A 115,343-nucleotide genomic window follows, 5' to 3' on the forward strand; every position below is an offset into this window, starting at 1 on the left:
GTGTTTCAGGCTGAATGGGAGGCCGTTGGCGAGCTGTTAAAGGTGCACAAACCACAGCCGGATGATGATGTGGTGGGAAAGGTATTATGGCGGCAATTGCAGCGGATTCATGTGCAGCTACCATTGTATCGGCAAGCTTTACTGACTGGTACCTGAGCTGGCAGGATGATGGCACAGTGACTTGTTGAGTGAGCGGTTTAAAAGTCTGCCCAAAATAAAATAATTGTAGCGCATGTAACCCTTTTTCGATTATGCTGTTGCTAGTTTTCTTTAAAATTCAAGTATAAAGCACCTTTTTGGCTGCATGTTATAATCTTAAAGAATCATTTCAATATTAATAATGAAAGGGTTACCATGACAGCACCGAATGAACAGAATGAGGGTTCTTCTCATGTACCGCCATTGATTCCTACCCAGAATGGAACACTGGAGTTACACGATATTACGATTATTGACCAGACTAAGCTGAGAAAGGCAATTTCTGCCGCTGCGCTGGGTAATGCCATGGAATGGTTTGACTTTGGCGTGTATGGTTTTGTGGCTTATGCGCTGGGGCAGGTGTTTTTTCCGTCTGCTTCTCCCAGTGTGCAGATGATTGCAGCATTGGGTACGTTTTCTGTACCGTTTCTGGTACGCCCGCTGGGCGGTGTGTTTTTTGGTATTCTTGGTGATCGTTTTGGCCGGCAAAAGGTATTGTCGACCACGATTATTATTATGGCGCTCAGTACTTTCTGTATTGGGCTGATACCATCGTATAACAGTATTGGCATCTGGGCGCCGATATTGTTGCTGCTGTGCAAACTGGCGCAGGGATTTTCGGTGGGTGGTGAATATACTGGTGCAGCGATTTTTGTGGCGGAATATTCCCCCGACCGCCAGCGTGGTTTTCTGGGCAGTTTTCTGGATTTTGGTTCGATATGTGGCTTTGTGCTGGGCGCAGGGATAGTGGTTTTGCTGGAAAATATTATGGGTTCGGGGCATTTTCTCTCATGGGGCTGGCGCATTCCATTTTTTCTGGCCGCACCTTTGGGTTTGCTCGGCTTGTATCTGCGCCATGCTGCTGAGGAAACGCCGGCATTCCAGAAACATCTGGATATGATGGAAAAAGAAGAACAGGAAGAGGTGGGCAGTCGTCCGCGGATTTCGTTTACGGAAATTGTGCGGCGTTTCTGGCGTACGCTGCTGGTAAGTGTGGGGCTGGTATTAACTACTAATATTACTTATTATATGCTGCTGACCTATATGCCTAGCTATCTGTCGCACAATATGCATTACGGTGAAGATCGCGGTGTGCTGATTATTATTGCGATTATGATTGGCATGATGTTTATGCAGCCGATTATCGGTTTTATGAGTGACAAAATCGGGCGCAAGCCGTTTGTTATCGGTGGTTCTGTTGCGCTGCTGGTTCTGGCCATTCCTTGCTTTCAGTTGATTACCAGTGGCAAGGTAGGGCTGATTTTTCTTGGCCTGTTTATTCTGGCACTGATTCTGAATTGCTTTACTGGGGTGATGGCATCAACTTTACCGGCGCTGTTTCCTACGCGTATCCGCTACAGTGCGCTGGCCAGTGCTTTTAATATTGCGATTATTGTTGCCGGTTTAACGCCGACTATCGCCGCGGCACTGGTGGATGCCACTAATAATCTGTTTATTCCGGCCTATTATCTGATGGTGGTAGGCGGTATCGGGATTGTTACCGGTATTTATCTGAAAGAAACAGCTAACCGTCCATTACGTGGCGTCTCTCCTTCGGCTTCGAATAAAAAGGAAGCACGCGAGTTGCTGGCTGAGACGTATGAGCATATTGAGCAGAGTGTGGATGATATTGATGCAGCCATCGCCAACTTGCAGGAGCAGATACAGGCGCTGGAAAAACGCAAACAGCAGTATGTTGATTTGCATCCGAAAATGGAGTAATTAGTTCGGTATCCCTAGCTGAAATTTTAGCCACTAATGTTAGCCTGTTTGGGTTAATATTAGTGGTTTTTTTACATTCTGGTTTGCAATTTTATAGGAGGAAGAAAATATGGATAATCTGGAGTCAGGATTCAAAATCACCAAAGAATTTTTTGGGTTATCAGGGCTTATAGGTAATATCATTGGTACAATTATTTTAATAATCTATTGTTGTACAATAAGATTTTTTCCTGCTGGATTATCTGTTGGTGATGTATTATTTTGTTTATGCATATTTGCCATATATGGAATTTTGTATATTTTTTTTACTGGTATATTACATTTGGCTAGCAAGTTATTTTTAATTTTATTTGAAAAGCAAATAAACAAAATTCTTATTAAGAAAAAAAATAATCCTGTTACTTTCTCTCCTGTTGCTTTCTCTAAAGATCGACGTTTTTTTCTTTGTTTGGGCGGTATTGCAAACATTCTGATTTTGTCTATCGCTTATAGTATATGGATTCAATCAAGTAGTTTACAAACAGGTCTGGTTTTTGGGTTCACAGTCTATATGGCAATTTTTTGTGTTGGTTGTATGAATATTTTGGTTTATCAATGGGAAGGGCTAAAGATAAAAAATGAATTTGAGCCCAGTAAGGAAAACGATAGAAGGCTATATTTCTATATACGGAATATAAAGATTCCTTCAAAGCTCCTTTTCAGAATAGGTATGTTTATCACGCCACTAATTGTTGTTTCTGGTATCTATGTTGGTCTAACTAATATTACCTTTTCTTTAATTGGCGTAAGACAATCTGATGTTACGATCTATGTGGATAAAAATTATCAAGATTTATTTTATAATTCTGACAACAAAAGCTTTTTGATAAGATAAATTGTTCATCTGTATGTCGATTAGACCATATAAATATTCTGATGACGAATATTGGTACGAAAACTAAATTTCAAATTCCGGCTAAATCAATTCATAATGCAACTGATAGTCCGATAGAATTTGAAGTGCCTAATGAGGCAATTAAAGGCATTAGGAATAAATAGAATCTTTATAATAATCGGCTTTAAGTAGCAAATTATAAAATTCATAATCTAAATTAAGGTGGGAAATGAATCTGGCATAACTGATAAAACTGTGAAAAGAAGATACCAGACGGGTGGGATTAGCAGGTGCAGCATGGGGTATGCTGGCGTTATTCGGTGGTTACGGTTTGTCTACGGAGCAGGGTCTGCATATTGATTAGATATGCCGGTACTATTTATTTGTTAGGATTGTGATTTAGGCTTCCACTATATTTCATGCAAAATATTTACTATTTTGGGAATAAATGAAAACGCCCTATCTGCTGTAATGCTACTTAAATATGTGCTTTGTTTTCGGCTTGATAGCTGTTTCTGTATGATGGGTAAATCAGGCATTGCCGGTATGGTTGCGATTTTTCCTTGCGGATGTGGATAGGCTGTTTGGTATGGATATTTTTATCTGAATTTTTAAGAGTTGGTTAGTCTGGACGATGGAATTGGTTTTATCGGCATCTATTCTGGCTGCATTGCCCCCTTTGCCGCAGGCAGATGCTGGCTGGGCGGTTTATTTGCTGTATTGTGCTAATGGTGCATTTTATTGCGGGATTACTAACCGGCCGGCACAACGCTGGCTGGCACACTGTTCGGGGAATGGTGCCCGGTATACGCGTATGTATCCGCCACTTGAGATGCGTCTGGTTTGTGAGGGTATTACTAAAGCCGCAGCAGCACGATGTGAATATCGGCTAAAGCGGCTCAAGGCAGCAGACAAGGCTGTTTTATGGCAATCGCTGGAGAATTTTTTACCCCAGACTTAATTTCTTGAACCAATTAAACAGCCAGATGGGATTGGCTTACATCAGTACATCAAAACCAGAATCGGCTGAGGCTGGCGTGGTGCTAGCTGGAGCAGGCCGTTCGGGATTAGCTGGTGTGGTGGCTGGATGTAGTGGGGTGATGTTCTGTTTGGGTGCTTCGTCTGCGTCTTCATCAACCTCAATACTGCTGCTTTCAGGAGCAATTTCCTGTTTTGGTTTATTGTCTGTTGTATCAATATACTTCAATTCAACAATTGCACCGATACCGCTGGTCCATTGCAATGAGCTCAGATTACCGCTAACTTTGGTTTTGCCGCTACTACAGGTCAGGCAGATTAAGGTGTTGGCCGGTTTATTCAGGGCGTTGTTTAAGCGTTTGTGATCTACTTGTAGCTGGTGTTGCTCTGCCCATGAGCTAATGCTTTGGTTTAATAGTTTTTTGTTTAGAGTGCGTTTGTTGTAGGGGTCTCGGTAAACGGCAATCCAGATGTCGTTTTGTGCATCGGTGTTTACGGAAGCCTGCTGGTAAATTACAGCGGCATCGGCACCGCTTTGTACGGCAGCGGCAAAATCCAGTGCATTCGGGCTGCGTAAGCGAACACAGCCATGGCTACGTACGCCGGGTACGCTGCTGGGTACGTTGGTGCCATGGATACCCAAACCCAGACGAGGAGCGCCTAGGCGCACAAATACGGGGCCAAGCGGGTTATTGGGGCCGGGCGGTACCGATTTTTGTACGGTTTTACCACTTGCGGCCATTTCTTTCTGAATGCTGAGTGGTACGCTCCAGGTAGGATTGGTGACTTTGGCGCCAATTTTGTATTCACCCAGCGGTGTTTGTGTACTCGCTTTGCCTACTGTTATCGGATAGGTTTTGATTAATTTTCCGTCCTGAAACAAAAATAACCGTAGTTGAGGAATATTCAGGATGACCTGCTGCCCCTGACCGGGTACGGCATAGTCTGGCATTGGGATGGCAGCATATGCACTTGTTGATATGATGGTGGTAGTGAGTGCACAAAGTATTGGTTTCAACATTATTCTGAAAATCCGGTATGGCAATATGAATATAATCATAACGTAATTTGTCTGCAATGTGAGAAAATAAACGTAGTTAAGTTTATTTACGGCCATTTCTCTGGCTTGAGGTTACGATTTGGAACAACGGTTTATAGCACAGGTTATTGACTGGAATCAGGAAGGGCGCGGTGTTGCCCGGGTAGACGGTAAAGCGGTTTTTATTGATGATGCTTTACCGGGTGAGGTGGTAGAGTGGCAGCCAATGCGGGTGAAAAAATCCTATACTGAAGGCAGAATCAGCCGAGTGCTGATGCCTGGTAATGCGCGTGTACAACCGCCTTGTGAATATTATGAGCGTTGTGGCGGCTGTAATAGTCAGCATATCGAATTTACCACGCAGGTGGCGCTGAAACAGCGTGCCTGGCTGAATCAGATGCGTCGTTTGGGCAAGGTACAGCCAGATGAGCTGATGCCACCAATTTATGGGTTGCCCTGGCGTTATCGTGAACGGGTGCGTTTGCGCGCTGTGTATGAATATGGCCAGTTAAAGCTGGGTTTTCAGGCCAGACAGACGCATGCGATTGTGGATATTGATGGCTGTCTGGTGTTGCCGGTGGTGCTGTCTGAGGCTTTGAAGCCGATTAAAGCTTTATTGCAAAGCTGGCCTGTAGGCAGTGTGGAAGGGATGATGCTGCATCAGGGTAATGCGGTTATTGCGCTTACTTTGCAGATTTGCGGCGGGATAAGTCAGAAAATGCGGATGCAGGTGGATGGCTTACTGGCGCAGCTACAACAGCAAAGCGGTTGGCTATGGCAGTGGTGGTTACAGGCTGGCCGGAAAACTACTTTGCAGTCGGCATCGGCGACACCGGTACTGGCTTATGGTTTACCTGAATATCAGCTTGAGATTCCGTATCAGCCTGAAGATTTTACGCAGGTTAATCAGGCTACTAATGAGCTGATGGTACGGCGTGCCATACAGTGGTTGCAGCCTCAGGCTGGCGAGCGGATTATCGACTGGTTTTGCGGACTGGGTAATTTTAGTTTGCCGGTTGCACGGATGCAGGCAGAAGTGGTTGGTGTGGAAGGTATGGCGGCTATGTGTCAGCGTGCCGGTAATAATGCGCAACGCAATGGGCTGGCGCAGTTGGCTCGTTTTCAGCAGGCTGATCTTTTTGCTATGAACGGGCAGCGTCTGCGACGGTTTGGTTATGCGCATAAATGGCTGCTCGACCCGCCAAGAGCTGGTGCTCAGGCTTTAATTCTGGCTTTAAATGAGCTGGAAGACCGGCAACTGCCGGGCAGGATTGTTTATGTTTCCTGTGATCCGGCAACACTGGCACGTGATGCTGGCTTGCTGGTTAAGCGTGGCTATCTGTATCGTGCCGGCGGTATTATGAATCTGTTTGCACAGACTGCGCATGTTGAATCTATGGCGGTATTTGACTGGCGATAAAGGTTATTGGTTGTTTGCCAGTCAGACAGGCTGGATTATCTAGTTAAGAATATACATGAATATCTGAATATTGTTTCTTATGAGGAAATAATATTTTTACTCTGCGGAATTTTGCTGCTTTGGTATTCACGTTAATATAGTTGCTATTAGATAAATGTTTTAGAGGAGTTTATTCATGAACAGATTAGCCGGTATTTTGATGGCAACTTTGCTGGGCATCGCTGTGCCAGCTGTGGCTGCGAATTATAAGATTGACCCGTTGCATACCAATGCGCGCTTTACACTCGACCATTTTGCAACCTCTAGTAATGTGGGTGGTTTTTATAATCTTAATGGTGAGCTGCAATATGATGCGGGTACGAAAACCGGTGCTGTGGATATTACCATTCCGCTCACTACTCTGGATACTGGTCGCAGTGAGTTCACTAAGCATCTGCAAAGCAAGCTCTTTTTTAATGCTGCTCAGTATCCGGTTCTGCGTTTTGTGTCTCATAACTGGAATTTTGATAAAGAGGGTAAGGTTAGAGCCCTACGTGGCCAGTTAACTATGGTTGGCCAAACACATCCGGTTACTTTACGGGCAACCAAATTTAATTGTTATAAAAGCCCGATGAATCAGTCTCAGGTTTGTGGTGGTGATTTTGAGGCTGTGATTGATCGTTCACAGTGGGGAATTAATGAATATCTGACAGCTATGCCGGCCAGCCGATATGTTAAGCTGAATATCCAGATTGAGGCTGTCAGACAGTAAAATTAATTGTTTTTTTACACGGATTATCTGCTTCGTTAGCAGATAATCCGTTTTGCTGTTCAGTATGATTATTTTTTGGCTGAAATTTCGGTATGATGCTGACAACAGACATAAAGATGATGAATAGTTTTGCTGGATATAATGTTCTCTATTTAGTTATTTTTGCAGATATTGTGATATTGTTAGGATACGAATCCGAATGTTTTTCATTAATTTATTTCGAATATTATGGTTAGGGCAGTGGCCAGAGTAATCAATTTTGTACCGTTAACAGGAATTGTGGAGGGGATGATGTGGTGCATCAGAAAATTTAATGAACTTTCGTCACATGATTTTTATAGTATTGCGCGCTTGCGTATTGATACTTTTATGGTAGAGCAACAGCGGATTTACCATGAGCTGGATGATTGGGATTTACAGGCCAGGCATGTTTATTACCAGCGTGATGAGCAGATATTGGCCTATGCGCGTATGTTTCTGGCCGGCACTTACTTTACTTTTAGCCGGTTTGTAACGCATCCGAGTGTTCGTGGTACTGGACTGGGGGATCAGCTGATTAAGCTAATTGTGCATTATGCGCAGAAAAATTGTGCCGAATATCCAATCAAAATAGAGGCAAATCGTCAGGTACTTAAATTTTATCAGCGGCATGGTTTTCAAATACAGGGAGCGCCGTATATTTCTGATGGTATACCCTATGTGCATATGTTGTATCAGCCACAGTAATAGAACGATACAGAGTACATCGGGTTAATGCAGGCTAATGGTGGTATCAGTAGCTTGTTGACAGGGTGGTTTATGTATAGCGCATAAATAAAAACCGGTACGTTTGTACCGGTTGTGTTTGGCAGCAAATTCTAGTCGTTCAGATTAATGCCGTTTTTTTGCAATAACTGATTGATTTGCTCCTGTACTTTTTGCTGTTTGGCTTGTTCACGCAACTGGTCTTTAATCTGCTCAAAAGCGGGAGCATTCGGTGCCTGACGCATACCGGCCAGTTTCAGCAGAATGTGATGCCCGTTAATGGTGATGACATTAGGTGAAATCTGCCCGTTTTTTAATTGTGAAGCTAACTGGGCAAAATCGGGTGGCAGCTGTTGCGGGAGCATCCAGTTGCTGGCTGGTGCTTCAGGGTTAACCTGTTTGAGCAATGTTTCATAAGCCAAACCTTTTCTCAGCTTGGTTAAACCTTCTTCAGCGGCTTCTTTGCTTGGGAAAACGATAGGCAGTAAATTGATTTCCTGACTAACCTGCTCATATTGCCGGCGCAAATCACTGTCATTTACTTCAATGCTGGCAGCCAGATGCTCTACATATTGAGCCGCATAGAATTGTGCCTGTACATTTTGCCATGCAGCCTGAGTATCAGCTTGTTTATCCAGCCCAGCCTTAATGGCTTCGGCTTTTAATATTTCAGCCGTTTGCAGGCGAACGGTAATTTCTTTCTGAATCTCGGCTTTATTTGGCGCAGGAGCACCCGGCTGGGCTTGCATCTGACGCTCAAACTGCTTGAGCATGACGTTAATACGCTGATTGTCAATTTTAGGTGCATCGGCAAAAGCGAGCCCGGCGGACATGATACTTAAGCCAGCCAGCCAGGTAATGCTTTTTTTCATGTTAAGTATTCCTTATTTTCTGTCGTGATTAATAATCGTCAGAATAAAGTTATTATTTAATGCTGGCACTCTTGTAAAGTTGATCAATGGCACGAGCCATTGAGGCGCTTTGCATGCGGCGTGACAGGATAGGTTCCATTTCTTTTTGAGTTGGCAGTTTAACGTTGCGCTTGTCGTTTATGTAGAACACTGCGTAAATATTGCCGTTACCTTGCACTGGTGTTGTGGTGTACTGGCCTTTTTTCAGGTCTTTAATAGCATTGAAAACCGGAGGAGCACTTTCCTGTAGGTCTTTGATGGCAACATAGCCTTTAGGGATACCGCCGTTTTCACGACCAGCCGGGTCAATGGTGTACTCTTTGGCTACTGTAGCAAAGCTTTTTTTCGCCTTTAACTGAGCAATTGCTTTATTGGCTGTGTTTGCGTCGCGGGTGAGGATTTCTCCTAATTGTACTTCCTGGGTACCGCTGTAGTATTTCACCATGTCATTGTAGGCATTACGTACATCTTCAGGTTTGACCGGATTGTTTTTAACCACGTTGGCTAAATAGGCCTGTGTCAGTAAATTGTCTTTGAAGAAAGCCCATTCTTCCTTGAAACCGGGTTTTTTATCATCGCCCAGACGTTTGGCTTCTGCTTCAGCCTTACTCAAGGCATTCAAGTATTCAGAATCTTTGTCCAGATTCTGTTTTTTGGCAGCCTGAATCAGCAAAGTGCGGGTTATGAGACGGTTAGTGATGCTTTTACGCAACTCGGGCGAATCCTGAATCTGATTCTGGCTTTCCTGAACCAGTACAGCTACCTGATTATCAACTTCTTTACTGTCAATTTTGGTTCCATTAACAGTAACTACAGTCTGAGCGGCGGCAATGCCGGTTAATCCGAGCAAGATTGCGGTTGCAATTAATTGTTTTTTCATGGTTATCTCTCTTTGAGTGGATAGAAATGGATTATTGCCTTAAATATTCGCTGTTGGTACATGCCTTGATACTTAAGGCATGAATGGTATTTGCCCTGAATAAATCTTCAAGTAGCTGATGAACTTTGCGCTGCCGCGCCAGGCGCGATAAACCGGTAAAGGCATCGCTGACAATCAGCAGGCGATAATGCCCGCCGCCACGATGGCCTTTATGCCCTGCATGTAAATGGCTGTCGTCTATCAGTTCCAGTTGCAGTGGTGCCAGCGGTTGCAGGCGTGTGCGAATGGTAGTCTGAATATCAGTCATTAGGTAAGACTTTTTTAAAGGGACGAATCAGAATTTCTTCATAAACACCGGCATCTACATAAGGGTCCTGTTCAGCCCATGCCTGTGCTTCATCCAGGGAATCGAAGTCTGCAATCACCAGACTGCCGGAAAATTGGCTGTCATCATCTGGCAGCGGATTCGGGCCGGCCAGAACCAAACGGTTTTGTGCCTGTAGTTCCTGTAAACGTGCCAGATGTCTGGGCCGTGCCTCAATACGTGCTTCGTGACTGTTATCGGCATCAGTGGCCATTAACATAAACAGCATTACAACTCATCCTTTTTAATGTATTGGCTAATATATACAGTTTGTCCGATTGTAAACAGAACTAATATTGTGGTACTGCCAAAAAGTTTGAAATTAACCCACTGCGCTTCGGTAAAATTGAAAGCTACCCACAGGTTGAGCGCACCTAGTGCAAGCAAAAATATAACCCACGCACAAGTGAGTTTGCGCCATGCTGGTTCGGGCAGGCTGATTTCTTTACCAATCGTACTTTTCAGTACGTTTTTATCGCACAGATGTGAAATCATCAGGCCAATGGACATAATCCAGAACAGGGCTGTTGGTTTCCATTTAATAAAGCGTGGGTCTTTGAGATAGATAGTTGCACCACCCATTACCACAACCAGTAACAGGCTGACCCACTGCATGGTTTGCAGGCGACGATATTTAAACAGGCACCATGCAGCCTGAATAATGCCGGCAACAATAGCCACTTCAGTGGCAAGAATAATATTTTTGGTTAAAACGTAGGTAGCAAAGAAAAGAATAACTACCAAGAATTCAAATACTGCTTTCATTATTAGGACTTGATATCTGTTTTTCTGGTTTGGGTTAATAAAGATGTGAGATAGTTGCCATGATACCCTGAGTTTTTACACTTGGCACCTGTTAAAGCAATGTGTTAAACAAAATTTAACTATTATTGTATATTGGTTTCCGGCTTTTCAGGTATTGATGCGTCTGAAAATATCCACAGTTAAGGGTAGTTTGAGAGCAAAACATGTAAAGGTAACTTGGCATTAAAGTGTCGCAAAAGCTATTATAGCGTGAGATAATATAAAAACAGGTTTAGTAAACGTTAAACACCAGTTGATTTTAGAGCACTTGTAGAAATTATCATATTGAATTGGCACGCGCCTGATTGATGGCAAGGGTGCATTACCGGTGAGGGTACGGGATTGAAGAACGCAAATAATTTAAAAATCATCGCACTGTCTTTATGTATGTTAGCCAGTGCACCTGCATGGGCAGGGCTGGGGAGCTTACAGGTTAATTCGGCCCTGGGCGAGCCGTTTTCAGGAAGTGTGGTTGTGACAGGTGATGAAGCCAGAGCTGCATTACACAGTCGGCCAGCAATTTCAGGAGCACCATTACAGGTACGCGTAACGGCACAAGGAAAAAATGCTGTGATTCATTTGCGTTCCAGTAAGCCTGTTCGTGATCCAATGCTGTCTTTTAGCCTCACTGCCGGCAGCCAAGGGCGGCAATATACCGCATTACTTGACCCGCCAGAATATCGTCATGGTTCTGCAGGTACTGGCAAAGCCACCAGCAATCACCGCAAGCCGGTACGGCCTGCGAAAGAGAAGTCAGCTGCCCGCGCTACTGCTGCGCTGCAAAATGGGCTGGCTTCTGATAATGCGGTAGTGAAATATCATGTAGACAATAATGAAACACTGATGGATGTGGCACGCAAGGTACGGCCGCAGGGATTGAGTATAGAGCAAACCATGCATGCTCTGATTGTTGCCAATCCGCGCGCTTTCCGCAATGGTAATCCGGATTTTATGTACCGTGATATCAGCCTGAATATTCCATCTACTTCACAGCTGCATAAATTATCCAAAATAAAAATTAAAGCAGCTCAAAAACCGGCAGATGCGACACAGAATACTGCGTCGGTATCAGCAGCGCCATTGACACAGGCAGCAGCGGAAAATGCTGCGCCACAGAAATCGGTTAAGGCAGATGCAAGTGCGGGCAAGGCTGCTAATACGATAGTTTCTGAAATCAGTAACGCAGCCTCGGCTCTAACCAGGGATGGGAAAGCTAAAACCGAAACTGTACCTGCATCTGCACCAGCTCAGGCTTCAGCACCTGTTCAGGCATCCGCGCCAGTTCAGGCATCTGCACCTGCTGCAACAGCAGCATCTGTGGTAAAAGCCGCACCAGTACAACCTAAAGTTAATCAGGTAGCGCAGCCGGTACAACCTGTAGAAGAACCGGCAGAAGAATCCATGCTGCCTGCATGGTGGCCATATGCATTGGCAGGTGTGGCAGGGGTGTTGTTAATTGCTGCTTTACTCTGGCAAAGACGTAAAAAAAGCGATAACGCAGAAGATGATGAAGATTATGCATCTGATGAAGATGATGATGTGGTATTTGATGCTGTACCACCTAAAGTTGAACAATCTGTATCTGTTCCGTCTGCATCAGCTAAAGCAGCAGCATCAACTGCGGCAGCTGCGGCTACAGCTGCTAGCAGTACAGCTGAAGACGATGGCGACTGGTCATGGTTAAATGACGCTGCAACAGACACGCCAGCTAAAGCTGATGCACCGGCTGGAAATGTGAATCAAGTGGCTGCAACACCACACCTTGCTGATACAGCACCAGCTGCGGACAAGCAGGAAGAAGATGATACTGACTGGCTGAATTTTAATTTCACGGATGATACTCCTGCTGCTACGGCGGCTTCGTCAACTACTAAGCTGGATAATGCTGACGATTTATCCTGGCTGGATCAGATTGATGAAACCGAACAGCCAGAAGTTTTGACTTCACACGAACCGGCTATTGCTGCACCTCATGAAGAGGTGGCAGACAATACAGGTTTTGAGTGGGTTGTGGCTGATGAATCGCAACTGGATGAGCCTAAAGCAGAAGCACATCAGGATGCTATTCAGGCTGCACAGCAGCCTGAACTAGCAACATCAGAAGATGAGACGTTAAATGCTCTGGATGATTTGCAGTGGGATGAAGACTTCAAGTTTGATGAAGAACACAAGCAGGATACTACACCTGTTGCTGAAGAAGTGCCTTCTACTAAAGAGCAGACTCTTGCTTCACATGAGCAGCATGCGTTTGCGGCAGAAGACGATGCGATTTCAATGGATATTGACTGGGAAACATTGGGCGTAAGTGATGATAATTCACCAGCTCAACCAGCCAGCTCAACTCCTGCACCTGCTGCTGATTCTACCCTGGCAACAGAAGCTGATAGCCTGGATATTCCATCCATGGATTTTGTGCTGGATGATGATAAGTCTGAATATGCTGCTTCAGCTGCTACTACACCGGCTTCTTCATTTGCTACTGGAAGTGGAGCACAGGATTGGCTGGAACGATCAGCTGAATCTGAACCTGCTGATCAACCTCTGACACCTGAGCAGCAGGCTGTTCCGCTACAGGCTAAACTGGAACTGGCAAAAATGTATCTGGAAATGGATGATGCAGTTACTGCGCGCCAGACTCTGCGTGAGCTGGTTGATGAGGCGAATGGTTCAATACTGGCTGAAGCTCAAAATCTGTTGCAGCAGTTGGGTGGTTAATTTTGCATTGATTGTGCTTTAGTTATCAGACGTGAGATTTTTTGCTTCTGGTTAAGACTGAATCCTGTGTCAGGATTCAGTCTTTTTATTTGCCTTGAATCTGTATATCTTATTTAAATTTTATTATCTGGCAAAAATTGTTTTGTTTAATGTTTTCCTGAATGTGATTAAGTTTGGTTTTGTGAACTGCATCGACGTATGAATCAGTCTGACCAGATTTGCTAATATATTTTAATAGCTGGGTACAACTGTAATAAGTATTATGAATTAAACTAAAGTCTTGATAAGAAAATAACTGGATTTTGTTTGCTGATATTTGGTGCAGGCAGACAAAATATGTGGCAATTTTAGCTTGTGATGAGATTTTTTTATTATTGTAGAATGATATGTTGTATGTTTATTGAATAAATATAATCTTGGAGATTAATTAAATTTTGTATCAATTATTGATTAGTAATGAGATTTAAAAGATTTATTGTGCTGTTTTTACGCATTATTCAGTACGGTTGTGTGATGTAGTTAACTGCTTAATGGCTTTTTATCATTAATGTGACAGAATAAATATGAAATTTCAGTACGTTGATGCTGAAAATCAAAGCAGTATTTGTGACTGAATATTAGCTATAAACAGCCCAGTTTTTGATTTTTCCTGTATTATAATTATTAATATAAGTTAATAGCGTCTGAAATATTTACATTTTGTATTGAATATGGGGATGGTATATGCGAATAGTAACTGGTAAAAAAGTGCTGTGGCTGGGGATGGCACTGGTGTTGTCAGCATGTAGTACAGTGAGTAAAAAAACACCGGATGAACTGGTTCGGCAGGGGATACAGCGTAATTTGCTTCATGATAATCAGTTTAATTTTAATGGTCAGATTCGATTGTTGGCTGATCAGGATGAAGTGAAGAAATTTTCGGATAAGGTAGCTGATCAAGCTTTAGATCATAAGACAGAGGCAATGGATTCTGCATCTTCATCTGAATCTGTTAGAAAAAAACAGGCGGCAAAAATAAGTGCTGAGGCAAATAAAAAGTCATATTGTGCGCATGATAATTCGGCAGAGGATTGTGATAAAAAAAATGAGTCATTAAATGGGGCTTTAAGTTTTATTGCACAAAAAATAACTATTCCATTTAGTGGGGCGATTGATATACCGCGTGGAAAATTTGAATTTGTTCCGGCGGTGCGTTATGAAGCATCAAATATATTATTTTCGATTAAAGTGCCGGTGCAGATAGATATTAAAGAGAAAATGCTGATAGCGGATGTAAGAGCGATTAAACCTTTTGCAAGTGTTATCAATGCTATCTTTCCTCGGATGGATCAATCGCCCAAAATTCTAAATAAACCATATATTGCTAAAAAATTTCCTGAACGTGCAAATAATCTGCCATTGAAAGAATTAATACTTGCAGCGCCAAAGGCAATTGATGATGGTTATGCCAGTTATGATAAAAAGGCTTTTGCTCGTTTATCTATAGATGAAGCTGGAAAAAAAATAGGAGCTCGTTATCGAATTCGGCTGAATTCTACTGCTGAGCAAGATCGGGTAATGGCGGCGGCTGTTGTTGATAGCTTGAGTGAGCAATTAAAACAATCAGAAATACGGGAAACGAATTTAAAGGCTAAAGCTAATCAATTGCAGAAAAAGGACTATGCAGCAATACAAAAATTACTGGCTGAAAAACGTGAGCAGATACTGAGTGATAAGCAGGGTAAAATTAAATATGATTCGGTAATAACGGATTTTTATTTAGATGATCGGGGGCGTTTGCTTGCAATGCATGAAATGTATAGATTTATCTTTGATAATTCACGAATCAGTCGAGTTCACCGGAATAAAACAATCAATACTTCGTTGTGGATTCAATTTGATTATACATCGCATCCTAAATTTACGCTGAATCAAACACCAGAAAATACGGTTTATCGCAATAATAAATAATATCAATTTATTAATGTTTGGTTTTAGATACTTTTTAATTGATTAGATTTATGTTTTGAAAATGCCAGTGCTGTTATGCGCTGGCATTTTTTATCGATATGACCTTGGTCATGTGAATGATTTTGTTGCTCGTTTGTTGGCAATATGGATATAAATTTGGATTATGCTGCTATCCGTTCAGCGCCGTGATATATCCAGATAAGTAGCAAATATGTGGTGCATTCCGTACAGGTTTAAAATGGTGAATACCTGCTTTTTTAATATATTTGCTTACAATCACCCATTGCTAGCTGGTAAGTTATGGCATGTTTTGTGGGCTGACGAGTTTAGCACCGCAGGCGCAACCGGCGGTAGGATTGGGCTGCACTGGTTAAAGCAATACTGTAACCAGTCTCTGGCTTTTTACCAAGAGGTACTATTTTTTGTTTGTTATCTTTAATGATGGTGCCTGATAAACCGTTTTATGGGTCAATTTTGTTTAAATGTACAGGTTTACGGCTGTGCTGATACGCAAGCCTGTTGTATACATGACTTCAAGTAATATATTGTTGCGCACGCCATAAGCAGTATCAGTATCTGGAATCGACAGTAAGCCATTTATTTGCGTTTCGGAGGTGATATCGGGTAAGCACAGGTCTTTTTTAGGTATTTGGCGTTGTTTGATAGACGCATCTGTGCTGCGAGTGTATTCCTGTAGCCAGCGGAATAGTTTTTTACAGGCCGAAAGTGCGCTGGCTTGTGAGGAGGGTTTTTCTTCTGTATTCAATATTGTGTAAGCCAGGAAAATGAGTCGACATTAAGCCAGTAGTATAGCGTCAGTTTAAGCAATAGCCGGATTAGTTATAGGTGTGAAAGCAGTTAATGGCTATGCGATAATAATGCATTCTGTTGGCGTAAATTAGTGTGAATTAGGAAGAGCAATGGCTGCTAATGTAGTAGAACAACCGGCGATGATGGCTGATGACAATCAACCCATGCAGCGTTGGGCATTAACACTGGCTTATGATGGTGGTGCATTTCATGGCTGGCAAAAGCAGCCGGATGGTTTGTATACCATTCAGTCGGTACTGGAAGCAGCCTTAAGCGCTATTGCGGCAGAACCGATTAATGTTGTGGTGGCTGGCCGCACGGATGCCGGTGTTCATGCCACAGGACAGATTGTACATTTTGATACTCATGCACAGCGTAGTGCCGAAGCTTGGCTGCGCGGGACGAATACGGCAATGGATAAGAATATCCGTATTGTGAAAGCACAGCCGGTAGCTGCTGAATTTCATGCCCGCTTTGATGCGTATGGACGTCGCTACCGCTATATGCTGGAATCCAGTCGGGTACGTATGCCGCAATTACGTGGGCGGGTTGGCTGGACTCACTATCCGCTGAACATGGAATTGATGCGTGAAGCCGCGGCGATGCTGATTGGTGAACACGATTTTTCCAGTTTCCGCTCCAGTGACTGTCAGGCTAAGTCACCGGTAAAAACCTTATATGAGCTAAGCCTTGCTGGCAGCCCTGAGTTGATGGCGATTGATTTTCATGGCAGTGCCTTTGTGCACAATATGGTACGCAATATTGTGGGCGCACTGGTGTATGTAGGTGCCGGTAAGCTGAGTGTGGCCGGTTTTGCTCAATTGGTGGCCGCGAAAAGCCGCCGTCTGGCACCGCCAACGTTTATGCCTGATGGGCTGTATCTTACTGGTGTAGATTACCCGCAACAATGGGGGATAGCTACGGCAACTCTGCCGGTGTGGCTATGGCCGCATCTGAGTTAATACGGCTTGTAGCCGGCTGATTTTAAAAGGGCTAGATATGAAAATTCGGAGCAAGATTTGCGGGATGACGCGGGTGGAAGATGCACTGCTGGCTGCACGGCTAGGCGTGGATGCCATCGGGTTGATTTTTTTTGCTGGCAGCAAACGGCATGTCACTCTGCAACAGGCACAGGCAATTGCGCGTGCTGTACCGCCGTTTGTCACGGTAGTCGGTTTGTTTGTTAATGCCAGTGCGGTCGAGGTACAGGAAGTATTGATGCATGTGCCATTGGATGTATTGCAATTTCATGGCGATGAGAGTTCTGAATTCTGTCGCCAGTTTCAACGCCCGTATATTAAGGCAATAAGAGTGTGCAATACGGGTGATATTGAAGCTGCTATTGCCACGTATACGGATGCGCGCGCGTTATTGTTTGATGCTGCTGTCGCTGGCCAGTATGGTGGTACGGGGCAGACATTCGATTGGCAGATATTGCCGCGGCAGCTAAATCGGCCATGGATTCTTTCTGGCGGCCTGAAACCGGAAAATATTGCTTCTGCGATTAGGCAAAGTCATGCGCAGGCTGTGGATGTGTCCAGTGGTGTGGAAATCACAGCCGGAATTAAGGATGGGCAAAAGATGCAGGCATTAATGGCTGCAATTAATGGTTTTGGGCTGTCTGTGGACTAACATTTATACTGTAGCTCCAGAAAATATTTATTATCTTATAAGAATATGCTTATGCTGCTTCTTAACGCTCTTGTTCAGAATAAATTTAATTAATCGATTTAAAATGCACACCGATTTTATATTTTCTTGTTGGTAAATATTTTAATTATGCTGCTTGTTTTATCCTCTGCTCAGCTTGTTGCTGTACTGATATGATTGCTATGCTATAAGAGTTATGTATTAATAACAGTTGTGTACATTTTAATTGCTAGTTAGTTAAATTTCACGGTTTTGTTATGGGTAGAATGTCAAAAAATAAGGGGAAGAATGAATCTTTCAGAGCATAAAGTTTTTTTACAGATGAAAGCAGATGTGCAGTCAGAAAAGCCGATAATTGAGTGGCAATCTTGTCCGGTAAGATTTTCTAAATTATTTAAATGGACAGGCCAGTATTTTAGTATTTGGAATGTAATTATATTTAGTTTGTATTTTATCGCTGAGCTACTTTTTATTTATAGTCTTTCGATTGTAGTATTGTTTATTTCAATCATTATTTATGCGATATGGATGCATAATAATAAGAAAACCTGTGCTATAAAGGAGTCTCATTTAGTCAGCCTAGATCGTAAAAATAGAACGATCACAGTAAGCAATGAGCAATATGCGATCAGGCAGCACCAGCTTACCGATAATTATTTTATCCGAGTTGAGTGTGCTTTACCTTATGGGCGTAAAGTTTCATCATATAAACCACCACTTTGGCGCAGAGGCAGGCTAGTAATCAAGGATGAAAATCTGAAAACTGCTGAGATCCTGTTTGAATATTTCTTCTGTGACGTTGACGCTTTGAAACAATTGATTGAGGTGGCAGATATTCTTGCTAAAGAATTGAATATTATCCGTGCACGGGATTATGTTATCAATAAAATATATTGAGTATTAGTGGTATTTGGCTACGCAGGCTTCGGACAAGGGAGATGATAATAATACGCAGAGTATAACAAGTGCTCAGAACTATCAGGGAAGAGTCGGCGCATGAACAAATAATACTGCAATGGCAAGGATACGCTGATTTACAAGGAAAAGATAATCTGTTTGAGAGTGAATTAAGGTACGGCTGTTTGTTGGCTGCAATGCTTGTTATAAATTACTGTATTTGTGCCTGCTTTTTGTTTGATACCTATGTTGCAACAACTATGCTGAATGCGGTTTTTTGTATTGTTTACCATTGTATTGATAAATTTCAATGTTTATCTGGCTTATTCGGTGCGTAAAACGTAGCTGTTCAAAGTAATATTTGAATCTGAGAATCAGTTAATTTGCTGCTACCTGCAACTAGAATGCGAAAAAAGGTAGTGCTGTTGGTGTATTTGGGTATTTAGCGTTATGTTCCGGTAGCGCAAATGCAAGCTTTGGCTGGCGATTTGGGTATCAGGTGTGGCAAAATTATCAGCTAAGCTACTTGAGCAGTTGCAACAATAGTTTATATATATAGTATAAGTAATTTATGTCTTTATTTTATGGAAATATCCAAATTCTAGTGTTCTCTTGAATTGTGGTAAATGTTATTCCAGTTAAAATTAGAAGATTTCAATAATCTTAATAAGATATGCTATTGGGGTATTGATTAAAGAAAAATAATAGTTAGATTGCTTTGATACAGAAATTCAATTGTTTAAATTAATTAGTTTTAATACCAGTTAAAGGGAGTTTATTGGTGAATTGGAATAATGTAAAGATAGGGCAGAAACGACAAAGGTTAAATTCGCGACAGATTCTTAAGCAGATTCGGGAGGAGCTGGAAAATAATAAATCAATTTTACAATGGCCAGTATATCCTAAACTGAAAGGAAAAAGGGATGATTGGCATCTCAGGGATCAGTCATATGCATTTTATTTGTTTATGATATTGTTTATTGGTTATGGGCTTTTTTTAAATATGTTTCTGAAAAAGATTTCAGAAAGTGGGTTGACTGCTACAGATTGGATTTCTTGTTGGCTTGTTATTATTAGCTCTGGGTTTCTTATATGTTTTGTATTGTTAAATATTAGAAGCAGGCCAATTGAGCTAGCACAATATGTTGTTCTGGATCGGTATCGGAAATTGCTGACGATAGTCACTGTCAATGGACATAAACAGCAATATCAGCTGCGAAGCAACTGGAATTTATATGCTTTATACAATAATATGGATTATAGACGCCCTCAGACAATCAATCTGTTTTTATCCATACCAGAACGAAATAAACATATTCTTTTATTGGAATACCACGGTGGTTACTATTCAAAAGACTTACAACAAAAGATGAATGCTGTAGCGGCGTTATTAGCAAAAGATTTAGGTATTCGATATTTTGACTGTAATGCTAAAGAGGTTTTTAATACAATCGATAATAATTTGAAGCATAACAAGAATATTATTGAGTGGCCTGTCTATCCTTTTTTAAAATATAGAATTACTGACAAAGTATTAAAAAGTGATAAAGAAAATTATATTTTTTGGGGATCAGGTTACGTAGCCCTTAGTGCAGGCTGTTATTTCAGTGACCATAATTCTAGTGGAGATTTGATTTTTTTTCTGATTATTCTAGTATTTTCGCTATTATTTCTTTTCCATTGGTATCAATGTAATCAAAGTCAAGGCAGAGTAGCAAAATATATTATTCTTAACAGAGCAGAAAAAACCATAACTATCAGCGATGCTATCAAAGGTGAAACTCGCTATTGTTTATCATCTGATAGTATGCTGACGACAATTAAGAAAGGTAGTATTTTAACGGGCAGGTCGGTTAATCTGGTTTTAACTGCAACAAAAGAAAGACAAAAAATTTTGTTGTTTGAGTATTTTTCGATATATGGTAATACCAATGCTAAGAAGATGGATGATCTAGCCAAGAAGCTGGCCAGAGATTTGGGTATCAGATATCGCAAAACCAGTAACTAAATTTTTTTAATTATGCATGTTTGCTATAGTGCGTGTATTCAGACTGAATAAATACTGTTTCGGCTGTTGCTAATCTGAATTATTCGTGCACTTGAAGCAGATATGGGTAAATCCCCGTTGTCAGTCAACTGTCAGGTTGGCGGTAACTGGGATTTTGTTGTTATTTGGCTGGGTGAAATGGTTTTATTTATTCTGGCTTGAGTATGGATAACAGGATAATGAATTTAAAAAATGTTAATATGGCTGAATAGTTTTACTTTGCGGGTAAATTGTTGCTCAATGGAATGAAATATGGAAAATTATCACTATCCAGATGAACAGGGTTTTTTTGGTGAGCATGGTGGGCTGTTTGTGTCGGAAACGCTGATTACGGCTTTAACTGAATTAAAACAGGCTTATTATGCAGCGAAGGCTGATCCGGCGTTCTGGGCGCAGTACCATGAGGATTTAAAATATTATGTGGGTCGTCCCAGCCCGGTTTACCATGCCCGTCGCCTGTCTACCTATTTGGGTGGGGCACAGGTTTATCTGAAGCGGGAAGATTTGAATCATACTGGTGCACATAAGATTAATAATACGATTGGCCAGGCTTTGCTGGCGCAACGGATGGGTAAAAAGCGGGTGATTGCTGAAACCGGTGCTGGCCAGCATGGTGTGGCTTCGGCTACGGTAGCGGCACGCTTTGGTATGGAATGCACGGTGTTTATGGGCACGGAGGATATCCAGCGTCAGGCACCGAATGTATACCGGATGAAGCTGCTGGGTGCGCAAGTAGTAGGGGTGGATTCTGGTTCGTGTACTCTGAAAGACGCTATGAATGAAGCTTTGCGTGAGTGGGTGGCGCGGGTAGATGATACTTATTATATTATTGGTACGTCAGCAGGTCCAATGCCTTATCCGGAAATGGTGCGCGATTTTCAATGTGTTATTGGCAATGAAGCGAAAGCGCAGATGCAGGAAGCTATTGGCCGGCAGCCCGATGTGGCTGTGGCCTGTGTCGGTGGCGGTTCAAATGCCATAGGTTTGTTTTATCCTTATATTAATGTGCCTGAAACTCGTTTGGTTGGGGTTGAGGCTGGTGGTTTGGGTTTATCCGGGCATCAGCATGCGGCGCCTATCAGTTCACGCAGCCCGATGGGTGTATTGCATGGTTTTCGCAGCTATCTGATGCAGGATGAATATGGGCAGGTGGTTTCTACTCATTCTGTGTCTGCCGGTCTGGATTATCCGGGCATTGGCCCGGAACACAGTCTGCTGCATGATATTGGCCGGGTGCAGTATGAAGCAATGGGTGATGAGGCAGCCATGGAAGCTTTTCATTTGCTGTGCCATCAGGAAGGTATTATTCCGGCACTGGAATCTAGCCATGCGCTGGCTTGGGCGGTGGCCAATGCGCCGAAGATGAGCAAGGATGAGGTAATTCTGGTGAATCTGTCTGGCCGCGGCGATAAGGATATCAATACGGTAGCCCGGCTGGATGGAATTAATCTGTGATTATTCGGGTTACTGCGCTATGCTGGAGGCCAGATAATAATTATTTGTTGTGTGTATGAATAAGAGTATTAAGCTGTCTTCTGTGCAGATTTTTCTGATGGCTCTGGCCATCGGTCTGGCGGTGGCCAGTAATTATTATGTGTTTCCGCTGATTGAGGTAATGGCACGCTATTTTGGTCTTGATGTGGCCAGTAGCGGGATGCTGATTACGCTGACACAGCTGGCTTATGCGCTTGGACTGATTTTTCTGGTGCCGCTGGGTGATTTGCTGGATAACAAAAAGCTGATTGTGTCGTTGTATGCGGTGGTGAGTATTAGTGCACTGCTGATTGTGCTGGCACCAAGTTTATGGCTGTTTGTTGCTGGCTTGCTGCTGGTTGGGGCTTTTTGTACGGTGGCGCAGATACTGATGCCGCTGGCGGCCAGCCTGACGGCTCCGGAGCAGCGCGGACGGGTGATTGGTACGCTGATGAGTGGGCTATTGCTTGGCATTCTGCTGTCACGTACTTTTTCTGGTCTGGTTGCTCACTGGTGGGGCTGGCGCATGGTCTATGTGCTGGGTGCGGCTATGCTGTTGCTAATGACTTTGCTTTTGCAATGGAAGTTGCCTCATGTGCAGCGTGAGCGCAGTGCGCTAGGCTACTGGCAGACGCTGGTATCGGTATGGTCGTTGTTATGGCGTACGCCGTTATTGCGTCAGCGTGGTGTGTTGGGAGCGCTAGATTTCTGCCTGTTTTCGGTGTTGTGGACACCGCTGACGCTGTTGCTGAGTCATGCTCCTTATTATTTCAGTTTAAGTACGATTGGTCTGTTTGGTTTATTTGGTGCACTGGGGATATTTGGTTCGAATGTGGGCGGCTGGGCGGCTGATAAAGGCCGCACTTATGCGATGACGGTGGTGTGTGCACTGTTGTTTCTGCTTAGCTGGGCGCTGTTATATGCTGGAGGAATACATTTGTGGGCGCTGATTGGTGGTGTGATACTGCTGGATTTTGCTATTCAGGCTTTGCATATCTGTAATCAGTCGCTGATTTATCGTTCAGATCCAGCACTGAAAGGCCGGATTGCTTCTGGCTATATGAGCATGTATTTTATTGGCGGGGTACTCGGCTCGCTTGCTTCTGCTATGGCTTATGCACATTATGGCTGGAGTGGGGTGGCGCTGCTGGGTGGCGCGATTGCGCTGCTGATTTTGCTGTGTGCGCTGTTATTTAAATGTGAACGTATGTCTTAGGTCTGTACGGCCGGTTTGGTGCTGGCCGGGCAAGTGGTTTGTATGGCTTGCTCTGGTTTGTAATTGTTATTGTGAATAGGATTGTGTATGTCTAATCATGCTGTGATGACAGTGATTGGTAAAGATCGTATTGGTATTGTTGCTGAGGTGGCTACGCTGCTGGCAGAACATCAGGTTAGTATTATGAATATCAGCCAGCAGTTAATGGATGATTATTTCACTATGATTATTTTGCTGGACACGGAACGGTGTACTTTGCCGCGTTTGCAGTTCAGTGAATTTCTGGATAGTGAGGGTGAAAAACGGGGTTTGCACATCCGTGTGCAGGATGAGGCTCTATTTAATGCCATGCACCGGATTTAGGAGTTGTTTATGTCGTTTTCTATTCAGAATAATGAAATTCTGGAGACTGTACGCATGGTCTCTGATCAGCATTTCGATGTCCGTACGATAACTATTGGCATTGATTTGCATGACTGTATTGATACGGATATTAATCGGCTGAATGAGAAGATTTTTGCCAAGATTACTCGGGTTGGTAAAAATCTGGTGCAGACGGCAACTGAGTTGTCTGCCAGATATGGTGTGCCGATTGTGAATCAGCGCATTGCGGTAACGCCGATTGCGCAGATTGGTGCGGCTACTGGTGCGGATTCTTATGTTTCGATTGCGCAGACGCTGGATAAGGCAGCAAAGGCTATTGGTATTTCGTTTATCGGTGGTTTTTCTGCATTGGTACATAAGGGTATGAGTGCTGCGGATGAGGTGCTGATTCGTTCCATTCCTGAGGCCATGGCCTGTACTGATGTGGTATGCAGTTCGGTAAATATCGGTTCTACCCGTGCCGGTATCAATATGGATGCAGTCCGGCTGATGGGTGAAACCATCCGGCAGACGGCAGCAATAACGCCGGAAGGCTTTGGTTGTGCCAAGCTGGTGGTGTTTTGTAATGCTGTAGAAGATAATCCGTTTATGGCCGGTGCTTTTCATGGTGCAGGTGAGGCGGATTGTGTGATTAATGTTGGCGTATCTGGCCCGGGTGTGGTGTGCGCTGCGTTGCAGAATACGCAAGGCCTGTCTTTGACTGAAGTTGCCGAGCTGGTGAAGAAAACTGCTTTCAAGATTACCCGTGTGGGGGAACTGATTGGGCATGAAGCCAGTAAGATGCTGGGTATTCCGTTTGGTATTCTGGATTTGTCACTGGCGCCAACGCCGGCTGTAGGTGACAGTGTCGCCCGGATTCTGGAGGCAATGGGGTTAAGTGTCTGCGGAACTCATGGAACAACGGCGGCGCTGGCCTTGCTGAACGATGCGGTAAAAAAAGGCGGTATGATGGCTTCCAGTGCGGTCGGGGGGCTGAGTGGCGCGTTTATTCCGGTATCGGAAGATGAAGGCATGATAGCGGCAGTAGAAGCTGGTGTGTTGACGCTGGACAAGCTGGAAGCGATGACGGCGGTGTGTTCGGTAGGGCTGGATATGATTGCCGTGCCGGGGGATACACCGGCCAGTACGCTGGCAGGCATTATTGCTGATGAAGCAGCTATCGGCCTGATTAACAGCAAAACCACGGCAGTGCGGGTTATTCCGGTAACCGGTAAGGATGTAGGCGATTATGTTGAGTTTGGTGGTCTGCTTGGCCGGGCTCCGGTCATGCCTGTGAAATCCGGTTCCTGTGAGGTATTTATTAATCGTGGCGGGCGTGTGCCAGCGCCGGTGCAGGCAATGAAAAATTAAGGGTTGTGCCGCTACTGCATGTTATGATGCAGGCTATGACAATCAGCACTGGTGGTGTTGCAGGCAGTCAATATCCGGCTGCTTGCAAGGGGCGACAGCATGGTAGTTGTCTGGAAACACCACTGATGTGTTCGGGAATGAATAGAGAACGAAAATGAGTAGAATTCAACAGACGTTTGAGCGGCTGCATGGTCGCACTGCTCTGGTGTCGTATATCACTTGTGGTGATCCGAACCTGGCCACAACACTACAATTGATGCAGACGCTGGTTGCCAGTGGTACAGATATCATTGAGCTGGGCGTGCCCTTTTCTGACCCGATGGCGGATGGGCCGGTTATTCAGGCGGCAACTGAACGTGCTTTGCGCAATCATGTGTCTTTAGCAGATGTATTGCAGGTGGTAGCCCAGTTCAGGCAGGAAAATCAGACTACGCCGGTGGTTCTCATGGGCTATCTGAATCCGGTTTATCATATGGGCTATGAGCGCTTTGCACAGGCTGCTGCACAGGCTGGTGTGGACGGGGTGCTGACAGTAGACTGCCCGGCAGAGGCGATTGATGATTTGTATGTACAGTTACAGAAAAATGGGCTGGACTGTATTTTTCTGATTGCACCAACCACAACAGATGAGCGGATTAAGCTGATTGGCAGCAGAGCCAGTGGTTTTGTTTATTATGTGTCTCTCAAGGGTGTGACTGGTTCATCACAGTTGGATACGGCTGAAGTTTCGCGTAAAATTGATCATTTACGCCAGTTTATTCAGGTGCCTGTTGGTGTGGGTTTTGGTATTCGTGATGCCGACAGTGCCCGTCGTATCGGGGCGATAGCAGATGCGGTAATCGTTGGCAGCCGCTTTGTGCAGACGATAGCCGAGCATGCTGGTCGTGAGGCTGAGGCTCTGGCACCTGTTGTTGCCGAGCTCAGGCAGGCGCTGGAATAATCTGCGCAGAGTCCTAATTCTGCATGGTAGCCTGTTACAGGCTGCCGGCAAATAACCGGGAATGAAAAAATGAGTTGGTTAGATAAAATCCTGCCACCCAAGATTAAAAAAGATCCTGTGGCCAAATCCGCAGGTATCCCTGAAGGATTATGGCAGAAGTGCCCGTCTTGTGCGGCAACTTTATATGCCACGGATTTAAAGAAAAACATGGAAGTGTGCCCGAAATGCGGACATCATAATCCAGTTTCGGCACGTGAACGTATCCAGATAATGCTGGATGAGACTAAACAGTATGAAATCGGTGCTGACATTAAGCCGATTGATATTCTGAAGTTCCGTGACAGTAAGAAATATACTGATCGCCTGAGTACAGCACGCAAGCTGACACAGGAAGATGATGCGCTGGTGGTGGTACGTGGCACCATGAATGGTGTACCGGTGGTTGTGGCTGCGTTTGAATTCAACTTTATCGGTGGTTCAATGGGTTCGGTTGTGGGTGAACGTTTTGTGCGCGGTGTGCGTGAGGCGGTGAAACATAACTGTACCTTTATCTGTGTGGCTGCTTCTGGTGGTGCACGGATGCAGGAGGGCTTGAATTCGTTGATGCAGATGGCCAAAACCTGTGCTGCATTACATCTGCTTACTGAAAAGTCACTACCGTTTATCTCTGTATTAACTAATCCGACTATGGGCGGGGTATCAGCCAGTTTTGCCTTTATTGGTGATGTAGTGCTGGCCGAACCGAATGCGCTGATTGGTTTTGCTGGTCCACGGGTGATTGAGCAGACGGTGCGCGAGACTTTGCCTGAAGGTTTCCAGCGTGCGGAATTTTTGCTGGATAAAGGGGCAGTCGATCAAATTGTTGACCGGCGTGAATTGAAAGAGCGCATTGTGCGCCTGATTGGTTTGCTACGCTCCCAAGCTAGTGAAGATGCAGCTTGATCAGTATTCGTTTGTTGAACTGAATAATTAACTATAGCCGCCCTGAAATGTTGTTTCAGGGCGCTTTTATTTGTCTGGCAGGCTGAAACATATGTGAAGTTGGTAAAACTGTAAACTGAGATGTGTTCGTCCAGATTAATGTTGCCAGACATTATTTAGCAAACAGATACAACCGTCTTTTGCGGATTGGGAAGAGTGGTGCAAACTTTCGCTTTATGCCTGTAATTGCGCCAGTAATACAGGTATATGGCTGTGGGCAATGTCTTTAGCTGCGGTTAGTAGCCATAATTGCTGGTGCTGCTGATGCAGTTGTTGCAGTGTTTGCAATGCCTGCTGCTGTTGTGGCTGACACAGTTCCTGCTGATAGAGATGACAGAATTCGCTGTAGCGACTGGCCGGATTTTGATGCAGCCATTGTCGTAGCTGGCTGGAAGGTGCAATAGTCTTAATCCATTCCACTGTGCTTAGTTGGGCTTTACTGATACCACGTGGCCACAGGCGGTCAATTAATACGGCCGGTTGCTGGTGCTGGTAGAGGTAAACACGCTGAACGCTATACATGGCTATTGAGCTGAATTTTAGAAATAATTAATCATAATTTCTGAAATTTGTTGCGGCAACTGTTATGACGGCAATGACAGTTGAGAATATATTCAGATGCTGTGAATGGGTTGGTTAATGCTGATTTTGATAAATGCTATGGCTATGAGCAATATGCAGGCTGTACTGGATTATGGATAGAATAAAAAAAGCAGCCATAACTGGCTGCTTTTTGCTATAGATGTTGGTTATTTCTGGTTGTCGTTCAATTCCTGCTCTAAATCGTTTTTACGCATCAGGCCGGAAATAGTCTTACCATTCGGGAATATCATGGTAGGGGTACCATTAAAGCCGAATTTGTCCCCCAGTTTCATGGTTTCAGCTACTGGATTGTTACAATTGGCTACGCTAGCTGGCTCTTTGCCATGACGCATCCAGGCAGTCCAGGCTGTGGTGCGATCTTTCTGACACCATATCTGTACTGATTTGTTCTGTGCATTCGGGTGCAGTTCGGGTACGGGCATCAGGAAAGTATAGACAGTAACGTTATCAATCTGGGCGATTTCTTCTTCAAGCTTTTTACAGAACGGGCAATCAGGGTCAGAAAATACGGCCATTATACGTTGTCCATTACCGCGAACTTCTTTGATGGCTTTATCCAGCGGCAGTTGGTCAAAGTCTACTTTGGACAATTCACTTAAACGCTGTTCAGTTAGATTTTTGTGGTGTTGTAGGTCAAGCAGGTTGCCCAGCATGATGTAATCGGCATTTTCGTCGGTGTAGATAATCTGATTACCGGTAATTACAACTTCATAAATACCTTTAAATGGGGTGGTATAGATATTCTGTATGTTTAATTCCTGACCTTTGAATGCTTTTTGCATTTTTTTTATCAGGTTGTCGCTAAGTTTTTTACTGGTATTGGCATCGACAGTCTGGCTGGTTTCAGTTGTTGTGTTACTGGCAGCGGATGCACTGATGCCAGAAGCGGCACTGGCTGCTGAACCGGTATTGTGTACTGGTGTACCGTCGCAGGATGCGATTAAAGGTATGGTGAGCAGGGGGGTAAGCCAATGCCATAAGTAGGATTTTTTCATATTGAAAGGCTTTTACTTTTTAGTTAATGGTTAATGAATGATTTGAAATTATATGCTGCTATTATGCACAAGCGGTGGATTGCATAAAAGGATTTGTGTGAAAACTGTCGCTATTTTGCTGCTGTTCAGTTACGAAACCAGACAGGCTGCAATCTGTTGTCGCGATAGCTGCACTGAGTGTCCATAGTTGTATAGTCTGCTTGTTAGTTGTTGAGTATAAGGCAATTGAGCCGGGTATGTAATGTTGTTTTGCTTGTGAAACGGTTGGCGTGGCTACTGGCTTCATGCCACAATACTTGTTTGTTAACTAATGTGAATACATGCCATGACTCCGATTTTGGCTTTCGATATTGAAACCGTTCCAGACGTAGCCGGTATTCGTGTGCTGAATCATTTGCCGGCAGAAGTAAGTGATGCAGATGTGGTGGAATTTGCCTTGCAGCAGCGACGTGCTAAAACTGGTGGTAATGATTTTATGCAGCTGCATTTGCAGCAGGTGGTGGCCATATCATGCTGTATGCGCTGGGGTGCGGATAAAATCCATATTGGTAGTATCGGCATACCTGAAGACAGTGAAGAAACACTGATTGCGCGTTTTTTTGAGTTGATAGAAACTCATACGCCACAGCTGGTAAGCTGGAATGGTGGTGGTTTTGATTTGCCGGTATTGCATTATCGTGCCCTGATTTATGGTATCAGTGCTGCGCGTTACTGGGATATGGGGGAGGGGGATTTTGGCGACAGCCGCGATTTTAAATGGAATAATTATATCAGTCGCTATCATGCGCGCCATTGTGATTTGATGGATTTACTCTCCTTATATCAGGCACGTGCCTGTGTGCCACTGGATGACATGGCCAAGCTGTGTGGTTTCCCGGGTAAGCTAGGCATGGATGGCAGTAAGGTATGGGCGGCCTATCAGCAGGGTGAGCTGGCGCAGATTCGGCATTATTGTGAAACCGATGCGGCCAATACTTATTTAATGTATTTGCGCTTTAATCTGTTGCGTGGATTTCTGAATGCGGATGAGTACGAGCAGGAAATCCGTTGTCTGAAAGCTTATCTGAACGGACAACAGGCACCACACTGGCAGGAATTTCTGGCCGCATGGGGCAGCTCAAGTTGACTATCAATGTAAATGAACCGGATGCTAGGATGATGGTTTGTGTGGGGTGTTTCCTAATATGAGTATGCACAGGCTGGTGCTAATTGGGGTAGGCCTGATTGGTGGTTCGCTGGCACTGGATTTAAAACGTGCCGGATTGGTAGACAAAGTAGTTGGTGTTGATATCGATACAGATAATCTGACTCGGGCGGTAGAGCGGCGTGTTATTGATTGTGCTTATACTCGGATTAATGCAGAGAGTATGGCTGATGCTGATATGGTGCTGATTGCTACGCCGGTTAATACATTGCCCCTCATCTGTCGTGAGTTGGCGCCATATCTGCCTGAACAGTGTATTGTTACCGATGTGGGCAGTACGAAGCAGCTGGCATTACAGGCTTTTGCATCTGAGCTACCGCATCACTATCCGCGCTGTGTTGCAGCTCATCCGATTGCTGGTTCCGACCGGCATGGTGCACTGGCGGCACAATTTGGCCTGTTTGCCCAGAAAAAATGCATTATCTGTGCGCATGAACATCAGGATGAAACAGCATTGCAGGCAGTAATAGCGATGTGGCAGGCAGTACAGGCGCAGATTTATCATCTGGATGTAGCTAGACATGATGCGATTTTTGCAGCGGTGAGTCATTTGCCACATATGCTGGCTTATGCGTATGTTCACCAGCTGGCTGAAGCAGCGAATGCAGATGAGTTGTTGCAGTTTGCCGGTAGTGGTTTCCGTGATTTTACGCGGATTGCGGCTAGTCATCCGCAGATATGGACAGACATCTGTCTGGCCAATCGTAAGGTGCTGGCTGATCTATTACAGCAGCAACAGCAAGAGCTGGTGTATTTGCAACAATGTTTGCAACAGGGTGATGCGCAGAAGTTGACTGCTTTTTTTGCCAAAGCACAGAAAATACGCGAAGACTGGCAGAATTGGAAAAAAAAGTACTGCAAGGGGTAATTCTGGCAGATAAAGACATTATTCTGGCTAAGTTGTGGTTGAATAAAGCATTTTTTGGTGTTTTTGACTGCGCCAGATAGGTGCAGTTAATCAATTTTGCGGCATTTTTAATTAAAATAACTCTATTTTGTCGAAATAATACAAAATATGACTTGCCATGCATGCGTATTTGATGCATAATTCGCTTCGTTAAATCAGCTCCTAGTTGGTTTAACAGTTTCTCCTCTATTTCTCCTTTGTAGACTTGGCGCACACTTAACCGTGTGCGCATTTTTTTATCTATTTTTCTTTATGCCTACGGTATATATGTCTGGTCATGCCGGAATGCTGCATGGCAACTTTATCTGGGTTATCTGAAAACAAATTGCTTTAGCTGATTGTTGCTCATGCTTGTCTGCATATCTAGTGTCTTGTTGATTGGAAGGTTGGCGGTGCTATCGTCTGAAAATAAATATTGCTAGGATAAATGTTTTACATTTTTAGCAGGAAATGACGATGTCTGGTGAACAGAATCTGCGAATTCTGCTGCAATCGGCTGCGCCGCAGCATAATCCGGGGAAATATGTGTTCTGTACTGTGCAGCAACCAGCACCGGCATTGCTGGACGCTGCTGTGGCTACCATACAGGAAAGTGAGGGTGCTACTGATTCTGCCGCAGGCTGTGGCAGATGCACAGCAGTTCGGCTATGAATATGTTGCTGGCTGGATTACCTTAAAAGTGCATTCTTCTTTGGCGGCAGTAGGACTGACAGCAGCATTTTCGCATGCACTGGCGCAGCAGAATATCAGCTGTAATGTGGTAGCTGGCTATTATCATGACCATATTTTTGTGGCTGAAGATGGTGTGCAGCAGGCTTCGGTCATTCTGAACAGTTTAGGTGAATAATTGTAGTCGGATAATTGAAATTTGGCTGGCTGATGGTAAAACTGAATAATTGACGTAAATGATAAATGTACAGATGATGCAATATCAAACACCCTATGCAAAAGATATTAGCGATTTATTTCGTGTTGCAATTCATGTCATTGATGCCGATATTTACACACAAGGCCAGTAGGAAGCATCGTGCTCTACATTTTTTAATATCATATGCAGGCTGAATGATTACAATACATAAATCCATGGATGGCTCTGTTAAATGGTTGCTTAACAGGGTCTATCAAGCTGATTTTAAAGTACTGAAAATTGTTTCTGTGCACTTATGTTTATTATTACGCCAGAGGTCGGGGCGATGCGGCAAGGCAAGTTATTGCCGGAAGTAAATTAGGTTGTTGCGCGACACTTGTATTTGTTGCTGGCATAACTAGCACTGCCTGGTTAGGATGTGCTTAGGCGTTATTCACTGATTGAAACTGTTAGCTATAAACAGCAGCAGTTGTCTTACCAATAGATTACTGTGGCCGAAAACTAGACATTCATCAGCATTGAAACAGTTATTAAGGCAATTAGGACGTAGACTATAGCAAGTTGCCAGAAAAGTGGTTTTTTTCTGGCTAAGAGGAATTATAGTTATTGTTGTTACGGTAGAGTGTGCGCCCGAGCTATGTTTATTTAACTGTTTCTCAAGCAGGCTATGGCACAGCTAGATAATGAGACGGTGTTACTGGTGAATTTTATTTAGGCTAATAAATAATACAGACTGTGATTAATCTGGCCAGCACTTAATACAGCCGGCATTTATTCCAGGTGTAACATCTGTTCTTCTTTTACTTCCTCCATAACAACATAACTGCGGCTTTCGGCTGCGGCCGGTAGTTGCAACAGAATGTTGCCCAGCAGGTTGCGATATGCATGCATATTGGGCAGGCGTACTTTAATCAGGTAATCGTATTCGCCGGAAATCAGGTGACATTCCAGTACTTGCGGAATGGTCAGTACTTCACGGCGGAAATCTTCAAAAATATTGCCGGATTTGGAACGCAGTTTGATTTCCACAAACACCAGCAGGCTCTGGTTTAAGGCGCGCGGATTCAGGCGTGCGTGATAGCCGGTAATGATGTTTTCTCGTTCCAGTCGCCGTACCCGTTCGGTGACGGGAGTAGTGGACAATCCTACCTTGTCGGCCAGTTCGGTCATGGTGGTACGAGCGTTTTTTTGTAGTAAGGACAGTATCTTCATGTCCACTTTGTCAATATGGTGCATGGTTTATCTATGATATAAATGTGATAATTTATAAAAATACTCCTTTTTTTTGTTTAAATAAAGTGAAATTCACTACCATTCTTTGTTTACACTATGAAAAGTAACTAAATGGGCTGTTTGAGGATTAGGCAATTGAACGGCTGAGATTATTCCGTTTGATTACTAGGGAGACGAGGGAATGAAAGTATTGATTATGGGGGCAGGTATTATTGGTGTAAGTACTGCCTGGTATCTGGCTAAAGCCGGACACGAAGTTACTGTACTGGAGCGCGCTGATCAGGCCGCGATGGAAACCAGTTTTGCCAATGCCGGCCAGTTATCCTATGGCTATACCACACCGTGGGCAGCACCGAATATACCGGCTAAAGTATGGAAATGGCTGTTCAGGGAGCATTCTCCTTTGCTGATTCGCCCTGATGGCAGCCTCGCACAATTGCAATGGCTGTGGCAGATGTATCGCAATTGCAATGCACAGAGCTATGCAACTAATAAAGAACGCATGGTACGTATTTCTGAGTATAGCCGCGAGATGTTGCAGCAGCTGGAGGCAGAAGAAAATATTCAGTATGAAGGGCGCAAGCAGGGTACTTTGCAAATTTTCCGCACGGAAAAAGAGGTGATCGATTCCCGTTCTGACATAGCTGTTTTGCAGGAATTCGGTGTGCCGTTGCAGGTACTCAATAGTGTTGCTGAATGTACGCAGTATGAACCAGCACTGGCACATATGGCCGGAAAGCTGGCCGGTGCATTGTATTTGCCTCAGGATGGTACGGGTGACTGTCATTTATTTACTACTCAGCTGGCCGAAAAGTGTGCGGCTTTAGGTGTGAAGTTTTTATACCGGCATGCTATTTCGGAAATTCAGCAGGATAAATGCTCGATTAAAGGCGTGCAGGCTAATGGCCAGTGGTTTACTGCCGACCATTATGTCTGTGCGCTAGGTAGTTTCAGCCGCAATATGCTGAGCAAGCTGGGGATTAATCTGCCAGTTTATCCGGTGAAGGGATATTCACTGACTATCCCGATAATTGATCAGGATAAAGCACCGGTTTCTACGATTATTGATGAAACTTATAAGGTGGCGATAACGCGTTTTGATGAACGCATCCGAGCTGGTGGTATGGCTGAGTTGTCTGGTTATCGTATTGAACTGAACCCAAAACGTAAGGCTACGCTGGACTTGGTAGTTAATGATCTGTTTCCGGGCAGTTGCCATACTTCTGAGGCTTTTTTCTGGAGTGGTCTGCGCCCGATGACACCGGACAGTACGCCGATTATTGGTGCCAGCCGTTTTGTGAATCTGTCGTTGAATACTGGCCACGGTACGCTGGGCTGGACGATGGGGCTGGGTTCGGGAAAAATTCTGGCAGATTTGATTAGTGGGGTTAAGCCAGAAATTGAAACCAGTGATTTATCGCTGGCACGTTATGTTTAAGCGAATAATATCGTTTGATGAAATGTATTTGCCTGTGTGATGCGGTACCAGAATATGCAGTTTTTAAGGACATACAGGAGTGGTAAAAGGTTTTATTATAGTTAATATATTATTAATTTATCCTGTTTAGGGATAAGGTGTATATGGCTAATGATAAAATTCTATTACTGGATGTTGCTCCTGTTGGCCGGATTATAGAATTTGATACGCTAACGGCTACGCACCGGATACTGGTGGATGAGTTGCATGATTTTCCTGATGGTATTGCTGTTGACCGGCAACACAGCGGCTATTTTATTCAAGCATGGAGCGGATAAAGGAACCGGAGTCACTTGAATTTTTTCAGGCTGATGGCATGATTGCAGAAATTCCGCTGGATGGGCATCATCGGTATGAGCTGGTGGGCAATGGTTTGTTTGTCCCCGGTAAACAGGTGGTGTTTGATGAACAGGAACAGCAGATTTACTGGTGTGACTGTGAGAAAGTGCGTGTCTGCCGTTATGATGTGGTAAACGGTAGAATAGAGGTACTGGTACAGACTGGTTTGTATCTGCGTAATGCACATGACTATTCACGTCACTGTGTCGGCATTGCGCTGGATAAGTCGCATAATTATTTTTTACTGGACTCAGAAAAGGCACCTGATGAAAGGTGGTGAAAGCCGGACTCTGCGTGCCCGTTTGCAGCCAGGAAGCATATGATGCATGAAGTGCTGGCAACCGGTTTACAGGACGAGATGGTTTAGCTGCGGATTTTGCCAGTTCTGTGATCTATATTACAGATCTGGGCGGTAATCTGTGGCGGTATGATATACAGCAGCGCAGATCATTGCGTAAATTGGCTCAGTTTGGTTCGCTTACAGGGATTGCTTTGCTTAAACAATAAAATTTGGTAACCACGATAACAGGGGAGTCATTATGCGTCCGTTAGTTGCGCATATACGTTTAAATCACTTACGTGATAATTTTCTGGCTTTAAAACAGATGCATGGCGGTGGCAAAATGCTGGCCGTGGTGAAAGCTAATGCCTACGGACATGGTGCAGTGCGTTGTGCTCAAGCGCTGGCTGATATGGCTGATGGTTTTGCGGTGGCGTGTATCAATGAAGCGGTGCAGCTGCGGGAAGCGGGCATACGATTGCCGATTGTGATGCTGGAAGGTGTTTTTGCCGCTGAAGAATATGCGCTGGTAGACCGTTACCAGTTATGGCCAGTAGTGGGTAATTTGTGGCAGCTGGAAACCCTGCTTGCTCATGACTGGCAAAAACCGGTGACGGTATGGCTGAAAATGGACTCGGGCATGCACCGTACCGGCTTTTTTCCGCATGATTATGCTCCGGCCTATCAGGCGCTGGCACAAAGTGACAAGGTAGCCGATGTGGTGAAAATAACCCATTTTGCCTGTGCTGATGAACCCATGAAAACGATGACTGCTGAACAGATTCACACATTTGAGATGGTGTGTGCCAATTTGCCCGGAGAAGTGAGTCTGGCCAATTCAGCAGCAATAATGGCCTATCCGCAAACCCAGTGTGGCTGGGGACGAACCGGACTGGCGCTGTATGGAATTTCACCCATGGGTGGTGTGGATAGCCGCTTTAAGCCAGTGATGCGGCTGGTAAGCAAGGTGTTTGGTGAGCGGGTGTTGCAGATGGGCGAACCGATTGGCTATGGTGCCAGTTTTGTTACCAATCGTTCAACCCGGGTAGGGCTGGTGGCCTGTGGTTATGCTGATGGTTATCCGCGTCGTGCTGCGACAGGCACTCCGGTGGCCATTGATGGCGTACGCAGTAGAGTTCTGGGGCGGGTTTCTATGGATATGATGACGGTACAGCTGGATGACCACCGGCAGTCACTGGGCAGTGAGGTGGAATTATGGGGCGATACTGTCAATGTGAATGAGGTGGCCGCTGCTGCCGGAACCATTGCCTATGAATTACTGTGTAATGTCAAGCGGGCAGAAATGGTATATGAATAAATTGCCATGGATTGTCAATTATTGGGTAAATGTTTGGCAAGACAGAAAAATTGGTTTATAAAGATGTAATATGTTCTCAGGCAGCCTCTCAAGCTGCCTGAAGTTATTTTTTTTGAGTTTATGATAATGGAAATAGAAACACTGAGACTGGCCAAGTCCTTGATTGCACAGCCGTCTGTCACACCAGATGATCATGGTTGCCAGCCGCTGCTGATGAACCGGCTAACAGCACTGGGTTTTCGCATTGAGACTCTGCGGTTTGGGGAGACTGATAATTTTTATGCGGTTTATGGCAAGCAGGGGCCACTGGTATGCTTTGCTGGTCATACTGATGTGGTGCCGGCCGGAGATGAAAACTGCTGGACTTCGCCACCATTCACGCCTACCGAGCGTGATGGCCGGCTGTATGGTCGTGGTGCTGCCGATATGAAAAGCAGTGTTGCTGCTTTTGTCACTGCCTGTGAGCGCTTGCTGGCACAACAGCCGGATTTGCCGCTGCGTCTGGCTTTGCTGATTACTTCTGATGAAGAGGGCGACGGACATAATGGCACTAAACGCGTGGTCGAGATTCTGCAACAGCGTGGTGAGCATATTGATTACTGTATTGTAGGTGAGCCTACTGCTGTTGATACGCTGGGGGATATGATAAAAAATGGCCGGCGTGGCTCGTTATCCGGCACATTGCGGGTACATGGCCGTCAGGGACATGTGGCTTATCCGCATCTGGCTGCTAATCCTGTTCATCTGGCCGCAGCGGCACTGGCTGAGTTAACAGCCACACACTGGGATGACGGTAATGCCTATTTTCCGCCTACCGGATTTCAGATTTCCAATATTCATGCTGGTACTGGTGCTACCAATGTGATTCCGGCTGAATTAACGGTGCAGTTTAATTTCCGTTTTTCGACTGAATCCAGTGCCGAGGGTTTGCGCCAGCGTGTGCATGCCATTCTGGATAAGCATGGTTTACACTATGATTTGGACTGGGCATTGTCGGGACAACCATTTCTGACCGCAGCCGGACGTTTAACCACCGTGGCACAGACAGCCATTGATCGTGTGTGCGGAGTGGCTGCACAGCTATCTACTACCGGTGGTACTTCTGATGGCCGCTTTATTAAAGCCATTGCCAGTGAACTGATTGAATTGGGGCCAGTGAATGCAACCATTCATCAGATAGATGAGTGTGTGGATATTACTGCCATAGCACAGTTATCGGCGATTTATGAAGATATGCTGCAACAGCTTGCCCAGCCTGATTCCTGCCAATCTGCATAAGGAGAAAATAATGAGTCTTGTTAGCCAGAAACATTTTTTAAAGCTGCTGGACTATACACCAACAGAAATCCAGACGTTGCTGGATTTAGCCGCCAGACTGAAAACTGAGAAGAAAACCGGCGCAGAGCAGCCACGTCTGACGGGTAAAAATATTGCGCTTATTTTTGAAAAAACTTCTACCCGTACGCGTTGTGCCTTTGAAGTGGCTGCACATGATCAGGGGGCGCATGTAACCTATCTGGATAGCAGTGGCAGCCAGATTGGCCATAAGGAAAGTATCCGCGATACCGCAAGGGTTCTCGGACGCATGTATGACGCCATTGAGTATCGTGGTTTTGGTCAGGAGATTGTTGAGCAACTGGCTGAATATGCGGGGGTTCCGGTAATTAATGGATTAACCAATGAATACCATCCTACGCAAATGCTGGCTGATTTGCTTACCATGAAGGAAAACAGCAGGAAACCTTTAAGCCGGATTACCTATGCTTATGTAGGCGATGCCCGCTACAACATGGGTAATTCTCTGCTGGTAGTCGGTGCCAAAATGGGCATGGATGTGCGTATCGGTGCCCCACGCATCTTCTGGCCGGATGATAGTCTGGTGGCACAGTGTCGTGAGATTGCGGCGCAGACAGGTGCGCGGATTACCTTAACAGAAGATGCAGCCGCCGCAGTTAATGAAGCTGATTTTATCCATACCGATGTCTGGGTATCGATGGGAGAGGCGAAAGAAATCTGGAAAGAACGTATTGAGCAGCTCAGGCCGTATCGGGTCGATGCCCGGCTGCTTGCAGCCAGTCACAATCCTGATGTTAAATTCATGCACTGCCTGCCGGCGATTCATAATCGTGATACCCAGCTAGGGCAATGGCTTTTCGATGAGTTTGCTCTGGATGGTGCTGAAGTGAGCGAAGATGTATTTGAAAGTGCTGCTTCTATCGTATTTGAGCAGGCGGAAAACCGGATGCATACCATTAAAGCCGTACTGGTAGCATTACTGGGCACCTGAACGGATTTAGCCTGTTGTTAATGGAGAGAATGGTTATGAAAGCTTCCCCCAATCAGTTGCTGATTAATCCGCACTATCTGGCATTGCTGTTAGCGGTGATGGTGGCGATTATGCCATTTTCCACGGATATCTATCTGTCTTCTGTGCCAGAAATGGCTACTTCCTTACATGCACCGATTTATCAGGTTGAGCGCAGTTTATCCAGTTTTATGTTTGGTGTGGCACTTGGACAATTGCTTGGGGGAGCATTATCCGATATTAAAGGGCGCAAAGTTATTGCCATGATTGGCCTGAGTATCTATCTGCTCTCAGCCATTGCCATTATCTTCATTGATTCAGCCGGCGAACTGCTGTTCTGGCGGTGGATTCAGGCTCTGGGTGGCGGCATGGCAACTGTCACTGTAGGTGCTACGGTACGTGATTTTTTTCAAGGCAATGAAGCGGCCAGAATGTTTGCTACCATAGGCATTATCACGCTGGCTGCACCGCTGGCTGCTCCGATGCTGGGTACAGCACTGGCCGCGCTGGATGGCTGGCGTATTATCTTTATTTTTCTGCTCGTATATGCTCTGGTCGTGCTGATGTGTGTGTGGCGGTTTATGCCGCAGGCTAAAATGGACTTTCAGCCACTGGACAGTCAAATTTTCCATAAGATAAAACAGAATTTTTCTGTGGTTTTTCATGAGCGTGAAGCACTTGGATTCATGTTTTTGCAGACTGCTGCTTTTGCGGCCATGTTTGTCTTTCTGACTGAATCTTCATTTGTTTATATGAATATCTATGGCTTGAGCGCACATCAGTATTCTTGGGCTTTTGCCGCCAATATAATTACCATGATGCTGTTTAACCGGATAACAGCCTATCGTCTGCGTACCACGCCGGCGCGAAATATTTTACTCAGTGGTGTGTTCCTGCAACTGGGCTGTAATTTATTATTAACCATGGTGGTGTGGAGTATGGATCGGCCACCGTTTTTCCTGCTACTGGCGCTAATCATGTTTTCCATTGGTTCACAGGGGCTGATTGGCTCCAATACGCAGGCATGTTTCATGAGCTATTTTCGTAAAATAGGCGGCAGCGCCAATGCCGTGCTGGGTACCATGCAATTTCTGATTGCCGCCATAGTGGGCTGGCTGACTACATTGGTGCATAATGGTTCGACACATGTGATGCCGACGATGATGCTGATTTCCTCCAGCTGTGGCGCCATTTTGCTATGGGTTTTGTCACGTAGTGCATGGCAGAAAAAACTTAAATAATTCCGGGCAGCCGTAGCAGGCTGCCTTTTTCATGTCTTTCTTGAACAAACTACTAATAACATTACTAATTATGTATGATAATGATAAACTCAAACCACATCGCGATGCTATAGACCAGATTGACAGCGAAATTTTGCGGTTATTAAACCAGCGTGCCGGCCATGCTCAGGCCATTGGTACGTTAAAAGGAGAAGGCATAGTATACCGTCCTGAGCGTGAAGCAGCCGTTTTACGCCGGATACAGGAGCAGAATCCGGGACCATTATCTGATCAGGCGGTTGCCCGTTTACAGCGGGCGATTATGAGTGAATGTCTGGCATTGGAACGGCCGTTAACCGTGGCTTATCTTGGCCCGCAGGGCACGTTTACCGAACAGGCTGCCATCAAACATTTTGGTCAGGCAGCACAGACACATCCATGTGCTTCAATAGATGAAGGTTTTCGTCTGGTAGAAGCGCAGCAGGCAGATTACGTGGTAGCACCCATCGAAAACTCTACTGAAGGTTCAGTGGGGCGCACGCTTGATTTGCTGGTAACCACGCCATTAAAAGCCTGTGGTGAAGTTAATTTGCGCATTCATCATCAATTGCTGCGTGCTGTTGCTTCTGAACAGGGCATCAATAAAGTTTACGCGCATGCACAGGCATTGGCACAGTGCCGTAACTGGCTGGATAAAAATCTGTCTGAGCAGGTGGCACGGATTGCCGTGGCCAGCAATGCCGAAGCAGCACGGCTGGCTGCTGCTGACAGTGGTGCTGCGGCCATTGCCTCACTGATGGCTGCCGACCATTACCAGCTCCAGACACTGGCACAGAATATCGAAGATGAACCCAACAATACTACCCGTTTTCTGGTGCTGGGGCGCAATATCACCACCAGCAGCGGCCGGGATAAAACTACGCTGATTGTGGCTGCACCCAATAAGGCTGGCGCTGTACATGATTTACTCCAGCCTTTTGCAGACCATCATGTTTCCATGACCAAGCTCGAAAGTCGCCCTAGTCATGGTGGTTTATGGGAATATGTATTCTTTATCGATATTGAAGGCCATCAACAGGATGCAGCAGTAGCGGCAGCACTGGCTGCCTTGCAGCAGCGTTCGGCATTCCTGAAACTGATTGGTTCTTATCCGCAAGCTGTGATTTAAACGTAAAACAAATATTGGCCTGAAACAGGCGCAAATCACCTCTGGCATGGAGAAAAACAAGTATGAAAAATATTGTTGTATATTGTGGTTCCAATTTGGGACAGAATAAAGCTTATTTCGATGCTGCGCAGCAGCTCGGACAGGAAATGGCACAACAGGGATACCGTCTGGTTTATGGTGGTGGCAATATCGGTCTGATGGGTACAATTGCTTCGGCCGTGCTGCAACATGGCGGTGAAGCCATTGGTGTGATTCCGAGCTTTCTGAAAAATATGGAAGGTGCACATCCGGGGCTGACTGAACTGTATGAAACAGCCAATATGACCGAGCGCAAAAACAAAATGATTGAACTGGCTGATGGTTTTATTGCCATGCCCGGTGGTCTGGGCACTTATGAAGAGTTGTTTGAAGTGTTATCACAGGCACAGCTAAAGCTGCATCCTCATCCGGTAGGGATTCTGAATGTAGCCGGCTTTTTTGATCCGTTAATCCAGATGCTGCAAAATACTGTGACAGCCGGTTTCATGCCACCAGAAAACATGGATTTACTTTGCTGTGCCACCATACCGGCAGAACTACTGGAGCAGATGCGTCACTGGCAGCCGCGGGATGCGGTGAAATGGGTTACACCGCAATGGGCGCAGCAGAGCAGAGAAACGCTATGTTAACTCTGGCGCTGCTTAATCACCTTATTCAGCAGAATGTAGAGCTCAAAACGCGCTGGCAGCAGCACCAGCAGCGGGTTATTGCACTGGTGTTACCTATGCTCACACTTAAGGGACGGATTGATGCACAGGGTTTCTGGCAGGAGGATTGTGCCGAAGCTGACACCACAATTACGATTGCGTCAAGCGCACTGAGTAAAATGCTCAGTGGCATACAGCCGGGTGTGGGCGATGTGCAGATTAGCGGTGACCGCGCACTGGGTATGGCCATTCTGCCGCTTATACAGGCATTACAATATGACTGGCGTGATGATATTGCTCGGCTGCTTGGTGATGCTGTGGGCGGAAAAGTGGCACTGGAACTGGAAAATCTCTATCAGCATGGCCGTGCAATCAGCCACAGTATTGCAGCACAGGTGGCTGATTATGCACGTGAGAGCGATGCCGCTGTAGTGGGGCAGATGCAATTACAGCAGTTTGCTGCTCAGGTGGCAACATTACGCGATGACAGCGCACGTCTGGCCGCTCGCATTGCTCGCTTGCACCAGAAACTTAACTAAATTCCACTTTGCTCGAACAGCATATAAGCCGTTACTGTAGCAAAGAAACGGCTCTGGTATAATTTCAAGAATTTTTACTGGATTTCAACGATACATCAATCATGACACAACAACGCAAAATACTGGTTACCTCTGCCTTGCCCTATGCAAACGGGAACATTCATCTGGGGCATATGGTTGAACATATTCAGACAGATATCTGGGTGCGTTTTCAGAAAGCCCGCGGACATGAGTGCTACTACGTCTGCGCTGATGACACGCATGGTACGCCGGTGATGCTGGCAGCACAAAAACAGGGTGTAACGCCAGAAGAAATGATTACCAGAGTACGTCAGGACCATCTGGCCGATTTTACTGGTTTTGGTATTGGCTATGATAACTATTACAGTACCCATTCTCCTGAGAATGAAGCATTATCCCGCAGTATCTATCTGGCTTTGAAAGCCAATGGCAAAATTGAAAGCCGTACCATCGAGCAGTTGTTTGACCCGGAAAAAAATCTGTTTCTGCCAGACCGCTTTGTTAAAGGTGAATGCCCGAAATGTCATGCGCAGGACCAGTATGGCGACAATTGTGAAGCATGTGGTACTACCTATAGCCCAACCGAGCTGATTAATCCGTATTCTGCCATTTCTGGCGCTACTCCAGTACTGAAAGAATCAGAACATTTCTTCTTTAAGCTAGGAGAGTGCGCTGATTATCTGAAACAATGGACTGCCGGCAATACCCAACTGGCTGATGGCCGCCGGCAGCCGCATTTGCAGGCAGAAGCCCTGAATAAAATGAATGAGTGGCTTCAGGATGATAACCTGAGTGACTGGGACATCAGCCGTGATGCGCCTTATTTCGGCTTTGAAATTCCGGATGCACCCGGTAAATATTTTTATGTCTGGCTGGATGCGCCTATTGGCTACATGGCTTCGTTTAAAAACCTGTGTGAGCGCATCGGCGTGGATTTTGACCACTGGTTCCGTGCAGACACCGATACCGAAATGTATCATTTTATTGGCAAGGATATTCTGTATTTTCATGCACTGTTCTGGCCGGCAACCCTGCAATATGCAAACCTGCGTGCACCGACAGGCGTATTTGCTCATGGTTTTCTCACCGTAGATGGGCAAAAAATGTCTAAATCGCGCGGTACTTTCATTACAGCACGCTCCTATCTGGAACAGCGTCTGAATCCGGAATGGCTGCGGTATTATTTTGCGGCCAAGCTCAATAGCAAAATTGAAGACCTGGATTTAAATCTGAACGATTTTATCGCCCGTGTTAATAGCGATTTAGTTGGTAAATACGTGAATATTGCTGCCCGTGCTGCCGGGTTTATCAGCAAGCGTTTTCAGGGTAAATTAACCGATGTCAGTAACAGTGAGCTGTTGCCACAGTTACAGGCACAAACTGAAGCCATTGCAGCCTGCTTTGAAGCACGGGAATATGCGCGTGCCTTGCGCGAAATCATGGCACTGGCCGATGTGGTGAATGAATATGTAGATGCCAACAAACCGTGGGAGCTGGCACGGCAGGAAGGTCAGGAAGTACGTTTGCAACAGGTATGCAGTGAGCTGATAAATGCTTTCCGTATCCTTACTGTCTATCTGTCGCCAGTATTACCGCAGTTGGCTACTGAAGCGGCAGCTTTTCTGAATGTGGCGCCACTGAGCTGGGCAGACAGCACGACTTTACTGCCAGCAGGTCACAGCATTAATGCCTATCAACACTTGATGCAGCGGGTGGAACAAAAGCAGATTGATGATTTGGTGGCGGCCAATCGCCAGAATATTCAGCCAGCGCCAACAGCTGCTACTGCCGCATATGAAGCTGTGGCTGCCACAGCCTCATTTGATGATTTCATGAAAATCGATATGCGTGTGGCCAGAGTGCTGACATGTGAAAAAGTTGAAGGTAGCAGCAAATTGCTCAAATTTCAGGTTGATCTTGGCTTTGAACAGCGCACGATATTCTCAGGTATTGCAGCCAGCTATCCTGAGCCCGAAAAACTGGTTGGACGCATGGTAATCGTGGTGGCCAATTTTGCGCCGCGTAAAATGGCCAAATTTGGTATGTCTGAGGGCATGATTACTTCGGCTGCCGGTAATGGCAAACTATTCTTATTGGATGTAGATAGTGGTGCTGAGCCGGGTATGAAAGTCGGCTGATTATTCATTCTAAAAAAACAGACCAGTTAATATTAACTGGTCTGTTTTTTTATCTAAAAAGTGATGAGATTGTTAATCTCATCACCTGTGATATGGCCGCTAAATTTCTGTAAGCAGAATCTTACACCTAAATGAAATGATTATTTCAACACTTCATGCAAGCGCTCTGAATCCAGACCTTTTTCCCAGCGTGCAACAACAATAGTAGCACAGGCATTGCCAACCAGATTGGTCAGGGCGCGGCATTCAGACATAAAGCGGTCAATACCCAGAATCAGCGCCATTCCTTCTACCGGTACAGACGGTACAACGGATAATGTGGCAGCCAGTGTGATAAAGCCGGCGCCGGTTACCCCTGCTGCACCTTTGGAGCTGAGCATGGCCACCAGCAGCAACAATACCTGCTGTTGCAGTGTCAGATCAATGTTACAAGCCTGCGCAATAAACAGTGCGGCCAGGGTCATGTAAATATTCGTACCATCCAGATTGAAGGAATAACCAGTAGGTACAACCAACCCAACAATTGATTTTTTGCAACCGGCATTTTCCATTTTCTGCATCAGCGTAGGCAGGGCGGCTTCAGATGAGCTTGTGCCCAGTACCAGTAACAGTTCTTCCTTAATGTACTTCACCAGCTTGATAATAGAAAAGCCGTTATAACGGGCTACCGCACCCAGCACAATCAGAATAAACAGCACTGAAGAAATATAGAAAGTCAGAATCAGGTAGAGCAGATTACCAATAGAGTCAATACCGTATTTACCAATGGTAAAGGCCATGGCACCAAATGCGCCTACTGGTGCCGCGCGCATCAGAATGGATACCATTTTGAAAACCGGTGCAGACAAATCATGAAAGATATTGATCAGCGGACGGGCTTTTTCACCAATCATGGCCAGAGAAACACCAAACAGAATAGCAATAAACAGGGTTTGCAGGATATTGCCATTGGTAAGCGGACTCATTGCAGTAGTCGGAATGATGTCCATCAGAAAACCGGTCAGACTGGATTCATGTGATTTCTGCACATATTCATGAACCTTGGCACTTTGCAGGGTAGTCGGGTCAATATTCAGACCGTGTCCCGGCTGGGCAATATTGGCCACAAGCAAGCCAATAACCAGTGCCAGAGTAGAGAAGGTGAGAAAATAAACCATAGCCTTGCCGGCTACACGTCCCATGGTTTTCATATTGGTCATCTCGGCGATACCGGTTACCACGGTGAGGAAAATAACCGGGGAGATGATCATTTTAACTAATTTGATGAAAGCATCGCCCAAAGGCTTCATGCTTTCGCCAACACTGGGGAAAAAGTTACCAAGTAAAATACCAATAATAATGGCGATAATTACCTGTACATATAGAATCTGATACCACCGCTGTTTCTTTTGTGGTGGATTCATTTCCTCAATTTCGAGTGGTAACATGTTAATCTCTCAAGGATTTGTGTTTAAAAACTACTGGGTTTTAAAGTTATTATGAGCATTATGAGGCATAATCCGCTGATTATAAAGCCTACATAACTTAACGGAAAAGCTTTATTAATTACTAAATGATAAACATACAGTCAAGAGACGCATACTATAAAGGATTTTTTTGTAAAAACATTAGCTTGGCAAAAATTTAATTCTATTTACGATGGCTTGTTTTATTTCTGGAAAGTATAAATATTATTCTTTATATTGTAATAGTAGAGTCATTTGACATAAATTACTCGGTTGTAAAAAAACCGTCTGCTCATATTGAACAGACGGTTTTAAATATATGGTCGGAGTGAAAGGATTCGAACCTTCGACCCCCTCGTCCCGAACGAGGTGCGCTACCGGGCTGCGCTACACTCCGAAAGAAGTTGTGCATTATAGGCAGCGCTGTGCACCTTGACAAGAGCAGGGCGCAAATTATTCCCAAAAAATGTCAGGAAGGTATCAGCCAGCATACAGCACAAACAGGCATGGCCTTTTTTTCAGTTGCGGCAGTAATTTCATGCTTCTCCATGCTGCAATACTCTGACTGATAATGGTTTGAGTGGGCATGGTTAGATCAGCTGCAATACACAGGCGGGTTTGCGGATGCAGACTGGCAATCGCATCTGCCAGTAAAGCATCATTGCGGTAAGGCGTTTCAATGAAAAGCTGGGTTTCATTTTCCTGCCGTGAACGGTTTTCCAGTGCACGCAGACGTTCTGTACGTGCGGTTTTCTCTGCAGGCAGGTAGCCTTTAAAGGCAAAACACTGTCCATTGGCGCCAGAGGCCATCAGCGCCAGCATGATACTGGAAGGGCCAACCAGTGGCATAACGGTAAAACCAGCCTGATGTGCCAGTGCCACTAGCTGTGCTCCCGGGTCAGCTACTGCCGGACAGCCAGCTTCACTAAGTAGGCCCATACTGCGGCCTGCCTGTAACGGTTGCAATAATGCAGCAATATCGCGCTCTGCTGTATGTTCATTCAGCGTACGCAGATTCAGTTCACGAATCGGCGTGTGTACGCCAAATGCCTTTAAATGAGCACGCGCCGTTTTTTCGGCTTCAACAACAAAATCGGTCAGATTAACAATATATTCCCGTTCATATGCAAGCAGACAGGGCGTGTCTGCCGTTCCTAATGGTGTAGGAATCAGATAGAGTACAGGGCTGCTCATAAAATATTTATTCCTTCAGCCAGTAGAAAGTCCACCAGCCGAAAAACCGGCAAACCAATTAGCGCATGTGGGTCTGTGCTTTCAATACGTTTAATCAACAGTGCGCCCAGTCCTTCACTTTTGGCCGCACCAGCACAATGTATTGCATCAGGTTCCAGCGTCAGATAATAACTAATTTGGGCATCTGTTAAAGTACGCATCATAACGCGTGTTTCATCAATATGCTGATGCAGGCGGTTTTCAACAACATTAAGTACCGTCAGGGCACTGTAAAACACCACCTCTTGACCACTTAAATAGTGTAACATCTGTTGTGCTTTTGCCACGGTTAGCGGTTTACCCAGTTGCTGTTCGCGACACCATGCTACCTGATCGCAGCCGATAATCAATGCATCTGGATAAAGACTGGTTAGCGAATGGGCTTTACCACTGGCCAGACGTAAGGCAGTCTGTGGCGCAGCTTCGCCAGGTAGTGGTGTTTCCTCAAAATCAGGGTTGACTGCCTCAAAAGGAATGTTCAATTGCTGAAGCTGCTGCTGGCGAAAACATGAACTGGAGGCCAGAATCAGCTTTTTCTCAATTGGCATAATTGCGAACTCATTGACATTAGAAGACTTAAATTATATCATCCGCCGTTTATGTTAGACCCTATTTTGATTGATACAGCCACGTTCACACGTGAACAGCAGCAACGCGGCGGTCAATTGCAGCTTCAGGCGCTTGACCGGCGGGTTTGGTCACATGAACTTTTGGCGCAACGCGATGGCATTATCCAGTATAAAGTCAGCGGTGGTATTGACCGCTGGCAGCGTTCTTTTATCGATATCAGCATAGAAGGTGAATTGCAGCTGGTGTGTCAGCGCTGTTTACAGGCAGTTTCCTGGGCGCTGAATGACCAGTCGCATATAGTGCTGTTTGCCAGCGAACAGTTGCTGGACGAGGCCATGGCCGCTGATGAATCACTTGAAGGCGCAGTATGGAGTGCAGAATATAATCTTACTGCACTGCTGGAAGACCAGATTTTAATGGCGATTCCGTTTGCTCCGCGACATGAAGACTGTGATCACACTCTGGCACCCCAAACCAATCAAGACTCTGGCAATCCTTTTGCCAGACTGGCAGGACTGAAAAGCGGCCACTAACGAATTAACTTAAATTACCCAGGAGCTTTAACATGGCAGTACAACAAAACAAAAAATCACCTTCAAAACGTGGTATGCACCGTTCACACGATGGTCTGACCGCTGTACAGGTTTCTACTGACACCACTACTGGTGAAGTACATCTGCGTCATCACATTTCTCCAAATGGTATGTACCGCGGACGCAAGGTAATCAAAGCCAAAGGTGAATAATTCACATCTGTGATTATTAAATGCGTATGAAAGCCAGACATTGCATTAGCAATCACTGGCTTTTTTGTATCCATTGTTAGCAGGATAATTCATCCTGTTAAAATAAAATACTTCTACTTTTCCAGCAGCCATCAGTGGCTTGCTCTTTATATTGACCCGGGTTTCCCATGAAAAAAATCTGGTATAACTACGAAGACATACATCGTGCCATCAAACAGCTGGCAGAAAAAATCCAGAAATCAGGACATTCATTTGATGCAATGATTGCTATCGGTGGTGGTGGATTTATTCCGGCTCGTATATTGCGAAGTTTTCTGAATATTCCTGTATATACTGTTACTTTGTCTTATTATGACATCAACGACTGTCCGACCGACTGCCCACAGAAAATCCAGTGGACTAATGGTTTTGATGAAAAAATGAAAGACAAAAAACTGCTGATTGTTGACGAAGTGGATGACAGTCGGGCTACACTAGAATACTGTATTCGTGAATTACAGCATGAAGGTTTCCAGCAGCTGGGCGTTGCTGTATTGCACGAGAAACGCAAACCCAAAAAAGGGGTATTGCCAGCTGATTTACCTTTCTATAGCGCAATACAGGTTGATGACTGGTGGATTAATTATCCTTGGGATGCACTTGATATTGATGAGCACTATGAAAACGTTGCAGCCCAAACGACACCTGAGGCATAACATATGACCTTGAAAACCATCGCAGTTGATGCAATGGGCGGCGATTTCGGACTGGATGTAACCATTCCGGGTGCGCTGACATTTTTACAGCAGCAAACAGATGCGGCACTGATTCTCGTTGGTGACGAGACTAAAATCAGAAATGCATTAACTGAAGCTAATGCTTCCATGGAGCGGATTACTATCTGTTCTGCCAGTGAAGTGGTAGGCATGGATGAAGAACCAACGTCAGCGCTTAAGAATAAAAAAGATTCTTCCATGCGTGTGGCCATTAACCAGATTAAAGAAGGTCAGGCGCAGGCTGCCGTATCGGCTGGTAATACTGGTGCCCTGATGGCAACCGCACGCTTTGTATTAAAAACCATTGCCGGTATTGATCGTCCGGCTATTGCCAAGTTTTTACCCGGCCGCAATAATCATGTCACACTGGTACTTGATCTTGGTGCCAATGTTGATTGCAGTAGTACTCAGCTTTTGCAGTTTGCCATCGTTGGCAGCCAGCAGGTGGCAGCACTGTCGCCTGAAAATATCCGCCCGCGGGTGGGTTTGCTTAATGTTGGTACTGAAGATATCAAGGGTAATGCCGCCGTCAAGGAAACCTATCAGCTTCTACGGCGCAGCAATCTGAATTTTGTCGGCAATGTTGAAGGTAATGCCATTTTTACGGCCGAAGTCGATGTACTCGTAGTTGATGGCTTTACCGGCAATGCCATGCTGAAAAGTATTGAAGGTGCTGTTAAATTCGTTGGTACAGTTGTTAAAGAGGAGTTTACCCGCAGCTGGTTTAATAAACTGGCCGCTTTAATTGCATTACCAACATTAAAAGGCTTTAAACAACGTTTGGACCCACGACGCTTCAATGGTGCTATTTTTCTTGGTTTGCGTGGTGTGGTAGTCAAAAGCCATGGTGGCACCGATGCTACGGGTTTCTGTTTTGCACTGCAGGAGGCTTACAAGGCCATCAAAGCAGATTCAATCAAGAAAATTCAGGCCGGTGTAGCCCAGCAATTGGCTGCACTGGAAGAATAAATCATCCTGTTACAAAGGCAGACAAGTTAAATAACTTTGTTTAAAATGTGGCCTTTGTCGTAAATAAAGACTATGCCATGCTAAATGCTCATATTCTAGGCACAGGCAGTTATCTGCCTGCACGCCGTCTGTCCAATGATGACCTGAGCAAAATTGTTGATACCTCCGATGAGTGGATTGCCACACGTACCGGTATCAAAGCGCGCCATATTGCTGCGGAAAATGAACAGACCAGTGATTTGGCTGTTGCTGCAGCACAGGCCGCACTCGCCGATGCTGCTATAGCTGCAGATGACATCGATCTGATTATTGTTGCTACATCAACGCCAGACATGACCTTTCCGGCTACTGCCTGCATCGTACAGAACAAACTTGGTATTTCTGGTTGCCCGGCATTTGATGTTCAGGCAGTGTGCGCCGGATTTATGTATGCAATGGCTACGGCCAATGCCTATATCAAAAGCGGTATGGCGAGCAAAGCACTGGTTATTGGCGCTGAAACTTTCAGCCGCCTGCTAGACTGGAATGACCGGCGTACATGCGTACTGTTTGGTGATGGTGCCGGAGCTGTAATTCTGGGTGCCTCCGAACAGGAGGGCGGTATCATCAAGACCAGATTACAGGCAGATGGCGGCTATAGCCATATCCTGCAAACGCCGGGAAAAATCGCTGCCGGTGCCATTGAAGGGTCACCCTATCTTTATATGGATGGTCAGGCAGTGTATAAATTTGCTGTCAAGGCACTGGCCAATATTGCCAAAGAAGTTATTGAAGAATCTGATTTACAGCCGGCTGATATAGACTGGATTATTCCGCATCAGGCCAATCTGCGTATCATCGAATCCACTGCCCGTCATCTGGGCGTACCGATGGACAAAGTCATTGTTACGCTGGCAGAGCAGGGTAACACCTCCGCAGCCTCTATTCCGCTTGCTCTGGATGAAGGGATTAAAAGCGGTCGCATCCAGCATGGCCAGACTTTATTACTCGAAGGTATTGGTGGTGGTTTTGCCTGGGGTGCGATTACCCTGAAATACTAATATCGTTCTTATCAGGGTCGGATTATGCTACCTCAATCTGCGTTAGCCAGTATGTATCCGGTCATTATGTCACCCAGCCATGATGGCCGTTACTTTGGTAATTATGTACAGTCGTTGCTGGCTTTGGTGGCGGCGCATACCAGTGCCGGTTTTCCGATACAGGTATTCATGCATCAGGGCGAAAGCCTGATTACCCGGGCGCGCAATAATTGCGTAGCCGAGTTTCTGGCGCATCCTGAATGGACACACTTGTGCTGGATTGATACCGATATTGGTTTTTCACCGGAAGCATTTCAGCGCCTGCTGCTGGCAGATCGCGATATTGTTGCTGGCGTGTATCCGCTCAAGTATGAATCATGGCCAGCAGAAGGTATTGACGCGCATATGACCCAGCAGCAGTTCAATGCTACCTATACCCGCTATACCATCAATATCAGTCAGGCAGATGCCAATAATGAAGTGCATGTACAGGTTGATGACGAAGGCTTTATTGAGCTTCCGGAAGCGCCAACCGGATTCATGGTTATTAAGCGTCAGGTCTTTACCCGTCTGATACAAGCTTATCCTGAACTGCAATATCAGCCTGATTCTCTTGGTGTTGCCGATCAGGGCTATCATTACCGTTTTTATGACTGTCTGGTTGATCCGGTAACCAAACGCTATTTGTCTGAGGATTTTAGTTTTTGCCGTTTATGGAATCTACTGGGCGGTAAAGTTTATGTTGATGCACGCTCCAATCTGACCCATATGGGTAATAAAATCTATCAGGGGCCATTTGCCCAGTCACTAGAAGCTAATCTGGCTTATGCAATAGGCGCTCCAGCTGGTGCCAGAATGTTTCTGCATCACAGTCAGCCTTTACAGGCTAACCAGCCTCCATCAAAATAATTATTTGGACATTAGTTCCATTCAAATCAAGGAAGACCATGAGTATTGCTTTTTTCTTTCCCGGTCAGGGGTCACAAAGTCTCAATATGATGGCCGGTTTCAACGACATGGCCGTTGTTAAAGAAACATTTGAACAGGCCTCGGCAGTGCTTGATCAGGATTTGTGGGCTCTTATGAATGGTGAGGACAACACCGCCCTGAATGAAACCGTTAACACCCAGCCACTGATGCTGACTGCCGGTATTGCTAGCTGGCGTGTCTATCAGCAACTGCACGGACAGATGCCGGTGATGCTGGCGGGTCATAGTCTGGGCGAATACTCCGCTCTGGTAGCAGCCGGCAGTCTGGCCTTTAATGATGCCGTTAAACTAGTTCGCCTGCGTGCTCAGTTGATGCAGGAAGCTGTACCGGCTGGTGAAGGCGCAATGGCAGCAATACTGGGACTGGATGATGATATCGTGCGTCAGGTTTGCTTACAGGCGCAAAATGAATTGTCTGGTACCGTTGCCGAAGCAGTAAACTATAATTCGCCCGGTCAGGTAGTGATAGCCGGAAGTACTGCGGCCATCTCCCGCGCCTGTGAACTGGCTAAAGCGGCTGGTGCCAAACGTGCACTGCCTTTACCTGTATCTGTACCTTCTCACTGTTGCCTGATGAAACCGGCTGCCGCCAAACTGGCTACGGCTTTGGCACAGGTTAAAGTTGAAACGCCGCAGATTCCGGTATTACATAATGTAGATGTTGCCGTGCATTCAGAGCCGGAAGCGATTAAACAGGCGCTGGTGCAGCAGTTGTATTCACCGGTACGCTGGACCGAAACAGTGAGCAAGCTGGTGGCAGAAGGTATTACTGAATTTGCAGAGTGTGGTCCGGGTAAAGTGCTGGCTGGTCTGGCTAAACGAATTGATAAAAGTGCCAGCTGTGCCGCATTAACCAGTGTGGAAACCATGGAAAGTTTTATTGCTGCGCATTCTGCCAGCTAAAGGAAAGAATTATGAATCAGGATTTAACAGGTAAAATCGCTCTGGTAACTGGTGCTACCCGTGGAATTGGCGCGGCTATTGCCCGGCTTCTGGCTGAAAAAGGAGCTAAGGTAATCGGTACGGCAACTTCTGCTACTGGTGTGGCCAGTATTAATCAGGTACTGGCTGATGTTGGCGGTGAAGGACGGGAATTACGTATTGCTGAGGAAAACAGTATTGAAAATCTGATTGCGGATATCGAAAGTAATATCGGCAATATTGCAATACTGGTGAACAATGCTGGTATTACCCGCGATAACCTCCTGATGCGCATGAAAGAAGCAGAATGGGATGAAATCATGCAAATCAACCTGAAATCAGCCTTTCGTGCCAGTAAAGCGGTAACGCGCAGCATGATGAAAGCACGCTGGGGTCGAATTATCAATGTGACTTCCGTGATTGGCTTTACCGGTAATGCCGGCCAGACAAACTATGCTGCTGCCAAGGCCGGACTGGTTGGATTTAGTAAATCCATGGCACGCGAAGTAGGCTCACGTGGTATTACCGTGAACTGTGTTGCACCCGGATTTATTGAAACCGATATGACACAAGCTTTACCACAGGAGCAGCGTGATTTCTTCGCAGCACAAACTGCATTGCATCATTTTGGTACTGTGGAAGATGTGGCCGCAGCTGTATTGTTTCTGGCCAGTGAAGAAGCACGTTATATCACAGGGCAAACACTGCACGTTAACGGCGGAATGCTAATGCCTTGATACTTGATATCAGTTAAAAATATTTGCATAGCCATTTTGTATAATGCGTACAAAATGGCTATGGTATAAGTAGATTCTTAAATTGAAAAATCTTCTTCGAAAGAAGAATACAGGGCAGACTCAATTCGAGCACGGGTTAGCCTTGGAGCGAATAAAGCCAGAAATTCATAGCCAAAGCCGCGCAGATAAACATCCTGCCTGAGTATAACCTGTGAAAACGAAGGTTCAAATAAATGTTCAGCACTAATTAACTGCAAACCCTGATCCTGTCTGCTATCAAAAGCCATACTGGCCAGTAGCCCAATACCCAACCCTTGTTTTACATAAGTTTTTATTACATCTGTATCAGTTGAAGCCAGTACCACTCTGGGTAAACTGCAACCCTCCTGAGTAAATGCACGGGCGATTTTGGATTGTTCACTGAAAGCAATATCATAGGTAATGAGCGGGTAGGCAGCAATGTCCTCCAGTCGTAACGGACGTTTCAGATTCAACAGGGGATGATTGTCGGGAACAATGACACTGCGATTCCATGCCTCACAGCTCAGTTTACGCAACTCGGGGTGCTCAATTCCCATTCCCATGCCAATGGCAAAATCTACCTCTCCATCCAGTACCATATAGCTGATGGTTTTCGGACTGGCAGTATGAATACTTAATTGAACCTGAGGATAGCGCTCAACAAAAGCAGATACAACTTCGGGCAAATCATAGCGCGCCAGTGTATGGGTAGTGGCAATAGTCAGAGAACCAATATTCTGATCCGCAAATTCTGTGCCGATGCGCTTGATATTCTGTACTTCACGCAAAACCCGTTCGGCAGTTTCCAGTACAATTTTTCCCGGTGCCGTAACTGCAACCATACGTTTGCCATGGCGGATAAACAGCGGTACGCCCAGCTCCTCTTCCAGCATGCGAATCTGCTTGGAAATACCTGGCTGAGAAGTAAACAGTACCTCTGCTGCCTCTGAGACATTCAGATTCTGACGATAAACCTCAACTGCATAGCGTAACTGTTGCAGCTTCATATGGCTTCAGCCCCTTTAAGTTTGGCATTATTTTAATTGTCGCTCAAATACAACAAAAAAGCTTCTTTATCTGTATCATAACGCAATTTACCCATTCTGACATGGGACACTTTCACTTAAGGCTAAACAAATTTACAAGCTAATCAGCCTACTGAGGAGGATCAGGCCAATAGAAGCTTGCATGTTGTTTTAAAGCAACTTAATTGAGGTGACGGCGCGAATTTAGTTGTAAATAAGTGACACAAAGCTATTTTTTAGGCATGATGCACAGTTAGGAAGCGGGTCGTCTAGCAGCTTCGCCTTGGTGGTTTGTGTATTGACAGTTTATGCTGCGGTTTTTTATAGTATAGGCCTGATTTACCAAGCTACCCGCCCGGTTTGAGCGGCCTGTAAATGGTATTTGTGTTTTGATCAGGCGAATTTCAGGCTGAATCAACACATAACAAATTTTTTGATGAGGGAATAACATGACCAAACAGCTAAAATTGAGCGCATTGATCGTTGCTATGGCTGCTTCAACTGCCGCTTTTGCCAATGGTGTTGTACCGGGTGCCGACTGGACCGGTGAACCTGCTGGTGCTTACAATGGCTATACTACTAGCTCTGCTCCTGAAAAAGGAACTGGCGAAATTCTTGTCACCCGTGAAAACGGTGCTGATGGTACACCTGAATGTGTGAAAAACCGTTTCAACAACGATAACGAGCCTACTCTGGGTAACAACTGTGGTCACCCAATCGTTGCTCAGGCTGCTCCCCAAGCACCTAAATTTGTTGATGAAACTGTATCTTTGTCTGCTAACTTCCTGTTTGGCTTTGATAAATACAACTTGCGTCCGGAAGCAATTGATACTCTGAATCAATTAGCTACTCGTCTGGCTGACAGCAGCGTACAAACTGTACGTGTTGAAGGCCACACCGACTTTAAAGGCTCTGAAGCATATAACCAGACTCTGTCTGATCATCGTGCTCATGCTGTTGCTGAATATCTGGTTTCCAAAGGTGTTCCTGCTGAGAAAATCTCTGCAGTTGGCTTGGGTAAATCTGAAGCACGCATGACCGAATCCTGTCAGGCTGAAGTTGCCAAACTGGGCAAAAAAGTTTCAGCTGCCAAGAAACGTGCTGCTTTGATCGAATGTATCGCACCTGATCGCCGTGTAGACGTTAAAATCCGTACTATGGTAGCTAAAAAAGTTAGATAATTTTCTACCTTAGTGATAAAAAAACCCTGCTCTAAGCAGGGTTTTTTTATATCATTGATAAGTCGGCTAGTTTAAAAAATATTTTTTTGTTATTGCTAATACAATTTTGAAAATAGTAACTCGTTTCAGTCACTAATTACGATAAATATTCTATTTATTACAGCTGCTTTTTGATTATTTACTTAATTATGAATGTTAATATATGTTATTATGTGGGGAGAAAGTATATTAATGTAAAAAATATCAGACAGTTTTAATTATATTCTTAATATTATTAAAAACTGTTTTCATATATAGAATTATTGCTCAAGTAAAACGGGAAAGTGTTGATTAAATTCTTATCTATTAGGTTCAAACAGAAACCAAGCTCTGAATAATGATAAATATTTATAAAACTCAATTTAATATCGTTTCAGTTATGAAACATTTAAAATTTCTGTTTTTAATTTTATGTTGTTATCTGTGTGTTGCCTGTACTGCACAGTTTCATCGAGTTCCAGATGCGTCGGGAGAGAAAAAACATGTTGTCGTAAAATTTCAACGGCAAAATACAGCTCCGCAAACTGGCGTAGTATTAGTTGAACCAATGGATTTACAAAGTGGTGATATTTTATTTTCTGCTGATTCTAGTCTGAATTCACGCGTTTTGCGTCTGTTTGGTAATACATCGGTTAGCCATGCATTTCTGTATCTGGGCGATGGCGAAATTGCAGAGGCTGTTGGTGGCGGTGTGCATATTATGTCACTGGCTGAAAGTGTTGATGAAAGTCCGTTACTGGTGGTTTATCGCCATCCACATTTGAATAATTTGCAGGCTGAAAAAATTCGTCAATTTGCCAAGGCTGAAGCTGGGGGGAAATACAATTATCTAGGTATTATCAAGCAAACTCCTTATACTTTCACGCGTAAAGTATGCGAATTACCAGTAATTCCCCGTGCCTTTCGCCATCTGTGTCTGAATACCATGGCATTGGTGCAGGTGACACCTTTCTCTTCTGATCGCTATTTTTGTTCGCAGCTAGTAGTAGCCGCCTATGATTATGCTGGGTTACCTTTAACCAAAACGCCGGCTGAGTGGGTTGCACCCGGTGATTTGCTGCATATGCGCGCTGGCGATATCCCATCTGTGGTGCCGGTTTATCCGTTGCAATATGTTGGCCATTTGCGTTGTAAAACATCTTTATGGCAACGCAGTTGCACTCTGGCAGATATCTGAATATTTAATATTATTGTGTAAATTTACTGTAAGACAATGGTTACTATTCTGGCTAAATAAAATCATCAGTTTGATGTCGATGAATTAGATACCGGAGAACCATTATTTGAGCTGATTGATTGTGATAAAACTATGTTGTTCCATTAATTAGCCTCACTATCGTGTTGGCTAGCTAATGAAATATTTGTGGCTAATATAAGCGATTAACCGGATTATTTATTTAGTCTGAAAAATACATTAATTCACAGTATAAATAATTAATCGTATCCAGTTCATGGATATGGTCAGTTCCCGTCTGATGAATACTGGGACATTCAAATGCAGAATTGAAAGGGAATGGTTTCAGCCAGAGTCGCAGGCGCATACAGGAAGTGTAATACACGTCTGCCATTTGTCTGGATGGCTTTAGAAGATGAGTGCACAATAAGCGGTCGCATAATAACCGCGCCACCTTTGGATAAAATACATTCTTGCTCTCCTTGTTGATCACGGAGTTGCCGCAGTTCTGATTCAGCAATTCTGCCGTGCTGATGTGTACCCGCAACCACTTTGAGCGGACCATGCTCATGCAAGCAGTCGTCTATGTGCAATCTAACTGCAACAAGTTGCTGCGTATATTGCACGGGTGGTTGTACAAATAATATATTCTGTTTGTGAGACCAGCCTGTGAAGCGGCTGTCAGAGAACCGGTGTCTGACAGCTATACTTAAGTCCTGATGTAGCGGTACCAGCCAGTTTTTGTCTGCTGATTTTTTGAATAAGGTGCATTGAATCGCAATCGGTTTTTCTGGAAGCAGGGCAGATAGCAGGGTGTTGTTTTTTAAATTGTTGGCAAGTAGCTGACACCATGGCTGTGTAAGTAATTCACGGCTGCCAGCAGTGGTTAAATTAACCTGTTCTAGCTGTTGTTCTATTTCTGTTAGTTGTTGCGGCGTAATTAATGCATTAATAACAGCATAGCCATTTTGTTCGAAATAATCTTTTGTGTACATATTTATTTCATAAGAGTTTATTCAGTTCAATGGTAGAATAATTTACTCTGGAAATATATATATTATTGAGTAATTACATTTTAGCTTTAATATTAGTTTTTTGTGAATATTTTTCTGAATGCCGCATAAAATTGCGTATAACAGTCAATTTGCAGTATAAAGAATGAAAGTTAAGTGCTTGCTGGATAGTAATTAACACATTTAATCTGAATAATAGGGTGAGAAATATGGCGATGATTAACTTATATTCTCTGCTAAAGGTTAGTTTATCTGCTAGCGATGATGAAATCCGTTGTGCATTGAAAAGGGCAGCAGATGAGCAGATTTTAGATTGGGAAAGATGGCAAACCTGTCGCAAAGTATTGCTTAACCCTGATTTGCGGGCAAAATATAATGCTAAATTGCTTACAGAAAATCCACAGTTAAGGCAGGAGATAATTCCTGGACTATTAGAACCTGTTGAAACTAAAGTAGGGAAGTCTGAGGAGTATAGACTGTTTAACGAAAATGAGTATCGGCCAAAGTATTCATTTACTATTAAAATTCCTTTTTTGGCTTTAAAACGTAAGCTAACGCCTATGTTTAATCCAGATACAGGTGAATTTAAAATAGCATATACGGGATTATCTATAACGCCTTTTTTTATGGGTTTCCTTACTCCATTATTAGTTAAAGATGTGCGAGGTTCATTGTACTGGTTTATCTGGTGCGTAATCATTTCCTTTCTTGGTGTTCAGCTTAATTTTCCCAGATTGGGGACACTGCTATTTATTGCACTCATGTGCTTTTGTTACTGTAATCAGTATACAAAGCATTTGCTTAAACAAGGATTTAAATTTTGTGGTACTTCAGAACAAAATTATCGCGCGGCCAGAATTTTAAAAATGGAATTAAATTCAGCCAATACAGTATCTGATGTTAAAGTAACTCAGATTAAGAATGGCATACTTGATAACCTTGTCAGGTTATTTATTTTCTTTCCAATAGCAATAGTTTGTTTATATCTAATACGAATAGTTTATTCAGTGCTGACTGTAGTATTTATAAATTTATCTCTTATATTTATTTCTGCAAAATAAATATCTATCCCAGTAAGAAATATATTACAAGATAATGCTGTTACCGTAGTAGATAATCTGAATGATTAAGATTCTGGGATATTGTGAAGATATAAATATGCCTTTAATGAACCTAATACAGCTTATACTTTAATATGGCACTATAAAAAGCTTGATGGTTTAGTTGAAGTCATATTACGGCATGTGGCTAGTAGTACAAGCTATAATAGTAAAAGAAGTTGATTGTGAAAGGCACAGTTCGCGTTCTGTCGAAGAGGAAGATGGTATTGTCGAGGCATTTCCGGTAATTTGCTGATCATTTAACGTATGAAGATTATGGCACAGCTGGTGCAATAATCGACACGGTAAACGCATTGGTCAAATGATTGAACCTAATATTTATAGATGCCAATTAGATTATATTTGCAATAAAAAACCGGGTGGTGCATAAATGCCATCCGGTTTTTGAATTTTTTAAATTATGAATCTTACAGAATATCTTTTTTATCAGTTAATTGAGGTAGCAATGCATCCTGATTTACTGATAATAGCCCACTCTTGGTATAGATTCCCAGTTTATTACGGGTATCGGCAATATCCAGATTACGCATGGTGAGCTGGCCTATACGATCGGCTGGAGAAAAGGCAGTATTATCGACTTTTTCCATGCTTAGCCGTTCCGGCTGGTAGGTCAGATTTGGTGATTCGGTATTGAGGATGGAGTAATCGTTACCGCGACGTAATTCCAGAGTTACTTCACCAGTAATGGCTTTAGCTACCCAGCGCTGTGCAGTTTCGCGCAGCATCAGTGCCTGTGAATCAAACCAGCGCCCCTGATACAGCAATCTGCCCAGACGCAAGCCATTGATGCGGTACTGTTCGATGGTATCTTCATTATGAATACCGGTGAGCAGACGCTCATAGGCAATATGCAGCAATGCCATCGCCGGTGCTTCATAAATACCGCGTGATTTGGCCTCAATAATACGATTTTCAATCTGGTCGGTCATGCCTAGGCCATGGCGGCCACCAATACGGTTGGCTTCCAGAATCAATGCTACCGGATCATTGTATTCAATCCCATTTAAGGCTACTGGTACGCCTTCTGCAAAACGTACGCGTACTTCTTCTGTTTTAATGCTTACTTGCTCATTCCAGAAAGCAACCCCCATGATTGGCTGTACGATTTTCATGCTGCTATTGAGCATTTCTAAATCTTTGGCTTCATGAGTTGCACCAAGCATATTGGAGTCGGTTGAGTAGGCTTTTTCTACAGACATTTTATAGTTGAAGCCCTGAGCAATCAGGAATTCAGACATTTCATGCCGTCCACCCAGCTCATCAATAAATTGCTGATCAAGCCATGGTTTGTAAATGCGCAAAGCCGAATTGGTTAACAGGCCATAGCGGTAAAAGCGTTCAATGTCATTGCCTTTATAGGTTGAACCGTCGCCCCAGATATTTACATCATCCTCCTTCATCGCGGCCACCAGCATAGTACCAGTAACAGCACGACCTAGTGGTGTAGTATTGAAATATGGCATGCTACCAGTGTGCACATGAAAGGCACCGCTTTGAATTGCTGCGATACCTTCATGTGCCAGCTGAGTACGGCAATCAATCAGACGGGCTTTTTCTGCACCGTATTCCAATGCTTTTTGGGGAATGGCATTGTAATCATCTTCATCCGGCTGACCTAGATTGGCAGTATAGGCGTAGGGTAATGCACCTTTCAGTTTCATCCACAGCAGTGCTGTTGAAGTATCCAGGCCGCCGGAAAAAGCAATGCCAACTTTTTCGCCTATAGGCAGATGTTGCAAGATGGTAGTGTGATTACTCATATTGACTCTCCTTTGAGGTGTATATTATAGAATCTGAAAAGATTATTGCCATACCAGTAAGGCATGATTACGTTTACCGCGACGCACGATGGTATATCGGCCGAAACGTTTGTCATGGTCGCTGAATATGTAGTCAGCACTGTCAATTTTCTGTCCGTTAACCATGACTGCACCCTGGCTGATAAAGCCGCGTGCTTCATTGTTGGATTTGGCCAGTGCCGCTGTAGTTAATGCCTGTACGATGTTAGTGGATTCGGTTATGGGAAAAGCGGGTAGTCCGTCCAGAGATAATTGCTGGAAATCGCTTTCAGTAAGGGCACTCTGATCTTCAGCAAACAGGCTGGCAGAAATGCGCTGTGCAGCCGCCAGTGCTTCTTCACCATGAATCAGCTTAGTCATTTCTTCAGCCAGAATACGCTGTGCTTGCGGCTTGGTACCACTGGCCTGATCATGTGCTTCGATAGCATCTATATCGGTAACGCTGAGGAAGGTAAAGTATTTGAGGAATTTGTATACATCGGCATCAGCAACTTTTAACCAGAACTGATAGAACTGATAGGGGGAGGTTTTCTCTGCACTTAGCCACACTGCGCCGCCTTCGGTTTTACCAAATTTGGTGCCATCGGCTTTGGTTACCAATGGCAAGGTTAAGCCATATACGGTAGCCTGATGCAGGCGGCGGGATAGGTCAATGCCACCGGTGATATTGCCCCATTGGTCTGAACCTCCGATTTGCAATACGGCACCGTGACGGCGATACAGTTCGGCAAAATCATAACCTTGAAGCAGAGCATAAGCGAATTCAGTAAAGGAAATACCCACATCATCACGGCTTAAACGCTGTTTTACAGATTCTTTATTCAGCATGGCGTTCACTGAGAAGTGCTTGCCGATGTCGCGCAGAAAATCAAGACAGTTCATGTTGCCGAACCAGTCGTAGTTATTAGCCATAATGGCAGCGTTTTCACCACTAAAGCTAAGAAATGGCTGTAATTGGGCACGTATTTTGGCTACCCATTGCTGTACTGTTTCCAGTGTATTGAGTGAGCGTTCCTGTGCCTTGAAACTGGGGTCACCAATCATGCCGGTGGCACCACCTACGAGGGCAATTGGAGTATGTCCGGCCAGCTGAAAACGACGCAATACCAGAATAGGTAATAAATGTCCGATATGTAGGCTGTCAGCAGTGGGATCAAAACCGCAATAAAGGGTGATTTTCTGTTCGTTTAATAAGGTATCAAGAGCCTGAGCATCGGTGGTTTGGGCAATCAGGCCACGTTGCTGTAAATCGTGAACAACACTGGTCATAGTAAGATTTTATACTTTCAAATTAAATTAAAATGGCGTGAAACTGGATTACGCTGGTTTCTGGCTGCATAAAAAACACAATAGCCAATATCATAATGTGTTTTGGCTGATTCTGGCCAGTTAGCCTGTTTCCAGTTAGGTAATTAATAATGATGCATTATTTTACACGATTTGTTTGTTACTGCATTTTTGGTTGCAAAAAACTGATACATCATGAGTTTGGCTGTAACAAGAAAAGGTTTGTCTGCTTTTGCCAGTATTCAGGCTGTTCATATGTGTATTTTTATTTTTAATGCATTATTTTTTAAAATCAATAATTAAGCTAATCATGTATGGTGTGTGCGCTGCTGTTCTGTCATGCAGAAACAGGATAATCTGTGTCTGACTGAAATCAGGGCAGTTTAATTTTTGCTATCTGATGTGTAGGTTTTCAGCTTATGCAACTAAATGATGTGAGCTGAAACGCATAAAAAAGCAACAGCCTTAGCCCGGCTGTTGCTGGCTAATTATTGCTATCGGTTAAACGTTAAACAAGAAGTGGATAACATCGCCGTCGTTAACCACATATTCTTTGCCTTCGGCTCGCATTTTACCGGCTTCTTTGGCTTTGGTTTCGCCGCCACAGGCAATGAAATCGGCGTAGGCAATTACCTGTGCGCGGATAAAGCCACGTTCAAAATCGGTATGTATTACTCCCGCAGCCTGCGGTGCGGTATCGCCTTTATGGATGGTCCATGCTCTGACTTCCTGTACACCGGCAGTGAAATAGGTTTGCAAGCCAAGTAGATCGTAACCGGCACGAATCAGGCGATTTAATCCCGGCTCTTTTAAACCCATTTCTGCTAAAAATTCTGCTTTATCGGCTTCATCCAGATCCGCAATCTCACTTTCCATCGCAGCGCACAGGGCAACAACAGGCGCATTTTCCTGTGCAGCCAGTTGTTGCAGGCGTTGCAGATGAGGGTTGTTATCGAAGCCATTTTCAGCAACGTTGGCAACATACATAGCAGGTTTAACAGTCAGCAGGCATAAGGGTTTAATCAGTGCCAGTTCGTCCTGATCCAGACCTGCTGCGCGAATTGGTTTGCCCTCCAGCAGATGTTGCTGTAAACGTTCCAAAATAGCCACCAGTTTTTGTGCTTCCTTATCACCGGATTTGGCTCGTTTACTTTCACGTACAATGGTTTTTTCCACACTGGCTAAATCTGCCAGAGCCAGCTCGGTGCCAATCACTTCAATATCGGAAATCGGATCTACTTTGCCGGCAACATGGACGATATTGTCGTCATCAAAGCAGCGTACTACATTAACGATGGCATCTGTTTCTCGGATATTAGCGAGAAACTGGTTACCTAGACCTTCACCTTTGCTGGCACCTGCTACCAAGCCAGCGATATCGACAAATTCAACTATGGCTGGCTGAGTTCGTTTTGGGTTAACAATTTTGGCTAGTTCAGCCATGCGTTCATCTGGCACTTCGACAATGCCGACATTCGGCTCGATAGTACAGAAAGGATAATTGGCAGCTTCAATGCCTGACTGGGTTAGGGCGTTAAACAGGGTAGATTTGCCCACATTGGGTAAACCCACAATGCCACATTTCAAACTCATGATATTCCTTGGAAATAGGCGATATATAAAAATGGCTGAATTGTATCATAAAGCATAGTGATACCTGTGCTGAACCAGCGAAGTATTGTGTAGTTTGCCGAAAATGTGAATTTATACAGTTTACTTCATCGATAAAATTAAATTAGGGTTGGTGAAATTAAATTATTTTTTAAAACAATAATATGATTATTTTTTGCTTAATTGGTGCTTGCATATGCGAAAAAATATCGTATAATTGCGTCTCTCTTGAAAACGAGATACGGCGAATTAGCTCAGTCGGTTAGAGCAGAGGAATCATAATCCTTGTGTCCGGGGTTCGAATCCCTGATTCGCCACCACATAAATCGCAAATTCTGATTAGAATTTGCGTTTTTTTATTGTCTTCCTATTTTGTATTCTTTAAGTATTAACATCGTTTATCTGGTTTATTTATTAGGCATGATTGACTACATTTGAGCTATTTTGAATGGATTAATTGCATTAATCTGTAGGCAATTTTTTGTGTAATTTATAAGATGTGTGCTACGCAGAAGACAGGTTTATACTGGAATTATCTAGTAAATATTTAACGGTAGTTGTATTCTTAATGCATGCAGTGTTGAAAAATGCCGAAATATTTCCACCTCATGATTAAGGTAATTTTTTAAAATTCATAAGGTATTGTCTCAAGCCGTTTAGCCTTACGCCCGAAGCCCTATTTTATTGTTCAATATTGCTCATTTTAACTGGTTGAAGCAACAAATATTTGTAATTTGGCTTTTTAACACGGTATAAATGATCGGACAGCCAACTATAAAACATTATGCAAAACCAGTGATGGGTTATTCTTAAAGTGTAGTCGTCCTATTTCTTACCGATGAATAGGCATTAGTTTTGACTCTGGTGCATATTGAATACCGTCGTTATCAGCTTGCCGAAAATACACAAGTCATACCATACAATATATGAAATAAGTTGTAGTATAGTTCTTTGCATTAGAATCAAAAGATGGGTTTGGTAGATAATATTTTAATGTTACGAAAGCAATGGATGAAAAATTTTAGAACAATTGTAAACCAATTCAAAGCCAGCGATTTTTTAAATTTACGTGAACATGATATAAACCAAAAATTAGGCGTAGATTATCCAGATGAGTTCTGTAGTTTTGATTTTGGATATCAGATAATTACATGGGTTGATAATAACAGCAAATTAGAATGCAGTTTTCGTGATTGTGTTTGCACGGATGTCGTAATCTGGTTAAAACAAGCAGATCAACTTACTAAGATTGATAGTGCAACAGTAGAAAAGGAAAAGAACAACTATTAAAAAACAAAATAATATTATTTAAATATATAGCAGGTTTAATTCAATAAAATTAAGATTTAAAGGATTACAATTTAACCTGACACGCTCGTGCAACCGAATATTCTTTTTCCAGAACAATAGAAACAAGCTTTTATTAAAATTCTGCTGTGTAGATTTTTTGGAAATGTATATTCTGGGTTGTTTAAAATACCCTTTCTCATCCTCTTTTTGTTTGCTCAGTTTATCATTATTACTATCCTGTTCAATTCGACTGCAACAGATAAAACATAGCTGCGTTAAACATTCCTGTAATGTATCTGAGCAAACTATACTTTTAAATACGCTGATCCATTTCCTGTGCCGGACTTTCATGTTTATTGGTTTTGCTAATAACCCGAGCTGGTACACCCACTACCGTAGAATATTCTGGAACATCACTAACCACTACGCTACCGGCTCCCACTTTGGCACAGGTATGTACCCGAATGTTACCTAATACGGAAGCATTAGCACCAATCATAACCCCGTCACTGATTTTCGGGTGTCGGTCTCCACTCTGTTTGCCGGAACCTCCCAGAGTGACTCCGTGCAGCAGAGAAATATTGTTGCCCAGTACTGCCGTTTCGCCAATGACTACTCCGGTACCATGATCAATCATGATGCCATATCCCATTGAGGCAGCAGGGTGAATATCAACCCCTAATACTTCTGAAGCACGGTTTTGCAGGAAATAGGCCAGAGTAGGACGATTCTGCTGCCACAGCCAATGATTAATCCGATGAGTCTGTATAGCATGGAACCCTTTGTAATACAGTAATGGTAGGCAGTAAGTATCACACGCCGGATCACGTTCATAGTAGGCAACTATATCTGCTAGCGCAGCGTGAATAATTGCCGGATCTTGATGTAGTGCCTCCAGATAAATCTCAAATAATGCCCGCGCATCCATTACTGCACTGGACATTTTGGTAGACAGGTGAAAGGCAAGCATGCGGGCAAAGTTTTTATGGCGTAATACGCTCAGATGCAGAAAGCTGGCCAGTATCGGCTCGTTACACACCGCATTTTCAGTTTCATGGCGAATGGTTTGCCACAGGCTTTCTGCCTGAGCAGCATCAGGTAAGTTCATACGTCTGGTTTCTCTTTTACAGAATAAAACTATTGCAGCACAATATCATATTGTTCCTGATTGTAGGTGGCTTCTACTGCCAGCGCAATCGGTTTACCGATAAATTGACTTAACATGTGTAGAGAGTTGGCTTCTTCATCCAGAAATAAATCAATGACACTTGGTGAAGCAAGTATGCGAAATTCTTGTACATTTATACGGCGTGATTCACGCATGATTTCGCGCTGAATCTCATAGCATATGGTTTGTGCGGTTTTTAGTCGGCCGCGCCCTTGGCAGGCTGGGCAGGGCTCGCACAGTATCTGGGACAGGTTTTCGCGTGTGCGTTTGCGTGTCAGCTCGACTAGTCCGAGACTGGTGAAGCCGTTAAGGGTAACTCGAGTGCGGTCATAAGCCAGTGCCCGTGCCAGCTCAGTCAGAATTTCCTCTTGATGTGCTTCGTTGGTCATGTCAATAAAATCAATAATAATAATGCCACCCAAATTACGTAAGCGCAGCTCGCGTGCAATCACATGACATGCTTCCAGATTGGTTTTAAAGATGGTTTCTTCGAAGTTGCGCGCACCTACGAATCCTCCAGTATTGACATCAATGGTGGTCATGGCTTCAGTTGGTTCTATAATAATATAACCGCCGAAGTCCAGATTTACTCGTGGCTGTAGGGATTGGGTAATTCTGGTTTCGATATTGTGCGCTTCAAATAGTGGGCTGTCATTCTGGAATAATTTCAGTTTATCCAGTGCGCCTTGAGAGTAGTTCATGGCAAATTCACGCATGCTTTCATAATTGGCTGTTGAATCTACGATGATGTGGTCAATATTGTCGCTGTACATGTCGCGCAATACGCGCAGGCTTAAAGGTAAATCCTGATACAGCAATGTTTCCGGCGGGCTGATTTTGGATAACTGTTGAATATGCTGCCATCGTTTGGTTAAATAGTTGATATCAGCCTGTAATTCTGTGTCCGTGGCATTCTCTGCACTGGTGCGGATAATATAGCCATGGCCTGCATCGGCTGGTAACAGCTTTTGCAGACGTTCACGTAAATGATTGCGTTCTTCTTCGTCTTCAATACGTTGTGAAATACCGATATGCTGATCCTGTGGCAGGTGTACCAGAAAGCGTCCTGCCAGTGATATCTGCGTAGACAGGCGCGCTCCCTTGGTGTTGATCGGGTCTTTGATTACCTGTACAACAATTGCCTGACCCTCATGCAGCATGTGTTCAATACGCAGGGGTTGCTCGGGTTTCTGACGCTGCTCCAGAATATCAACAATGTGCAGAAAAGCAGCACGTTCCAGGCCGATGTCAATAAAGGCGCTTTGCATGCCGGGCAGTACGCGCCGGACAACACCCAGATAAATATTACCTACCAGACCATAACCGCTGTTACGTTCTATGTGAATTTCACACAGCCTGTTTTCTTCCATAACAGCTACTCTGGTTTCTTGCGGGGTAATATTCACCAATACGGTTTCTGCTGGCCGCTGGATATCCTTTGGCAGCGGTATGTCGCTGTTATGCATGATGTGGCTTTCAATTTAATCAAATTACTTTGTGCAGTTTTTGCCTGTACAGATAAAAACTGCACAAAGTAATCTGGGCAAATATTTGCATGAAAGCTGATATCATAGCGCAGGCGTGAGCTTACTGCCAAACGCAGCTGCATAAAGTTGTATGCTAGAAAATGCAAAGAGGAAAGAAGATAAAATCAAATAATAGGTACAGAGAGGACTGTTAATATTTGCAGTGAGTCCAGATGAGGTGTGATTGGTGAAAATATAATGATAATACAATAAATTATTGTAAATTTTAATTACCTGGACGGGATATTATTTTAGCTGGCAGCAGGCATTGACGCATTCTTTAATTAGCTGGGGGCCGCGAAAGATCAGACCGGAATACAGTTGCAATGCAGTGGCACCAAGGCGAATTTTTTCAGCCGCATCAGCACCGGAGGTAATGCCGCCTACACCAATCAGTGGAATCTGCGAATTAAGAAGGGCAGATAGATGGTGTAGTACATGGTTACTTTGTGTCTGTACTGGCAAACCAGACAGGCCTCCTTCTTCCTGCGCAAATTTGTGGTTACCCAAGACAGTTTTATCAATGGTGGTATTAGTAGCGATGATCCCGTCTATCTGTGTATTCAGTGCGACATCAGCAATAGCTGCAATTTGCTCTTCATCCAGATCAGGTGCAATTTTAATGGCAATAGGTACATAACGGCTTTGCTGGGTTGCCAGCTGTGCCTGCCGGTTTTTCAGATGATTTAATAATCTGTCCAGTTCGCTGGCACTTTGCAGGCTGCGTAAATTGCGGGTATTGGGCGAAGAAATATTGACGGTGATGTAGCTGGCATAGGGATAGGCTTTTTCCAGACAAATCAGATAGTCATCTACTGCTTTCTCCATTGGTGTGGCCGCATTTTTGCCAATATTAATACCGAGTACTCCCCGATACTGGCTGTTTGCGATATTGTTAATCAGGGTATCAATACCATAGTTGTTAAACCCCATGCGATTAATAATTGCCTGTTGTGAAGGTAATCTGAATAAACGTGGTTTGGGGTTGCCAGCTTGCGGTAATGGGGTAACGGTTCCCACTTCTATAAAGCCAAAACCAAGCATGGCCAGTGCATCTATATATTCACCATTTTTATCCAGCCCTGCTGCCAAACCTATCGGGTTGGGTAAAGTCAGACCCATCAGTGTCGTTGTACTGCTGCTATCACTTTCGGCCAGTGTATTATTGGCATGATTGTGTTTGCCTTTAAGTAAAAAACCGCAATGATAGCGATGCAGTAACCGCAAACATTTTAATGTCAGGTGATGGGTAGTTTCTGGATCCAGTTGGAATAACAGCGGCTTGATGATTGGGTACATGATATTGAGGCTGGATAAGGGAGAAATATTATAACCAACAACTCTATCAAATCGAGTGGAAAACAATTAAATTCAGTATGTGTTGGTGAACTTAAACTATTTGATTACAGGCAGAGCAGGCTTGATAAATTCATGTCACTAAATAGTGCTGGCACAAAAGCATACTTAAAGTTGGGCGAGTAGTGATACTGGTCTATATAACGATATGCCCATTTCTGTTCCTGAACAGATTGCGGAAACATAAATGGGCATAATAGTCAGAAAGCCGGATTAGCTATTGTTGTCAATAGCAGAAATTACCATGGTTTGTTTGCCATGCTCTGAATATTTTGCTGCAATGTACTGCTAATACCTTTGCCAAGGCGTGTGCCCCAGCCGGTTTCAGAGGTGTAATCTACCAATTCCGGTGCACCAATGACATCGCGTGCAACAGTATAAACATTCCCAAAGTCATCTATCAGACCAACTGCTTTGGCTTCTTCACCGGTATAGGCACGACCACTAAAGATGTCAGGATTGTCAGCAATTTTCAAACGGTTGCCACGTCCCTGTTGCACGGCCTGAATAAACTGCTTGTGAATACTGCTTAACATTTGTTGCCAGATTTCTGCCTGTTCCGGTGTTTCTGGTACAAACGGATCGCCCATATCTTTATTGCTACCTGCAATTTTTACCCGACGCTTAATGCCCAGTTTGTCTATTAGGCCGGTAAAGTCAAAGCTGCTGCCAATAACCCCGATACTGCCAACAAGGCTGGATGGATCTGCATAAATTTTATCTGCGGCACTGGCAATGTAGTAGCAGCCAGAAGCGCACATATCTTCGGTAACAATATATAAAGGTATGCGTGGATGCTTAGCTTTCAGGTGGCGGATTTCTTCATAGGCGATACTGGAAATAACCGGCGACCCGCCAGGACTGTTAGCACGAATAATAATGCCTTTGACATTGCTGTTTTTATAGGCTTCTTTCAGGCTTTTACGTAATAAATCTGCCTGATTATTGTCGCTGCTGATAATACCATCCAAATCGATAACCGCAGTATGTGCACCGCCTGGTTTTGTGCTACCCAATGAGGTAATGGTAATAACGATAATGCAAATCCAGAACAGCCGCCAAAACCAGCGCCAGATTCGATTACGTCGTTGCTCGCGATAAACTTCAAATAATAGCTTTTCCAGCATATTGCGTTCCCAGCTGCTGTTTTCTTCTGGATTGCCGTCTGTCAGGCCTGATCCTTTAATTTTCATTTTCATCTGGTTTATTCTCTGGTTTTTGTATTGATATTTGAGCATTAGCTGATTTATCAGACAAGTCTACTCTGTTGTGTTTAATCAGCAAATAAGTGATGTCTGAAATTATATCTGAATTTTATATTGATGCATCTGTTGTTGTGATGAAATTTTCGGCCAAACTTTATCCACTTAAGCGTCTACATTATAATAGCGCTACTGTCACTCTGCCAGCTTAAATCTATCAGGTAGGCCGGATGTAAAAAACAACAAGTAAAGCAATATATTGTCTTGCAGGTGAGCAATGTATTTGCATGTGTGCAGTTTGCGTCTTATGTTGACTACTGAAAGCTGGCTGTGTCTGCCACAATATTCAGATAGCCTGAAGATTGAATCATTTACTTTGGTAAATAAGTACATAATCTTCAGTATTAATTCTGCCTGTCAATTATTAATTATAACTTTGGAAAATCATGTCCAGATTCTTTTTTAATGACCGTAAACAATTAGTTAATGAAGCTATTGAAGGTTTGGTAATTTCTGCTCCGCAGGGCAATCTTGTCAAACTAGATACTGATCCAGCAATACGGATAGTTGTACGTAGCGACTGGGATAAAAGCCGGGTGGCAGTCATTTCTGGCGGTGGTTCTGGACATGAACCAGCACATGCAGGTTTTGTTGGCAAAGGCATGCTAACTGCGGCTGTATGTGGAGATTTGTTTGCTTCACCCAGTGTCGATGCGATATTTAACGCTATCGTTGCGGTAACCGGCGAACATGGCTGTTTGTTAATTGTTAAAAATTACACTGGAGACAGGCTAAATTTCGGGCTGGCAGCAGAAAAGGCTAAAAGTCATGGCCTGAATGTAGAAATGGTTATTGTTGCAGACGATATTGCGCTGCCTGATAACAGACAACCGCGTGGTATTGCTGGTACAGTGCTGGTGCATAAAATAGCTGGTTATGCTGCTGAAGAAGGCAAATCATTAATTCAGGTGCGTAATCTGGCGCAGCAGGTATGTGACAATCTATGGAGTTTGGGCGTAGCCATGCAAACCTGTAATTTGCCAGACTATGAGGAAGAAAAGCGTATTAAAGACGGGCAGGTAGAGCTGGGGTTGGGTATTCATGGAGAACCCGGCGCTTCGGTAGTGAGTACGCAAAATAGCAAGATACTTATTGATACTCTGGTTAATACATTGCAACAGTCAGCTGGGGAAGGACGTTTTGCTGTTTTAATTAATAATCTGGGTGGTGTTTCTGCTCTGGAAATGGCTTTATTAACCCGTGAGTTGGCACATTCTGCCTTAAGTAAGCAAATTGAATGGCTGATTGGCCCTGCACCGCTGGTTACCTCGCTGGATATGAAAGGTTTTTCACTGTCATTACTCAAGCTGAACGATGACTTCAAGCAGGCGCTTAATGCGCCAGTTGAAACTCAGGGCTGGCAGAAGCCGGTAGCATTAAAGCCATTAAAAACACTTGCCTGTAAACCTGTATATACACAGTCAGATTACACGCCGTCAGAAAATTCTCAGGTGGCCGCCTATGTTACCGTTATAACAGATACGCTTATCAGACTGGAAAGTCGTCTGAATGCGCTGGATGCAAAGGTAGGTGATGGTGATACCGGTAGCACTTTTGCTCATGGAGCTCATGCTGTTGCCCAGCAACTGGCACAACAGCGCTTACCCCTGAATGATTTGTCGCAGTTATTACTGTGTATTGGAGAGCGGCTGGCTGTTGTCATGGGCGGTTCAAGCGGTGTCTTGATGTCGATTTTCTTCACCGCAGCCGGCCAGAAGTTGCAGACAGGGGGCACGTTGGTAGAGGCTTTGTTAAACGGGCTGGCACAAATGAAGCATTATGGCGGTGCAGACCTGGGTGACCGTACTCTGATTGATGCCTTGCAACCAGCATTGCATGCATGGCAGAAACAGAATATTCAAGCCGCGGCTCTGGCTGCCAGAGAAGGGGCAGAAGAAACGGCTACCATGCATAAAGCCGGAGCAGGACGCTCATCGTATGTTAATCAACAGAATCTGGCCGGCGTGGCTGATCCGGGAGCGGTTGCTGTAGCCGAGGTATTGGCCGCACTGAACGAACTGGAAAATAAGCAGGCAGATTAAGTTTATCTGCTGTTGTTACATAAAAGTTTTCATTATCAGTCGTCATGACCGGCTCTGTCTGGCAACATGAGTATCTAGATTGAGTCAAAATTTGCTTTGATATTATATTTATATATAAATCATATAGTTGTTTGAATAATCATTTTGTTGGAATGGAAAAGAACTAAATGAAAGCTGTTATTCCTGTAGCTGGTTTAGGCACACGTATGTTGCCCGCAACAAAAGCTATTCCTAAAGAAATGCTAACGGTAGCCGATAAACCACTCATTCAGTACATTGTGCAGGAATGTGCTGCTGCAGGTATTAATGAAATTGTTCTGGTTAACCATGCTTCTAAAACTGCGATTGAAAACCATTTTGATACCGCATTTGAGCTGGAAACACAGTTATCAAACAAGGGTAAAACTGCTTTGCTGGCTGAAATTCGTGCTGTTTTACCTGCTGATATGCAAATTATTCAGGTACGTCAAAGCGAAGCAAAAGGTCTGGGTCATGCAATGCTGTGTGCACGTTCTGTGATTGGTAATGAACCATTTGCTGTCTTGCTACCTGATGTACTGATAGATGAAAGTGCCTGTAATCTGGCTACAGATAATCTGGCGGCAATGTTGAGGCATTTCGACCAAACACAACGTAGTCAGATTATGGTTGAACGCGTGCCGATGAGTGAAGTCAACAAATACGGTATTGTAGATTGTAATAATCAGCAGGCTGCTGCCGGAAGCAGTATTGCCATGAACGCTATTGTCGAAAAACCTGCGCTAGAACAGGCTCCATCTGATATGGCAGTCGTTGGCCGCTATGTGCTTTCAGCCAGTATCTGGCCGCTGTTGGAGAAAACAGTGCCAGGCGCGGGTGGTGAGATTCAGCTTACAGATGCCATTGCTGCACTGATGCAACAGGAAGCCGTAGATGCGTTTATGATTCAGGGCTATTCACATGATTGTGGCGACAAACTGGGTTATATGAAAACCTTTATTGAATATAGCCTGCGTCATGATAAATGTGGCTCTCAACTTAAACAATGGCTACAGCAACAATCATTTTAGGCACCACTAAATTCAGTTTTAACTCTGCTGTGACAGTTTGTCCGAAACTGCTGGCAGATTACGCAGAAACTGCTGCAAGTCATCCGGGAGAGGGGCGGTAAGTTGTAAAATATCGCCACTAACCGGATGTGCCAGCGTTAACTCTGTGGCATGTAAAAACATTCTTTTCAAACCGGTTTTGTGCAGGCGCCTGTTTATCTGGTAATCCCCATAACGTTCATCACCAGCGATCGGACACAACTGTGATTGCATGTGCACACGTATCTGGTGGGTGCGTCCCGTTTTCAGCGTCGCTTCCATCAGAGTTAATGCTTTTATGCCTACGGCGTGTAACTGAGTACCTGCATACTGTTGCAGTACTCGAAACTGTGTATATGCCCGCTGTCCTTCCTGAGCATTACTGGCAATGCGTACCATTTTTTCTCCCTGAGCACCAGTGTATTTCAGCAGTGGCAATTTGACTTGATGTACTTTTTCCGGCCATGTACCAACGGCCAGGGCCAGATATACTTTATGTGGATGATTCTGGCGAATCGATTCATGCAGTTTGACCAGAGCACTGCGTTTTTTGGCAATCATAAGTAAACCGCTGGTGTCTTTATCCAGCCGGTGAACCAGCTCCAGATAACGTGCTTCAGGACGGGCACGCCGTAACTGCTCAATGACACCGAAGCTGATACCACTGCCGCCATGAACGGCGACACCAGAGGGCTTGTTGATCACCAGCAATACATCATCTTCATACACAATAGCAAATTCCTGCGCAGGAATGGTCGAGGCGGTTGCAGGCGCATGACTGGAGGCAACACGAATGGGCGGTAAACGAATCTGATCATTGACGGCAATACGGTCTGTCCCTTTACAGCGTTTCTTGTTCAGACGTACTTCTCCACTACGGATAATGCGCTGAATATGACTTTTTGGCACACCTTTCAATTCCCGTATCAGATAATTATCCAGTCGTTGCCCAGCACTTTCCGCACAGACAGACAAAAACTGCACTGAATCTTTGCTTAAAACCGTCATATTGCTTATAATCCGTAAGCTTTTATAAATAAATAGAAGTCATCAGTTGTCATGGCCAGAAGCAATAGTGGCAGACGATACTGAACCGAAAAAGGGCGCATTTTGCCCGGAGCTGAAAAGCGCCTGAAAGCGCATTTTGGCTGCAAATAATGAAATGTTAACGTATTTATTGGAAAAACGCACTGTTGCAGGCGTATTTCCCCATGTTGTTGACCAGCCGTCAACAGCAAGGGTTAGTGATTAAGTTTGACTCCATCAGGTGGCAAGCCACGGCTTCAGACGTGATCTGGCAAGACAAAACCGGATAACGCAGCCGCTACTGCGCCCAAGCACCTGACAGAATAACAGAAGAATGGCTACCCCAATTAAGTGCCGTGACCGTCTTTATCGGCTATCGGGCACACGCTGTTTAGCAGGTATTGTGATGCTGGATAGCGAATATGATCTTTACACCTTCTTTATGATGAAAGCCTGCTTAATTTGCCGTGAACAATTCAATCTGGCAAGGCTGCGGGTGTCAAATACTAATTACAACGCCTCGTCAGTGCACATAACGAGGTTTTCATGAAACGAATGTTATTCAATGCCACGCAGGCGGAAGAATTGCGCGTGGCAATTGTGGATGGACAAAGTCTGCTTGACTTGGACATCGAAACGCTGGGTAAAGAACAGCGCAAAGGCAATATCTACAAAGGTATTATTACCCGCATCGAACCTTCACTGGAGGCGTGTTTTGTTGACTATGGCACAGATCGCCATGGTTTCCTGCCATTTAAGGAAATATCACGCAGTTATTTTCAGAATTATGAAGGTGGTCGTGTCCGTATTCAGGATGTGCTGTCAGAAGGCGTAGAAGTCATTGTACAAGTAGAAAAGGATGAGCGTGGTAACAAGGGGGCAGCCCTAACCACGTTTATCAGTCTGGCTGGACGCTATTTGGTGCTGATGCCGAATAACCCCCGTGGTGGTGGTGTTTCCCGCCGTATTGAAGGTGAAGACCGGCAGGAACTCAAGCAGGCCATGAGTGAGCTTGATACACCGCGTGGCATGAGCCTGATTGCACGTACCGCCGGTATTGGCCGCAGTGCAGAAGAATTGCAGTGGGATCTGAATTATCTGGTGCAGCTATGGCGCGCAATTGAGCAGGCGGCACACCAGCATAATGAACCCTATCTGCTGTTTATGGAAAGTTCACTGCTTATCCGCGCCATTCGCGACTATTTCCAGCCTGATATCGGAGAAATCCTGATTGATTCTCAGGAAGTCTATGATCAGATTCGCGAATTCATGTCTTATGTTATGCCAGCCTACATCAATCGCTTACGGCATTATACTGATCATACCCCTCTTTTCTCCCGTTTCCAGATTGAGCAGCAGATTGAATCTGCCTTTTCCCGCGAAGTCGCCTTGCCATCCGGTGGTGCCATTGTTATCGATCACACCGAAGCCCTGGTATCCATTGACGTTAACTCCGCCCGGGCAACACGCGGAGCAGATATCGAAGATACAGCATTCAAAACCAATATGGAGGCTGCTGAAGAAGTCGCACGACAGATGCGTGTACGCGATCTGGGCGGGCTGGTGGTTATTGACTTCATTGATATGGAGAACAGCAAAAACCAGCGTGATGTTGAAACCACTCTGCGTGAAGCCTTGAAAAAAGACCGTGCACGGGTACAAATGGCTAAACTGTCCCGCTTCGGCTTAATGGAATTGTCAAGACAGCGCCTGAAACCATCTCTTGGAGAAAGCAGCCATACTATTTGTCCGCGCTGTGCAGGTACCGGTTTTATTCGCAGCATTGAATCAACAGCATTACATATCTTGCGCATCATTCAGGAAGAATCGATGAAAGATAATACTGCTGAAGTGCGGGTGCAAGTGCCCGTAGACGTTGCTACTTTTCTACTGAATGAAAAACGTGCTGAATTGTTTGGGCTGGAAGAGCGGCTGGATGTATGTGTATTGCTGATTCCGAATATTCATCTGGAAAATCCACATTACAGTGTTACCCGTGTACGTACAGATAATGTCGAAGAAAAAACCGTACCTAGCTATCATCAGGTACAGGAACCTGAGAACCTCGGTGAACTGCCATTCTCTATCGGTCAGAATAAAACTGTCAGACCTGAAGCTGCAGTTAAAGGTATTCATCATACCCAACCCGCTCCCGTAATTGAGAAAACGCCCGCAGTTAAAACTGAGGCAACGCCAAGTATGTGGAAAAAACTGTCTGGCTGGCTGAGTAAGCTGTTAGGTGGTCAGACTGCCGAATCTGCTGTACAAAGCAGTGCCATACCAGAAAAAGCAGCTAAAGCCACACAGCAGAAAAAAAATCAGAAAACCCAGACACAGGAACGGCGTCAGTCACGTGCTAACCGGTTGGCTAAAAATACAGATTCTGCCCAAAAATCTGACGTTGCTGCTGAAAGTAAAACAGCAGTTGATGCCATACTGGCAAGCCGGCCGGTAAATGAGCAGCGTAACCGGCGCGAAGAAAAACGTGCCGATAAATTTGCAGCTGCACAAACCGATACAGCAACCGATACCACTCAGGGGCACAGTGGCCTTAAACAGGAGCAAAACATTTCTCGCCGTCGCCGCCAACGGGCATCAGGCAAAACTGAGACGCCAGTGCAGCAAGCAAACATTATTGATTCGATTGACGAAGCTCGGACCAGCGATCCGTTGATTATTACCCTGTCTGCTGGAGGAGCGAAAAATGAGCACCATAAAACCCGGCATGATAAAAACAGCCGGCGTCAAAACGGCAAGAAAAAGCGCAGCTACATCATATCGGCCAGAAAAGTCAGCCGCAATATTGACATTCACACTATTACAGCACAGATACAGCAGACTACTGAGCATGTGCTTAATCCTGTGCAGCACAGCAACAGTGTTAATACTGCCCAGTTAAGTGAAACTCATGATGGCATCGTGCAGCATGCAGTAGAGCAGGCACAACAGGCCATTATCCGTGTTCTTGCCCAGTTAGAGCACGATCAGCAGATATCGACTGGTGATAAATCTGTTGTTATTAATCCCGAAACGATAGCGCAAACCCAACCGGTGGTTGTTGCTCAGATGGAATCAGTAACGACGAATACAGCAGCAGATATTAATCTGAGCCATATAGCTGAACAGGGTGGACTGATACTGGTTGAGACCAGCGCGGATAAAACCGTATCAATCAGTGATGATGCAGTCATTGTGTCGGAGCCTAAATTGCGGCGCAAAGATAGAGTGCTTAACCAGCCAGATAGTGTTCCAGTAGTGCCGGCAGTACTGGAACAGGTTGAAACCAGAATATAGAGATATCTATCTCATCCAATGGTATTTTATTTGTTGATATATTTGCCTGTATCAGTAAAATCCTTATTGCTGATACAGGCAAGTTGATGCATAAACGAAGGTATTTACAAGTTATTCATTACCTTGCAAAATAGTATCAGTATCGTAATAAAGTACAAAATGATGGATTGCACCTTGTACACTAGATGTGTAGTGACTATATTGCTGTAACTGCTCAATATGATTATTTAATTCAGTTATTGTGTTGAAAAACTACAACACTTTTAAATGCTGAAAATATTTTATTTTAATGTATTATTTTTTGAATAATGTATTGAATTTATTGGTTAATATTGTTTTTTGGCTATTATTTATCGCAGTGTGACCTGTCAAAAGTGTTGTGTGTTTGCAAATGAATTTGTTTTTTTGCAACTAAAGCATTATATTGACAGCCATGAAATCGCTAACGCGGCGATTAATGCAAAACTTTAAAAGCTCTTCATTAGGTTTTTGAAGTTTGTTTTTTCGACATAGAAAAGGAATACAGCAATGAAAAAAACCCTGATTGCTTTGGCTTTGACCACTTTGCCGGTTGCCGCTATGGCTGAGGTTGTTTTATATGGCCAAATGAAAGCAGGCTATGAAGTTAACTCATCAAAAGTTACTGGTGAAGATCGTGATCCATACTTAAATGGTATCGCTGATTACGGTTCTCGTATTGGTTTCAAAGGTTCTGAAGACTTAGGTAATGGCCTGAAAGCTATCTGGCAGGTAGAATCTCGCATTCATTTGGGTCACAGCAATGGTAGATCTGATGGCTGGGCTAACCGTGATTCATTCATCGGTTTGCAGCATGACAAATTCGGTACCGTACGTGCCGGTCGTATCAGCAATGCTATCAATGCTAATATGGACGTTGTTGATGCTTGGGAATATAACAGTGATGCATTGGGTCTGGGCAAATTCACCCGTACTGACGCTCGCTATGTAGGTATTGCTTACGATTCTCCAGAATGGGCTGGCTTTAATTTTAATGTGCTGTACTCTCCACGTGATAACGTAAACGGTGGTGATCGTACAGGTGAATATGATCGCGGTATCGGATCTGGTGACAAATACAGCCTTGGCTTGAACTACAAAAATTCTGGTTTTTATGCTAAATATGGTTTTGACTACCTGAAAAACTCTGGCGTAAAAATTCATGATGACCTCACTGCTGAGTTAAAAGACGGTCAGGTTCATCGTTTAGAAGGTGGTTATGATGCTAATAACTGGTTTGTTGGTTTAGGTTATCAGTTTACTAAAAATACCTCCTCTCACTATAGTTTATTAAACGATACTCAGGTTAACGTCATTCTTCCTGATGGTGAGAAATTGGATGCTAATGTCGGTGATCACAATGTGATTATTGATAACCAAGGTCAGGAAGCTGCTCTGACTGTTGGCTACCACTTCGGTAACATTTTCCCGAAAATCTCTTATGCTCATGGCTGGGATGTGAAAATCAACGGTACCAAAGAGAAAAACACCAAATACGATCAGATCGTGTTAGGTGCTGACTATGACTTCTCTAAACGCACTACTGCTAACGTACAGGCTGGCTGGTTGCGTGAAGGTTTAGGCGAAGACGAAGGTAAACGCAAAACCACTGCCTTTGGTGTTGGTCTGAAACACACTTTCTAATTAGTATTTAATCCTTACTAATTAGTAGTTGAACTTAATCCCTGACTGAAGAACAGATTACACTGTTCATCAGTCAGGGATTAACTTATTTTATAAACATCATTGAATTGCATTAATAAAATCTTGATGTAGATGACACTGCACATAGCAATAAAAGCATAATTATTATTACTTATTAAGCATATCGGCTGATTATAAAAAATCAGGGGATAAAAGCTTAGCCATAATGACAAATATATAGTTAAAACCATTGAAAAAATGGTGCAGGAAATCATAAGTAAATAACTTACTTATCTACTAATTATATCTATTTGATATTGAATAATTAAATTGTTCTATCCATAGCTGAAAATTAGATAGATAAGCAACCTGATAGACTACATCTATAATCATACCTGAGCATGGTTTTAAGGATTATGGATTAATACATTGACAACAGTTGCGTGAAAATTTTTGTTTTCTGTAAACATTCTTGTGCTGGTTGTTGTATATGACTTTTCTGAATAATAATTTGCCTATATATAAAAATGTATTGCTAATAGTAGGTAATGTGAAAAAACTGTAGCAGAAAGTCAGTTTAACGATAAAACCAGTGGCTTTCACCGTCATTTGGATACATTTCTGATATTTATTTAACCTGTTCTTTAATAGCAGAAACTATCTCGGTCTGCTATTCAGAATCAGTGGTTTGCTTTTTTATAACCCCACCAGTATATTCCGCACACTCGTCATGATGGCGATTGATGTAAAACTTCAAAAGCTCTTCATTTGGTTTTTGAAGTTTGTATTTTTGACGTTGAAACTAGGAATACAGTAATGAAAAAAACCCTGATTGCTTTGGCTTTGACTACTTTGCCAGTTGCTGCTATGGCAGAGGTTGTTTTGTACGGCCAAATGAAAGCAGGCTATGAAGTATCTTCTACTAAAACCAGTGGCGACAGCCGTGGTCCATACCAGAATGGTATTGCTGACTATGGTTCAAGAATTGGTTTTAAAGGTTCTGAAGATTTGGGTAACGGTCTGAAAGCCATCTGGCAGGTAGAATCTGCCATTCATTTAGGTAACAGCAATGGTAAAGCAGATGGCTGGGCTAACCGTGACTCTTTTATCGGTTTACAAACTGATTTCGGTACAGTTCGTGCGGGTCGTATCAGCAATACCATGAAAGCCAATATGGACGTTGTTGACCCATGGGAATACAACAATGAAGTTTTAGGTTTGGGTAAATTTACCCGTACTGGTGAACGTTATGTAGGTATTGCCTATGATTCCCCAGAATGGGCTGGTTTTAAATTCAATGCCTTGTACTCTCCACGCGATAATGTAAATGGTGGCAATCGTAACAGTGAGTATGATTATGGTATGGGCGCTGGCGATAAGTATAGCGTAGGCCTGAATTACCATAATGCCGGTTATTTTGCGAAATATGGCTTTAACTTCCTGAAAAATTCAGCTGCCATGATTTCTGAATCCGGTCATACCGAACTTAAAGATGGTCAGGTACATCGTCTTGAAGGTGGCTATGATGCCAATAACCTGTTTGTAGGTGTGGGCTATCAATATAGCAAAAATACCAGCTCCTATTTCCGTGGATTGAAAGGCGCATCAATTCCCGTGGGCGGAGAGGGTAATTTAAACACTATGAATGTTGGTGATCATAATGTGACCTGGGATAACCGGGGACAGGAAGCTGTTTTGACCCTTGGCTACCACTTCAATAATGTTTTCCCGAAAATCTCTTATGCTCATGGCTGGGATGTAAAAATTAACGGTAGCAAAGAGAAAAACACCAAATACGATCAGGTTGTATTAGGTGCAGATTACGACTTCTCTAAACATACTACTGCTAATATTCAGGCGGGCTGGCTGCGTGAAGGCAATGGCTACGATGAACTGAATCAAAGCAAAGGTAAAAACAAAACCACTGCCTTTGGTGTTGGTTTGAAACATACTTTCTGATCAGGCAGTGTGACCTGATTTTAGAAAAACAATAAACCCCGCTGTAGCGGGGTTTATTGTTTTTGGCTGTCTGCTCGGTAAGACAGGTCACACTTTTACTAAAGTGGTCTGCTTATCAAAAAAATAATGTACACTTTTGCTAAAAAATCAGCTTAGGTAGAGACATTAATCGCTGATATGAATGAGGGCAAACGTTCCGTTTCATCTATTACGATGCTGTTTGCTATACCAGTATATGGACAGAACAATCACAGCTACCAACAGAATAATGGCAAACAATAGCTTTGTATATTGATGAAACTGGGCAAACATCCATTGCGCTGATTGTCCGAACAAATAGCCAAAACTAACGATGATGGTTGCCCAGAATAATGCGCCCAGAGCGTTCAGTAAGAGAAATCGGGGAAACGATACTTTACTCATGCCGATGGCAATGGGGCCGGCAATACGCAGGCCATATATAAAGCGCACACCAATAATAATGATTGAGCTGTGCTTGCACAGTAACCGGTTGGTTTTTTCTACCAGCGGATCCAGTTTAGGAAAATGTTGCAACAGGCGCGTGCCATAATAGCGGCCAAGTAAAAAGCAAACCTGATCACCAAGCATGCCGCCAGCAGTAGCACACAGAATGGATGGTATAAATAACAGATAGCCCCTATGCACAAAAAAACCAGCCAGCGTGAGGATGGTTTCGCCTTCCAGAATACTGCCAATAAAGATGGCCAGATAGCCATAATGATTGAGTAACTGTTCAACATTCATCTGGTAAATACGCGGTAAAGGTAATCAATTCATAAACATAAGATTATCTGAACCATTAAAGCAATCTTTTTTGCCAGAACCAGACAAACTTTACACACCATATTGCTGGCGATAAGCTGCTACCGGTTGATGGTAGCTGGCCAGTGTGGGATCATTTTCCAGCAAGCGAAGTAAATCCTCTAGTGTAGCAATTGCTGTTACGGGTATTTGATACTGCTGTTGTACTTCCTGTACGGCTGATTGTGTTCCGGTACCTTTTTCCATGCGATCAAGTGCAATGGCCACGCCAGCAGTAATCGCACCTTCACGCTGAATAATGGCCACTGATTCCCGTACTGAGGTACCGGCTGAAATGACGTCATCAATAATCAGTACACGTCCCTGTAATGGTGCACCCACCAGTACACCACCTTCACCATGGTCTTTTGCTTCTTTACGGTTATAGGCATATGGCACATTGCGTCCTTCTTCTGCCAGCATCATTGCGGTAGCGGCGGCCAGTATAATGCCTTTGTAGGCAGGTCCGAACAGCATATCAAATTCTATGTTGCTGGCCAGAATGGAGCGGGCATAAAAGCGAGCCAGTTGCAGAATACTGTAGCCATCATTAAACAAACCGGCATTAAAAAAATAGGGCGACTGTCTGCCGGCCTTGGTGGTGAACTGGCCAAACTTTAAAACATTCTGTTGCAGGGCAAAGTGGAGAAAGTCCTGACGGAAATCAGACATAATTATCCTTGGTGATAAAATGATGTGTTAAACAAATTAAGCTTTAAATTTTAGCATTAATCGAAAGGACATGCGGATGCGCATTATCTCTGCCAATGTAAATGGTATACGCTCAGCCACCAGTAAAGGTTTTATTGATTATCTGGCACAGGCACAGGCCGATATTGTGTGTGTACAGGAGTTAAAGGCTCAGGAAGCTGATCTGACCGAAGAGATGAAGCATCCGCAAGGCATGCATGGGGTATGGCATACCGCCGTTAAACGGGGTTACAGTGGCGTGGCCATATACAGTAAGCAGCGGCCCGATGCTATTCAGATTGGGCTTGGCTGGGAAGATTTTGACCATGAAGGGCGTTATGTGCGCGCTGATTTTGGCAAACTGACAGTTATTTCATTATATTTGCCATCGGGCAGCAGTTCGGAGGAGCGGCAGCAGGCTAAGTTTAGTTTTCTGGACAAGTTCCTGCCCGTGCTACGTGAATTACAGGCATTGCAACGGGATGTGGTGATTTGTGGTGACTGGAATATTGCGCACCAGAATATTGATTTGAAAAACTGGCGCGGAAATCTGAAAAACTCTGGCTTCCTGCCCGAAGAACGGCAGTGGCTCAGTCAGGTAATTGACGAACTGGGCTGGGTAGATATCTGGCGTACCCTGTATCCGGAAATACCTGGCTATACATGGTGGAGTAATCGCGGACAGGCTTATGCAAAAGACGTGGGCTGGCGCATTGATTATCAGTTGGCAACACCAAATCTTGCTGCCTGTGCACAAACTGCATCTATCTATAAGGATGAAAAATTTTCTGATCATGCACCGTTAATCGTTGATTATGCTTATGAGTAATTTTAAATAAGTTACAAAATGGTGTTTGCAGCTCGCCATGCTTTTTTAGCAAAATACGCGCATACAATGACAAGTTCGGATTGAGTGGCTTGGGAATTGTATGTGCGTCAACGCGGTGAAGCCCTTGGTGTATTTCTGGCAGCGCTGGGATAATCAGACTGGAAAAGGTATATCTGTCATCCAGTATCAGGTGGCTAATGACGCTTATTTGTCTGATTTTATTACGTTTAATTAATGGTTTCTACAATTTCGTATTCCTGCATTTTATATAATAATGTTCTTTTACTGACCCCCAGTGAACGGGCGGTATTTTCCCGATGTCCATGGTTTAGTTTCAATTCATTGATAATTAATTCTTTCTCATAAATTTTGACTTTTTCCTTTAAGGTAGCACCATACTGCTCATCTTCACCAAAATCCGGATTGAAATCAGGTGTTTTTTTATGGGCAATGATATGTGCAGGTAAATCTTGCGGATAAATAAACAGCCCATTGGACATTACCACGGCATGCTCAATGGCATTGGACAATTCGCGCACATTGCCCGGCCATGGATACTGGTTGAGTACTTCCACAGCGCTGATGGTGAAGTCGAGTAATTCCTTATTATTTTCATGGCAAAACTGATTGGCAAAGTAGCGTGCCAGCAGCATGACATCATTTTTTCTGTCGCGTAATGGTGGTAAGCTTAATTCCATAACATTAAGCCGATAGAATAAATCTTCACGGAATTCGCCAGTGCTGACCATATCTTGCAGACTACGATTGGTGGCAGCAATCAGCCGGAAGTCAGTTTTGATTAATCTGGTACCGCCGATTGGTTCGAATTCCTTTTCCTGAATGACACGCAGAAGTTTTACCTGTAGGTTGGTCGACATTTCTGCTACTTCATCCAGAAAAAGTGTGCCCCGATGTGCACGTTCAAATAAGCCAAGCTGACGTTGATAAGCACCCGTAAATGACCCTTTTTCATGCCCGAATAGCGTACTTTCCAGCAAGGTTTCCGGCAATGCGCCACAATTTACTTTGATAAAGGGGCCGGTTGAGCGTGTACTATAGTAATGAATGGTTTTCGCCACTAATTCTTTACCGGTACCGCTTTCACCCGTGATTAATACGGTAGTTTTGGTTTGTGATATTTTAGCGATATTGCGGCACAGTTCCATCATATTCGGGCTGTTAGTGAGAATATGCCCTTTGGTATCGCAGTTGGTTAATTCGATTTTCGGCGATAAATCAATTCCCTGCTTTTTAGCCCTGCTTAACTCTAATGTCCGCTTTATCAATGCTTTAAGCTCATTTAGATCAAAGGGTTTAACAATGTAATCAATCGCTCCCAGCTTTAATGCTTCAACCGCTGTATCAACACCAGCATAAGCCGTCATCAGTATGATAAACATCTCTGGATGGCTTTCTTTAATTATTTTCAGTGCTTCCAGTCCGGTCATTTGTGGCAGGCGGTTATCCATTAAAATTAAATCAATGGGCTGCTGCACTAATAGTGCAATAGCTTCTTCCGCATTATCAACAGCGATAACTTGATACTGTTGTTGTGATAAAAAAATGGATAACAATTTGCGCAGATTGAGTTCGTCTTCGACAATTAAGATTTTTTCCGACATAAGTTCCAGATTATTTTGTTTCAGTTGACGGGAAGTGCTATTTCAACGGTAACACCACTGCTGTGCTCATTATTTTTAATGCTAATTTGCCCTTTATGGGAAGAAACTATTTTTTGTACCATGGCCAGCCCAAGGCCGGTACCAGAAATTTTGGTAGTAAAAAACGGGGTAAAGATTTTATCCATTAATTCTTTTTTAATGCCTTCACCGTTATCTTTTATCCGAATCAACTGATATTTGTGGTTTGCTGACAATAATGTAGCTATTTCAATTTTACCGTGATCCCTGATTGCCTGAATGGCATTGATTAATAAATTCAGTAATGCCTGTTTGATTAATTCTTTATCCAGATACAACGGTGGCAACTCACGGGTTAATGCAAGAATCAGGCTGATATTATTTGACCGGTGGGATGAGTTAATCAGCACCAGTACTTCTTCAATTAAAGTATTTAACTGAACGGAAACATAGTAGTTTTTGGAGGGCACGGAAAAGTCCAGCAGTTGCTGGATAACCTGATTGATTGAATCAACTTCTTTCAGAATAATCTCAATATATTCATTTTGTTCTGTGCGCGGTACATCATTTTGCAGGTACTGGACAAAACCGCGTACTGCCGCCAGGGGATTGCGGATTTCATGGGCAATGCCTGCCATCAGTTCACCCAGTGCAACCAGACGTTCTGTTTGCTGGATTAGTTTTTCTACTTCTTTGCGTTCAGTGATATCTTTAAAAATAACCACTGCACCAATTATCTGCCCCTGATGATTTTTCAGATGGCTGGTACTGGCAGAGATTCTGATAATGCGTCCGGCAACCGGAAAATCTACTTCAACCCCTACATGATCGATACCATTGTATAAGGTATCCAGTAACGGACTATGAAAGTTTTTATCATCGACTATGGTTGAATAAGGCCGGCCAAGTATGTGTTGAAGTTGATAACCGGTTATTTTTTCTGCTGCCGGATTTAACATGGTTATGGAGCCATTATTGTCTACAGTAATCACGCCATCCAGTGTATTTTCCAAAATCAATTCGTTCATGGTTTTGGTTTTTCTGAGCTTTTCAGCTAGACTATTAATTCCATTCACAATTTCATTCAGTTCTCCGCGAATCAGTGGCAGACGAAAGTCAAGCGAATAGGGTAGTTTTTCCAGCCCCTGCTTGATTATATTAATATCAGTATTCAGTTTTCTGGATAAAAAGGAAGCGATACAGATACAGCTCAGCATACAGATCAGGCTGATGATTATGACATTCTTATCAAATACAAATGTCTGCTTTTCAATATCATCCAGTGTTTCATTAGCCCAGATATAACCAAGTATCTGATTATTGCGTACGATGGGAATCATGGCATTCATGATATTGCCCCTGACCTGTTCACCAGTATCAATCATGTGCCGGCCACTATGCATTACTTCACGCCCTTTGTGTGTGGCTGCAATAGATTTACCCACATTCACGCCATATGCAGATTGTGGTGCATAGACGACAATGGCATCCAGTTGTTTGTGATAATAACCGGCCGCAATACTCGGCATATCTTTTAGTAACGGTTCAATTCTGGGAGACAGATACTGATTAAGTTGTGCAATCTGCTGTGTTCTGGGCAGATTTTCATCCACCTGCTGATAGGCATCCCCTAAAAGCAAATCCAGTGTTTTGGTAACAGCATAAAGTTTTTGGCTTTTTTCCTGCCTGAGTAGTTCACGTCCTTCTTTATCAATTAATACTGCACAGACACAGATTGAAAAACAGGACAGAAAGGTTACCAGCAAAAAAATACGGGCACTGATTCTGTCTGGATATAGGCGCTGAAGGAAACGGGTGTTCATAAGTGCTCAAATATCCATCATTATCAATAAATTAATTTCGTAACGTCGGGCTGATTATTAGCCGAGATATTTATTTGAATTATCGGATAGATTATGCGGATTAACAACTCAGGCAATATCGGATAAATCCAATACCGCCTGATTGCCTAATCTAATAACATATCGGATAACCAGATATAATCATTAGTATTATTGGGTGATTGTTAACAGCGTTCCAGAATGACTGTCGTACCCTGTCCGCCACCAATACATAATGTTGCCAGTCCCAGTTGTTTATCGCGATGAAGCATGGAATGAAGCAGGGTAACCAGAATACGTGCGCCGCTGGCACCAATAGGATGGCCGAGGGCAATGGCACCGCCATGAATATTGGTTTTGTCCATATCAAAATTCAGTTCGCGCCCAACACCGAGAAACTGGGCAGCAAAAGCCTCATTTGCCTCGATTAAATCAATATCAGACAATTCCAGTGCTGCTTTTTGCAAAGCCAGTCGGGTTGTCGGTACCGGCCCCAGCCCCATTACGCTCGGATCTACACCACCTGAAGCATAGCTGCGAATATACGCCAATGGTTTTAAGCCTAACTCTTTGGCTTTGGTTTCCGACATCAGTACTATGGCTGCTGCACCATCATTAATGCCTGAAGAATTACCGGCTGTGACTGTGCCATCTTTTTTAAAGGCAGGTCGGAGTTTGGCCAGACCGGCCAGACTGGTATCTGCTTTGGGGTATTCGTCCTGTTTAAAGATAATATCGCCCTTACGTGAACTGATGGTCACCGGCACAATTTCTTCGATGAATTCACCATTATTAATGGCCTGAGTGGCAAGCTGCTGGGAACGCAGTGCCAGCTCATCCTGCTCCTGCCGGCTGATAGCATACTGTTCGGCAATATTTTCCGCCGTAATTCCCATATGATAATGATTGGTGGCACAGGTTAAACCATCATTCACCATTGTGTCATATAGTTCTGCATTTCCCATTTTCAGCCCCCATCGTGCTTTGCTGCCAAGCAGATAGGGAGCCTGAGACATGTTTTCCATTCCACCGGCCACAACAATATCATTATCGCCGGTTAAAATGCTTTGTGTAGCCAGTACAACTGATTTAAGGCCACTACCACATACCTTATTAACGGTAAATGCAGGTACTGTACTGGGGATACCTGCACTCAGTGCAGCCTGACGGGCAGGGTTTTGCCCCAGTCCGGCCTGTAGCACATTACCCATAATAACTTCATTCACCAAACCGGCATCAAGCGCAGCACGTTTCAATGCTTCATCAATAACGGTTTTGCCTAAATCAATCGCACTCACCGTGGCAAGTGCACCATTAAAACTGCCGATGGCTGTGCGGGCAGCACTAACTATTACGGTTTTTGTCATCATAAACTCCCTTTTTATTTAGAAAAAGTACAGGCCAATCAGGAATATGGGCGTAGTGAAAATTAATGCCGTCATGCAGTAACCCATAATGTCCCGCACCCCAAGCCCGGCAATTGCCAGTGCAGGTAATGCCCAGAATGGTTGCAACATATTCATCCACTGCTCGCCATAGGCAATTGCCATCGTGGATTTACCTAAATCAGCACCCAGAGCCTGCGCAGCAGGAATGACAAATGGCCCTTGAATAACCCAGTGACCACCACCTGAAGGTACGGCAAAGTTGATAATACCGGAGCTGAAGAATGTCCAGATAGGGAAGGTATCCTTGCTGGCAATATTGATAAAAAATTCAGTAATCAGACCACCCAGACCGGAATGTTCCATCATCAATTGAATGCCCGCATAAAACGGGAACTGAATAACAATACCGGCTGTGCTTCTGGCTGCATTGGATACAGCACGCATATAGGCCATAGGCGTACGGTGCAATAAAACACCAGCAGTCAGGAAAATTAGATTAACGGTATTAATTGTGATATTAAAACCACTGTGATAGAAGTAAATCAGCAGATAACTGATACCCAATGCACCTACCAGTAAAGAGAGCAGTTTACTTTCTTCCAGCTTTTCAGCTACGGTAGCCGTTTTCCGATCAAGTTTACGTTGAAAATCAGGCTCCGGTGCCAGTAACTCAGGGTCAACCACATTGACCTTACCGTCGGTTCTGACCATAAAACGTACCAGCAGAGGTAAGCAGATAATCAGCATGGTGGTAATAAAAATATTACTGGCAGAAAACATTGTTTGTGAAATCGGCACAATGCCCTGTGGATTGGACTCACTAACCATAAGGTGTGCAACCGGATTGCCGGGAGTTGCCGCCATTAAAGGCATTGAACCGGACAAACCACCACCCCATGTCATAAAGGCAATATAAGCGCAGGCAATCAGCAATCCATAATCAACATTCTTAACCTGTCGGGCGACTTCCTTGGCCAGCATGGCGCCTACAACCAGCCCGAAGCCCCAGTTTAGAATACAGGCAATGCAACCCACAAAAGTTACCAGCATCGCTGCCTGAGTAGGTGTTTTGGCTAGTGAGGCAATAGAAACCAGAACAGATTTAACTGGTGGTGAGCTGGCTAAAGCATGGCCGGTAACCACAATCAGCGCCATCTGCATGCCAAAGGCCAATAAGTTCCAGAAGCCATCCCCCCACATTTTTACCAGACCGAGCGGTTGGGAATCGGTTAATCCCCAGGCCATAAAAAAAATGATAAAGGTAAGCAGTAAAGCAAAAATCAAAGGATCGGGCAGGTATTTACTCACCAGATTGGTAGTATGTCTGGATAAACGTGAAATCATAAAGCCTGTGCCCCTGTAGCAATAGACATCGTTTGCAGATTATCCGCGACAATAAATTCTGCTGTGGTATGCGCTTTCACTGTATCAACATCCACTCCTTCAGACGTCTCAATCAGATACAGTTGCCCATTTCTGAATTCAAATACTGCCAGCTCAGTAATAATCATGCTCACCTTGCCTTTGGCCGTAAGCGGTAAACTACATTCAGGCAGGATTTTAGGTTCACCGGTTTTAGTGCAATGTTCCATGGCAATAATTACCTTTTTTGCCCCAGTAACCAGATCCATTGCGCCGCCCATACCCGGCACCATTTTGCCCGGTACCATCCAGTTTGCCAGATTGGCATGCTGATCAACTTCCAGTCCCCCGAGTACACAGGCATCCACATGCCCGCCCCGAATCAGCGCAAAAGAAAATGCACTATCAAACATGGCTGCGCCGGGAACAACACCACAGGGCTGTCCACCCGCATTGACAATATTGGGTTCGTCCACGGTTTTCGGCCCTAGCCCCAGAAAACCATTTTCTGATTGCAGAGTAATATTGATACCTTCTGGCAAATAGTTAACCACCTGAGTTGGCAAGCCAATCCCCAGATTAACAACATCACCATCACGCAGTTCCTGAGCAACACGGCGAGCAATTAATTCTTTTTTATCCATTGTCTTTTTTCCTTAATCGTTAGTGCTAACCATAAAATCAACTAATGCTGCTGGTGTCATCACGACATCAGGATGAATCTGACCAACTTCTACCAGCTCATCAACCTGAGCAATCACGGTATCGGCAGCAGTAGCAATCAGAGGATTGAAATTACGTGCGGCATATTGATAAACCAGATTACCGTTATAATCAGCCTGATGAGCATGTATGATGGCTAAATCAGCCCGCAGCGGCAGCTCAAGCAAATATTCACGACCATTAACCGATAAAATTTGCTTGCCATCAGCAACAATCGTACCGACGCCGGTAGGTGTTAAAACACCACCCAATCCGGCACCGCCGCAACGAATGCGCTCAGCCAGCGTACCTTGAGGTACCAGCTCAACCTCAATCTCTCCGGCAATCATTTTTCTGCCTGTTTCACGATTGGTGCCAATATGGGAAGTAATTACTTTCTTCACTTGATTATTAGTAATCAGTGGGCCAACACCAGTATCAACAAAGGCTGTATCGTTACCGATAAGCGTTATGTCTTTAATACCTGATTCCAGAATCGCATTAACAATCTTTAACGGCGTACCACACCCCATAAAACCGCCAAACATAATCGTCATACCGTCTTTAAGGTAATCCCGGATTTTATCGGTAGTGATTAATTTTTTTTGCATAACGACTCCTTGTTACATGTTAGAAATTCATCTTTGCTTAAAAGCAGGCTGCTTTACTATTGCAATTCATGTACCAGTTTGGCGTCATAAAAATAAAAATATAGTATATTGATTTTTAAATATAAATTTATTTTATTAAATAGATTTATGCTGTAGGTAGTGCAGAAATCTGCACTTGAGCGCAAAAAAAATTGCATAAAGAAAACAAGATAATATTTATCAATCATTGATGAATAAGTGCGGTAGCCATAAGCCCACCACGCTTAGTGGGAAAATAAAATATTTTGCTGTCTGAGCTGTATCGGCTATTAATCATTTTTTATAGTTACCAAAAAGCATTGCTGTTAATCTGGAGAAACCCATCAGTATGCGCTTGAGGTTAATGAATCGGGCAGTATGGTTCCAGATTGGCAGCAAACTGGAACAACAGCAGAAGCAGATAATAGGGCAAATACGATATATCCAGCCGTGCAATTAATAAAGCAAAGCAATAATTGAAATTAAATATCTATAACTACCAAATATTTGCATTATTTATGGCCTGTTTTAGCACAGAAGTAGCCAAAAATGCTTGACGAGTTTAATAATGCTCCCTATAATGCGCTCTTCCTTTCCCTGATAGCTCAGTCGGTAGAGCGACGGACTGTTAATCCGCAGGTCCCAGGTTCGAGCCCTGGTCGGGGAGCCAAAGGGTCGTTAGCTCAGTCGGTAGAGCAGCGGACTTTTAATCCGTTGGTCGAGCGTTCGAATCGCTCACGACCCACCAAAAACCCTTACTTGCTAGTAAGGAGAATTAAACCTCACAGTGGTGAGGTTTTTTTGTATCTACCCAGACCTTAAATAATCTGGCTATTTGTTCATCATCATAATTTATGAGCTAATCAGAATGCTTAGATTATGCTGGCTCCTAAAGTGTTTTGAAAATGTTTTAAAGCCCAGTTGTGTCCTATGGCATCAAAACTGGCAACAGCATGTTGATGGATGACTATTTTATAATTAAGGTTATAAGCATCAACTGCTGTATGTAAAATACAAATGTCGGTACATACTCCAGTTAAATGTATTTCTGTGATGTTTCTTTCACGCAGGCGTAAATCCAGATCAGTGCCACTGAACGCTGAATAATGACGTTTATTTAACCAGTAAACTTGTGGATTAGATTGGTTTATTGTGTACAATTGCTTCAATGAACCATATAAATCTTGCCCCTCTGTGCCAATAATATTATGTGGTAGAAATAATTTATTTTCTGGATGATACTGATCATCTGATTGATGGGCATCAATGGCAAATACTACAAAATCGTCTTGTTCAATAAACGTTCTGGTTACATTTACCATTTCTTTCTCAATTGATTGTCCAGCTAACCCAGTTGTTAGCGCGCCATTTGTGGCGATAAAGTCATTGGTGTAATCAATTGAAATCAGTGCTTTCATATGCTATCCATAAAACGGTTTTGGTAGTTTGAACTTTGTAAGTTATAAATCATTAAATGAGTTTCTTGATATTTTAGCTTTAATTTATTATTCATAATATAAAGTTGTGTGCTAAAAATTATTTAAAATTTCTTGGATGAAAATTTAAATAATTGAGCGGTGGTAATTCATGCCTGATAGATATAAGCATTAACTATGCTTGGAGTATATATGATCACTTATTTCAATATTATTGCGTGAATTTATATCACTATTTAATAGGTCAGAACAGCAAATATTGTTGTTAGGCAAGATTTTTTAATTCTTGAAAACGGAAAATCGGCATTTCAGTATAGTTTTAGTTTTATAAGCAGGAACTGCTGGGTTAATGGTTATACAGTTAATATTTCCAGAAACTGAGTGGTATAGCATGGACTAAGCTGAGTGCGGGTCATGTGCCAGTGGCTGGATTGCAGTTCGCTGCCAAGCTGAATGCTGTTGCGGCCGTAACGGCTGGTGATGTTATCCCATGCGCTCATGAGTTCGGGGCGGTGATTGTGCTCACTAGGGTAGAGTAAATCCTGTTGCTGGAAAGTCTGTGCTGGTTCAATACCGCTTAGTTCGATACCACATTTTTTGTATTCGTGGCCGGGGCGGTAGATGCTGCGTAGCAGATTCTGGGCGATATGGTTTAGGGTGAGGGTGTCGGCACTGGGTTGTGGCAGTTTGATAAACTGGTAGCCGTTGTATTGGGACTGGTCGTGGCGAAAGCGGTTGGTGTAGATAAAAACGCCGATGATATGGGCGTGGCTGTTTTGTTGGCGCAGTTTGGCTGCACCAGCACTGATGTGATGGCTGATGGCAGCTTGCAGGCCGTCAAGGCTGGTAATTATGTTGCCAAAGCTGCGGCTGCGAACGATGTGCTGGCGACTGGCTTCGTTGATGATGAGTTCGCTACAGGGGATGCCCTGCATTTCGCGCTGGGTGCGCTCGAGCACGACGCCGAACTGTTTTCTTAGGGTGGGAGTATGGGCGTTGATGAAATCGAGGGCGGTGCGGATGCCTTGAGCAGCGAGTTTCTGGCCGATTCTGCGGCCGATGCCCCAGATTTCGCTAACAGGTGTGCTGGCAAGGGCGCGGCGCTGGATATTGGGATTCCAGTCTGTCCAGACGATAACGCCGTTGAAATGGTGGCGGTGGCGTTTGGCCAGATGGTTGCAGAATTTGGCCAGAGTACGGGTGGGGGCGATGCCGACGCAGGTGGGGATGCCTACCCATTGCTGGATGCGGTTGCGGATGTTGTGGCCGAGTTGGTGCAGGTTGTTCAGGCCGTGCAGGTCGGCAAAGCATTCGTCAATGGAGTAGATTTCGATGGCTGGCACGAGGGAGGCGATGGTGTTCATCATGCGTCGTGACAGGTCGGCATACAGTTCGTAATTGGAAGAAAAAACGATTAGTTTGCCCTGATGTATGAGATGCTGAATCTGGAAATAGGGGACGCCCATTTTGATGCCGATGTCTTTGGCCTCGCTGGAACGGGAGATGACGCAGCCATCATTGTTACTTAGGACGATGATGGGTTGTTGCTTAAGTTCTGGGCGATAAACTCTTTCGCAGGAGCAATAGAAGTCATTGCCGTCAATCAGGGCAAACATAAGCGGGGTTTAAGGCTTGCAGGCGGTGTTTGTGTTGCTGGATGATTTGATAAACGTCGCGATCCAGTTGGCCTTGTGGCTGGCTGAGGATGGTGTGCAGTTCATCACTGTTGCTGGCGCTGCCCAGATAAATCCAGTGGTAGAAGATGTGGTATTTCTGCCGTTCTTTGATATAGGCATAGCTGGTAAATGGCCATGCAGCCAGTTTGATTTTTTGTAAGGCCAGTGCCAGTTTGAGGTTGTGGGTGGTGGCGGTGATTTTGTTAATGCAGGCTCCGCTGCACTGGTGTAGCTGGTGGCGGAAGCAGGGGCGGTTGCTGCTGCCTTTTTCGATACCAAGAGTTTGCAGACACAGGTCGGTGTTGCTGATGGTGCTTTTGATGGCTTTCTGGGCGTCGCTTTTGCTGTGAAACAGGCCGTAGTAGCGCTGTTGCTGGTTGAACTGGACGTGACGCATAGGCACGATGTTCAGGGTATTGTAGCCGTGTGTGTTGGTACTGAGCTGGAAGCTGAACAGGTCTTTCTGGCGGCGCAGGCGGCGGTTGAGGATAGGCTGGCGCTGTTTGATTTGCGCCGATTCGGTGAGCAGGGCATCCAGTTCGCCACTACAAGGGATAACGTCGATTTTTTTGGCCTGCTGTGACAGGCTCATTTCTTTGCTGTTGTGCACATCCTGACCGAAATGGCTCAGCAGACGGGTTTTGACTTGCTTGCTTTTGCCAATATACAAGGGAAGGTCGTTGTCGCCGTATATAAGGTACACGCCGTAATCGTCGCTGATGTTTTTCAGGGCATCGTTATTGAGATGAGCGGGCAGGCTGGGACGTTGCATAATGGTTTTGCAGGCCTGATGCAGGGTGCTGGCCGGAAAACTGTGTTTGAGCTGCTGCCAGAAGTCGTAGATGGCGCGTGCATCGGCAAAGGCTCGGTGGCGGTTGTGCATGTCGATGTTATGACGGGCAATGATTTTGTCCAGTCCGTGGTGTTTGTGTTCAGGGTAAAGCTGGCGTGACAGTTTGACGGTACATAGTTGTTGTGGATTGAAGGTTCTGCCCAGACGTTTGAAAGCGGCTTTGATGAAGCCGTAATCAAAACGTACGTTGTGAGCAACGAAGATGCGCTTTTTGAAAATGGCGCTGAGCTGGTCGGCAATTTCGTCGTTGAAATGCGGTGCCTGTTCTACCATCTGGTTGCTGATGCCGGTGAGTGCCTGAATGAAAGGGGGAATGCTGGTGTTGGGATTGAGCAGGGTGTGGAAAACCTGTGGCTGCTGCTGGCCGGCTTCGGTGTAGACGACGGCAATTTCGGTAATGCGGTCGCTGGTGGTACGGCCACCGGTGGTTTCGATATCGACAAAGGCAAGTTGCTGGTCTGGGAACATGATTTCTGGGTTAGCGGATGTGTTTGATAACGTAGGTGACTATGCCGACGATGGTAAGGGTGTCGCCTTCTTTAAAGTTGAAGTTGGGATAGGACTGGCTGCTGTTTTCGGAATGCAGTTCGATGCAGCCGTTATTCAGTTTATGCAGGCGTTTGATGGTGAATTCGTTCCCCAAGTCTGCCATGACGATGTCGCGGTGTTTGGGGGTAAGGGAACGATCGATGATGAGCAGGTCGTTGCGGCTGATGCCGGCATCGTGCATAGAATCTCCGCCACAGCGTACGGCAATGGTGGCCGCCTGATTTTTTATCAGATACTGGTTGAAATCCAGATAGTCGCTGATGTAGGGCTCTGCCGGACTCGGAAAACCCGCGGGAATGGTTTCTGTGGCTAAGGGGATGTTTAGCTGGCTGAGGTTGTCGGCTATTTTCCAGCAATCGGCCGGCAGATTTTGTGCTGGGCGCTGCGGGGTATTAGCTAGCTGGCTGATCAGGTGTTCTACTGCGGGTATCAGGCTTACGGGTATGCGTTTGACTATTTTCGGTCCGGCAATTTTAGCTTTGCGTCCGGCACCAGCTCTGGCACCTCCGTGTCTACTGGATTTTGCTGCTGTATCAACCACTAGTATGCTCATCTTGATTAAGTTATTTAATCAAGAATGGTAGGATTTTGATTTTGCTGCGTCAATTATGCTTGCTGTGGATGGCCGGTAATGGTTTGTTTTTTATGCTTTATGCTGATGGATATTACTTGTGTTGATGCAAGTTAACTGATTTTGTAATTGATTGTTTATTTTAAATAATTGTTATTTATTGCTGTTGAATGGGTAGGGTGTGGTTAAGCTGTGTGCGAATTATTTATCCAAGAATAATTTGTTGTTGATAAATTAATATTCCAGATAATGAGCTTACTGCTGTTGCAGGAGAGCGGAAGTGGGTTGGGGTGTGTGGCTATGTGAAGCTGGTGTGCTGCTGGCTGAGGCTATGTGATCTGCAATCTGGTCGAGGGTGGTGATGGTTTCCCGATGGGCACTTTGTACGTTTGACGCGGTGATGGCAGCAGCTTCGCTGGCATTGCGATGGTTTTCGTGATGTGAGCAGGCGGCCATGCAAGTAATGATGAAAACAGGTAGTAAAGAGGAGATTTTCATGATTTTGTGCTGGTATGGGGCTGATTTATTATTTTATTATGTTTGGTTAAGTGGTGTACAGCCACATTGGCTGAGTAGCTGAGTAGTTTCATATACAGGCAGACCCATGATGCCGGTAAAGCTGCCGCTGATGTGTTCGACTAACATGCCACCCAGCCCCTGAATGCCGTAGGCTCCTGCTTTATCCAGTGGTTCGCCGGTAGCAATGTAGGCAGCAATCTGTTCGTTTTGTAAGGAGGCAAAGTGAACGGTGCTGGTTTGCAGGATATGGCTGGTTTGGTTGTGCCAGTAAATGCAAACTGCGGTGTGAACCTGATGCTGACGGCCTGAGAGTAGTTTGAGCATACGGAATGCATCGTCGGTGTTGACCGGTTTGCCCAGAATCAGGTTATTCAGGCTGACGGTGGTGTCGGCGCTGATAAGGGGAAATTCTGGTGGCTGCTGCTGGGTTTGTTGCCATGTGGTAAGTGCAGCGCTGTTTTTCATGCGCGCCATGCGCTGGACGTAATCTGTTGCGTTTTCGCCCGGATAAGGTGTTTCATCAATCTCTGCGGGTAAGCGCAGGACATGGTAGCCAAGATTGGTGAGGATTTCACGCCGGCGCGGGCTGCCTGAAGCCAGATAGATGGTTGGCGGGTTCATTGTCTTGTTTGGTGCAGATAATTGTGTATTGTTTAGGTTTGCTGTGGTTATTTTAACATTGCTTTAGGCCGCATTGTTTGCTGTTGATAATGGGGTATTGTGTTCTGGCAGTGTTGGCTGATGGTGGCTTGTATCTTGTTTGTTGTCAGCTTAACGGTTTACGTCGACGATAAATCGGCCTTTGGTTTGACCATTGATGATGTCTTGTGCAATTTTAGGACATTCGTTCAGGGAAATGATTTGCCCAATGTGTTGTAATTGGTCGGTGTTCAGGTGTTTGGCTAGAAAATCCCATGCGGCAATGCGTTTTGGCAGGGCTGCCATAACGCTGTCGATACCGGCCAGTGTAATGCCTCTGAGGATAAAGGGCGCAACTGTTGCGGGAAAATCCATGCCCTGTGCCAAGCCGCAGGCAGTAACGATGCCGCCATATTGGGTTTGGGCACAGATATTGGCCAGACTGTGTGAACCGAGTACGTCTATGGCTGCTGCCCATTGTTCTTTTTGTAATGGTTTGCCAGCGTAGGCCAGAGTTTTGCTGTCGATGAAATGTTGTACGCCCAGTTGTTGCAGGTAATCTGTATTGTTGATTTTGCTGGTGGCAGCGGTGATGGTGTAGCCCAGCTGGGTGAGCAACATGATGGCAACTGAACCCACGCCGCCGGTTGCACCGGTGATGAGGATGTTGCCCTGTTCTGGGGTAATGCCATGTTCGATTATGCGTTGAACGCACAGAGCGGCTGTATAGCCGGCAGTGCCGATAATCATGGCCTGTTGGGTGCTGATACCTGTGGGTAGAGGGATAAGCCAGTCTGACTTGAGATAGGCATACTGGCTCAGGCAGCCCCAATGGGTTTCACCACAGCCCCAGCCATTTAGAATGACACTGTCTCCTGACTGATATTGTTTGCTGCTGCTGTGAATAATGGTTCCAACGCCGTCTATGCCGGGTATCATCGGCCACTGCCGCACTACTGGACCAGTATTGGTGATGGCCAGTGCATCTTTATAGTTTAAACTGGAATACTGTATTTGCAGCAGGGTATCGCCTGTTTGCTGCAACAGCTCGTCTTCTGCGATGTTCTGGATGTTACAAGAAAACGCGGTCTGATTTTTTTCTAATAGTATGGCTTTAGCTAACATGGTTGGATTCCTGTTGTTGATAACTAGACGGCGAGTTTAATTTTTATTATAGACCGGTTGTCTGGTTGCAATCCATTATGCAGTAGATTAATCGGCTTTCAGGATAATCTTAGCTAAGTTTTTGAAGTGATGGTAAAAATAATTTTTTGATACGCCTGCTTTTTTCAATATGCTTTCAATATTTGCACTAATGTAGCTATGTGTGGTCATCACTTTTACGCTACTGTGGATAAGGGCGATTCTGGTGTTGTAGCCTTAGCGGGATCATGGTTGCGTACTGGATGGTTCTGTCATGGCGGTAAAATTTTTGTTTGCTGTAAAGATAAGAGGGCTGGTTGATTCAGTGTTACTTTCCCTGCTTGCTGACGGCAATACGACACAGCCAGTCCAGCCAGCTAATGGGTAAGAGCTTTTTTAAATACCAGAATAAATGTGCCGGTACGGTAACTGGATAGCGTGCTTTGGGTTTGCGGGCATTCAGGGCGCGTGCGCAGACGCTGGCGCATTGTTCGGCAGTTAATGTAAATGGTGCTACAGCACCAGCAGTTTGCAGGCGGTTGAGCTGCGCCTGATAGGCGGCACGATGTACGCTATTTTCAACATCTATATACTGTTTGAATTTGACTAGTGCATTAGGACGGAAGCGGGTGGCAATTGGCCCGGGTTCGAGCAGGCTGATATGGATACCGCTGGCATGAGTTTCCTGCCGCAGGGTGTCGCATAATCCTTCCAGTGCGAATTTGCTGCTGATGTAGGCACTGCGCCATGGCATGGCTGCATAGCCCAGTATGCTGGAGTTAACCAGAATGCGGCCATATTGCTGGCGGCGAAAGACTTTCATGGCTGCATTGATGCATTGCCAGGTACCAAATACATTGGTGTTGAACTGCTCCTGCAAGGCTGTGCGGCTGATGTCTTCGGCAGCACCAGTCTGGCCATAGCCAGCATTGCAGAATAAGGCATCCAGTCGGCCGAATTCAGTGATTACGGTTTCGATAGCGGTCTGTATTTGTTCGTCATTGGTGATATCCAGTTGCAGACTATGAAAACCTTCGGTACGTAAGCGTTCTACATCTTCTGTGCGACGGCAGCTTGTATAGACGCGCCAGTTGTCCTGACGCAGTAATTGTGCTGTGGCGTAGCCAATGCCACTGGAGCAGCCGGTGATCAGGATAGTTTTTTGCATGTTTATACTTGGTTGAAGTCTGTTTTAACGGTTCTAGTTTAACATGCTGGATGGCATGTATTTTCTAAGGTTGTATGTTTAGCCTGTTTATATCCATAAAGGGTAAAGATGTTGTCTTCTTCATCATAAGGGATACGCAGGCGTTCAAGGATTGCTCTGAATGCAGTGGTTTCATCAATGATTGCATCGGCAATTAATCTGCCTCTATGCTGGCTTAGTTGGGGTCGAACTTTCAGCCACTCAATCATAAAGAGTGGAGGCATACCTTCATAATAGTAGTTACTCCAGTCACCTAGCCAGTATGGTACTTCGTTTAAGCAGGCGTGACAGGTTTTATCTTTATCTGTGATACAGCGCAATACATAGGGCGGTTCAAAAGTTAAGCTACTCACAGCATGCTGCAATTTAATCCATTTGAGGTCATTCATCATAGGAATAAATTGTTTTGCTACTATGATTTCCATTACTTTCTGTTTTAGTTTTTGTATGTCTTTATGCACTGTTATGTAATGCTTATACTCATTATATAAGGAAGTTATATTATTTAAATCATTGAATTCCATTATTTAGGTTAAATATGCTGGTTATTTCGATAAACACCATTGTGGATTATTGCTCCTTTTCGGCCGCAGCATCATAGGCATCTACGATTTTCTGCACCAAAGGATGGCGGACTACATCTTCGCTGGTGAAAACGTGAAAATAGATGCCGTCAATGTTGTTGAGCTTTTCGCGTGCGTCTTTCAGGCCGCTTTTGATGTTTTTGGGCAAGTCAATCTGGCTGGTATCACCGGTGATAACTGCCTTGGCACCAAAACCTATGCGGGTGAGGAACATTTTCATTTGCTCGGGTGTGGTATTCTGGGCTTCGTCCAGAATAATATAAGCGCCGTTAAGTGTACGTCCGCGCATATAGGCTAAAGGGGCGATTTCAATCAGCCCTTTTTCCAGCAGTTTGGTGACGCGGTCAAAACCCATCAGGTCGTAGAGGGCATCATATAGGGGGCGCAGATATGGGTCGACTTTCTGTGCCAGATCACCGGGCAGAAAGCCCAGTTTTTCGCCGGCTTCTACGGCAGGACGTACCAATACGATGCGTTCTACCTGATGTTTTTCGATGGCATCTACGGCAGCGGCTACGGCCAGATAGGTTTTGCCGGTACCGGCAGGACCCAGACCAAATACCACATCATGTTTTAACAATGCCTGTATATAGCCATTCTGGCGTGGCGTACGGCCACCGATATTGCCGCGGCGGGTGCGTAATGTCCAGACTTTGGGCTCGTGATGTTCTGTATCTTGATGAGCGCTGGTTTTGGCTTCTACTGCGGCCAGTTGGATGTCGCTATCGTTCAGATCGCGCTCCCGTGCGATACTGGCTAGATTTTCCAATGCTTTGATTCCTTGGCTGATTTGTTTTCCAGTTAAGGTAAAATGGTCGAAACGGCGGGTAATTTCAAGATTCAGGGCTTTGCCCAGACTGGTAATGTGCTGGTCTAGTGCACCACACAGGCGTTGCAGGGTTGTGTTGTCTATTTGTTCAAGCTGATAATGGCTGGTTTGACTCATGATTACGCTGAATGAAATTAAATAATTATTAATTAATATGTAGTCAAGCTGGTCGAAAGCAAGGGTGAATTGTCGGATAATGTTATGTCTGGTAATGGCGCTGTTTTTAAGATTATATGATGAGAAATGATTAGGCGGCCTTGTTGGTAAACAGAAGTTAGTATAGATTGTGCCTGTAAATGGAGGAATACTGCTGGCAAGTTGAGCTAATAGGCATATAAATGATTTTATGAATGGATAATTGCATGCGAACTGCGAAGATTACACGTAACACCAGCGAAACAAAAATACAGATAAGTATTAATCTGGATGGCACTGGCGTAGGGAATTTTGATACTGGGGTACCCTTTCTGGAGCATATGCTGGATCAGATTGCCCGCCACGGGCTGATTGATCTGGATATCCGCTGTCGCGGAGATGTGCATATCGATGACCATCATACGGTTGAGGATATAGGTATTGCGCTAGGGCAGGCGCTGAAACAGGCTTTGGGGGATAAGTGCGGGATTACGCGTTATGGCCACAGTTATGTACCTCTGGATGAGTCGTTAAGCCGGGTGGTGCTGGATTTATCCGGCCGGCCGGGGCTGGTGTATAACGTTGAGTTTTCCCGTGCTTTAATCGGACGTTTTGATGTTGATTTATTCAGTGAGTTTTTTCATGGTTTGGTGAATCATGCGATGATGACGCTGCATATTGATAATTTGCGTGGTGTGAATGCGCATCATCAGGCTGAAACGATTTTCAAGGCATTTGGCCGTGCGCTGCGGATGGCGGTGGCTGTGGATGAGCGCATGACAGGGATGATGCCATCAACCAAAGGTACACTGACTGCTTAATGTTATTGAGTGAATAGTCTATCCGTTAATGTATACATTAACGGATAATTTTATTTGGGCTTCTGGTAATTATATTTTTGATATTGCTGTTTATTTTTATAATATGTGGTGACGGTCAATAGGTGAATTGTTGCAAATAGAAAATTGATTATAATTAACATGTATAAATAATATTTTTATTTATATATTTATTTGTTTATTTGTGATAATGTTTGACTGTAAAATCTGGTGGCTGTAATACTGGTTTTTTGCCGGTTCTGGAGTCATTACTAATAGGTGGCTGGTGCTGTAGGTGTGCTTGATAAAGATAAATGAAACTGTCAGTTGGATAACAAAACCAGTGTAGCCGGTATTGGATTAATTAGTATGATTGACAGTAAGAATGGACAGTTTCTTTAGGGAGAGTTCGTTAATTATAATCGGATTCCCAGTAAGTTTTGTTCAATATAGGCTCAGTGGATTTTAATAAAAATAAAGATGTGAAGATGAAAGTAGCCATTGTCAATTATGGTATGGGTAATTTGCATTCGGTTCTGCAATCGGTACAGGCAGCCGGTCAGTTACAGCAGATGCAGGCAGAAGTTATTCTGACGGCCGAACCGGATAAGATATATACGGCAGATAAAATTATTTTTCCTGGTCAGGGTGCCATGCCGGACTGTATGGCTGCTTTGCAGCAAAGCGGGCTGGCAGAGGCACTGACAGATGGTTTACGGCGTAAACCGTTTTTTGGTATTTGTGTTGGTGCCCAATTGCTGTTTGAATTCAGTAAGGAAGGTGATACTGCCGGATTAGGCTGGTTTCAGGGAACTGTACCGCGTTTTCAGATTGCTTTAAATGCAGATGGAAAGCCGCTGAAAATACCCCATATGGGCTGGAATCGTGTACATCAGACGCAAAATCATCCTTTGTTTGACGGGGTGGCACAGGATGAGTGGTTTTATTTTGTTCATAGCTATTATCTGTTGCCGCGAGATTCGTCCATTGTTATGGGCAAGACAGACTATGGCAATGATTTTGCCTGTATAGTGGGTAAAGAGAATGTTTTTGCTACGCAGTTTCATACTGAGAAAAGTCATGTGGCCGGTTTGCAGTTGCTGGGTAATTTTTTGCGGTGGGATGGAACGCTTTAGTTCAATTTAATGGTAGCGGTGTTTAACTCGTAAGTGTAATGCGAATTTGATATGTTATTAATTCCTGCAATTGATTTAAAAGGTGGGCAGTGTGTACGCCTGCAACAGGGACTGATGGACAAGGCCACGGTATTTTCTGATGAACCGGCAAAGATGGCTATGCACTGGTGCCAACAGGGAGCCCGCCGTTTGCATTTGGTAGATTTGGATGGTGCTTTCGCCGGTAAACCGGAAAATATGATTTCCATCAAATCTATATTGGAACAAGTGGCGGATAATGTGCCGGTACAGCTCGGAGGTGGTATTCGTGATTTGCATACTATTGAACGATATTTGCGGCTGGGACTGAGTTACGTCATTATCGGCACTGCTGCGGTAAAGAATCCACAGTTTGTCCGGCAGGCATGCGCTGCCTTTCCGAGGCAGATTATTGTCGGACTGGATGCTAAAGATGGTATGGTTGCGATTGATGGCTGGGCGACGGTGACTGATTTGCATGTGACTGAACTGGCTAAACGATTTGCAGATGATGGTGTTAACAGTATTATCTATACGGATATTGGCCGTGACGGAATGATGGGCGGTGTTAATATAGATGCTACAGTGAAGCTGGCTCAGGAAGCTTCTGTGCCCGTGATTGCATCTGGTGGTGTAACCAATATGGCGGATATAGAGGCGCTCTGCGCGGTAGCCGGGCAGGGAGTTGTTGGTGCTATTGTTGGGCGTGCTATTTATGAGGGTTCACTTGATTTGGCAGTAGCCCAGCGCATGGCTGATCAGGATAAATGTTAGTTCCTGGCTTTTTATACATACAGCAAGGTATCAGATAATCTGATTCTGGCAAAAAATATTGATAATAATTGTTTGATACTTGGGATTGTTGGAAACTGGTGTAATTTATTTAACAATAAATAATAAGTACAGTAATTAGGGAGGCAATGTAGTGATTAATATATTTGGTGCGCTGATATTGGCGTTATGGTTATTCCTGACAATGAACCGCCCACGGCAGATTTTTTTTGAGGCCAGTATATTTATTATGGTTATGATGGGGGTAGACTGCATTATGCAACATGCCTGGCCAGATGTGAACAATGCCTGGTTAGTGGGATGGATTGTGCAGTGGATTTATGTGTTTATTGTCATGTGGCTATTTGATATTGTTTGCCTCAGTAACGTAAGTGCTGCGATTTATTCGATCATGGTAGGTGTTGCCTACTATTATTTACAGCTGAATATACCTGCTCTGGTTGAGCATTTGCTGAAATAATTATTGCTATTGCATAGCTGAGAAAGATAGTATCATGGCTTTAGCCAAACGTATTATTCCCTGTCTGGATGTTGATAATGGACGTGTAGTGAAAGGGGTTAATTTTGTTTCCCTGCGCGATGCCGGTAATCCTGTGGAAATAGCTCAGCGCTATAATGATGAAGGTGCAGACGAGCTTACTTTTCTGGATATTACAGCCAGTTCAGATAATCGTGATACGATTTTACATGTTATTGAGGCAGTGGCCCGCCGGGTATTTATTCCGCTGACCGTGGGCGGTGGGGTGCGTAGTATTGAAGATGTACGTCGACTGCTCAATGCGGGTGCAGATAAAGTATCGATTAATACGGCCGCAGTGACAAATCCGGAACTGGTTAACGAAGCCAGTGCATTTTTTGGCAATCAGGCAATTGTTGTGGCGGTAGATGCCAAGGCTGTAAATGCTGAAAATACGCGCTGGGAGGTTTTCACTCATGGCGGGCGCAGGCAGACTGGTTTGGATGCGGTAGTCTGGGCACGGGATATGGCATTGCGTGGGGCTGGTGAGATTCTGTTAACCAGTATGGATCATGATGGTACCAAAGCCGGTTTCAATTTACCTCTTACCCGAGCTGTAAGTGATGCTGTTAGCGTACCGGTAATTGCATCCGGTGGTGTGGGCAATATTGAGCATCTGATTGAAGGTGTGCTGGTAGGTCATGCTGATGCCGTGCTGGCGGCCAGTATTTTTCACTTCGGTGAAGTGCGTATTCAGGATGCCAAAATGGCCATGAAACATGCAGGTATTGAAATGCGTGTATAGTTCAGGCTTGATGGTGGTTGTATGTTTACCTGAAAATAAGGACAATTGCTGTGGTGAATACGCTGGATGCGGTAAAGTGGGATGATAATGGTCTGGTTTGTGCAGTAGTGCAGGACAGACATACTTTGCGTGTGCTGATGGTAGCATGGATGAATGCAGAGGCCTTGCGCCAGACGATAGCTACGGGTTTCGCTCATTATTATAGCCGTTCGCGGCAGCAGCAGTGGATGAAAGGCGAACAGTCTGGCCATACGCAAAAAGTATATGAACTGCGTCTGGATTGTGATGGTGATGCTTTGGTGCTAATGGTTGAACAGCACGGAGGTATTGCCTGCCATACTGGACACGCCAGTTGCTTTTATCGGATTTACCAGAATGGTAACTGGCCAAGTACTGAATCGGTTATCAAAGATGAAAATGAAATATACATCCGTTCTGCTCAAAGGCAGACGGATAATGATTAAAAAGAGAACAGGATGACACAGACGCCAGAAGCAGTAGATGTAGCGATGGTATTAAGTGAGCTGGCTGATGTGCTTGACGCCAGACGTCAGGCTTCACCGCAAACTTCTTATGTTGCGCAGTTGTTGCAGAGCGGTGAAGATAAAATTCTGAAAAAAGTCATTGAAGAGGCAGGTGAAGTGCTGATGGCATCCAAGGATGGCGACAGGCAGCATCTGGTTAAGGAAGTGGCTGATGTTTGGTTTCATACCATGGTGTTGCTGACTTATCATCAGATACGGGTTGAGGATGTATTGCAGGAATTGCAGCAGCGACAACATATTTCTGGATTGACAGAAAAAGCCAGTCGTCAGCCGCAGTAATTACAATGTATTTTAAATATGCGCTGCTGTAAATAAATGGCGGGCGCATGTTTTTTTTTGGCAGTTGAAGTAAAGGATAGTATTATGGGCAGCTTTTCAATTTGGCATTGGGTAGTGGTATTGCTGATTGTGGTACTGATTTTCGGTACCAAAAAGTTACGCAGTCTTGGTAAGGATTTGGGCGGTGCAGTACATGATTTTAAGCAGGGACTGAATGAAAGTGATCGGGAAAATGCAAAAAAGGATGATGTAATCGAATATAATAAAGACGACAATAAAGCATAGAAGACGTTTATGTTTGGTCTGGGCTTTGGTGAAATTTTACTGATTGCCGTGGTAGCACTGGTGGTACTTGGGCCGGAACGGCTGCCCAAGGTAGCGCGCAGCGCTGGTCTGTGGGTTGGGCGTATTCAGAATTTCATTAGTAATGTGAAAACCGAACTGAGCCAACAGGCCGGTGTGGCCGAATTCAGGCAGGCACGTGACAGTATTGAGGCGACCGCTCGTTCTTTTGAGCAGGATATTAACACCAATGTGCGCAGTATTCGTGGTGAGGTGGATACACTCAGGCGCCAGCTGGCCGAAGATGAACAACAGATGGATACAGACAGTATGTCCGTATTACCACAACCGTTGCATAACTGTCGCGCAGCGGTAGCAGAAGCACCATTGCTGCATCGGGTTTCCTTACGCCGACAGGCTTTACAGCGCCGGCGGGATATGCGGCCACGGCGTAGCATAACCCCGAAATTGCGCGTGCGCCGACATTGATGGATGAATGATTGTGATGCCGGTTGATGAAAATACCGAATTGACGCTAATTGATCACCTGCTGGAATTGCGTCGCCGCTTGATGTGGATTCTGGGTATTCTGTTGCTGTGTTTTGCGCTTATGGTGCCTTTTGCGCAGAAAATTTATACTTTTGTGGCTGAGCCTTTAATGGCGAACTTACCAGCCGGGCAGCATATGATTGCCACCGAGGTAATTGCGCCATTTTTTGTACCGTTAAAAGTAACATTGATGGCGGCATTTTTGCTGACGTTGCCGCATACGCTGTATCAAATCTGGGCTTTTGTTGCACCAGGCCTGTACAGACATGAAAAACGCTTGATTTTGCCACTGTTAATTGCCAGTGTATTGTTGTTTGCGCTGGGAATGGCATTTGCCTACTATCTGGTTTTTCCGGTTATCTTCCGTTTTCTTACTGGTATTACCCCTATTGGGGTCAGTATGGCGACCGATATTGATAAGTATTTGTCCTTTATTTTGGGTATGTTTGTGGCATTTGGTGTAACATTTGAGGTACCGGTATTGGTGATTCTACTAAACAGAATTGGGTTGGTATCAGTTATGCAGTTAAGAAAAGCCCGTGCTTATGTCGTAGTAGGGGCTTTTGTAGTGGCAGCTGTGGTAACGCCGCCAGATGTTTTATCACAAACCTTGCTGGCCATTCCGCTGATACTGCTTTATGAGGTTGGGATTCTGGTATGTCGCTGCCTGGGTGGTAACAGGAAAGAGACAGCTTTATCTGTCCAGTCGCGGAGACAATAAATTTTTTATTACTTTATACTGAAATAAACAGGCTGCCTGAAAATTTTCAGGCAGCCTGTTTATAAATACTAAGCCAGTTGACGACATTGTTCGTTGGAGAATTGTATGAATCAGTCGCAAATTGATTCGTGTCCAAATATTTACCGCTCATCCACTCTGATCTGGTGGCTGGGGATGCTGACTTTATGCATCGTGCCATTTATGTCGAGCTGGCGTGTTGGTACGCTGTCAAGTTTCTATCTGGAAGCAGGAACATTATTTTTTGCACTCTGTCTGGCCGGGCTAACAGTGCTGACACGCAAAACACGGTTTTCCCTTCCTGCTACTAGTATCGGACTATTATTACTTGCCGCTCTGCTGGTACTACAGGCACGACTAATGCACCTTCCTTATGCCAGCCAGTCTGACCTGACTGCGCTGGTGTTTGTGGTGCTTGCTATGCTGGCCTGGGCAGCACGCGACTGGGTGATTCGCATTGGTCAGACTCAGGCGGTAACGATTCTGGCCATGGCTCTGGTACTGGGGGTATTGTTGCAATCGCTGGTATGTGTGATGCAGTTTACCGGTGTGACTGGCTGGATACCGGGGGTATTGCGCGGCCCAGGTAATCATTATATCTATGGGCAGTTGGCACAGCGCAATCATCTGGGACATTATCTGATGTGGGGTGTGCTGGCCTTGTGTTTTTTGTGGCAACAGCGGCGTCTACCTAACTGGTTGGTATGGCCATTATTAATCTGGTTTACCGGTGTGATGGGACTGATTGGTTCACGTACGATTATTGTGTATGTGCTGGTTATTGGGCTGTCACTTTTTTTCTGGCGCTGGCGTGCCGGTGCCGCAGCAAATCGTTTGTTACTGATGCTGGCCACAGCTATCGGACTGGTATTGCTGTTTCAGCTGATATTGAGTCCTTTGTTTGAAATGTTGTTGCATATCAATTTCCAGTCTGGTACAGCGCGGCTGGAGCAGGGTGGATTTGCCCAGTCTGGACGCCAAATGGAATGGCATAAAGCGTGGCTGATATTCAAAAGTGCACCCTGGTTTGGCTATGGCTGGGGCAGTTATGCTTATCAAGGTTTTGCCATTGCTGATATTTATCCGAATGGATTTCGCCAGTATGAAAATACAGTACTGTTTACGCATTGTCATAATCTGGTACTACAATTACTGGCGGAAACAGGAATCATCGGATTTTTAATTGCTACTATCGGTTTTATCTGGGCAATCTGGCCACATTTGCACAAAGGATTTAATCCAGCCTCGATTGTGCTGGTGAGTATGATTCTGGTGTCTTTATGTCATAGTATGCTCGAATATCCGTTGTGGTATAGCTATTTTCTTGCTGTTTTTATACTGCTTATCGCATTGACACCGCTATCACAGGCTCAGCAGACACAATCTGCCCGGCCAGCTTCCGCTCAGGCAAACCAGTTTTGGGCTGTATTAGCGTTGCTGTTTATGACATTGATGTTGTGGCAGATGTTGTCCTATCAACGTTTTTTAAAAGTCCGTGCTAATCGTGACCTGCCACAGGTAGAACAAATAAGTCGTATGCAAGATTTGCGTAAGCGAATGTATTTTATGCGTTATTATATTGACATGGCTATTATCGAAAAACTTAATGTTACTGATTCTTTTTTACCTATGTGGGGTAAACAGGCTGCATTGCTCTCTGGCCGGTATCGACCTTACAGCAACACTTTTATGCGTGGCCTTTACTTACAGCAGGAGCATCAGAATGAAGCTGCGCAGCAGTGGTTTAGTCAGGTAAGTCATTATTATCCGAGATTAGTTCCTAATTTTATAAGCAGAATCAGACAGCAGCCTCAGGCAGTGGCAGTGATACCACAGTTACAACAGGATTGCCTGAAATATCAGCAGCAAAGCACTCAGAAAATGAATTGTTTATAGGGTTTAGACAGATATTTAACATAGTGGTTTTTAATGAAAAAGTGAGCAAAAGACTTGCCACTGTAAAGATAATTTCAACCTACATGTTAAGATACAAAGTGTAAATAAAGTAAATGCGTTTGTAGTGTATACAGACTGTGCACTTACATTTAGGAGGATGATATGAATCGTGTATTATTAATTGATGACGATAACTTGTTGACTGAATTACTCACTGAATATCTGACAGCAGAAGGGCTGGAAGTGAGTCGTGTCGCCGATGGTGAAGCCGGTGTTAAAGAAATTTTAACTGGTCAGTATAACGTGGTGGTGCTGGATTCCATGATGCCGAAAATGAACGGTCTGGATGTTTTGAAAACCGTACGGGCACAAAGCAAGATACCGATTATTATGCTGACAGCCAAAGGTGACGATATTGATCGCATTATTGGTCTAGAAATGGGTGCGGACGATTATGTACCGAAACCTTGTCAGCCACGTGAGCTGCTGGCACGTATCAATGCGATTTTGCGCCGTACGCACCAGAGTCACGACAGTGACCAGAATGGTATTCCGAATAGTATTGCAGCCAGTGGTGTAGTACTGTATCCGGCCAAGCGTCAGGTTACCATCGAGGAAGAACCTCTTGAGCTGACCAGTACGGAATTCAATCTGCTTGAAGTACTGATGCGCCATGCCGGACAGGTAGTAAGCAAGGAAACCCTGTCACTGGAAGCATTGGAACGTAAGCTGGCTAAATTTGATCGCAGTATTGACGTTCATATTTCAAGTATCCGGCATAAGCTTGGCAATGCCAGTCTGATTCAGACCGTACGTGGTCTGGGTTATTTGTTTGTTAAAAATTGAACCAGAATACAGGCTGTTGGTAAACAGCCTGTTCTAATATATGAAACTGTTTCCCCGTATATTTGCTACGTTTTGCGCAGTGATTGTTTGTGCCATTTTTGTGGCCAGCTCTTCTTTCTGGCTGGTACAAAACACGTTGGCTGAAACCCGCTTCAAGCAACAGCGTAATTTTGAAGAAAACCTGCTTAGCAGTACCATGAATGCGTTTCAGGCACGTGGCGATGCCGGTATACGAGAACAGTTAATGGAATGGGGTAATAGTCCTGGTGGTGAAAATCTGTATGTAATCACCGGTGACAATAAGAACGATATTCTTGGGCGTCCCATTGACCCTGAAGACATTGATAAGGCGCATGAGTTTGCCCTGTCACATCCAAACTCAAAACTGGTGCAGATTTCCTACAATTCACTTGGTGAAGAATATTTATTTATGATTCGTGGCTGGAATCATGAGCGCACCCCCCGTCCCCCAAGCCCGTTTTTTATTCCCGGTCTGCCGATTGCACCGGTCTGGCACGAATTTATTATTCTCAGTTTTATTATTATTGTTGGTTTACTCACCGCCTATATTCTGGCCAACAACATTACTCAGCCTATTCGGGTTTTATGGCGAGGTATGGATCGCTTGGCACATGGAAATTTGCAGACTCGCGTATCCCATCAGCTATCAGAACGGCGTGATGAACTGTATTCTCTGGCTGTACAGTTCGACAATATGGCAGATAAATTGCAGAAACTGGTTGAAAAAGAGCGTCATTTATTGCATCACGTTTCTCATGAAATGCGTTCACCACTGGCACGCATGCAGGCTATTATTGGGTTGATTCATGTGCAACCGCAAAAGCAGGAACAGCACCTCCAGCGTCTGGAAAGCGAACTGGGACGCATGGATTTACTGGTAGGGGAACTGCTTACCCTGTCGCGGCTGGAAACTTCTGATTTACCAATTACGCTGGAACCGCTGGCATTGGTGCCGGTAATTAAGCAGATTGTTGAAGACAATCAGGCAGTGGCTATGCAGCACCACCAAACTTTATCATGGCAGTGTGACATTCCTGAAACTGCGATGGTAATGGCTAACGAAAGCTATTTGTATCGCGCTTTTGACAATGTGGTACGAAATGCGATTAATTATAGTCCTGATGGCAGTGAAATCAGAATTCATCTGCATGAAGGCGGCAAGCAGCAATGGCAGGTCGATATCAGTGATAATGGCCCCGGTGTGGCAGAAAATCAGTTGCCGCATATTTTTACGGCCTTTTATCGGGCAGACAGCAGTGCCAATAAACCGGGTACTGGTTTAGGTCTGGCTTTAACCAAACATATTGTTGATCGTCACCATGGCAAGATTTATGCGGATAATCAACAGCCCAAAGGCTTAAGTATGCATTTTTTGTTGCCTAAATTTACGCCGGGCAGAAACAGGAATCGGCAGAAGGATAAAAATTAAGCCCTACTCAGTTGCCGGATAAAGTTATTGTCTTTATCCGGTTTTTTCACATTCTGGCTACAGGCTAGTGTGTCCCGCCATTTGCACAATACTATCTGCTTCAAAATCAACCGTGATTTTAATATGTAGTCTGGTAACCAGTCAGGCCGGTGATAATAAATTTCTGCTATAACTGGAAATTAATCGGCGGTTTTCTGTTCATTTGTTTCTGCTACTGGCAGGGCAGCGTGTTGGTCAAACCAGTTAGCTACAATCTGATTGACTTCGTCTATACCTTGTTTTTTCAGGCTGGAGAATAGCTGTACTGTTACTTGCTGGCGGGCAAAATATGGCTGAAGTGCTTTTTTGACATTGGCCAGTGTTTTAATTTGCTCGTTTTTGGATAATTTGTCCGCTTTAGATAGCAGAATGTGAACGGGTCGATTGGTTACCGCGAAGAAATCCAGCATCTGCCTGTCCAGCTCTTTGAGCGGATGGCGTGCATCCATAATCAGAATCAACCCGATTAGCTGTGCTCTCGTTTGCAGATAATCGCCCAGTAAAGTTACCCAGTGTCGGCGTATTGCTTCCGGTACCTGTGCATAACCATAACCGGGTAAATCTACCATAAAGCCGCCATTGGTCAGTTCGAAAAAGTTAATATGCTGTGTACGACCGGGCGTTTTGGATACATAGGCCAGACGGGTATGGCTGGTCAGGGTATTAATGGCACTTGATTTACCTGCATTACTGCGGCCTACAAAAGCAATTTCTGCGGTTGTTGCCGGCAGGTCTTTCAGGTGATTAACGGTAGTATAAAAGCAGGCGTGACGGAACAGATTCATGAGTAACAAAAAAAGATAACAAGGTAGTAGCATACCATGTTTTTGCGCACAATCCGGGTTCAGCAACGCATGTTAACGCAGGTTTTAACGCACGACACTTGATTTTTTGCTTCATACTGCTAAACTTGATAGAAGTTTATTTCAAGGAAATGTTCAGATGAAAGACGAGGTCTCGGGCAGTTGTATTGTGCATGTAGACGTGTTTTTCTCTGATTTCAGGCAGCTTTGCTCGCGTAGCAAGCTGCCTGTTTCTGTTTAACGCATAGGAAAAGAAAATGGATTTTAGCTGGTTGGGAGAACCGGCCACATGGGCAGGGCTGATTACTCTGGTGATTCTGGAAATCGTTCTGGGTATAGACAATCTCGTATTTGTGGCCATTCTGGCCAATAAGGCCAGTCCGAAACAGCGCGATCATGCCCGTATAGCCGGCCTAACTCTGGCAGTGCTGATTCGCATTGTCATGCTGGCACTGATGTCTTTTATTATTACTCTAACCAAGCCGTTTGTGCATATCAATGGTTTTGCCGTTTCGGTTAAGGACCTGATTATGTTTGGTGGCGGGCTGTTCTTGCTCTATAAGGCCACCACTGAATTACATGAGCGTCTTGAAGGCCATACTGCCATGGTCTCCATTACCAATGTAACTGTATATGCCAGTTTCTGGAGTGTGGTATTGCAAATTGTGGTGCTGGATGCGGTATTTTCACTTGATTCAGTGATTACTGCAGTGGCCATGGTGCAACATATTACAGTAGCAATGCTGGCAGTGATTATAGCTATGGCAGTGATGATTTGGGCTAGCGGGCCGCTAACCGAGTTTGTGAGCCGACATCCTACGGTAGTGATGCTGTGTCTGGGTTTTTTGCTGATGATCGGGTTCAGCCTGATTGCCGAAGGGTTGCACTTTGCCATACCTAAGGGCTATCTGTATGCTGCGATTGCCTTTTCAATTCTGATTGAAATTTTTAACCAGATTTCTACACGCAATAGCCGTCGCAACGACATGATTGGCCGTTCATGGCGGTATCGGACCGCAGACAGTGTACTGGGTATGATGGGATTGCGTGAAAAGGAACTGGCTAAGAATGGTACGCAAGCTGAAGATGATGAGCATTTTGAAGAGAATGAAAAATCCATGATACGTAGTGTGTTGACGCTGGCAGAACGGCCGATAATGGGTGTAATGACACCGCGCAGCGACATTGAACGGCTGGATTTATCGCAACCACGTCAACAGCAGCACCAGCAGTTACAAAATACGCCCTTTTCCCGACTGGTAGTAGTAGGCAAGGCCGGTATTGATGAGCCTTTGGGATTTGTTAATAAAAAAGATCTGTTAAACCAACTTTTAAGGGGCGAATCGTTAAATATTCAGGCTGCTCTGCGGCAGCCGCTGGTTTTACCAGACAGCAGTACCGTGCTTGACGCTATGGAACTGTTCCGTTCACGCAGTGCGGATATTGCCTTGGTTGTGGATGAATTTGGTGCTGTACTCGGGCTCGTAAGCATGAAAGACTTGATGGAAACCATTGCCGGCGATTTCCCAGAAGAGTATGAGCGCGCAGATGCCCCCAGTATCCAGCAAAATGCTGACAACAGTGTTACCGTAGATGGCAGTCTGGAATATGCCATTCTGGCTCAGCATCTGTATTTGCCTACATTGCCGGAAGATGCCGAATATCATACTGTAGCCGGATTAATCATGGAGGAAATGCAGGATATTCCCGATGTGGGTGATACCGTTGATTATGCCGGTTACCGCTTTGAGGTATTGAGCAAGGACGGCCATCGTCTGGAACGCGTGCGCATCAGCAAAATTGAGCTGCCAGAAGCTGAATAATTCGGTACAGTCAGCTAGCCATAAAAAAGCCTGCGATTAATCGCAGGCTTTTACATTTAATGGCTTGATTATTTAATCTGGCTGCCAATAACGCCACCCAGTGCAGCGCCACCTAAAGTAGCACCAGTATCCTTACCAAGCAGATTACCAGCCACACCGCCCACCACAACACCTGCGGCAGTATTGCGCTGAGCCGGCGTCATGTCTGCACAGGCAGAGAGGGATGCAGCTATTGCGGCTACTAATACCAATGTTTTCATACTTGATTTCATGTCAATGCCTCTTTCAAATGTAATAGATTATTTATGTATCAAATC

At 44.5% G+C, this 115,343-nt stretch carries 110 protein-coding genes and 4 tRNA genes (1 of these 114 only partly in view); 69 read left to right on the forward strand and 45 right to left on the reverse strand.

Annotation, left to right across the window (positions count from 1 at the left end; translation table 11 throughout):
• The 4 genes from yccS to BGI33_RS08415 form a co-directional block, all read left to right on the forward strand.
• Positions 1-156: the 3' end of a YccS family putative transporter gene (gene yccS / locus BGI33_RS08400; protein ID WP_100090765.1), read on the forward strand. The gene continues 1,977 nt to the left of window position 1, outside the view; 156 of the gene's 2,133 nt are visible here — the last part of the coding sequence; its start codon lies beyond the left edge, outside the window; the stop codon is at positions 154-156.
• Between the two features lie 198 nt (positions 157-354).
• Complete coding sequence (proP, locus tag BGI33_RS08405; protein ID WP_100090766.1) at positions 355-1,920, forward strand: glycine betaine/L-proline transporter ProP; 1,566 nt, start codon at positions 355-357, stop codon at positions 1,918-1,920.
• A 109-nt stretch (positions 1,921-2,029) separates the two neighbouring features.
• A complete protein-coding gene (locus tag BGI33_RS08410) occupies positions 2,030-2,794 on the forward strand; it encodes a hypothetical protein (RefSeq protein ID WP_100090767.1) in 765 nt (254 codons plus the stop codon).
• Positions 2,795-3,428: 634 nt separating this feature from the next.
• Positions 3,429-3,755 (forward strand): GIY-YIG nuclease family protein, encoded by a 327-nt coding sequence (locus BGI33_RS08415; RefSeq protein ID WP_100090768.1) that lies wholly within the window; start codon positions 3,429-3,431, stop codon positions 3,753-3,755.
• Between the two features lie 36 nt (positions 3,756-3,791).
• Here BGI33_RS08415 and BGI33_RS08420 read toward each other — a convergent pair whose 3' ends face one another.
• Positions 3,792-4,793, reverse strand: coding sequence for a L,D-transpeptidase (locus tag BGI33_RS08420; RefSeq protein ID WP_257379347.1), 1,002 nt, complete (start codon positions 4,791-4,793; stop codon positions 3,792-3,794).
• Positions 4,794-4,911: 118 nt separating this feature from the next.
• Here BGI33_RS08420 and rlmD point away from each other — a divergent pair, with 118 nt between their 5' ends.
• From rlmD to BGI33_RS08435, 3 genes are all read left to right on the forward strand, one after another.
• Positions 4,912-6,231: a 23S rRNA (uracil(1939)-C(5))-methyltransferase RlmD gene (gene rlmD / locus BGI33_RS08425; RefSeq protein ID WP_257379345.1), complete on the forward strand. Its 1,320-nt coding sequence runs from the start codon at positions 4,912-4,914 to the stop codon at positions 6,229-6,231.
• Positions 6,232-6,406: 175 nt separating this feature from the next.
• Positions 6,407-6,982 (forward strand): YceI family protein, encoded by a 576-nt coding sequence (locus BGI33_RS08430; RefSeq protein ID WP_100090769.1) that lies wholly within the window; start codon positions 6,407-6,409, stop codon positions 6,980-6,982.
• 288 nt (positions 6,983-7,270) lie between these two features.
• Positions 7,271-7,708 carry a GNAT family N-acetyltransferase gene (locus BGI33_RS08435; RefSeq protein ID WP_100113613.1) on the forward strand — a complete coding sequence of 146 codons (438 nt, stop codon included), beginning with the start codon at positions 7,271-7,273 and terminating at the stop codon, positions 7,706-7,708.
• Between the two features lie 131 nt (positions 7,709-7,839).
• Here BGI33_RS08435 and BGI33_RS08440 read toward each other — a convergent pair whose 3' ends face one another.
• Genes BGI33_RS08440 through BGI33_RS08460 form a run of 5 tightly spaced genes read right to left on the reverse strand, consistent with a single transcriptional unit; the run spans position 7,840 to position 10,646 of the window.
• Positions 7,840-8,598, reverse strand: a complete 759-nt coding sequence (locus BGI33_RS08440; RefSeq protein ID WP_100090771.1) for a peptidylprolyl isomerase — start codon at positions 8,596-8,598, stop codon at positions 7,840-7,842.
• 52 nt (positions 8,599-8,650) lie between these two features.
• Complete coding sequence (locus BGI33_RS08445; RefSeq protein ID WP_100090772.1) at positions 8,651-9,517, reverse strand: SurA N-terminal domain-containing protein; 867 nt, start codon at positions 9,515-9,517, stop codon at positions 8,651-8,653.
• A 31-nt stretch (positions 9,518-9,548) separates the two neighbouring features.
• Positions 9,549-9,824, reverse strand: a complete 276-nt coding sequence (locus BGI33_RS08450) for a BolA family protein (protein WP_100090773.1) — start codon at positions 9,822-9,824, stop codon at positions 9,549-9,551.
• Positions 9,817-10,110, reverse strand: coding sequence for a YciI family protein (locus tag BGI33_RS08455; RefSeq protein WP_100090774.1), 294 nt, complete (start codon positions 10,108-10,110; stop codon positions 9,817-9,819). Before BGI33_RS08455 ends, BGI33_RS08450 begins: the two co-directional genes overlap by 8 nt.
• Complete coding sequence (locus tag BGI33_RS08460) at positions 10,110-10,646, reverse strand: septation protein A (protein ID WP_100090775.1); 537 nt, start codon at positions 10,644-10,646, stop codon at positions 10,110-10,112. The genes BGI33_RS08455 and BGI33_RS08460 overlap by 1 nt, the downstream gene beginning before the upstream one ends.
• A 426-nt stretch (positions 10,647-11,072) precedes the next feature.
• Between BGI33_RS08460 and BGI33_RS08465 the strand changes: the two genes are divergently transcribed.
• Together BGI33_RS08465 and BGI33_RS08470 are read left to right on the forward strand one after the other, a co-directional pair.
• A complete protein-coding gene (locus BGI33_RS08465; RefSeq protein WP_100090776.1) occupies positions 11,073-13,400 on the forward strand; it encodes a FimV/HubP family polar landmark protein in 2,328 nt (775 codons plus the stop codon).
• A 723-nt stretch (positions 13,401-14,123) separates the two neighbouring features.
• The gene (locus BGI33_RS08470) at positions 14,124-15,350 is read left to right on the forward strand and encodes a hypothetical protein (protein ID WP_100090777.1); all 1,227 of its coding nucleotides are present in this window, start codon (positions 14,124-14,126) and stop codon (positions 15,348-15,350) included.
• 478 nt (positions 15,351-15,828) lie between these two features.
• Here BGI33_RS08470 and BGI33_RS08480 read toward each other — a convergent pair whose 3' ends face one another.
• Positions 15,829-16,116 (reverse strand): hypothetical protein, encoded by a 288-nt coding sequence (locus BGI33_RS08480; RefSeq protein ID WP_100090779.1) that lies wholly within the window; start codon positions 16,114-16,116, stop codon positions 15,829-15,831.
• Between the two features lie 154 nt (positions 16,117-16,270).
• Between BGI33_RS08480 and truA the strand changes: the two genes are divergently transcribed.
• The 10 genes from truA (at position 16,271) to accD (ending at position 27,059) form a co-directional block, all read left to right on the forward strand.
• Positions 16,271-17,122 carry a tRNA pseudouridine(38-40) synthase TruA gene (gene truA / locus BGI33_RS08485; protein WP_257379333.1) on the forward strand — a complete coding sequence of 284 codons (852 nt, stop codon included), beginning with the start codon at positions 16,271-16,273 and terminating at the stop codon, positions 17,120-17,122.
• 37 nt (positions 17,123-17,159) lie between these two features.
• Positions 17,160-17,792, forward strand: coding sequence for a phosphoribosylanthranilate isomerase (locus BGI33_RS08490; RefSeq protein ID WP_100090780.1), 633 nt, complete (start codon positions 17,160-17,162; stop codon positions 17,790-17,792).
• Between the two features lie 306 nt (positions 17,793-18,098).
• Positions 18,099-18,707, forward strand: coding sequence for a hypothetical protein (locus BGI33_RS08495; protein ID WP_100090781.1), 609 nt, complete (start codon positions 18,099-18,101; stop codon positions 18,705-18,707).
• A gap of 781 nt (positions 18,708-19,488) precedes the next feature.
• Positions 19,489-20,715, forward strand: a complete 1,227-nt coding sequence (locus tag BGI33_RS08500; protein WP_100090782.1) for a hypothetical protein — start codon at positions 19,489-19,491, stop codon at positions 20,713-20,715.
• A 291-nt stretch (positions 20,716-21,006) separates the two neighbouring features.
• Positions 21,007-22,209: a tryptophan synthase subunit beta gene (trpB, locus tag BGI33_RS08505; RefSeq protein WP_100090783.1), complete on the forward strand. Its 1,203-nt coding sequence runs from the start codon at positions 21,007-21,009 to the stop codon at positions 22,207-22,209.
• A 55-nt stretch (positions 22,210-22,264) separates the two neighbouring features.
• Positions 22,265-23,443: an MFS transporter gene (locus tag BGI33_RS08510; RefSeq protein WP_100090784.1), complete on the forward strand. Its 1,179-nt coding sequence runs from the start codon at positions 22,265-22,267 to the stop codon at positions 23,441-23,443.
• A gap of 87 nt (positions 23,444-23,530) precedes the next feature.
• A complete protein-coding gene (locus tag BGI33_RS08515; RefSeq protein ID WP_100090785.1) occupies positions 23,531-23,806 on the forward strand; it encodes an ACT domain-containing protein in 276 nt (91 codons plus the stop codon).
• Between the two features lie 9 nt (positions 23,807-23,815).
• A complete protein-coding gene (locus BGI33_RS08520; protein ID WP_100090786.1) occupies positions 23,816-25,177 on the forward strand; it encodes a PFL family protein in 1,362 nt (453 codons plus the stop codon).
• Between the two features lie 154 nt (positions 25,178-25,331).
• A complete protein-coding gene (gene trpA / locus BGI33_RS08525; protein ID WP_100090787.1) occupies positions 25,332-26,117 on the forward strand; it encodes a tryptophan synthase subunit alpha in 786 nt (261 codons plus the stop codon).
• A 69-nt stretch (positions 26,118-26,186) separates the two neighbouring features.
• Positions 26,187-27,059 carry an acetyl-CoA carboxylase, carboxyltransferase subunit beta gene (accD, locus tag BGI33_RS08530; RefSeq protein WP_100090788.1) on the forward strand — a complete coding sequence of 291 codons (873 nt, stop codon included), beginning with the start codon at positions 26,187-26,189 and terminating at the stop codon, positions 27,057-27,059.
• Positions 27,060-27,272: 213 nt separating this feature from the next.
• Here the strand turns inward: accD and BGI33_RS08535 are convergent, their stop codons facing one another.
• Positions 27,273-27,620, reverse strand: a complete 348-nt coding sequence (locus BGI33_RS08535; RefSeq protein WP_100090789.1) for a DUF488 domain-containing protein — start codon at positions 27,618-27,620, stop codon at positions 27,273-27,275.
• A 227-nt stretch (positions 27,621-27,847) separates the two neighbouring features.
• Positions 27,848-28,696 (reverse strand): DsbC family protein, encoded by an 849-nt coding sequence (locus BGI33_RS08540; RefSeq protein ID WP_100090790.1) that lies wholly within the window; start codon positions 28,694-28,696, stop codon positions 27,848-27,850.
• A 325-nt stretch (positions 28,697-29,021) separates the two neighbouring features.
• Here BGI33_RS08540 and BGI33_RS08545 point away from each other — a divergent pair, with 325 nt between their 5' ends.
• From BGI33_RS08545 to BGI33_RS13475, 4 genes are all read left to right on the forward strand, one after another.
• A complete protein-coding gene (locus BGI33_RS08545) occupies positions 29,022-29,822 on the forward strand; it encodes a 3'-5' exonuclease (RefSeq protein WP_100090791.1) in 801 nt (266 codons plus the stop codon).
• 58 nt (positions 29,823-29,880) lie between these two features.
• The gene (locus BGI33_RS08550; RefSeq protein ID WP_100090792.1) at positions 29,881-30,768 is read left to right on the forward strand and encodes a prephenate dehydrogenase; all 888 of its coding nucleotides are present in this window, start codon (positions 29,881-29,883) and stop codon (positions 30,766-30,768) included.
• Positions 30,769-31,263: 495 nt separating this feature from the next.
• A complete protein-coding gene (locus BGI33_RS13470) occupies positions 31,264-31,458 on the forward strand; it encodes an ACT domain-containing protein (protein WP_218965174.1) in 195 nt (64 codons plus the stop codon).
• Positions 31,406-31,654, forward strand: coding sequence for an ACT domain-containing protein (locus tag BGI33_RS13475; protein ID WP_218965175.1), 249 nt, complete (start codon positions 31,406-31,408; stop codon positions 31,652-31,654). Before BGI33_RS13470 ends, BGI33_RS13475 begins: the two co-directional genes overlap by 53 nt.
• Before the next feature lie 792 nt (positions 31,655-32,446).
• Here the strand turns inward: BGI33_RS13475 and BGI33_RS08560 are convergent.
• Complete coding sequence (locus BGI33_RS08560; protein WP_100090793.1) at positions 32,447-32,911, reverse strand: Lrp/AsnC ligand binding domain-containing protein; 465 nt, start codon at positions 32,909-32,911, stop codon at positions 32,447-32,449.
• 178 nt (positions 32,912-33,089) lie between these two features.
• Here BGI33_RS08560 and BGI33_RS08565 point away from each other — a divergent pair, with 178 nt between their 5' ends.
• From BGI33_RS08565 to metG, 11 genes are all read left to right on the forward strand, one after another.
• Complete coding sequence (locus BGI33_RS08565) at positions 33,090-34,346, forward strand: D-amino acid dehydrogenase (RefSeq protein WP_100090794.1); 1,257 nt, start codon at positions 33,090-33,092, stop codon at positions 34,344-34,346.
• Positions 34,347-34,489: 143 nt separating this feature from the next.
• Positions 34,490-34,663 (forward strand): hypothetical protein, encoded by a 174-nt coding sequence (locus BGI33_RS12930; RefSeq protein WP_143557150.1) that lies wholly within the window; start codon positions 34,490-34,492, stop codon positions 34,661-34,663.
• A gap of 38 nt (positions 34,664-34,701) precedes the next feature.
• Positions 34,702-35,004, forward strand: coding sequence for a hypothetical protein (locus tag BGI33_RS08570; RefSeq protein WP_143557151.1), 303 nt, complete (start codon positions 34,702-34,704; stop codon positions 35,002-35,004).
• Between the two features lie 259 nt (positions 35,005-35,263).
• Complete coding sequence (alr, locus tag BGI33_RS08575; RefSeq protein ID WP_100090796.1) at positions 35,264-36,322, forward strand: alanine racemase; 1,059 nt, start codon at positions 35,264-35,266, stop codon at positions 36,320-36,322.
• Between the two features lie 120 nt (positions 36,323-36,442).
• A complete protein-coding gene (gene dapE, locus BGI33_RS08580) occupies positions 36,443-37,600 on the forward strand; it encodes a succinyl-diaminopimelate desuccinylase (protein ID WP_100090797.1) in 1,158 nt (385 codons plus the stop codon).
• 10 nt (positions 37,601-37,610) lie between these two features.
• The gene (gene argF / locus BGI33_RS08585) at positions 37,611-38,609 is read left to right on the forward strand and encodes an ornithine carbamoyltransferase (protein WP_100090798.1); all 999 of its coding nucleotides are present in this window, start codon (positions 37,611-37,613) and stop codon (positions 38,607-38,609) included.
• 35 nt (positions 38,610-38,644) lie between these two features.
• A complete protein-coding gene (locus BGI33_RS08590; protein ID WP_180297072.1) occupies positions 38,645-39,868 on the forward strand; it encodes a multidrug effflux MFS transporter in 1,224 nt (407 codons plus the stop codon).
• Between the two features lie 70 nt (positions 39,869-39,938).
• Positions 39,939-41,015, forward strand: a complete 1,077-nt coding sequence (pheA, locus tag BGI33_RS08595) for a prephenate dehydratase (protein WP_100090877.1) — start codon at positions 39,939-39,941, stop codon at positions 41,013-41,015.
• A 62-nt stretch (positions 41,016-41,077) separates the two neighbouring features.
• A complete protein-coding gene (locus BGI33_RS08600; RefSeq protein WP_100090799.1) occupies positions 41,078-41,683 on the forward strand; it encodes an LOG family protein in 606 nt (201 codons plus the stop codon).
• Entirely contained in the window at positions 41,677-42,240 is a 564-nt protein-coding gene (locus BGI33_RS08605; RefSeq protein ID WP_100090800.1) for a ubiquinone biosynthesis accessory factor UbiJ, read from the forward strand. The genes BGI33_RS08600 and BGI33_RS08605 overlap by 7 nt, the downstream gene beginning before the upstream one ends.
• A gap of 101 nt (positions 42,241-42,341) precedes the next feature.
• On the forward strand, positions 42,342-44,399 hold the full coding sequence (gene metG, locus BGI33_RS08610; protein ID WP_100090801.1) for a methionine--tRNA ligase: 2,058 nt from the start codon (positions 42,342-42,344) through the stop codon (positions 44,397-44,399).
• Between the two features lie 140 nt (positions 44,400-44,539).
• Here the strand turns inward: metG and BGI33_RS08615 are convergent, their stop codons facing one another.
• The 4 genes from BGI33_RS08615 to BGI33_RS08630 all read right to left on the reverse strand — a co-directional run bounded on the left by BGI33_RS08615 (position 44,540) and on the right by BGI33_RS08630 (position 47,625).
• Complete coding sequence (locus BGI33_RS08615; RefSeq protein WP_100090802.1) at positions 44,540-45,826, reverse strand: dicarboxylate/amino acid:cation symporter; 1,287 nt, start codon at positions 45,824-45,826, stop codon at positions 44,540-44,542.
• A 338-nt stretch (positions 45,827-46,164) separates the two neighbouring features.
• Positions 46,165-46,241: transfer RNA gene (locus BGI33_RS08620), tRNA-Pro, on the reverse strand.
• A gap of 83 nt (positions 46,242-46,324) precedes the next feature.
• Positions 46,325-47,038, reverse strand: a complete 714-nt coding sequence (locus tag BGI33_RS08625; RefSeq protein WP_100090803.1) for an SAM-dependent methyltransferase — start codon at positions 47,036-47,038, stop codon at positions 46,325-46,327.
• Positions 47,035-47,625: a Maf family protein gene (locus BGI33_RS08630; protein ID WP_100090804.1), complete on the reverse strand. Its 591-nt coding sequence runs from the start codon at positions 47,623-47,625 to the stop codon at positions 47,035-47,037. The genes BGI33_RS08625 and BGI33_RS08630 overlap by 4 nt, the downstream gene beginning before the upstream one ends.
• 51 nt (positions 47,626-47,676) lie before the next feature.
• On the opposite strand from BGI33_RS08630, the gene BGI33_RS08635 reads away from it, so the two are divergent.
• From BGI33_RS08635 to fabG, 8 genes are all read left to right on the forward strand, one after another.
• A complete protein-coding gene (locus BGI33_RS08635) occupies positions 47,677-48,180 on the forward strand; it encodes a YceD family protein (protein WP_100090805.1) in 504 nt (167 codons plus the stop codon).
• A 32-nt stretch (positions 48,181-48,212) separates the two neighbouring features.
• A complete protein-coding gene (gene rpmF / locus BGI33_RS08640; protein ID WP_037404788.1) occupies positions 48,213-48,392 on the forward strand; it encodes a 50S ribosomal protein L32 in 180 nt (59 codons plus the stop codon).
• A gap of 167 nt (positions 48,393-48,559) precedes the next feature.
• Entirely contained in the window at positions 48,560-49,087 is a 528-nt protein-coding gene (locus tag BGI33_RS08645; protein WP_100090806.1) for a phosphoribosyltransferase, read from the forward strand.
• Positions 49,088-49,096: 9 nt separating this feature from the next.
• The gene (gene plsX / locus BGI33_RS08650; RefSeq protein WP_100090878.1) at positions 49,097-50,116 is read left to right on the forward strand and encodes a phosphate acyltransferase PlsX; all 1,020 of its coding nucleotides are present in this window, start codon (positions 49,097-49,099) and stop codon (positions 50,114-50,116) included.
• Between the two features lie 77 nt (positions 50,117-50,193).
• The gene (locus BGI33_RS08655; RefSeq protein ID WP_100090879.1) at positions 50,194-51,156 is read left to right on the forward strand and encodes a beta-ketoacyl-ACP synthase III; all 963 of its coding nucleotides are present in this window, start codon (positions 50,194-50,196) and stop codon (positions 51,154-51,156) included.
• A gap of 24 nt (positions 51,157-51,180) precedes the next feature.
• The gene (locus tag BGI33_RS08660) at positions 51,181-52,044 is read left to right on the forward strand and encodes a hypothetical protein (RefSeq protein ID WP_100090807.1); all 864 of its coding nucleotides are present in this window, start codon (positions 51,181-51,183) and stop codon (positions 52,042-52,044) included.
• Between the two features lie 38 nt (positions 52,045-52,082).
• Positions 52,083-53,027, forward strand: a complete 945-nt coding sequence (gene fabD / locus BGI33_RS08665) for an ACP S-malonyltransferase (RefSeq protein WP_100090808.1) — start codon at positions 52,083-52,085, stop codon at positions 53,025-53,027.
• Between the two features lie 8 nt (positions 53,028-53,035).
• Complete coding sequence (fabG, locus tag BGI33_RS08670; RefSeq protein ID WP_100090809.1) at positions 53,036-53,782, forward strand: 3-oxoacyl-ACP reductase FabG; 747 nt, start codon at positions 53,036-53,038, stop codon at positions 53,780-53,782.
• A 77-nt stretch (positions 53,783-53,859) separates the two neighbouring features.
• On the opposite strand, the gene BGI33_RS08675 is transcribed toward fabG, so the two are convergent.
• Positions 53,860-54,810, reverse strand: coding sequence for a CysB family HTH-type transcriptional regulator (locus tag BGI33_RS08675; RefSeq protein WP_100090810.1), 951 nt, complete (start codon positions 54,808-54,810; stop codon positions 53,860-53,862).
• A gap of 467 nt (positions 54,811-55,277) precedes the next feature.
• On the opposite strand from BGI33_RS08675, the gene BGI33_RS08680 reads away from it, so the two are divergent.
• Together BGI33_RS08680 and BGI33_RS08685 are read left to right on the forward strand one after the other, a co-directional pair.
• Positions 55,278-56,009: an OmpA family protein gene (locus BGI33_RS08680; protein WP_100090811.1), complete on the forward strand. Its 732-nt coding sequence runs from the start codon at positions 55,278-55,280 to the stop codon at positions 56,007-56,009.
• Between the two features lie 418 nt (positions 56,010-56,427).
• On the forward strand, positions 56,428-57,225 hold the full coding sequence (locus BGI33_RS08685; protein ID WP_144235411.1) for a hypothetical protein: 798 nt from the start codon (positions 56,428-56,430) through the stop codon (positions 57,223-57,225).
• Positions 57,226-57,539: 314 nt separating this feature from the next.
• Here BGI33_RS08685 and BGI33_RS08690 read toward each other — a convergent pair whose 3' ends face one another.
• On the reverse strand, positions 57,540-58,217 hold the full coding sequence (locus tag BGI33_RS08690) for a phytanoyl-CoA dioxygenase family protein (RefSeq protein ID WP_100090813.1): 678 nt from the start codon (positions 58,215-58,217) through the stop codon (positions 57,540-57,542).
• A 227-nt stretch (positions 58,218-58,444) separates the two neighbouring features.
• Between BGI33_RS08690 and BGI33_RS08695 the strand changes: the two genes are divergently transcribed.
• Positions 58,445-59,296 carry a hypothetical protein gene (locus BGI33_RS08695; RefSeq protein WP_100090814.1) on the forward strand — a complete coding sequence of 284 codons (852 nt, stop codon included), beginning with the start codon at positions 58,445-58,447 and terminating at the stop codon, positions 59,294-59,296.
• A gap of 467 nt (positions 59,297-59,763) precedes the next feature.
• Here the strand turns inward: BGI33_RS08695 and argG are convergent, their stop codons facing one another.
• The 3 genes from argG to ychF all read right to left on the reverse strand — a co-directional run bounded on the left by argG (position 59,764) and on the right by ychF (position 64,035).
• Positions 59,764-61,116, reverse strand: a complete 1,353-nt coding sequence (gene argG, locus BGI33_RS08700; protein WP_100090815.1) for an argininosuccinate synthase — start codon at positions 61,114-61,116, stop codon at positions 59,764-59,766.
• Between the two features lie 42 nt (positions 61,117-61,158).
• Positions 61,159-62,424, reverse strand: coding sequence for a tyrosine--tRNA ligase (gene tyrS / locus BGI33_RS08705; RefSeq protein ID WP_100090816.1), 1,266 nt, complete (start codon positions 62,422-62,424; stop codon positions 61,159-61,161).
• A 519-nt stretch (positions 62,425-62,943) separates the two neighbouring features.
• Positions 62,944-64,035, reverse strand: a complete 1,092-nt coding sequence (gene ychF, locus BGI33_RS08710) for a redox-regulated ATPase YchF (protein ID WP_100090817.1) — start codon at positions 64,033-64,035, stop codon at positions 62,944-62,946.
• 261 nt (positions 64,036-64,296) lie between these two features.
• Between ychF and BGI33_RS08715 the strand changes: the two genes are divergently transcribed.
• Positions 64,297-64,373 (forward strand) — tRNA-Met (locus BGI33_RS08715).
• A 649-nt stretch (positions 64,374-65,022) separates the two neighbouring features.
• Entirely contained in the window at positions 65,023-65,343 is a 321-nt protein-coding gene (locus BGI33_RS08720) for a hypothetical protein (RefSeq protein ID WP_100090818.1), read from the forward strand.
• Between the two features lie 313 nt (positions 65,344-65,656).
• On the opposite strand, the gene cysE is transcribed toward BGI33_RS08720, so the two are convergent.
• The 4 genes from cysE to BGI33_RS08740 form a co-directional block, all read right to left on the reverse strand.
• Positions 65,657-66,451 carry a serine O-acetyltransferase gene (gene cysE / locus BGI33_RS08725; protein ID WP_100090819.1) on the reverse strand — a complete coding sequence of 265 codons (795 nt, stop codon included), beginning with the start codon at positions 66,449-66,451 and terminating at the stop codon, positions 65,657-65,659.
• 29 nt (positions 66,452-66,480) lie between these two features.
• Positions 66,481-67,977, reverse strand: coding sequence for a ribonuclease G (gene rng / locus BGI33_RS08730; RefSeq protein WP_100090820.1), 1,497 nt, complete (start codon positions 67,975-67,977; stop codon positions 66,481-66,483).
• A 306-nt stretch (positions 67,978-68,283) separates the two neighbouring features.
• On the reverse strand, positions 68,284-69,336 hold the full coding sequence (locus BGI33_RS08735; protein WP_100090821.1) for a quinone-dependent dihydroorotate dehydrogenase: 1,053 nt from the start codon (positions 69,334-69,336) through the stop codon (positions 68,284-68,286).
• Between the two features lie 296 nt (positions 69,337-69,632).
• The gene (locus BGI33_RS08740; RefSeq protein WP_100090822.1) at positions 69,633-70,592 is read right to left on the reverse strand and encodes a S49 family peptidase; all 960 of its coding nucleotides are present in this window, start codon (positions 70,590-70,592) and stop codon (positions 69,633-69,635) included.
• 449 nt (positions 70,593-71,041) lie between these two features.
• Here BGI33_RS08740 and BGI33_RS08750 point away from each other — a divergent pair, with 449 nt between their 5' ends.
• Entirely contained in the window at positions 71,042-72,697 is a 1,656-nt protein-coding gene (locus BGI33_RS08750; RefSeq protein WP_100090824.1) for a dihydroxyacetone kinase subunit DhaK, read from the forward strand.
• Positions 72,698-72,864: 167 nt separating this feature from the next.
• Entirely contained in the window at positions 72,865-73,746 is an 882-nt protein-coding gene (gene galU / locus BGI33_RS08755) for a UTP--glucose-1-phosphate uridylyltransferase GalU (protein ID WP_100090825.1), read from the forward strand.
• An 18-nt stretch (positions 73,747-73,764) separates the two neighbouring features.
• Here galU and BGI33_RS08760 read toward each other — a convergent pair whose 3' ends face one another.
• Entirely contained in the window at positions 73,765-74,772 is a 1,008-nt protein-coding gene (locus BGI33_RS08760; RefSeq protein ID WP_100090826.1) for an RluA family pseudouridine synthase, read from the reverse strand.
• A 564-nt stretch (positions 74,773-75,336) separates the two neighbouring features.
• Here BGI33_RS08760 and BGI33_RS08765 point away from each other — a divergent pair.
• The 3 genes from BGI33_RS08765 to BGI33_RS08775 all read left to right on the forward strand — a co-directional run bounded on the left by BGI33_RS08765 (position 75,337) and on the right by BGI33_RS08775 (position 81,705).
• Positions 75,337-78,084, forward strand: a complete 2,748-nt coding sequence (locus tag BGI33_RS08765) for an Rne/Rng family ribonuclease (RefSeq protein ID WP_180297071.1) — start codon at positions 75,337-75,339, stop codon at positions 78,082-78,084.
• Positions 78,085-78,612: 528 nt separating this feature from the next.
• On the forward strand, positions 78,613-79,746 hold the full coding sequence (locus tag BGI33_RS08770; RefSeq protein ID WP_100090828.1) for a porin: 1,134 nt from the start codon (positions 78,613-78,615) through the stop codon (positions 79,744-79,746).
• An 816-nt stretch (positions 79,747-80,562) separates the two neighbouring features.
• Positions 80,563-81,705 carry a porin gene (locus BGI33_RS08775; RefSeq protein ID WP_100090829.1) on the forward strand — a complete coding sequence of 381 codons (1,143 nt, stop codon included), beginning with the start codon at positions 80,563-80,565 and terminating at the stop codon, positions 81,703-81,705.
• Positions 81,706-81,906: 201 nt separating this feature from the next.
• Here the strand turns inward: BGI33_RS08775 and BGI33_RS08780 are convergent, their stop codons facing one another.
• Both BGI33_RS08780 and pyrE read right to left on the reverse strand, forming a co-directional pair.
• Positions 81,907-82,470, reverse strand: coding sequence for a DedA family protein (locus BGI33_RS08780; protein ID WP_100090830.1), 564 nt, complete (start codon positions 82,468-82,470; stop codon positions 81,907-81,909).
• Positions 82,471-82,560: 90 nt separating this feature from the next.
• The gene (gene pyrE / locus BGI33_RS08785; protein WP_100090831.1) at positions 82,561-83,199 is read right to left on the reverse strand and encodes an orotate phosphoribosyltransferase; all 639 of its coding nucleotides are present in this window, start codon (positions 83,197-83,199) and stop codon (positions 82,561-82,563) included.
• 76 nt (positions 83,200-83,275) lie between these two features.
• On the opposite strand from pyrE, the gene BGI33_RS08790 reads away from it, so the two are divergent.
• Complete coding sequence (locus BGI33_RS08790) at positions 83,276-84,046, forward strand: exodeoxyribonuclease III (protein ID WP_100090832.1); 771 nt, start codon at positions 83,276-83,278, stop codon at positions 84,044-84,046.
• 227 nt (positions 84,047-84,273) lie between these two features.
• Here BGI33_RS08790 and BGI33_RS08795 read toward each other — a convergent pair whose 3' ends face one another.
• The 6 genes from BGI33_RS08795 to atoD form a co-directional block, all read right to left on the reverse strand.
• Positions 84,274-85,668 carry a sigma 54-interacting transcriptional regulator gene (locus tag BGI33_RS08795; protein WP_100090833.1) on the reverse strand — a complete coding sequence of 465 codons (1,395 nt, stop codon included), beginning with the start codon at positions 85,666-85,668 and terminating at the stop codon, positions 84,274-84,276.
• Between the two features lie 20 nt (positions 85,669-85,688).
• Positions 85,689-87,509: a two-component system sensor histidine kinase AtoS gene (gene atoS, locus BGI33_RS08800; RefSeq protein ID WP_100090834.1), complete on the reverse strand. Its 1,821-nt coding sequence runs from the start codon at positions 87,507-87,509 to the stop codon at positions 85,689-85,691.
• Between the two features lie 203 nt (positions 87,510-87,712).
• On the reverse strand, positions 87,713-88,894 hold the full coding sequence (locus BGI33_RS08805; protein WP_100090835.1) for an acetyl-CoA C-acetyltransferase: 1,182 nt from the start codon (positions 88,892-88,894) through the stop codon (positions 87,713-87,715).
• An 18-nt stretch (positions 88,895-88,912) separates the two neighbouring features.
• Positions 88,913-90,259 carry a TIGR00366 family protein gene (locus tag BGI33_RS08810; protein WP_100090836.1) on the reverse strand — a complete coding sequence of 449 codons (1,347 nt, stop codon included), beginning with the start codon at positions 90,257-90,259 and terminating at the stop codon, positions 88,913-88,915.
• Positions 90,256-90,921, reverse strand: coding sequence for a 3-oxoacid CoA-transferase subunit B (locus BGI33_RS08815; RefSeq protein WP_100090837.1), 666 nt, complete (start codon positions 90,919-90,921; stop codon positions 90,256-90,258). The genes BGI33_RS08810 and BGI33_RS08815 overlap by 4 nt, the downstream gene beginning before the upstream one ends.
• Positions 90,922-90,933: 12 nt before the next feature.
• A complete protein-coding gene (gene atoD / locus BGI33_RS08820; RefSeq protein ID WP_100090838.1) occupies positions 90,934-91,590 on the reverse strand; it encodes an acetate CoA-transferase subunit alpha in 657 nt (218 codons plus the stop codon).
• 612 nt (positions 91,591-92,202) lie between these two features.
• On the opposite strand from atoD, the gene BGI33_RS08825 reads away from it, so the two are divergent.
• Both BGI33_RS08825 and BGI33_RS08830 read left to right on the forward strand, forming a co-directional pair.
• Positions 92,203-92,278, forward strand: a tRNA-Asn gene (locus tag BGI33_RS08825).
• Positions 92,279-92,280: 2 nt separating this feature from the next.
• Positions 92,281-92,356: transfer RNA gene (locus BGI33_RS08830), tRNA-Lys, on the forward strand.
• 124 nt (positions 92,357-92,480) lie between these two features.
• Here the strand turns inward: BGI33_RS08830 and BGI33_RS08835 are convergent.
• The 11 genes from BGI33_RS08835 to BGI33_RS08885 all read right to left on the reverse strand — a co-directional run bounded on the left by BGI33_RS08835 (position 92,481) and on the right by BGI33_RS08885 (position 101,731).
• On the reverse strand, positions 92,481-93,026 hold the full coding sequence (locus tag BGI33_RS08835; protein WP_100090839.1) for a cysteine hydrolase family protein: 546 nt from the start codon (positions 93,024-93,026) through the stop codon (positions 92,481-92,483).
• Between the two features lie 371 nt (positions 93,027-93,397).
• A complete protein-coding gene (locus BGI33_RS08840) occupies positions 93,398-94,660 on the reverse strand; it encodes a Y-family DNA polymerase (RefSeq protein ID WP_100090840.1) in 1,263 nt (420 codons plus the stop codon).
• On the reverse strand, positions 94,644-96,041 hold the full coding sequence (locus BGI33_RS08845; protein ID WP_100090841.1) for a 3'-5' exonuclease family protein: 1,398 nt from the start codon (positions 96,039-96,041) through the stop codon (positions 94,644-94,646). The genes BGI33_RS08840 and BGI33_RS08845 overlap by 17 nt, the downstream gene beginning before the upstream one ends.
• Before the next feature lie 10 nt (positions 96,042-96,051).
• Positions 96,052-96,675 carry a LexA family protein gene (locus BGI33_RS08850; RefSeq protein WP_100090842.1) on the reverse strand — a complete coding sequence of 208 codons (624 nt, stop codon included), beginning with the start codon at positions 96,673-96,675 and terminating at the stop codon, positions 96,052-96,054.
• A 273-nt stretch (positions 96,676-96,948) separates the two neighbouring features.
• The gene (locus tag BGI33_RS08855) at positions 96,949-97,191 is read right to left on the reverse strand and encodes a hypothetical protein (RefSeq protein WP_100090843.1); all 243 of its coding nucleotides are present in this window, start codon (positions 97,189-97,191) and stop codon (positions 96,949-96,951) included.
• A gap of 36 nt (positions 97,192-97,227) precedes the next feature.
• Entirely contained in the window at positions 97,228-97,833 is a 606-nt protein-coding gene (locus BGI33_RS08860) for a Maf family protein (RefSeq protein WP_100090844.1), read from the reverse strand.
• Between the two features lie 150 nt (positions 97,834-97,983).
• The gene (gene acuI, locus BGI33_RS08865) at positions 97,984-98,976 is read right to left on the reverse strand and encodes an acrylyl-CoA reductase (NADPH) (RefSeq protein WP_100090845.1); all 993 of its coding nucleotides are present in this window, start codon (positions 98,974-98,976) and stop codon (positions 97,984-97,986) included.
• 87 nt (positions 98,977-99,063) lie between these two features.
• Positions 99,064-99,216: a TetR family transcriptional regulator gene (locus BGI33_RS14235; RefSeq protein WP_373885348.1), complete on the reverse strand. Its 153-nt coding sequence runs from the start codon at positions 99,214-99,216 to the stop codon at positions 99,064-99,066.
• A 106-nt stretch (positions 99,217-99,322) separates the two neighbouring features.
• Positions 99,323-100,162, reverse strand: coding sequence for an SDR family NAD(P)-dependent oxidoreductase (locus tag BGI33_RS08875; protein ID WP_100090847.1), 840 nt, complete (start codon positions 100,160-100,162; stop codon positions 99,323-99,325).
• A 38-nt stretch (positions 100,163-100,200) separates the two neighbouring features.
• Positions 100,201-100,725 (reverse strand): DUF6678 family protein, encoded by a 525-nt coding sequence (locus BGI33_RS08880; RefSeq protein WP_100090848.1) that lies wholly within the window; start codon positions 100,723-100,725, stop codon positions 100,201-100,203.
• 46 nt (positions 100,726-100,771) lie between these two features.
• Positions 100,772-101,731 (reverse strand): PhoH family protein, encoded by a 960-nt coding sequence (locus tag BGI33_RS08885; protein ID WP_100090849.1) that lies wholly within the window; start codon positions 101,729-101,731, stop codon positions 100,772-100,774.
• Positions 101,732-101,976: 245 nt separating this feature from the next.
• Here BGI33_RS08885 and hisB point away from each other — a divergent pair, with 245 nt between their 5' ends.
• The 13 genes from hisB to BGI33_RS08950 all read left to right on the forward strand — a co-directional run bounded on the left by hisB (position 101,977) and on the right by BGI33_RS08950 (position 112,361).
• Positions 101,977-102,570 carry an imidazoleglycerol-phosphate dehydratase HisB gene (gene hisB, locus BGI33_RS08890; protein ID WP_100090850.1) on the forward strand — a complete coding sequence of 198 codons (594 nt, stop codon included), beginning with the start codon at positions 101,977-101,979 and terminating at the stop codon, positions 102,568-102,570.
• Positions 102,571-103,055: 485 nt separating this feature from the next.
• Entirely contained in the window at positions 103,056-103,703 is a 648-nt protein-coding gene (gene hisH, locus BGI33_RS08895) for an imidazole glycerol phosphate synthase subunit HisH (protein ID WP_100090851.1), read from the forward strand.
• Positions 103,704-103,754: 51 nt separating this feature from the next.
• On the forward strand, positions 103,755-104,495 hold the full coding sequence (hisA, locus tag BGI33_RS08900) for a 1-(5-phosphoribosyl)-5-[(5-phosphoribosylamino)methylideneamino]imidazole-4-carboxamide isomerase (RefSeq protein WP_100090852.1): 741 nt from the start codon (positions 103,755-103,757) through the stop codon (positions 104,493-104,495).
• A 151-nt stretch (positions 104,496-104,646) separates the two neighbouring features.
• A complete protein-coding gene (locus BGI33_RS08905) occupies positions 104,647-104,973 on the forward strand; it encodes a hypothetical protein (RefSeq protein ID WP_100090853.1) in 327 nt (108 codons plus the stop codon).
• Between the two features lie 34 nt (positions 104,974-105,007).
• Entirely contained in the window at positions 105,008-105,775 is a 768-nt protein-coding gene (gene hisF / locus BGI33_RS08910; protein WP_100090854.1) for an imidazole glycerol phosphate synthase subunit HisF, read from the forward strand.
• A gap of 53 nt (positions 105,776-105,828) precedes the next feature.
• Entirely contained in the window at positions 105,829-106,239 is a 411-nt protein-coding gene (gene hisI, locus BGI33_RS08915; RefSeq protein WP_373885344.1) for a phosphoribosyl-AMP cyclohydrolase, read from the forward strand.
• A gap of 45 nt (positions 106,240-106,284) precedes the next feature.
• Entirely contained in the window at positions 106,285-106,599 is a 315-nt protein-coding gene (locus BGI33_RS08920; protein ID WP_174828401.1) for a phosphoribosyl-ATP diphosphatase, read from the forward strand.
• Positions 106,600-106,683: 84 nt separating this feature from the next.
• Positions 106,684-106,884 carry a Sec-independent protein translocase subunit TatA gene (tatA, locus tag BGI33_RS08925; protein ID WP_100090881.1) on the forward strand — a complete coding sequence of 67 codons (201 nt, stop codon included), beginning with the start codon at positions 106,684-106,686 and terminating at the stop codon, positions 106,882-106,884.
• Positions 106,885-106,893: 9 nt separating this feature from the next.
• A complete protein-coding gene (gene tatB, locus BGI33_RS08930; protein ID WP_100090856.1) occupies positions 106,894-107,370 on the forward strand; it encodes a Sec-independent protein translocase protein TatB in 477 nt (158 codons plus the stop codon).
• Between the two features lie 16 nt (positions 107,371-107,386).
• Positions 107,387-108,151: a twin-arginine translocase subunit TatC gene (gene tatC / locus BGI33_RS08935; RefSeq protein WP_100090882.1), complete on the forward strand. Its 765-nt coding sequence runs from the start codon at positions 107,387-107,389 to the stop codon at positions 108,149-108,151.
• A gap of 105 nt (positions 108,152-108,256) precedes the next feature.
• Positions 108,257-110,065, forward strand: a complete 1,809-nt coding sequence (locus BGI33_RS08940; protein ID WP_100090857.1) for a PglL family O-oligosaccharyltransferase — start codon at positions 108,257-108,259, stop codon at positions 110,063-110,065.
• 162 nt (positions 110,066-110,227) lie between these two features.
• Positions 110,228-110,911: a response regulator transcription factor gene (locus tag BGI33_RS08945; protein WP_100090858.1), complete on the forward strand. Its 684-nt coding sequence runs from the start codon at positions 110,228-110,230 to the stop codon at positions 110,909-110,911.
• 40 nt (positions 110,912-110,951) lie between these two features.
• Positions 110,952-112,361, forward strand: a complete 1,410-nt coding sequence (locus tag BGI33_RS08950) for a sensor histidine kinase (protein ID WP_100090859.1) — start codon at positions 110,952-110,954, stop codon at positions 112,359-112,361.
• Positions 112,362-112,540: 179 nt separating this feature from the next.
• Here BGI33_RS08950 and yihA read toward each other — a convergent pair whose 3' ends face one another.
• The gene (yihA, locus tag BGI33_RS08955) at positions 112,541-113,185 is read right to left on the reverse strand and encodes a ribosome biogenesis GTP-binding protein YihA/YsxC (protein ID WP_100090860.1); all 645 of its coding nucleotides are present in this window, start codon (positions 113,183-113,185) and stop codon (positions 112,541-112,543) included.
• Between the two features lie 275 nt (positions 113,186-113,460).
• Here yihA and BGI33_RS08960 point away from each other — a divergent pair, with 275 nt between their 5' ends.
• Positions 113,461-115,026: a TerC family protein gene (locus BGI33_RS08960; RefSeq protein WP_100090861.1), complete on the forward strand. Its 1,566-nt coding sequence runs from the start codon at positions 113,461-113,463 to the stop codon at positions 115,024-115,026.
• A 68-nt stretch (positions 115,027-115,094) separates the two neighbouring features.
• Here the strand turns inward: BGI33_RS08960 and BGI33_RS08965 are convergent, their stop codons facing one another.
• On the reverse strand, positions 115,095-115,298 hold the full coding sequence (locus BGI33_RS08965) for a glycine zipper 2TM domain-containing protein (protein ID WP_100090862.1): 204 nt from the start codon (positions 115,296-115,298) through the stop codon (positions 115,095-115,097).
• Positions 115,299-115,343 lie beyond the last annotated feature (45 nt).

The organism is Snodgrassella alvi (genome assembly GCF_002777425.1).
Classification (GTDB): Bacteria; Pseudomonadota; Gammaproteobacteria; order Burkholderiales; family Neisseriaceae; genus Snodgrassella; species Snodgrassella alvi_B.

Excerpts from the sequence above, each read along its gene's own strand:
- proP (WP_100090766.1), top strand. The coding sequence starts at position 355 with ATGACAGCACCGAATGAACAGAATGAGGGTTCTTCTCATGTACCGCCA.
- BGI33_RS08410 (WP_100090767.1), top strand. The coding sequence starts at position 2,030 with ATGGATAATCTGGAGTCAGGATTCAAAATCACCAAAGAATTTTTTGGG.
- BGI33_RS08415 (WP_100090768.1), top strand. The coding sequence starts at position 3,429 with ATGGAATTGGTTTTATCGGCATCTATTCTGGCTGCATTGCCCCCTTTG.
- BGI33_RS08420 (WP_257379347.1), bottom strand. The coding sequence starts at position 4,793 with ATGTTGAAACCAATACTTTGTGCACTCACTACCACCATCATATCAACA.
- BGI33_RS08430 (WP_100090769.1), top strand. The coding sequence starts at position 6,407 with ATGAACAGATTAGCCGGTATTTTGATGGCAACTTTGCTGGGCATCGCT.
- BGI33_RS08435 (WP_100113613.1), top strand. The coding sequence starts at position 7,271 with ATGATGTGGTGCATCAGAAAATTTAATGAACTTTCGTCACATGATTTT.
- BGI33_RS08440 (WP_100090771.1), bottom strand. The coding sequence starts at position 8,598 with ATGAAAAAAAGCATTACCTGGCTGGCTGGCTTAAGTATCATGTCCGCC.
- BGI33_RS08445 (WP_100090772.1), bottom strand. The coding sequence starts at position 9,517 with ATGAAAAAACAATTAATTGCAACCGCAATCTTGCTCGGATTAACCGGC.
- BGI33_RS08450 (WP_100090773.1), bottom strand. The coding sequence starts at position 9,824 with ATGACTGATATTCAGACTACCATTCGCACACGCCTGCAACCGCTGGCA.
- BGI33_RS08455 (WP_100090774.1), bottom strand. The coding sequence starts at position 10,110 with ATGCTGTTTATGTTAATGGCCACTGATGCCGATAACAGTCACGAAGCA.
- BGI33_RS08460 (WP_100090775.1), bottom strand. The coding sequence starts at position 10,646 with ATGAAAGCAGTATTTGAATTCTTGGTAGTTATTCTTTTCTTTGCTACC.
- BGI33_RS08465 (WP_100090776.1), top strand. The coding sequence starts at position 11,073 with ATGTTAGCCAGTGCACCTGCATGGGCAGGGCTGGGGAGCTTACAGGTT.
- BGI33_RS08470 (WP_100090777.1), top strand. The coding sequence starts at position 14,124 with ATGCGAATAGTAACTGGTAAAAAAGTGCTGTGGCTGGGGATGGCACTG.
- truA (WP_257379333.1), top strand. The coding sequence starts at position 16,271 with ATGGCTGCTAATGTAGTAGAACAACCGGCGATGATGGCTGATGACAAT.
- BGI33_RS08490 (WP_100090780.1), top strand. The coding sequence starts at position 17,160 with ATGAAAATTCGGAGCAAGATTTGCGGGATGACGCGGGTGGAAGATGCA.
- BGI33_RS08495 (WP_100090781.1), top strand. The coding sequence starts at position 18,099 with ATGAATCTTTCAGAGCATAAAGTTTTTTTACAGATGAAAGCAGATGTG.
- trpB (WP_100090783.1), top strand. The coding sequence starts at position 21,007 with ATGGAAAATTATCACTATCCAGATGAACAGGGTTTTTTTGGTGAGCAT.
- BGI33_RS08510 (WP_100090784.1), top strand. The coding sequence starts at position 22,265 with ATGAATAAGAGTATTAAGCTGTCTTCTGTGCAGATTTTTCTGATGGCT.
- BGI33_RS08515 (WP_100090785.1), top strand. The coding sequence starts at position 23,531 with ATGTCTAATCATGCTGTGATGACAGTGATTGGTAAAGATCGTATTGGT.
- BGI33_RS08520 (WP_100090786.1), top strand. The coding sequence starts at position 23,816 with ATGTCGTTTTCTATTCAGAATAATGAAATTCTGGAGACTGTACGCATG.
- trpA (WP_100090787.1), top strand. The coding sequence starts at position 25,332 with ATGAGTAGAATTCAACAGACGTTTGAGCGGCTGCATGGTCGCACTGCT.
- accD (WP_100090788.1), top strand. The coding sequence starts at position 26,187 with ATGAGTTGGTTAGATAAAATCCTGCCACCCAAGATTAAAAAAGATCCT.
- BGI33_RS08535 (WP_100090789.1), bottom strand. The coding sequence starts at position 27,620 with ATGTATAGCGTTCAGCGTGTTTACCTCTACCAGCACCAGCAACCGGCC.
- BGI33_RS08540 (WP_100090790.1), bottom strand. The coding sequence starts at position 28,696 with ATGAAAAAATCCTACTTATGGCATTGGCTTACCCCCCTGCTCACCATA.
- BGI33_RS08545 (WP_100090791.1), top strand. The coding sequence starts at position 29,022 with ATGACTCCGATTTTGGCTTTCGATATTGAAACCGTTCCAGACGTAGCC.
- BGI33_RS08550 (WP_100090792.1), top strand. The coding sequence starts at position 29,881 with ATGAGTATGCACAGGCTGGTGCTAATTGGGGTAGGCCTGATTGGTGGT.
- BGI33_RS13470 (WP_218965174.1), top strand. The coding sequence starts at position 31,264 with ATGTCTGGTGAACAGAATCTGCGAATTCTGCTGCAATCGGCTGCGCCG.
- BGI33_RS08560 (WP_100090793.1), bottom strand. The coding sequence starts at position 32,911 with ATGCACCATATTGACAAAGTGGACATGAAGATACTGTCCTTACTACAA.
- BGI33_RS08565 (WP_100090794.1), top strand. The coding sequence starts at position 33,090 with ATGAAAGTATTGATTATGGGGGCAGGTATTATTGGTGTAAGTACTGCC.
- BGI33_RS12930 (WP_143557150.1), top strand. The coding sequence starts at position 34,490 with ATGGCTAATGATAAAATTCTATTACTGGATGTTGCTCCTGTTGGCCGG.
- BGI33_RS08570 (WP_143557151.1), top strand. The coding sequence starts at position 34,702 with ATGATTGCAGAAATTCCGCTGGATGGGCATCATCGGTATGAGCTGGTG.
- alr (WP_100090796.1), top strand. The coding sequence starts at position 35,264 with ATGCGTCCGTTAGTTGCGCATATACGTTTAAATCACTTACGTGATAAT.
- dapE (WP_100090797.1), top strand. The coding sequence starts at position 36,443 with ATGATAATGGAAATAGAAACACTGAGACTGGCCAAGTCCTTGATTGCA.
- argF (WP_100090798.1), top strand. The coding sequence starts at position 37,611 with ATGAGTCTTGTTAGCCAGAAACATTTTTTAAAGCTGCTGGACTATACA.
- BGI33_RS08590 (WP_180297072.1), top strand. The coding sequence starts at position 38,645 with ATGAAAGCTTCCCCCAATCAGTTGCTGATTAATCCGCACTATCTGGCA.
- pheA (WP_100090877.1), top strand. The coding sequence starts at position 39,939 with ATGTATGATAATGATAAACTCAAACCACATCGCGATGCTATAGACCAG.
- BGI33_RS08600 (WP_100090799.1), top strand. The coding sequence starts at position 41,078 with ATGAAAAATATTGTTGTATATTGTGGTTCCAATTTGGGACAGAATAAA.
- BGI33_RS08605 (WP_100090800.1), top strand. The coding sequence starts at position 41,677 with ATGTTAACTCTGGCGCTGCTTAATCACCTTATTCAGCAGAATGTAGAG.
- metG (WP_100090801.1), top strand. The coding sequence starts at position 42,342 with ATGACACAACAACGCAAAATACTGGTTACCTCTGCCTTGCCCTATGCA.
- BGI33_RS08615 (WP_100090802.1), bottom strand. The coding sequence starts at position 45,826 with ATGTTACCACTCGAAATTGAGGAAATGAATCCACCACAAAAGAAACAG.
- BGI33_RS08625 (WP_100090803.1), bottom strand. The coding sequence starts at position 47,038 with ATGAGCAGCCCTGTACTCTATCTGATTCCTACACCATTAGGAACGGCA.
- BGI33_RS08630 (WP_100090804.1), bottom strand. The coding sequence starts at position 47,625 with ATGCCAATTGAGAAAAAGCTGATTCTGGCCTCCAGTTCATGTTTTCGC.
- BGI33_RS08635 (WP_100090805.1), top strand. The coding sequence starts at position 47,677 with ATGTTAGACCCTATTTTGATTGATACAGCCACGTTCACACGTGAACAG.
- rpmF (WP_037404788.1), top strand. The coding sequence starts at position 48,213 with ATGGCAGTACAACAAAACAAAAAATCACCTTCAAAACGTGGTATGCAC.
- BGI33_RS08645 (WP_100090806.1), top strand. The coding sequence starts at position 48,560 with ATGAAAAAAATCTGGTATAACTACGAAGACATACATCGTGCCATCAAA.
- BGI33_RS08655 (WP_100090879.1), top strand. The coding sequence starts at position 50,194 with ATGCTAAATGCTCATATTCTAGGCACAGGCAGTTATCTGCCTGCACGC.
- BGI33_RS08660 (WP_100090807.1), top strand. The coding sequence starts at position 51,181 with ATGCTACCTCAATCTGCGTTAGCCAGTATGTATCCGGTCATTATGTCA.
- fabD (WP_100090808.1), top strand. The coding sequence starts at position 52,083 with ATGAGTATTGCTTTTTTCTTTCCCGGTCAGGGGTCACAAAGTCTCAAT.
- BGI33_RS08675 (WP_100090810.1), bottom strand. The coding sequence starts at position 54,810 with ATGAAGCTGCAACAGTTACGCTATGCAGTTGAGGTTTATCGTCAGAAT.
- BGI33_RS08680 (WP_100090811.1), top strand. The coding sequence starts at position 55,278 with ATGACCAAACAGCTAAAATTGAGCGCATTGATCGTTGCTATGGCTGCT.
- BGI33_RS08685 (WP_144235411.1), top strand. The coding sequence starts at position 56,428 with ATGAAACATTTAAAATTTCTGTTTTTAATTTTATGTTGTTATCTGTGT.
- BGI33_RS08690 (WP_100090813.1), bottom strand. The coding sequence starts at position 58,217 with ATGTACACAAAAGATTATTTCGAACAAAATGGCTATGCTGTTATTAAT.
- BGI33_RS08695 (WP_100090814.1), top strand. The coding sequence starts at position 58,445 with ATGGCGATGATTAACTTATATTCTCTGCTAAAGGTTAGTTTATCTGCT.
- argG (WP_100090815.1), bottom strand. The coding sequence starts at position 61,116 with ATGAGTAATCACACTACCATCTTGCAACATCTGCCTATAGGCGAAAAA.
- tyrS (WP_100090816.1), bottom strand. The coding sequence starts at position 62,424 with ATGACCAGTGTTGTTCACGATTTACAGCAACGTGGCCTGATTGCCCAA.
- ychF (WP_100090817.1), bottom strand. The coding sequence starts at position 64,035 with ATGAGTTTGAAATGTGGCATTGTGGGTTTACCCAATGTGGGCAAATCT.
- BGI33_RS08720 (WP_100090818.1), top strand. The coding sequence starts at position 65,023 with ATGGGTTTGGTAGATAATATTTTAATGTTACGAAAGCAATGGATGAAA.
- cysE (WP_100090819.1), bottom strand. The coding sequence starts at position 66,451 with ATGAACTTACCTGATGCTGCTCAGGCAGAAAGCCTGTGGCAAACCATT.
- rng (WP_100090820.1), bottom strand. The coding sequence starts at position 67,977 with ATGCATAACAGCGACATACCGCTGCCAAAGGATATCCAGCGGCCAGCA.
- BGI33_RS08735 (WP_100090821.1), bottom strand. The coding sequence starts at position 69,336 with ATGTACCCAATCATCAAGCCGCTGTTATTCCAACTGGATCCAGAAACT.
- BGI33_RS08740 (WP_100090822.1), bottom strand. The coding sequence starts at position 70,592 with ATGAAAATGAAAATTAAAGGATCAGGCCTGACAGACGGCAATCCAGAA.
- BGI33_RS08750 (WP_100090824.1), top strand. The coding sequence starts at position 71,042 with ATGTCCAGATTCTTTTTTAATGACCGTAAACAATTAGTTAATGAAGCT.
- galU (WP_100090825.1), top strand. The coding sequence starts at position 72,865 with ATGAAAGCTGTTATTCCTGTAGCTGGTTTAGGCACACGTATGTTGCCC.
- BGI33_RS08760 (WP_100090826.1), bottom strand. The coding sequence starts at position 74,772 with ATGACGGTTTTAAGCAAAGATTCAGTGCAGTTTTTGTCTGTCTGTGCG.
- BGI33_RS08765 (WP_180297071.1), top strand. The coding sequence starts at position 75,337 with ATGAAACGAATGTTATTCAATGCCACGCAGGCGGAAGAATTGCGCGTG.
- BGI33_RS08770 (WP_100090828.1), top strand. The coding sequence starts at position 78,613 with ATGAAAAAAACCCTGATTGCTTTGGCTTTGACCACTTTGCCGGTTGCC.
- BGI33_RS08775 (WP_100090829.1), top strand. The coding sequence starts at position 80,563 with ATGAAAAAAACCCTGATTGCTTTGGCTTTGACTACTTTGCCAGTTGCT.
- BGI33_RS08780 (WP_100090830.1), bottom strand. The coding sequence starts at position 82,470 with ATGAATGTTGAACAGTTACTCAATCATTATGGCTATCTGGCCATCTTT.
- pyrE (WP_100090831.1), bottom strand. The coding sequence starts at position 83,199 with ATGTCTGATTTCCGTCAGGACTTTCTCCACTTTGCCCTGCAACAGAAT.
- BGI33_RS08790 (WP_100090832.1), top strand. The coding sequence starts at position 83,276 with ATGCGCATTATCTCTGCCAATGTAAATGGTATACGCTCAGCCACCAGT.
- BGI33_RS08795 (WP_100090833.1), bottom strand. The coding sequence starts at position 85,668 with ATGTCGGAAAAAATCTTAATTGTCGAAGACGAACTCAATCTGCGCAAA.
- atoS (WP_100090834.1), bottom strand. The coding sequence starts at position 87,509 with ATGAACACCCGTTTCCTTCAGCGCCTATATCCAGACAGAATCAGTGCC.
- BGI33_RS08805 (WP_100090835.1), bottom strand. The coding sequence starts at position 88,894 with ATGACAAAAACCGTAATAGTTAGTGCTGCCCGCACAGCCATCGGCAGT.
- BGI33_RS08810 (WP_100090836.1), bottom strand. The coding sequence starts at position 90,259 with ATGATTTCACGTTTATCCAGACATACTACCAATCTGGTGAGTAAATAC.
- BGI33_RS08815 (WP_100090837.1), bottom strand. The coding sequence starts at position 90,921 with ATGGATAAAAAAGAATTAATTGCTCGCCGTGTTGCTCAGGAACTGCGT.
- atoD (WP_100090838.1), bottom strand. The coding sequence starts at position 91,590 with ATGCAAAAAAAATTAATCACTACCGATAAAATCCGGGATTACCTTAAA.
- BGI33_RS08835 (WP_100090839.1), bottom strand. The coding sequence starts at position 93,026 with ATGAAAGCACTGATTTCAATTGATTACACCAATGACTTTATCGCCACA.
- BGI33_RS08840 (WP_100090840.1), bottom strand. The coding sequence starts at position 94,660 with ATGTTTGCCCTGATTGACGGCAATGACTTCTATTGCTCCTGCGAAAGA.
- BGI33_RS08845 (WP_100090841.1), bottom strand. The coding sequence starts at position 96,041 with ATGTTCCCAGACCAGCAACTTGCCTTTGTCGATATCGAAACCACCGGT.
- BGI33_RS08850 (WP_100090842.1), bottom strand. The coding sequence starts at position 96,675 with ATGAGCATACTAGTGGTTGATACAGCAGCAAAATCCAGTAGACACGGA.
- BGI33_RS08855 (WP_100090843.1), bottom strand. The coding sequence starts at position 97,191 with ATGAAAATCTCCTCTTTACTACCTGTTTTCATCATTACTTGCATGGCC.
- BGI33_RS08860 (WP_100090844.1), bottom strand. The coding sequence starts at position 97,833 with ATGAACCCGCCAACCATCTATCTGGCTTCAGGCAGCCCGCGCCGGCGT.
- acuI (WP_100090845.1), bottom strand. The coding sequence starts at position 98,976 with ATGTTAGCTAAAGCCATACTATTAGAAAAAAATCAGACCGCGTTTTCT.
- BGI33_RS08875 (WP_100090847.1), bottom strand. The coding sequence starts at position 100,162 with ATGCAAAAAACTATCCTGATCACCGGCTGCTCCAGTGGCATTGGCTAC.
- BGI33_RS08880 (WP_100090848.1), bottom strand. The coding sequence starts at position 100,725 with ATGGAATTCAATGATTTAAATAATATAACTTCCTTATATAATGAGTAT.
- BGI33_RS08885 (WP_100090849.1), bottom strand. The coding sequence starts at position 101,731 with ATGAGTCAAACCAGCCATTATCAGCTTGAACAAATAGACAACACAACC.
- hisB (WP_100090850.1), top strand. The coding sequence starts at position 101,977 with ATGCGAACTGCGAAGATTACACGTAACACCAGCGAAACAAAAATACAG.
- hisH (WP_100090851.1), top strand. The coding sequence starts at position 103,056 with ATGAAAGTAGCCATTGTCAATTATGGTATGGGTAATTTGCATTCGGTT.
- hisA (WP_100090852.1), top strand. The coding sequence starts at position 103,755 with ATGTTATTAATTCCTGCAATTGATTTAAAAGGTGGGCAGTGTGTACGC.
- hisF (WP_100090854.1), top strand. The coding sequence starts at position 105,008 with ATGGCTTTAGCCAAACGTATTATTCCCTGTCTGGATGTTGATAATGGA.
- BGI33_RS08920 (WP_174828401.1), top strand. The coding sequence starts at position 106,285 with ATGGTATTAAGTGAGCTGGCTGATGTGCTTGACGCCAGACGTCAGGCT.
- tatA (WP_100090881.1), top strand. The coding sequence starts at position 106,684 with ATGGGCAGCTTTTCAATTTGGCATTGGGTAGTGGTATTGCTGATTGTG.
- tatB (WP_100090856.1), top strand. The coding sequence starts at position 106,894 with ATGTTTGGTCTGGGCTTTGGTGAAATTTTACTGATTGCCGTGGTAGCA.
- tatC (WP_100090882.1), top strand. The coding sequence starts at position 107,387 with ATGCCGGTTGATGAAAATACCGAATTGACGCTAATTGATCACCTGCTG.
- BGI33_RS08940 (WP_100090857.1), top strand. The coding sequence starts at position 108,257 with ATGAATCAGTCGCAAATTGATTCGTGTCCAAATATTTACCGCTCATCC.
- BGI33_RS08945 (WP_100090858.1), top strand. The coding sequence starts at position 110,228 with ATGAATCGTGTATTATTAATTGATGACGATAACTTGTTGACTGAATTA.
- BGI33_RS08950 (WP_100090859.1), top strand. The coding sequence starts at position 110,952 with ATGAAACTGTTTCCCCGTATATTTGCTACGTTTTGCGCAGTGATTGTT.
- yihA (WP_100090860.1), bottom strand. The coding sequence starts at position 113,185 with ATGAATCTGTTCCGTCACGCCTGCTTTTATACTACCGTTAATCACCTG.
- BGI33_RS08960 (WP_100090861.1), top strand. The coding sequence starts at position 113,461 with ATGGATTTTAGCTGGTTGGGAGAACCGGCCACATGGGCAGGGCTGATT.
- BGI33_RS08965 (WP_100090862.1), bottom strand. The coding sequence starts at position 115,298 with ATGAAATCAAGTATGAAAACATTGGTATTAGTAGCCGCAATAGCTGCA.